Raw genomic sequence first — 113,880 nt, forward strand, 5'->3', positions numbered from 1 at the left:
AGCATGGACTAATCCAAGCCCGGTCTCAGGTGCCATCACCTACCCATCCAACAACCTGTCCCACATGTGGGTAGACATCAGATGTCCCACATGTGTCGAGACTGGACAGAGTCCCTGGACTCCGAAAAGACTCACGAGGGTTGACGACTCGCCGCGCCGCTTGCCGAACTTGTCGGTGGGTTCGCTTACCGTCCGATCATGCGCATCTTGCACACGTCCGATTGGCACATCGGCCGCACCTTCCACGGTGTGGACCTGTTGGCCGATCAGGCGTGTGCGCTGACGGCAATTGCGGAGCTGGTGCGCGAACAGGCCGTCGATGTAGTGGTCGTCGCTGGCGATGTGTACGACCGTGCTATTCCTAGTGCAGACGCCATCGTCGTCTGCAACAACGGATTCGAGGCGATCCGGGCGGCTGGCGCCGTCATCGTCGCCACGTCGGGCAATCATGATTCCCCCGCTCGGCTCGGGTCGGCAGCCGCGTTTGCCGCGGCGGGTGGATTGCACCTGCGCACGCGGGTCGCCGAGATCGCCACACCCGTCGTCATCGACGACGTGCATGGCCCCGTTGCCTTCTACGGCATCCCGTATCTGGAGCCCGAAACTACTCGGGCGGAACTGGAAGTACCGCAAGCGCATTCGCATGCGGCGGTTCTCGGTGCTGCGGTCGGGCGGATCAAGGCGGATCTTGCCGACCGGTCTCAGCCGAGGTCGGTAGTGCTGGCGCACGCTTTCGTCGTCGGCGGGGAGGCGACCGGGTCGGAGCGATCGATCTCGGTCGGTGGCGTGGAAACCGTGCCGCAGAGCGTGTTCGACGGTATCGATTACGTCGCTCTCGGCCATCTGCATTCGCCCCAGACGTTGACCGAATCGGTCCGCTACTCGGGCTCGCCACTGCCGTATTCGTTCGGCGAGCGGTCGCACCGAAAGGCTGTGTGGATTGCCGACATCGGTGAGCACGGCTTGGAGCGCGTCGAGCGTCACGACCTTCCGGTCGTGCGCGGTCTGAGTCAATTACGCGGCACGGTCGACGAGATCCTCACCGATGTTCGATTCACCGCTGCCGAAAACCATTACATCAGTGCCGTCCTCACCGATTCGGTGCGGCCGGTCGACGCGATGCGCAAGGTCCAGGTCCGCTTCCCGCACGCGATCCACGTGGAATGGCAACGGCCCGAGGGCAATCCGGAGCTGCGCTACCGCGAGCGTGTGCACGGGCGCCGCGATGTGGAAGTTGCTCGCAGCTTCCTCGCCGACGTGTGCTGCGAGCCGTCGGAGTCCGAGATGGCTTGGGTGGTAAAGGCATTGGCGGCAGCCGTGAGCGAAGAACCAGTTGCGGTTCCGCTGGAGGAAACCGCGTGAGGCTGCACAGGCTGGAGATGACGGCGTTCGGGCCGTTCGCCGAAACAACGTCGGTCGATTTCGATGCGTTGTCGTCGGACGGGCTTTTCCTGCTGCACGGTCACACGGGCGCGGGGAAAACGACGGTGTTGGATGCCATCGCGTTTGCGTTGTACGGGACGGTTCCGGGGGCGCGTCAGGAATGCAAGCGCCTGCACTCCGACCACGCGCCTGCCGCAACCCCGCCGAAGGTCGTGCTCGAGGCGACGGTCGGTGGACGGCGGCTGCGCATCGTAAGGAGCCCGGAGTTCTCGCGGCCCAAGCTCCGCGGCGACGGCGTACGGACCGAGAATGCGAAAGCGACGCTGACCTGGCTCGATGGGCGCGGGCAGAATCTGACGCGCATCGTCGAGATCGGCGACGAGGTCAACCGGCTGCTCGGTATGTCGGCCGATCAGTTCTTTCAGGTCGTCTTGCTACCGCAGGGCGAGTTCGCGCGGTTTCTGTGCGCCGCCAACGAAGATCGCGAGCGCCTGCTCGAAAGGCTCTTCGATACCGCACGATTCGGTACCGCGGAACAATGGCTTGCCAACCGCCGGCGGGAGAGTTCCGCGCAGCTCGACTCTCGTACGCAGGCGATCGACCGCCTCGTCGCTCAGGTCTGCACAGCCGCGGATGCCGACGGACCGGCCGACGATCCGATCGAGTGGGCGCAGGATCTGCTGGAGAATGCCCGCGACGCAAAGCTAGACGCTGACGCTCACCTCGAACAACTGCACGCCGCAGCGGATGAGGCGGTCAGGCGCCTCGACGACGCGCGCCATGTCGCCGAGCTGCAACGCCGGATCCGGGCCGCGCAGTGCCAGCTCGAGGAATACCGATCGGGTGCGGACCGTCGTGCCGTCCTGTCGAACGAGCTCGCACAATCGCGTCGCGCGGCCGGAGTCGGTGCGCTCGTCGAGGACCATGCGGCGGCGAAAAGGCAAGCTAGGCAATCGGATGCGGCGATGATCCGCGCTCGCGATCACCTCACGCATTGCAACGGCGGCGTGGTCGTCGAGCGTGCGGACCTCGAGAGCGCGGTCCGTGCATGGACCGAGGAGCTGGGCAGACTCGACCTCGTCGTTGCGGACGTTAAGACGGTGGCAAGTCTGGAATCGACTGTGCAGCGGTTGGTGGCCGAGCAGAAGGCAGCCACAGCACAGTCGCAGCAGTTGGCCGCGGAGCACGACGCGATACCCGCCGAGATCGACGCAGCCGAACGCGAGTTGGTGAGATGCACCGACGAGGCGAGCGAAATCCCGGTTCTGACCGACCGTAAGGACCGCGCTGCCGACGCAGTGGCGGCTGCAGCGGAATTGCTCACGCTTCGCGCGGCATTGGGGAAGGCCAATGCGCAGTTCGAATCGAGCCGGGCTCGACACAACGATGCGAAGGAGCGGGTTCTCGAACTGCGGGAACTGCGTTTGTCCGGAATGGCTGCCGAACTCGCCGGCGCCCTGCGCGATGGCAGCGCTTGCCAGGTGTGCGGGTCGGTCGAGCATCCGGCTCCTGCGTTGCCTGCCGCGACCACGGTCACCGAATCCGACGAACTCGCCGCGGCCGACGCCGAAGTCGCTGCCGCGGCTCAGCGTGACCGCGCCGTCGCGGCGGTGCATGCGGTCGAACGTGCAATGGCCGGGCTTACCGGCCGTGGGGGAGACCGCGAAAGCGATGTTCTTGCCAGCGAACTCGCCGCCGCAACACGCCTACTCGCTGCCGCTCAGTCCGCCCGCAGGCGCGCAAATGCGTTGACGACGGCGATCGCCGACCTACGCCATCGCGCTGAGCGCGTCGGAACAGCGTTGCGCGACATCGAAATCGCCCTGTCGGCTGGCGAGGAGCGGATTGCCGCCGCGAGGGTTCGCATCGACGAATTGCGAGACGGGATCGTCGCGGCGATCGGTTCCGACGAATGCGTCGAAGACCGACGCGACAGGCTCGAAGCCCTCGCGACCGCGGGAGCGCGGTTGCGCGACGCCTACGGCACGGCCTCTACCGCCGCCGCTCTCGCGACCGCCACCGAGCGCAAGCTCGAAAGACTCTCGCGAGAAAGCGGTTTCGACAGTGTGGAGGCCGCGACGGCGGCAGTTCGAACGGCGGCCGAACAGCGTCGGCTCGAGGCCGAACTCACCACGGCCAACGAGCGGCGCGCGCACGCCGAAGCCGTCCTGGCCGAGCCGGAGATCGCCGCGGTCGCCGGTGCCGAGCCTCCGGACGTCGAAGCGCTCGAGGCCGCCCATTCACACATTCGGGCGACACTGGACCACGCGATCGCCGAGCAGGCACAATGCACTCGGCGGGCCACCAAACTGGCCGAACTGGTCGCGCAACTGTGGGCCGCGCACGACCATCTGGCGCCGATGCAAGCCGCGCACGACGAGTTGGAGAAAGTCGCCGATCTCGTGGCCGGTCGTGGGCAGAACTCGCGCCGAATGTCCTTGCGGTCCTACGTGTTGGCGGCGCGCCTGGAGGAAGTCGCCGTGGCGGCATCGGCTCGACTTCGCCGAATGTCCGGTGGCCGTTTCGAATTCGTTCACACCGACGCCCGCGGACCCCGCGGCAAGCGCGGCGGGCTCGGCCTCGAGATCCGCGACGATTACACCGGCTCGGTCCGGCCGGCCAAGACGTTGTCCGGTGGTGAAACGTTCACCGCGTCGTTGGCCCTCGCGCTCGGGTTGGCCGATGTCGTCGCGGCGGAATCCGGTGGCTTGGTGTTGGACACGATGTTCATCGACGAGGGGTTCGGCAGTCTCGACGACGATGCGCTCGATTCGGTGATGGGTGTGCTCGACGAATTGCGCGCGGGCGGGCGCGTCGTCGGGATCGTCAGTCACGTCGACGAGTTACGGCAACGAATCCCGAACCGGCTGCACGTTATTCGAGGACGGGCTGGGTCTCGGTTGGAGGTTCGAGTAGCGGGCTGACGGTCTTGGCATCGATCTGTTCGCCGATGTACCGGATCACCACAGCGCCGACCGCGGCTGCTGGGACCGCGAGGAACGCGCCGATGATTCCCCACAGTGAACCACCCGCCGTCACCGCCAACAGCACGATCACCGGATGCAGGTTCATGCTTCGGCTTTGCAGCATCGGCTGCAGGACGTTGCCCTCGATCTGCTGGACCACCAGGATGATGGCCAACACGATGAGCGCCGTGGTGAATCCATTCCCGACGAGCGCGATCAGAACGGCCAGCGCACCGGCGACCAACGCGCCGACCATCGGGATGAAGCCACCCAAGAACGTGATGACGGTGAGCACCAGCGCGAGTGGCACGTCGAGGATGACGAGGCCGAAGCCGATGAAGACTGCATCGATCAAGCTGACGAGCGCCTGCGTGCGGATGAAGCCGCCGAGCGTCGCCCAGACCCGCGCGAGAACATTCTCGAGATGGTGGCCTGATCTCCTGCCTGCGACTCGATGCAGCCACGGCAAGAACTTGGGGCCGTCCTTGACGAAAAAGAAGGACAGAAAGAGGACGAGGACGAAGGTGACCAGCGCAGACGTCACCGCGCTGACGCCGGTGAACACACCGTTGGCGATCGTCTGAGCGCTTGACTGCACTTTGTCGATGATCGCCTGCGAAGCCGAGTCCAGCTGTTCGTCCCTGATGTTCAGCGGTGGTCCTTGCAACCAGTGCCGGACCTGATTGACGCCGTCGGTGGTTTTGGTTCCCAGGTCGGGCGCTTGGTCGATGACCGATGGAACGATCACCGCGACAATGCCTGCAAGCAACGCGAAGAAGGTCAGTAGCGAGATGCCGGCGGCCGCAGCGGGCGGAAAACCACGCTTCGTCATCGCGCGGGTCGGTGGCCACAGGACGGTGGCGATGACGACCGCGAGCAGCACCGGCAACACGACAACCCACAAGTCGGCGATGACGATCCCGGCAACCCATAGCCCTGCTGCAATGGCGACCAGGCACAACGACCATTTCGCCAGCCACAGTGCGCCTTTGCCGATCACGTCGCCGCGGTCGATGGCCTGTTTGCTCGCTGCGGGTTCAGTCACGATTGCGAGCCTAGCTGCGAATCCGTCGAATCCGGCAGAACCGGCACACTCGGTCGATCAGTTGGAATCCAACTCGTCGAGCCAAGTCGTTGCCTTTGCATCGCTCGGCGAGCGCCAGTCACCGCGCGGGGACAGCGAGCCACCGGAACCGACCTTCGGTGCGTTGGGCATCGCGGTCCGCTTGAACTGACTACGCATGAACCTGTCGAGGAACACCCGCAGCCATTTTTTGATCGTGTCGAGGTCGTACTGGTGGCGATGCTCGGCGGGCATCAGGTCGGACCACGCCCCCCGGGTCCGGTCACCCCAGGCATGGTGGGCCAGGTAGGCGACCTTGCTCGGACGGTAACCGAAGCGGGTCAGGTAGTAGAGGAAGAAATCGTGCAACTCGTACGGACCGATCGATGCTTCGGTGTCCTGCATGACGCCGTCGTCGCCGGCCGGAATCAGCTCGGGGGAGACGACGTCGTCGACGATCTCGGCAAGGACTTCCGACGTCACCGACGAGTAGTTCTGTGCGCTGACCATCCAGCGAATCAGGTGCCTGATCAGCGTCTTCGGCACCGAGGCGTTGACGTTGTAGTGCGACATTTGATCGCCGACGCCGTACGTGCACCACCCGAGCGCGAGTTCGCTGAGGTCACCGGTCCCGAGGACCAGAGCGCCGTGCATGTTCGCGAGGCGGAACAAGTGTGAGGTTCGTTCGCCTGCTTGTACGTTCTCGAACGTGATGTCGTACACCTTCTCGCCCCTGGCATACGGATGGTCGAGGTCTTCGAGCATCTGCAGGCACGACGGCCGAATATCGATCTCCTCCGCTGTCACACCCAGTGACTTCATCAGAATGTGCGCGCGGTCCTTCGTCGCGGAGCCCGTCGCGAAGCCGGGCATCGTGTACGCGAGGACGTTCGTGCGGGGGAGTCCGAGGCGGTCCATGGTCTCGACGGCGACGAGCAGCGCGAGGGTCGAGTCGAGTCCACCGGAGACGCCGATGACGAGTCGGTTGATCCCCGACGTGGAAAGGCGGGTCGACAACGCCTGGACCTGTATATTCACGACCTCCCGGCAGCGCGCATCGCGGTCGGCTGCGTCGACGGGCACGTATGGGAATCGCTCGACGTTGCGCCGTAGGTCCGTATCCTGCTGGGGCGCAGTGACATGGAATTCGATGCGTCGCAAAGACCGTGCTTTCTCGGCATAGTCGCCGACGGAATCGTTGAAACTGTTCGTCCGCAAGCGTTCCTGGCGAATCCGGTCGAGGTCGATGTCGGCGACGATCACCTGTTCGGTCTCGGTGAACCGCTCGGCTCGAGCGAGCAGGCTTCCGTTCTCGGTGATGAGTGCGTCGCCGTCCCAGGCGAGGTCCGTCGTCGATTCACCGTGGCCCGCACTGACATAGGCATGCGCGGCGACGCATCGTGCGGAGTGCGCGGACGAGAGTGCGCGCCGGTAGTCGGCTTTGCCGGTCGTGATGTTGCTTGCCGACAAATTGAGCAGCACCGTCGCACCTGCCAGAGCGGCCCAGGTGCTCGGTGGGATCGGCACCCATAGGTCTTCGCAGATCTCGACGTGCACGGCCAACCCGGGAATGCCGCGTGCCTCGAAGATCAGGTCGTTGCCGAACGGCACGTCACGGTCGAGCACCCGGACCGTGTCGAACGGAGCATCCCGGGCCGAGGCGAAATAGCGCTCCTCGTAGAACTCCCGATAGTTCGGCAGATACGACTTCGGCACGACCCCGAGCAATTCACCGTCGTGTATCACCGCGGCACAGTTGTACAGCGCGCTGCCGAGGACCAACGGCAGCCCGACCGCGACCAGCGGCACCGTACTGCGCGTCGCAACGATCACCGACTCCAATGCGCGCAAGCTGGCTTCGAGCACCGCATCCTGCTGGACCAGGTCGTCGATGCTGTACGACGACAGACCCAACTCCGGAAACACGACGACTGCCGCTCCCTGCTCGGTCGCTTGCTGCAGCAGTGCGATCGTTCGTTCCGCGCCGAATGCGGGATCGGCTAATCGGTGCGACGGCACTGCGACCGCGATGGTCGCGAATCCGTGCGAGTACGGCGAATCCGGCTGCGATGTGGTCACAAGGAAACCGTATCTGTTCATCTCCGCTAACCCCCCGTCACTCCTGTCGCCTCGTCAGGAAAGATGAACCCTATGGATCCGGTTTACGCGCTCCGGGAGGTGGCGTACTGGTTGGAGCGCTCGCGGGCCGAGACGCACCGGGTGAAGGCGTACCGGCGTGCGGCGGACATCGTGGCGGATCTGACCGAGCTGCAGCGCGCCGGCCATGCGCGCGCGAACAGTTGGACCAACTTGCCTGGAATCGGTCCGAAGACTGCGAAAGTCATTTCCGAAGCTGTCGGAGGCGAGGAGCCGGCCTACCTCACCGAGTTGAAGGCGGCCGCCAAAACCATCGGTGCGGGTGGGCGTGAATTGCGCGAAGCATTGCGGGGCGATCTGCATACCCATTCGGACTGGTCCGATGGTGGCAGTCCGATCGACGAGATGATGCGTCGCGCCGTCGAACTCGGCCACGACTACTGCGCGCTCACCGATCATTCGCCGAGACTCACTGTCGCCAACGGACTTTCGCCTGAGCGGCTACGCAAGCAGCTGGACGTCGTCGCCGAACTGAACGCCGAGCTTGCGCCGTTTCGCATCCTGACCGGCATCGAGGTCGACATCCTCGACAACGGCAAGCTGGATCAGGACGAGGACCTGCTCGCCGAGTTGGACATCGTGGTCGCGAGTGTGCATTCCAACCTTCGCGCGGACAGCGCGACCATGACGAGGCGGATGGTGTATGCGATCGCAAATCCCCACGTCGACGTCCTCGGTCATTGCACCGGGCGCCTCGTCGAAGGTGGCCGTGGCACGCGCCCGGAATCCAAGTTCGACGCTGCAATCGTGTTCGAGGCATGCCGCAGGTTCGGGACCGCTGTGGAAATCAACAGCAGGCCCGAGCGTCAAGATCCGCCGGAGCGTCTCATCGATCTCGCGCTCGAGACCGGCTGCTTCTTCTCGATCGACACCGACGCCCACGCGCCTGGCCAGCTCGACTGGCAGGGATATGGGTGCGAACGGGCACAGGCGTGTGGTGTCGAGGCCGATCGAGTGATCAATACTTGGCCGGTGGAGCAGTTGCTGGAGTGGTGCGCGCCCGCTTCACGCCAGCAATAGCGGCGTCGACAACGACGAACGCCAGCAAGCTCCAGCCGAGAAGTGGCAAGAACCACCCGATAGCGACGGCTGCGCCCACCGTCAGTACGGCCGCGATCGGTGACATCCGCCGAATGCCGCCTCGTTGCGGCGGCCGTCCGACAGCCCACGCCGAGCCGCGGGTGGGCCTACGTTGCCACCACATGAGGTAGCCGCGCACGATCACGGTCAGCAGGCCGATGGCGATGGCCAGCAACAGCAGCTGGTTCAGCAGTCCGAACATGAACCCCATGTGCAGCCGGATTCCCCAGTCGGCCAACTTTGCGACGAAGGAGTAGTCGCGCGCGTAGTCGATCTTGCTCGTGACCGCCAAGGTCGTGGGGGAGAGGGCGACGGCATCGGTCGTCGACCGGAACGACTTGTCGATCTCTGCAACGCCGATTCCTTGGCCGGGCTCGGCAGGCAGCGTGATCTCGAACGGCAGCTCCACTCCTGCGCGGTCCGCAGTGGCGACGACCTGGTCGTAGTCGATCGGCACCGTCGGCGCAGCCACGCTCGGATCCGCCCCGTGACCTGCGTGCTCGCCGCCGAGTGTGGTGTCGAGCGAGGGACGTTCCCAACCCATTTCGGTCCGCAGTTCCTTGACGTTCGCACCTGCGTAGGTCGACCACGTGATGCCGGTTGCCGATAGGAAGACCAACCCGAGCAGGACCCACATGCCCACGGAGCTATGCCACTTCAGCGATGTCGCCCGCTTGCTCGGCGCGCGTTCGCTCGGTCGCAGCTTGTCGCGCCGACGTTTCGCCCACCACAGATACAGGCCGCCCAGCGCGACGACCCACAGCCACGACGCGGCAAGTTCGCTGTAGATCCGGCCTGGTTCGCCGAGCTGCAGATGCCGATGCAGGCCGTCGAGCCACGTGCTCAGCGGGAGGTAGCCGAACCACACGGCTTCGTTGCCGAGGATTTCGCCCGTGTAGGGGTCGACGAACACCGCGCGCTGCTTCTCGGCACCCGCACTCGGGTCGGCGAAGTAGACGCGCGTCGATTCTCTCGCTGTTGCGGCCGGCCGCATTCCGGTGATCTGGAGGTTCGGAAATGCGGTCTGTGCGAACGCGGCTTGTTTCGTCAGCTGCAAGGGAGCACCGCCGTCGTCGACGGCCAGGATGTCGCTGTAGACGAATTTCTCGATTGTCGGTGCAGCGGCGTACAGGCCACCGGTGACCGCGGCGATCAGGATGAACGGCGCTACGAACACGCCGGCATAGAAGTGCAATCGAAGGATCAGTGGCCGGAAGCTGTGCGGCCGCGATCGTTGTGGAGGGTCGGTGGACGGCTCGACCGAGGGTCGGTCGAGCTCGATTTCGGGTGTGGACATAGCGAGACAGGCTTTCGTCGAGGAACGCAAATGAGCCACCCCGCGCAAGGCGTTGAACCCGGGAGGTGGTGTGGGAAGGGTGTGAGAAAGCCCTAGGCGGGTGGTCCCCGAGTGCCGAGGCCCGAGCTGACCAGAAGTCGCAGGACGACGTCAGGGCGGTAAGCCGGGAGCGCGGGGAGCGGTGCTTCGTCGACCACCAGAGGTGCGAGGACGACGACCACCTGCCGCAATGTCGAGGCGGTGACTCGGTACAACCGTTCGGCGGAGAAGATGAGCGCGCCGCAGACGAGCGCGGCGGCGCAGTGGGCGGCGAGCATGGAAGTGGAGGGGAGCAGGTCGTGTGAGTGCTCGGCCGCGATCGTGATTGCGATATGCCCGATCGCTTGTCCTGCGCAGAGTTGCAGCACGAGGACCGGCAAGCGGCCACTTGCAGCTGCTGAGCCTGCCCAGACTCCTACGGCAGCGCAGGTGACCAGTAGCAAGACGAGCGCGTTCTCGGACGGTGTTTCGCCGCCACCGAGTCCGTGCGCGGCGATGGTGATCGCGCCGGAACACGCGCCAACGAAGCCGCCACGCAGGCGCGCGGCATCGACGTTGGGGGCGGTCACGTCGAACAGATTAGTGGAGTTGGCTGCTCGCAACGGCTGGCAGGTGATGGACATCCAACTGGTACAACCAGTTGACAAGATGACCAGTAAGCGGTCATCGTTGAGAAGTGCCATTGACGCCGATCTCGCGAACTGCGATTTCCGATGCCGTGTTCGCGCAGCTCGTCGACGAGATCCTGTCCGGCAGGCTGGTGCCCGGCGACCCCCTGCCCGCCGAACGCGAGCTGGCCGAGTCGTTCGGGGTCAACCGCCACGCGGTTCGGGAGGCGCTCAAACGGGTGCAACAGTCCGGGCTCGTCCGCATCGCACAGGGTGGAAACACGCGTGTTCTCGATTGGCGTGACAACGCCGGACTCGACTTGCTGGTAGAGCTGACGCGGACTGGGGTGGTGCCACCGGTTCGGATTCTGCGAGACATCGTGGAGATGCGACGGTCCGTCGGGACCGACGCAGCCCGACTGTGCGCCGACCGTGCGAAGAACGAGCAACTAGACCTCGTTGCGACCGCAGTCGACCGCTATCCCGTCGGCGAGTGCCCATTCGAGGAACTGATCTTGATAGACCGCGCCTTCTGGACTGCCATCGTCGACGGGTCGGGAAATCTCGCCTACCGGCTCGGGCTCAACACCATCGTTGCGGCGATCGAGGAGATCGGCGCCATCCACCTGACGGGCTTTCCGGCAGAGCTCGCCGATCGCGACGCGCACGTTGCCTTGGCAGACCGCATCGTGCATCGCGATGCCGCCGGTGCGCGCGAACACGCTGAAGAACTACTGGGGCGCATCGTCGCCGCCCTGGGCGATTAAGAAGGACGATCAATGTTCGACCTGATCCTGCACGCGATTCCGGTGTTCATCATCTGCCTTGCGCTGGAGGCGATTTCCTTCCGCTTCCTTCCCGACGACGACGAAAAGGGCTACGAGCTGCGTGATGCGGCGACGAGCGTGTCCATGGGGCTCGGCGAAGTGTTCATCAACATCGGGTGGAAGCTCGCAGTGCTGGCAATCTACGCGGCGGCCTATACGGTCGCGCCGTTCCAGTTACCCGCGGACAACCCCTTCGTCTGGGTCGCGTTGTTCTTCGCCGACGACTTCGTCTACTACTGGTACCACCGGCTGCACCACACTGTCCGAGTGCTGTGGGGCTCGCATGTGGTGCACCATTCCAGCCAGTTCTACAACCTGAGCACAGCGGTCCGGCAGACGTGGACGCCGATGACGGCGCTGCCGTTCTGGCTGCCGCTCGCGTTCCTCGGCTTTTCCCCGTGGATGATTCTGTTTCAGCAGTCGATAAGCCTCGTCTACCAGTTCTTCCTGCACACCGAACGCATCGACAAGCTCCCTCGGCCAATCGAATTCGTGCTCAACACACCGTCGCATCATCGGGTCCATCACGGCTCGAACTCCGAATACCTCGACAAGAATTACGGCGGCATTCTCATCGTCTGGGATCGCCTGTTCCGGTCGTTCGAACCCGAAGGTGCGCGAGTTCGTTACGGGCTCACCAAGAACATCAACACCCACAACCCGTTCGTCGTCGCGTTCGGCGAGTATCACGCAATCTGGCGGGACGTCCGCACGGCTGGCAACTGGCGAGCGCGTTTCGGCTATGTGTTCCGCGGTCCGGGCTGGTCGCCGAGTCCTTCGCCGGCGAGCTCGAGCGCGAGCTCTGTGTGACCGTTGTCGAGTAGGTAGCCGAGAAACAATGCGCGGTTGGCGGCGTACACCATCTCCGCGTCCACGGCCTCCGGCGCGGCGAGTTGGTGCAACGCGAAGCCGTGGGCAAGTGCGCTGAAGGCGGGCGCGACGGCGTCCGGGTCGGTTGCGCCTGCCGCGCGGACGGCCGCAGCGGCGATCTTGCGCAATGCCGCCAGCGTTGCGGCCACCGGCTCGCGGTATTCCGGCGTCCGGGCGGCGTGCAGGTAGCCCTCGAACATTGCGAGCGTCTCCGGCAGTCGGGGCGCGGACACGGCGACGAAGGCTTTCGCGATCTCGTCGGGAGTGTTGTGCGCGTCGGCGAGCTGCTCGGCGAGTCCGATCTGGGCGGTGGCTTCGCTGTCGATGAAGGTGCGCAGCGCCTCCTCGATGAGCTCGTCGATCGACGCGAAGAAGTAGCTGACCGTGGCAAGCGGTAGGCCTGCGCGCTCGGTGACGACCCGATGAGTGATACCTGCGACTCCGCGCTCAGCTGCGACCTCCACAGCGGCGCGCAGCAATGCGTCTCTGCGCGCGAGGGCATTTGGGCCATGCCGCCTGGTCGATGACATGCGAAGAAGCTTAACTCTGGAAGATCTTCTAGACAATGTCTGGAAGATTATCTAGAGTTTTGGCAGACGGGTTCGGTAGACGACAGGAGCGGTATGGACGGCCATGTGGTGCACGCGTTCGGTGACGATGCTTTGGGCGATGCGGACGCGGTCACGCTCGCGAAGCAGGTCCGCTCGGGGCAGGTCAGCCCGGCCGAGCTGGCGTCGGCATCGGCTGCCCGCGCCCGCCAGGTCGACCCACAGCTCGACGCCGTCGCGTTGTCGCTGTACGACCAACCGCGCTTTGCAGGCCACGAAGCGGGCGCGCTGTACGGCGTGCCGACGTTCGTCAAGGACAACACCGACCTGCGCGGCCTGCCGACCAACCATGGCAGCGAGGCATTCACGGCCCGCCCTGCCAAACGGGACGGTGCATTCGCCACCCAGTTCCTCAGCACCGGCGTCACCGTGTTGGGCAAATCGCGGATGCCGGAGTTCGGCTTCAACGCGTCCACCGAGTTCCAGACCGGTCCGCCGGCGCGCAACCCGTGGCACACAGATTTCTCCGTCGGCGCGTCCTCCGGCGGATCGGCGGCGTTGGTGGCCGCGGGCGTCGTGCCGCTTGCGCATGCCAACGACGGCGGAGGTTCGATCCGGATCCCTGCGGCGTGCGCTGGGCTGGTCGGGCTCAAGCCCACCCGCGGCAGGCATCGGGACGGCGATCAGGCAAGCCATTTGCCGCTCAACATCATCTCCGAGGGCGTCGTCACTCGTACCGTCCGCGACACTGCTGCATATGTGGCTGCCGCCGAGGACTACTGGCGCAACCCATCACTGCCTCCGATAGGCCAAGTCGACGGACCGTCCAACCGGCGGCTGCGGATCGGCCTCGTGCTGGACACTGTCAACGACGCGCCAGTCGACCAGCCGACGCGCGAGGTTGTCGAACGCGTGGCCGCGCTGCTCGAGCAGGCCGGACATGTGATCGAGCCGTTCACGATGCCGTTCACGCAGCAGTTCGCCGCGGACTTCACGCAGTATTGGGGGCTGATGGCCGACCTCGCAGTGAGCACCGGGAAGCTGGTGCTGGACCGCTCGTTCGACGCCGCAGGCAACGACGGGCTGACCCGCGGCCTACGTGCGTTGCACCGCCGCGGGCTTCGGCGCACACCCGGCGCGCTGTGGCGGTTGCGGCGGGTGGCGGACATGTACGCATCGATGTTCGGCCGCTACGAGCTGCTGCTGTCGCCGACATTGGCACACACCACACCCCGGATCGGGGAGCTCAGTCCCACGGTCGACTTCGACGAGCTGATGCACCGGCTGGAAACCTATGTCTCCTTCACGCCGCTCAACAACGTCGCAGGGTCGCCCGCGATCGCAGTCCCGGCAGGGGTCACTACCGACGGTCTGCCGCTCAGCGTGCACTTCTCTGCGGCCCACGGCGACGAGCGCACGCTGCTCGAGATCGCCTACACCGTCGAGGCTGCCCTGCCGTTCGCCTCGATCACCTCACCGAGCGCTTCACGCAGCAAGGCCTCGTAGCGGTCGATGTCAGGCATCACGTCAGGGCTCGTGAGGATCGATATCGTGAGCGCGTCGCCGATGCCGTGGACGCCGTGCGTCAGCGACATCGACGGGGAGAGCGCGGGAAAGCCTGCTGTGAATGTGACCTGCCCACCGGCGAGCCGCAGATCGTCGGCGCCCCGGTTCACGCTGGAGACAACGGTGTTGCCGATGACGGACGGCGGTGTGTCGAACAGCGGCCAGTGCTCGACCTCGTAGCGAACCATGGGTGCCGGCAGCCCGCGATTGACCTCGGCTTGCGCCGACATCAGCGGGTGCTCGGTTCGGATGGACCGCTGCTCCAAGGCGTCGCGGATCTTGCGAGCGCGCACTCGGAGGTCGGGCTCGTCGGTATGCAGGTCAATGCCGACATTACGGAAGTTGTTACGGGCCTCAGATTCTCGACGTGAGGCCATTGTCACCTCGGCGCCCAGTCGCTGCTGTGTCAGCGCGAGATAGCGGGGGAGTGCGGACGCGATTGCCGTGAGCACCGCGACTGTGACTGTGCTATTCGGCGCCCGCAACTCGTCGGCCGAGACGACGATCATCCTGACCACGCGGCGATCTCCTGGCGGCACATCCAGCGAAGTAAGTTGTTGCCCAGGGTTTTCCGGTGGAATTTCCCCGGACGCGGTGAGACTTGCGAGTTTCTTGGCAGCTCGATACGCGGCGAACCCGCGGACGAATGTGCCTGCGACCAACACTGGGAGCCGGATGATGCCGCGTACGGTCAGCGCAATTCCGGGGACGTTCCGCTGGTCCGGGGTGCTCGGACTGGCTAGTTCGTTCGAGTCGAACAGCCGTCGAGCGATGTCGGTCGATCGCCTGCCATCGGCCAACGCATGTGAGAGCTGCAGAACCGCGATCAACGCCGTCGAGCCGTCGCAGCGCGGCGCCCCGGTGATTCCGCGGAAAATGTGTACCCGCCAAGGACTTACACGGACGTCCAGTTGCTCGGTCAGCAATTCGCCCAGTGCAGCAACCAATCCTGGCCACGTTGTGTCGGAAAGCACATGGTCGACGAATTGGTCGGCGCCGACCTTGCGAGCGACCCAATACGGGTAGTCGACACCGAGCGGGACGTCACGCAGCCGGACCTGCAAATCGGTGATCCGCTCGGCGCGTCGAATCAGTAACTCCTGCAACGAGTCCGGCTCAGTAGCATCGGTGTCGAAACCGAACAGCAGGAACTGATCGGTCGGGATACGCTGGGACAGCCAGTACATCAGCGCATCACGCGGTGTCAGTTGCTCCACTTCGCCAACCATAGGGTCCGGGGGCCTCGGAGTTCGTCGCAGGCCTGATTTTAATTATGGTGCAATCGTTTGTTCACCCGGATGCTCCTGTCATGGACATATTGGTGGACGGCGCATCCGTGCCTGCCAGAGTGAATAGGCGTCAACTGCGATCGGCGGAAGTGGCCCAGGCTGCCGCGTTCATCGCGATTCTCTCTGACGAGATTGCAATCGTCACCGCCGCAATCGAGGCAATCGAAGGATGTTCTGGCCGCGTCGGCTCGCGCGACGGGCTGGGCGCAAAGCGTCGGCTGCTGATCCAGTCCACCGACCTGTACGAGACGTATTACGAACTGAACCGGCAGGTCGAAGCGCTGCGCACCCGGTTCCCTGAGACGGTCATCGGTCACCGAGAGGAGCTCGAGCTGCGCAGGGGTGATCGCACCGCATAGGGAGCGGCTACAGAATCGAGCTCAGCGCGACGGCGAGTCGGCGTACCGGTGCTCCAACTTCTTTCGCAGCGTCGTGTCGGAATGACGAACAGCAAGAATTACGAAGGGCTCGATGATCTTGCCCAGTGCGCGACCGGCTATGCCGCCGGGCAGTTCGTAGTGGACGTCGACCTCCAGCTCGAATTCTTCTTCGCCGAGTGCCTTGAGCTGCCATTTCGACCGAACCTCGAAGCCCGACACGTAGCCGAAGGTCAGCAAGCTCGGCGGTTCCCACGTCTCGACGTTGAACACCGCGCCCAACGTCTTAGGGCCGAGCTTCATCCCGCCTTCGTACACCGCGCCAGGTCCGAACGGGATGTCACCGACGACATCGAGCTTGGTGATACCGAAGAGCCAGTCCTCGGCGTTGCGAAAATCGGAGATGTAGTCCCATGCGAACGTGTGGGGGACCGCTGCCGTGCCGGTGTGGTGGACGTGAACCATGACTTCCTCTCCAGATGCTTCGACAGCCATCATTGCGCATACAGTGCAAGCATGAATTCTGGGACAACGATGTCCGGGGACGCTGCCGAGCCGCTTGCAACCATTGCCGCCTCGGTTCCGAACGTTCCGGGTGATGATGCGACCGCGTCGGGACTACCTGCGCCGGGTGACCTGTCGTTGCGTGACCGCGTGGTCGTCGAGGTTTCCGCGGCAGCGGACGTCGTCGTTAGGACTGCGGCGTCGACGTTGCTCGCCGCGACGGTGACACCGTTTTCGGTCGGCCGTACGGTCGCGCGGCGCGAGCGCGACAACCTCGGTTTCTACGCCGAACTCGGTGCACTCCACGATCCGGAGCGGTCGTTTCCACGGCCCACGTCCATGCCGACGGTTCGCCGGAAGCGAGCGAATCACGTGGCACAGGCGGTCGCGAACGGACCGGTCGAGGCGCTTGCTTTCGACAGTCCCTTCGAGGCGGTGAACCCCGCACTCCGTTCGTTCTGGAAGACATTGGACCGCAACAATGTTGCTCACGCCCAGCACTGGCGGCACGCGGACGGTCCGCGACCGACGCTGTGCGTCATCCACGGCTTCCTGGCATCGCCGTACCTGCTGAACGGACTGTTCCTACAGTTGCCGTGGTTCTACCAGGCCGGCTTCGACATCTTGTTGTACACCTTGCCTTTTCACGGTGCACGAGCATCGCGCCTCTCACCGTTCAGTGGCCATGGGTTCTTCTCGCACGGGTTGACCGGTGTCGCCGAGGCAATGGCGCAGGCGGTCCACGACTTTCGGATATTCGTCGACTACCTCGAATCCACGGGTGTGGAACAGATCGGTGTGACCGGTATTTCGTTGGGCGGTTACACGACCTCGCTCATCGGCTCGGTCGACGATCGCATGAAGGTCGTGATGCCGAACGTCCCGGTCGTCGACATCGGCGCCCTTGTCCAACAGTGGTTTCCGGCGTCGACAATGGTGGAGGCCGGGCTGAATTGGGGTGGTATCGACCGGGAGATCTCGGACGGGAGCTTGGCCTACAGTTCGGCACTGAACTACCAGCCGCTGGTGCCGAAGGAGCGGCGACTCATCATCACCGGTCTCGGCGATCGCCTCGCGCCGCCGGAGCAGTCGTTGAGGCTGTGGCGGCATTGGGATCGTCCCGCGATGCACTGGTTCCCCGGTAATCACTTGTTGCATGTCAGTCAGCCGGACTACCTGCGTCGCATGACCCACTTCCTCCGCGACAACGACTTCATGCCGGACGAGTGGCGCTCCAACAACCGTGCGCGCGTCTCACCCCCCAAGGGGTAAAAATCACGCACAGTTGTGCTCCGCCCAACCGTGCGCGAATTTCACCCCTGGGAGGGTGAGACGCGCGCACGGGGTCAGCGGAGTAGCAACCAGCCGGCGAGGCCGAGGCCGAGGATGCCGACTGCGATTCGAAGGGCGTTCGGCGGAATGACTTTCACCACGGGTGGTCCGCACCAACCGCCGATCAGGGCGCCGAGGGCCAAAGCGAGTGCGGCGACCCAGTTCACCGGACCGAAAGCGGCGAAACCGACGGCGGCGATGAGGTTGGCGATGCCGAGCAGGAAGCTTTTCAGAATCGTGGCGCCCCACATGGTTTCGGCCGTCGTCAGCATGATGACCGATAGGAAGATCACGCCTGCACCGGCGCCGAAGTAACCGCCGTAGATGGCGATGACGAAGACGGCGACCGGCAGCGTTCTTGGGAAGTTTGCGTGACCCCTCAGCTGTCGGATCCGGGGGAGTAGCAGGAGCACAAGGGATGCCCCGGCGACAAGAAACGGTACGACGGCCTCGAATGTGCCTGCGGGAGCAAGCAGTAGGACCAGCGCACCCGTGAGGCCACCGAGGGCGGCGCAGATCGACCACAGCACCAGCCGCGGACCTCGACCTCGCAGTTCCTTGGTCGAATTGGCGGTCGAACCGACCCCGACCGCCACCATCGCCACGGTGTTCGTCACGTTCGCTGTGATCGGCGACAATCCGGCTGCTAGCAGCGCGGGGTAGGAGACGATCGACGCCATACCAGTGATGAATCCGACTACGCCCGTGAAGAATCCAGCAACCACCAGCACAGCGAACGTTGCCACGCTCACGAAATGCCTGCTGCCGAAGCCGCTTCCCGGTAGGCGTTCGCCAGCGACTCGACCGACTCGTGCGCGTTCAGCCCGCTCGGGTTGGGCACGACCCACAACTGGGCGCCCGCAAGCGATTCCGGCTGCAGGCCCGCAACTGCGGTTTTTCGTCCGAACGCCGTGCGGTATGCCGTGATCCCCGCGACCGCAACCACCCGCGGCCCGGCCAGTTCGACGGTTCGGGTCAGGGCGGCGATGCCGTCCTGCAGCTCCTTCGCGGTGAGCTCGTCAGCGCGCGCGGTCGCTCGGCTCACCAAGTTGGTGATCCCTATTCCTCGGTCCAGTAGGTGATCTCGGTCGGTGTCCGACATTCCCGCCGAGGCGTCGATCGGGTGCTCGATGATGCCTGCGCGCAGCAGTGCGGGGTAGAAGCGATTGCCGCGACGAGCGAAATGCGCGCCCGCAGCTGCCGTCCATAGACCAGGGTTGATGCCGACGAACAGCAGCCGACACCCTGGACCGATCAGGTCCGGAAGTGTTGCGTCGCGATAGGTTTCGAGTTCGGCGCGGGTGAATCCCACGCGATCAGCCGACTTCGATCGGCGCCCACGGGGGCGCTGGCTCTAGTGCGCCTGGTCCGGGCTGTACCTTGACCTCGTGGGCGATCAGGTCTTCGCCGCACTGGTCACAGACCACGCGAGCATGCGTGACCTTGCCGCAGGCGGTGTGGACCAGCTCGGTCGGCGGACCGTTGACGAGCCCCGTGTGTTTCTCGCCCCACGCGAGCATCGCCGCGATCGCCGGGTAGAGCTCGAGGCCGGGCTCGGTCAGGCGGTACTCGCTGAGCGTCCGTCGTTCGCCTTCGGCGTAGGTGCGGCGTTCGAGGATCCCGAAGTCGACGAGCCGCTGCAGCCGATCGGTGAGGATGTTGCGCGCGATGCCGGTCGCGCGCTGGTAGTCCTCGAAGGTGCGTGCGCGGAAGTAGGCCGCGCGAAGGATCGCGATCATCCAGCGTTCGCCGAGCAGGGCGGCGGTTCGAGACAGCGCGCAGTTCTTCGACAGAAGTTCGTCGTGCTTCACGAAATCGATCCTAACTTGGCCGTTGCAAAACGCAACTACACGTCTTATCGTCTAGTTGCATGTTGCAACGACGCACCCTCGCCATAGCTGCGGCCAGCGCAGGAGGCTTTCTCGCCTTCCTCGACACGACCATCGTCAATGTGAGCTTCCCGAGCATCGCAGCGTCGTTTCCAGACGCGCAGCGAGCGGACCTCTCCTGGGTGCTCGACGCGTACTTCATCGTCATCGCGGCATTGCTTGTGCCCGCCGGTGCGATCGCCGACAAATTCGGCCGAAAGCGCGTCTTCCTCGGCGCGATCGTCGGATTCATCGTCGCGTCGGTGATCTGCGCCCTAGCGCCGACGTGGGAACTGCTTGTCGCGGCCCGCGCACTGCAAGGCGCCGCGGCGGCAGTGCTGACCCCGGTGTCGATGGCTCTGATGCTGCCCGAATTCTCGGCTGAACGACGAGCGACCGGAGTCGGGATCTGGGGTGCGGCAGCAGCGTTGGCTGCCGCGTCGGGACCGCCGCTCGGTGGCGTGATCGTTCACGTCGCGGACTGGCGATGGATCTTTCTCGTCAACGTTCCGATCGGCCTGATCGTGCTCATCGCCGGCAGCAAAGGTCTGCGCGAAAGCGTCGACGAGACCGTCACAGGTCTGCCGGACCTCGCAGGATCGGCCTTCACGATTGCCGGGCTCGGACTGCTGGCGCTCGCCATCGTCGAGGGCGGAACCTGGGGCTGGTCGAGCCCGGCAACCATCGCGGCGTTCTCTGGGGCAGTGGTGTTGTGCGCGCTGGTCGCCTGGCGATGCATTACGCACCCCCGCCCGGTCATCGACCCTTCGCTGCTGAAAATTCGGAGCTTTCGAGACGCAAACCTGGGCAGCATGTTGTTCGCGATGGCGTTCTTCTCCACCTTGCTCGGCAACATCCTGTTTCTCACGTCGGTCTGGCAGTACACGGTGCTCGCCGCAGGACTCGCGGTTCTGCCCGGACCGATCGCGTCGACGATCGTTGCTGGTCCGGCGGGCCGGTTGGCGGACCGGTTCGGTCATCGAGCGCTGATCGTGCCGGGCTGTCTCGTCTACCTCGCGGGCGTGCTGATTCTTCGGTCTGCGGGTGTGGAACCCGACTACGCCGGCGTTTGGCTGCCCGGCCAGCTGCTCACTGGAATCGGTATCGGCCTCGCATTCCCAACCTTGGGTGCCGCAGCGCTGACCCACATTCCCGAGGCGAAGTTCGGCATTGCCAGCGCCGTGTCGGCTGCGTTCCGCCAGTTCGGTGCGGTGATCGGAACCGCGGTGCTGATCGCGATGATCGGGAATCCGCTCACGCTCGCCGCGGCGAACGACGCCGCGGACCGTGCCTATCTGTTCGGTGCCGCCTCGGTGCTGGCAGCGGGACTCGTCGGCCTGACGCTGCGCCGGGCGCGACCGGTCGAGCCACAACCTGTCGTCGCCGAACCAGTCGCAGTCCGGGAATGACTGTCAGGTCCGCCTGTTCCGGCCTATGAGTTTTCCGTTGGCTTTCGCCGTTCAGGCGGTGTTCGGCCGCCGATTGCTTGTTCTTTGACGGATTTCGGCTAAGCCGCGGATACGGTGGCGCCGTGTCACACGCCACGTCGATTCGCAAGCATCCGGTTCATGCCGCACGCAGGCTCGCACAGCTTGCCGGAATCGGATTTCGGCATCCGCGAAGTCGTTCGCGCGTGCTCGAATTCGATCAGCCCCACAATTCGGACGGGCTGATCGCTACGCTGCAGTCGGTGCGCGGTATGCCGCTTCTGCTGTCCGATCAGTTGCTCCTGCTCGGCGGAAGCATCTCGCCCAGTGTGGAATTCGCGGTCGTCACCGGTGGTCGTGCGCGTCGGCAGTTCACTATCGATGCAAGCACTTCCGGCATTCGCTCGGTGCCCTTTACCGACCCCGACATCGCAGTGGATTGTCGAATCGCCGAGAAGGTGCTGCATCACGTCGGGTTTCTCGCGCAGAGCGAAGTGTCGCTCGCCTCCGCCATTCTCCGGCAGGCGGTCGACGACGTCGCAATCGACGGCGACGAAAGTGCTGCGTGCCGCGCGCTGTTCACCACGAGCATCGTCGACCTCGTGCCAGGCGCGAAGGCGATGGTGACGGGAGCAGGCGAACTCACGCACGAATGCCCGGCAACTCCGATGCCATGGTCGGCGACGACGGGGACAACTCTCGCTGAACTCTGGATTCGCCTGCTCTTCGACTACGGCTGCGTTCTTCGGCACCTTTCTCAGCGGACCGTCGTTCCGACGACCGAGCATCTCTGGCTGACCTGTACCGACAGCGTGCGACGAGTTCCGCAGTCCGCGGTCGACGCCGGTCGCGACCTCATCGAGGGGGCTGCGGGTGATCGACGGGCGATGGAGCGGCTGATTGCCCACCTCCACGTCAGTAGCGAAGGCGCGGAATCGGCCGCAAAATTCGCCGGTGCCGCGCAGCGGGTCGTTGCGCGGTCCGCGGCTGTGCTGCTCGACCTGTTGCCGGCAGACGCAGCGCCGACTCTCGGCAACCCCGGCCTAGCGCGCATCGAGGAGCCGTTCGCGACCTGTTTGGTCATCTCACAAGTCGTCTTCGCAGCGCGAGTGCTCGAACAGACGGGCAGATCGGACAAATCTGCAGTCATTCGAAACGACAACGTGTCCTGTCAGTAACACATGGTGGTGCATGTGTCGATGACCTAAACAGTGGGTAGAACTGCAACAATGTGAGTACCCACCTGGCAGGAGCGAAATGGCTAAGGAAGGCCGGTCCGGGTTGCGCAACGGTGATACCGGGACTGATCCGGCTGTAGACGGTGCGATGGTAGACATCGCAGCTGTCTGGCGTGACGATGCCCTCATCGAGCGAATCGCCAGTGGTGGGACGTTCACGTCGAAAAACGCCGATGAACAACAGCTCGCCACGCTGCTCATGAACTGGCGATCCGATTTGCTCAGCTCGGAGCTACCCGTAAACCCGGATGTGGACGAAATCGTCGCCGCAATCGACCGCGACACCAAGGCGCAGGACGACCTCGCCAACTCGCGACGCAAACGTCGGGTGATGCGGTCCATCGCGGGGATTTGCGCTGCATTGGCGCTGGTCTTCGGTACGACGGCCGCGTTTGCCTACTCCGCCAGTCCGTCCGATCCGTTGTGGAAGGTCAAGCAGGTCGTCTTCAACGACGAAGCTCACTCGACCATGGCTCAGACCGACGCGAAGGCCGAGCTGCAAAAAGCTGAGGACCTCATCTCGGTCGGCAACCGGACCACGGCCAGGGAGCACCTCGACCGGGCCCGCGATCGCATCAGCGACGTCGACGACGAAACCAGTCGCGACGCGCTACTGGAACGTTTGAACGAACTGACCGATCGGCTCACCACTCAGCGCTGACCGCTCTCTTGTGAGTGGTCGAGGGGCTCGTCGGGCGTCAAGTCGCGCGCGACGGCGTCGTCGTCCAACGTCGCTTCGACTGCCAACTCCAAGACTGCTTCCTCCGTCGCGGCCTGCTGCTCCATCGACCGCTGGACCGCTCGGTGCGCGGCCTCTTCCAACGTCCGCTTGAGAGCCTCGTCGACCGCGGTTGCGACAGCGATGTCAGCGGCCAACTCTGCCGAGGCGCGGGCTTCGGCACGAGCCTGCTGTGCCTTGGCTGCGGCCCGACGTCGTTCTCGGCCCTCGTCGGTGCCGACGACGAAGTTCTTGATTCCCCTGGCGAAGCTGGGGACGGTCGGCAGACCCATGGTCTGGGCGGAGATATCGGTGGTGTTCTCGACGATCTGGACGACCGCGTCTCTGGTCTCGCTGAGCCGGACGAACAGCAGCAGGATCGCCAGCACGAACTCGATGATCAGGCGGGTCACCACCGTCACGCCGACGAAGATCGCGGGTCCGATCAGCAGCGACCAGAGCAAGCCCGTCGCGGTCGATTGGGTGAAACCCCAATACGCCCCGTATCCCCATGCGACAAGACTGCCCAGGATGGCGATCAGGTAGATCCAAGGCGCGGCGTCCAAGGCCGACATCGTGCGGAAGCGGAAGTCGAACAGGCCGACGACGAAGTTCTTCGCGCGCCCGCCTTCGAAAGGCTGTGTCACGGTCGAATGCCCTATTCGGGGATGATGTGGACAGCGGCTTCCTCGGCCGAGGCTGCCCCGCCGTCGATGCCTTCGTCGATGCCGAAGAGCTCGGAGTCTTCGCCGATTTCGCCTTCGCCCAACGCGGCCAGACGCCCGGCGCGGCGGTCACCGACCTCTTCGTCGCTCATGCGGTTCTCGTCGAAGGGCTCGTCATCGTCGGTGACGTCCGGAACTTCTTCCGAGAGACGCTCGTCGAGGGTCTCGACGTCGTTGTGGTTGAGCGGTCGCTCCACTGGTGAATAGCCTTCGTCGAGCACGTCGTCGACACCGCGATCGATCAGGGTGTCCTCTTCTTGAAGCTGATCTTCCGGGTCGATGCTGTATTCGCCGGACGATCCTTCTGATTCGCTCTCACGTCTGCTCATGGTCTCAACAATGCCACCCTCCCATCTGTTGGTGGGCGGGACTTCGGATCACCCGAAGGCAAATGGTTCTGCCGTTGTCGCGAAAACGATCGAATGTTAGGCGACGAAAGGATTCCCGACATGGCACGCGGCACGCGTCAGCTCAGCCTCAATGCGTTCATCTATCCCACGGGCCACCACGAGGCGGCGTGGCGCCATCCGGACAGCAGTCCCGAGCGCATCTACGACGTCAGCTACTTCCAGGAGCTCGGCCGCACGGCAGAAGCAGCGAAGTTCGACGCCGTGTTCTTCGCCGACGGACCGGCTCTGCGTCAGAACGTCAAGCACTACGCGGCACCGGGGCTGGAGCCGATCACTCTGCTCACCGCGATCGCGACCGCGACCACCAACCTCGGGCTCATCGCCACAGCATCGACCACCTATTACGAGCCGTACAACCTCGCGCGTCTGTTCTCCTCGCTGGACCACATTTCGGGTGGACGAGCAGGTTGGAACATCGTCACCACCGGAACAGATCTGGCTGCAGCCAATTTCGGGCTCGCTGCCCATCCCGTTCACGCCGATCGCTACGCGCGGGCTCGGGAGTTCGTCGACGCCGTCGTCGCGTTGTGGGACAGCTGGGAGGACGACGCAATCGTGCTGGACCCGGCCGCGGGCATCTACGCCGACACCGACAAGATCCACGAAATAAACTTCGTGGGAAGGCATCTGAAGGTCCGCGGACCGTTCAACGCGGCACGCACTCCCCAGGGTCACCCGGTCCTGGTGCAGGCGGGTGCGTCCAACGACGGCCGGTCGTTCGCCGGCCGATACGCCGAGGCGATCTTCACCGCGCACCAGCGCCTCGAGGACGGTCAGGCGTTCTACGCCGACATCAAAAAGCGCGCAGCAGCTTTCGGCCGCAATCCCGAGCACGTCAAGGTGCTACCGGGCATCAGTCCGTTCATCGCGGACACCGAAGCCGAGGCGCACGCGCTCGAGCGTGAGTTCAACGAGCTGACGGTGCCGGCTTACGGGTTGGCCCAGTTGAAGAACTTGGTCGGTACCGACGTCCGCCACCTCCCTCTCGATGAGGCTGTGCCAGTCGAATTGTTTGCCGGCGCAGGTGATGTCACCGACAATTCGCAGAGCCGTCTGCAGGTGATCGCCGGGATCGTCGCACGCGAGCGCCCGACCGTCCGGCAGCTACTGCACCGCCTTGCCGGGGCACGCGGACACCGCGTCTTCGCGGGTACCCCGGAGCAGGTCGCCGACACGATCGAGGAGTGGTTCACCAACGGCGCCGCCGACGGCTTCAATGTGATGCCACCCCAATATCCGCAGGGACTGGAGAAGTTTGCCTCGACGGTCGTGCCGATCCTGCAGGAGCGCGGGCTGTTTCGGGAGGAATACACCGGCTCGACGTTGCGTGACCACTTCGGTCTACCGCGACCGGAGAGCCAATTCTCGGGACGCGCTGCCGTGGCGCAGTGACAGCGGCAGAAACCGAGCCTGCTTGTCTGCCAACACCTCCCACCAAGGCGCGCCTGCGCGAGTTGACGTGGCCGCTCTTCGTACCTGCCGCGCTGTACGGAATCGGCCAAGGTGCCGCCGCGCCGATTTTCGCGCTGCGCGCACTCGAATTGGGTGCGTCGACGGGTACGGCGGGCCTGATGGTTGCTTTGTCGGGTTTCGGAATGGTGTTGGGGGACTTGCCAGCCGGCCGAATCGTCGCCCGAATCGGGGAACGATGGGCCATCGCGCTCGGATCGTCGGTCGGCGCAGCCGGCGTCGTGTTGTGTATCGCGGCGTGGAATCTCGCGTCGTTCGGGGTCGGCATGCTGGCGATGGGCGTTGCGAACGCCGTCTGGGGATTGGCCCGGCATTCCTACGTGGTCGCCGCTGTTTCGGCAACGGACCGTGGCCGGGCGCTCTCCACAATGGCGGGCTCCATGCGGCTCGGCTTCTTCATCGGGCCCTTCCTCGGCGCCGGTGTCATCCATGGCGTCGGGACGGCCGGTGGCTTGTGGGTGGAGCTTGCCGCGATCGTGGCATCGGGCGCCCTCATGGTGGCCCAACCCGAGGACGGCGATCCGGTCATTGCCGACGGGGGTCCGCGCTCGCTGACGTCGGTCTTGCGCGAGCACCGAAAGGTGTTGACCACATTGGGGTTGGGTGCGCTGCTGATGGGGTCGGCGCGCGCTTCGCGTAACGCCCTGTTGCCGCTGTGGGCTGCGCACATCGGGATGAGCGCGTCGACGACGAGTCTGATCTTCGGCATCAGCGGGGCGGTCGACGTGGCGATGTCGTATCCGTCGGGCATCTGGATGGACCGCTTCGGCCGCCGCGCGGTCGCTGTGCCGTCGATGACATTCTTCGCCGTCGGCTACGCAGTCTTGCCCCTGGCAGGTAACGCAATTGCAGCCGGTGGCGTTGCGCTGGTTCTCGGCTTGGCGAACGGGCTGAGCAACGGCGTCATCATGACCATCGGCGCCGACGCAGCACCTCCCGGGCATCGCGCGGAGTTTCTCGGCGCCTGGCGTCTCATGCACGACACGGGCATGTTCGTGGGTCCGATCGCCGTCGGAATCATCAGTGCCGTAGCAGTATTGGGCGCATCTGTATTTGCGCTCGGCGTGACGTCCGGGCTCGGCGCGGCGGCGATGTATCGCTGGGTGGCGCCCCTTCGAGTCAGCCCGAATCAAACTGGTGGCCCCGTCGGCGAACCGGGTTAACTTCGAATAACACTGGTTGGCAATGCCTTTCACAGCCCTGAAGGAGCCACATTAATGACGTCTGCAACCGAAACTCGCCTGCAAGTGACACCGCTGTCCGGCTGGACCGGCGCCCTCATCGGCGGCGTCGACCTGTCCCAGTCGCTGTCCGACGGCGCCGTCGCCGAGATCCGCGATGCGTTGAACAAGTGGAAGGTCGTGTTCTTTCGCGACCAGACGCTCGACCATGCGGCGCAGATAGCGTTCGGCGCCCAGTTCGGCGACGTGACGCCCGGCCATCCCTACGAAGGCGATTCCGCCCCGCCGGAATTCCCGCAGATCCACACCGTCTCGCCCGCCGCGTACGACCACCGCTACGGACCGAAGTATCGGAAGAAGCAGAGTGCCAACGGTCCTGGCTGGCACGCCGACGTGACGCCATTGATCAACCCGCCGTCGCATTCGATTCTGCGTGCCGAAGTGGTGCCGCCGTACGGCGGCGATACCCAGTTCACGAACGTCGCCGCTGTGTACCAGGGCCTTTCGGAATCGGTGCGCGGACTCATCGACGGGTTGCGTGCCGAACACCGTTTCGGTGCATCCGTTTCCGCTGAGCGAAGCGACGAGAAGATCGGCGAATTGGTACGGACCAACCCGCTCGCGTCCATCCATCCCGTCGTTCGGGTGCATCCCGAAACGGGGGAGCGGGTGCTGTACGTCAACCCGTCGTTCACCCGCGAAATCGTCGGATTGTCGCCGAGGGAGAGCCGCCACATCTTGGACCTGCTGTTCGAGCAGATCGGCCGGCCCGAGTACACGGTCCGGTTCAAGTGGGAGCCGGGAAGCGTTGCGTTCTGGGACAATCGGGCCGCGTTGCACTTGGCGCCACGCGATACCGAACACCTCGGCTTCGACCGGGTACTGCACCGCATCACCCTGGTCGGCGACATTCCGGTCGGCGTCGACGGCGTTGCGTCGGAGCCGCTCTCCGGGGAATTCTTCGGGGCTGCCTGAGATGGCAACCGTACTGACGAAGCCAACCGCGGCAGCACGTGTCGGTCCGGTTGCCTCCACACTCGTCGATCCGACCACGGTGCACCGCAAGTCTCAGCGCACGCCCGTGGTGCCGCGGCCGTTGCAACGCCTCATCGGACCGGTCCTGCTCGTCGGTCTGTGGCAAACCCTTTCCAGCACAGGCGTGTTCGACGAACGGACAGTTCCACCGCCGACGACCGTCCTGCGGGCTGGTTGGCGGCTGATTCTCGACGGTTCGCTGCAAGAGCATCTGACGATCAGCGTGCTGCGCGTCGGCTACGGACTGTTGTTCGGCATCACGCTCGGCGTCGGCCTGGCACTTGTGTCCGGTCTGTCGAGGGTGGGCGAGAACTTCATCGACGCGAACATGGAAGTGCTTCGCGCCGTGCCGAATTTCGCACTCGTGCCGCTGTTGATCGTGTGGTTCGGGATCAGCGAAGTGCCGAAGGTTCTGTTGATCACTCTCGCCGTGGCGGTCGCGATCTACATCAACACCTTCAGTGCGATCCGCAGTGTGGACGCGGGACTGGTCGAGGCCGCTCGGTCGTTCGGTGCGGGTCGGGGGGAGCTGATCTACCGGGTCATCATTCCGGGTTCGTTGCCGGGCTTCCTGATCGGACTGCGGCTCGCGCTAACCGCATCGTGGCTGTCGTTGATCTTCGCCGAAACCATCAATGCCAAGAAGGGATTGGGACGCATGATGACTGACGCGCGGGAGTACTTCCAGATCGACGTCGTCTTCGTGCTGATCGCGGTGTACGCAATCCTGGGCTTGTTCTCGGTGTTCGTCGTTCGGTTCCTCGAGGCGCGATTGCTGACGTGGAGACGAGCCTACGATGGCGACTGAGAACGCGGTCGTCCTGGCGCGCGGTGTGCGAAAGAAGTTCGGCGACAACGTCGTTCTCGATGGACTCGACCTCGAGATACGCAGCGGCGAATTCGTTGCGCTGCTCGGACGCAGTGGGTCCGGCAAGAGCACCTTCCTACGCGCACTTGGCGCCTTGGATTCCGACGTCGAGGGCTACCTCCGTGTACCGGAACGGCGGGCGATCGTCTTCCAGGACCCGCGGCTGCTGCCATGGCAGCGAGTCGTCACGAACGTGACGATCGGTCTGCCTGCAACGAAAGCGGTTCGCCAACAAGCGTTGTCCGCGTTGTCGGAGGTCAATCTCGCACCGAAGGCGAAGGTGTGGCCGCGCACGCTTTCCGGTGGTGAGGCCCAGCGAGTCGCGTTGGCACGTGCGCTCGTGCGTGAGCCGGAGTTGTTGCTGCTCGACGAACCGTTCGGTGCGCTCGATGCGCTCACCCGAATCAAGATGCACGGACTGTTGCTCGACCTCTACCGTCGCCACCGCCCGGCAGTTCTGCTCGTCACCCACGACGTCGACGAGGCAATCGCCCTGGCAGACAGGGTGATCGTCCTGACCGATGGCGCGATCTCGCTCGATGTCGACGTTGCCGTCCCGAAACCACGCACCCGCGATTCCCACGAATTCGCCTCGCTGCGGCGTCGCCTGCTCGAAGAGCTGGGCGTCGCTACCGAGGTCGCGCTCTGACCCCTGTGCCGTTCGGCACCTGATCAAGGAACACAACTATGTCCAGATCTCTGCGTAAACCGCCCCTTCGGTGGAAACTGACTGCGCTGGTAGCGGTCTCGCTGATCGCTGCCGGCTGCGGGTTGTCCGACGACGATGCCGACAAGGCGATCGCCGAAGTGAAGATCGCGGCGAAGACCGACGTTCCCGCTGGCACGAAAATCGTTGTCGCCGAGCAGAACGCGACTCAGTCGCTGCCGTGGAACCTGGCCGGGGCGGGCAAGGACGCGCCCTACGGTGTGGAGTTCGCCGACTTCAGTGGTGGCGCCGCCGTGATCGAAGCGCTGCGCTCGGGCGCCGCCGACATCGGGTCGATCGGCGAGGCGCCGGTTCCGATCGCCGTCGACAACGGCGTGACCGATCTCGTGACCATCGGCTTACAAGCCAACCCTGGCAGCAGCGGTGGCTACTACCTCGTCGCAAATCCGAAGAGCAACGTCAAGACCGTCGCAGACCTACGCGGCAAACGTGTTGCCTACCCACCGGGTTCGGGCAGACACATGGTCACCGCCGCGCTGTTGAAGAAGGCCGGCCTGGACATCAAGACCGATGTCGAACCGGTCGAACTCGCTGGAGCAGAAGTGGTCCCGACCTTCGCCGCAGGTGCTGTCGACGCCGCCATCGTGCTCGGCAACCAGTACTTCAAAGTCGGCGAGCCGTTGATCCTGGGTGACGGCACCGGCATCAACACCGGTATCAACAGCCTGATCGTGCGGCGCGACGTCCTCAACGATCCCGCAAAGGCCGCCGCGATCGGCGACTACGTGGGACGTGCTGTGGCGGCGAACAATTGGCAGGACTCCCACCCCGACGAGTGGATCCGCGAGTACTACGTCAAACAGCAGGGCATCACCACCGAACAAGGTCAGCGCCTCCTCGACGAGGTCGGCACCAGCAAGTACTACCCGATCGACGCGGCATCGACCGCGCTGTTCCAGACCGTCGCCGATGGGCTCCTGGACACCGGAACGATCAAGTCCCACGTCGACGTCGGTCCGTACGTCGATGGTCGATACAACAACATCGTGACCGCTCAGAACGCCCTCGACGGCGTCACCCCGAAGGAGATCAAGAAATGACGCAGGTAGCCGAGGCGCTCGACGTCCGTCCGCAGTCCGGCTGGACGGGTGCCGAGATTCGCGGGGTCGATCTGACCCGTCCGTTGCGCGACGAACAGGTCGCCGCGATCCGTGCCGCATTGCTGCAATGGAAGGTGGTGTTCTTCCGCGATCAGGTCATCGACCACGCCGACCACGTGCGATTCGCGAGTGCCTTCGGCTCGCCGACGCCCGCGCATCCGCTGTTCGACGCGATTCCGGACTCGGACTTTCCGACGATCTACCCGATCTTCCGTGACCGCTTCAAAGCCCGCTACGCCGAGAGCCGCGGCTACGACAAGACCGGATGGCACGCGGACGTGACCGCTGCGGTGAACCCGCCCGCCGCCTCGATTCTGCGTGCCGAGGTGATTCCGCCGTACGGTGGCGACACCCAGTGGTCCAACACGGTCGCGGCATACGAAGGACTGTCGGAGCCGTTGCGTGTTCTCGCCGACAGGCTGCGCGCGGTCCACCGGTTCTCGCCGCCCGATGGCGCCACCGCGACTGCGGACTACGAGGCGCGCGTCAACCGTCGACCATTGGTCACCGAACACCCCGTCGTCCGCGTGCACCCCGAGACGGGGGAGAAGGCGCTGTACGTGAATCCGGGCTTCACGACCCACATCGTCGGTGTGTCGCCCCACGAAAGCCGCAGGCTGCTGGGTCTTTTCTACGACGAGCTCGGGCGGCCGGAATACACGGTCCGCTTCAAGTGGGAACCGGGCAGCATCGCCTTCTGGGACAACCGGGCGGCCGTGCACCTCGCGCCGACCGATCTGACGACCGACCATGATCGCCGCCTCTACCGCGTCACCCTCGTCGGCGATGTTCCCAAGGGACCGGACGGTCGCGAGTCCGTCGCGTTGGAGGGTGAGCCTTTCGAGGCGGTCTGACTCACAAGGGTCGGGGGGAGTTGTGGCGGGCGCAGTACTCAGCGAGATTGTCCAACGACGAATTCATCCCGGCGGCATGGTCTTCCGGCGAAATTCCGGGTGGCACGTCGTCGGCACGAAATTCGACGAGGGTCCCGCCGTCGACGCGTGACACCGCCCAGGTCATCGTCATCGTCCCAGCGAACGACGGGTCGTCCGAGGTGAAGTCGACGGCCTGAACAACCCGATCATCGGGTGTGATGTCGATGAAGCGCGCCTCGACGACATCCGAATTGTCGTCGGTCTTACCGCCCGACTCGGGCGCTTCGACGTAGGTCAGGACCATCCGATACCTACCCCCGGGGCGGGCGTCGAAGTGCTCGAATCGGGCCGTCATGCCATGTGGCGGTAGCCATTCGACGAGTGCGTTCGGGTCGACGAGCGCCGCGTAGACGCTGGATGGTGGAGCCTCGATCACCCGCGACGCTGTATCGGTTCGTCCCATGCCACCACTATTACCCGGTGGCGGCGACGACGCCCTTCATGCCCCCGAAGAACGCTTCGGATTCGATCAAGCCTTCGTCGCTCGGTGCCTCGTGGCTACCGAATGCCCGCTGTTCTTGCTTGCGTCGCAGATCCATGTGCGCCTCGGACGGAATGTCGTAGCCGTATTTCTTCTGGGCCTCACGCGGTGTCATCGTGACGTCCGACAACGCCGGAATGCCCAGCACTGCAGGCATCATGATGGGCGCGGTTCCTGGGACCAGCCAGGACCAGACCGCGTCGTAGAGATGCATGTTGCTGTTCACGGCGGTCATAAGCGCTCGCATCGCGTTCTGCACGATCTTGTCCTCAACGGCGGACTGCTTGATGCCGAACATTTGGCGCATGTATTTGCCGATCATCGACATGATCGGCGCCGTTACCTCGGGCACCGCGGGCATCGCAAGTTCGGGGTGCAAGATCATGCGCGTCATCGACTGCGCCAGCGCGGACGCGGCAAGGCGTGGACGCCAATCGTCGAAGAATTCGATCACCGCTTCGCGGCTGCGCGGCACGTCGTCAGGATTGATCGTCTGACATTGCGCGGCGATGGCACACTCTGCTTGCCTGGACCGAAAATCTCGTAGCAGTAGAGAATCGAATGCCAGGCCGTCATGTGAATCCACAGTTGGGAATTGGAGTCGTAGCGACCGCCGGTGACGGGGTCGATGCCGATCCCCTTCGAGTGGACCTTGACGAGGATGTCAGCGGCCTTGGTGGCCGTTGCGGTATCGCCGCTGGCCACGAGCGCGAAGTACCGCATCGTGCGTTCGTAGCGGGTCCGGGTCCGTGCTCGGACCCCGCCCGACGCTTCCACGGATGCGTTGAGATTCGGATCGAGCTGCTCGATCGTCACGGCGCGCATGAAACCCATCAGCGCCGAACTGGGGTAGGTCCACACCTTCCAGGTGACCGACCCTGGACCGAAGAAGCCGTTGTCCGCGGACGGCTCGTACTTCTTCTTGATGAGGTCGAGGCGAACATCGCCTGCCTTGCCCACCTTGTCGATCGCCGAGAAAACAAGATCGATATCGAGGAGACAATGCCTGGGATCAGACGACGCCGAGGTACCCAAGAAACGCCGCAAGGCCTACCACGAACAGGGGGTTGAGTGAGCTCCGCACGAAGACGAGCGTGCACAGCGCGGTGAGTAGGTAGGCACGCCAATCGTGGTCGGCCGCGCGGCTCATGACGAGCGACGTCGCGAGGATCAAACCGACGGTGAGCGGCGCAAAGCCCTTCTCGACGGCCTTGCGTAGTTTCGATTCCTGAGCCTTCTGCCAAAACAGCGTGACGGTGTATACCAAGCTCGCCGCGGGAAGCACCATACAAATCGCGGCGAGTACGCCACCGATAATTCCGTAAAGAACGCCGCCGGCCGAAAGGCCGGCTCCGTAGCCAATCATTGCGACTATGAGGATGCTCGGGCCCGGCGTCGTTTGCGATATCGAGAACAGGTCGGCGAACTGTGCGCTCGTCATCCAATGATGCTGGCCAACGGCCTGGCGGTGCATGTCGGGTAGGACCGCGTTTCCGCCACCGATCGACAGCAACGAGAGCGAGCCGAACAGCACCGCGATATCGATGAAAGTGCTCACGAGGTGGCCTTTCTCGGCCACGCCCAGATGAGGGCCAACGGAGCGAGGATCGCCAGCGTGACCAGGAGGGGCCACCGGAGTACGCCGTTCAGGACGAACGCGGCGACGAAGAACAGAACAGGCACGACCGATGTCAGTGCCTGCTTCCCGGTCTTGATCACCATCGCCAGCGTCAGGGCGACCGCTGCCGCGGATGCGCCATGCAACGCGCCTTTGACCGCGGGGATCTCCTTGAACCGAAAGTAGGCGAATGCCAGCGCAATAACGATTGTGACGGGGACGAGGCACATTCCGAGAACCGCTGCGATTGCCCCAGGTAGGCCGGCCATCTTGGTGCCGGTGAACACGGCGAGATTGATTTGGTTCGAGCCAGGCAGCACCCGGCACATGGTCATCGCGGAAAGAAACTCCTTCTCCTCCAGCCATTTCTTCCGGACGACGATTACTTCGAGCGTCCACGCGGACAGTCCGCCGCCGAACGACGCGAGAGCAATTTGGTTGAACGTCAACGCCACTTCTACAAGTGACACTCGCGGGGCAATTGTTTCACTCATGCATGAGCTGTTCGTCGTGCGGAAAGTCGTCCTCCGCATGCTGTGCCGAGTCGAGTGGGTCCGGCGGGTCGTAGTGATGGGAGAGGTCCCAGTCGGTGTCGAAGACGCCTTTCAGTCGTTGGACCACAGTCAAATCATCCGTTTCGATGCCGAGTTCGCGCCGCAGATCGAACGCGCTGCGGTCGATGTTCATCGACCCGACGAGCGCGCGAGTGTTATCGGCTATCAGCAGTTTTGCGTGAACACGCAGGTTCTTCTGCTTGTGCACTTTGACGCCGAATCGTCGCAAGGTCCGCAGCGACGCGAACGTATCCAATATGTCCCACTCGCTGATTCCATGCGCACCACCACAGAGCACGTGCACGTGCACGCCGCGGTCGGCCGCCGCGAGCAGACGTTCCAGAATCACTGCGTCGACGTACTTCGGGTGTTGGACGTCGAGGCGATGTTCGGCGGAGTCGATGAATCGAGCCATGTGAAGGCGTGAATTCGAGTTGCTCCAGAGCAGGCCGTCGTAGGTCGAGGGTGTCCAATCCCGATGCTCCCAGTCGGCGTCGAACACCTCGACGACTTGCTCGATATGCCGAGGATCGTCGGTGAAGACGCCGTAGTCGCGGGTTGCCGTGAAGTATTTGGTGCACAAGTTGAAGGTCGCGACCAAAGCAACGACGCCGTCGACGACGATCGATTTCTCGTGCGTGACATAGAACTTAGGACTGCACCATTGCACCGGGACGCCGGCGCTTTCGAATGCTTCGAACGTCTCGTCGTTCGCGCGATCGCCGCCGGATCGTGCCGGGTTGAGCATGACGCGTACATCGACACCGGCTTTGTGCCGTTCGATCACCGCCTCGATCAGCTCTGGCTCGGTGAAAGTGAATTGCTTTACGAGCAAGGATGTTTGCGCGGAGTCGATGAAGTCGTGAACTGGACGAACGCCGTCGTCCGGCTCGACGATGATGCGCGACGCAGGCGGGGGCATAGGCGGAAAAGTAGCACCGATTCAATCGATTAACGGCGATATCACGTACCAGATTCAACGAATTCTCGGAGAAAAAACAAAGGACCCAACGCCATTTCGGCGTTGGGTCCTTTGTGGGACCGTTTGTTGCTAGTGGTGCACACCGACCGGTGCGCCTTCGCGCTTGGGCGGGAGCAGGAGCGACAGCGCAACGACGATCACGCCGAGAACCGCGCCGGCGATGAATGCCCATTGCAAACCACCCACGAACGCGGCATCGGGCGCCGAGCCGTGTTCGGCCAGATTGGCGGACCGGTTCGTGAGAATCACGATCAGTGCCGCGGTTCCGACCGCGCCTGCGACCTGCTGCAACGTGCCGAGCAACGAACTGCCATGCGAGTACAGCTCCGGTGTCAGATCGCCGAGGCCGAGCGTGAAGACCGGCGTGAAGATGGCTGCCAAGCTCACCATCAGCACCACGTGCGCCGCCAAGATCAACGCGTACGGGGTGTCTGCCTGGATCCGGCTCAATGCGCCGAGCGACGCAACCATGACGATTGCACCCGGAATGACCAGCGGCCGAGCACCCTTCAGGTCGTAGATCCGGCCGACGCGGGGTCCGAGCACGCCCATCGCGATACCGCCTGGCATCACCAGTAGACCCGTTTGCACGGCCGACAGTCCACGGATGTCCTGCAGGTACAGCGGCAGCAGGATCATCGAGCCGAGGAATGCCATCAACGCGACGGCCATCAGCACCAACGTGACCGTGTAGTTGCGGTGCTTCAGCGTGCGGAGATCGAGCAGCGGGCTACCCGACGACTGCAGCCGCAGCTGGTACGCCACGAACGCAGCGACGAGAACGACGCCGATGCCGATGATCACGCTGAGCTGTCCACCACTGCGGGCGCCGATCTCGCTGAGACCGTAAACCAGAGCCGCGAACCCGAACCCGGCCAACGCAACGCTGATCCAGGAGACCGGACCGACCTTGGTTTCGCCGACATTCTTCAGGTGGCGCAAACCGAAAACGGTGACGCCTGCGGCGACCGGCAACACGAACGCGAAGATCAGACGCCACGATCCGAGCTGCAGGATGAGGCCCGAGATGGCCGGGCCGAGCGCAGGCGCGACCGAAATTGCGAGCGTGACGTTGCCCATCACTCGGCCACGGTCCTGCTCGGGGACGACCTGCATCAACGTCGTCATCAGCAGCGGCATCATCACCGCGGTGCCTGCGGCCTGAATGCCGCGGGCGCCTAGGAGCACCTCGAACGTCGGTGCCAGCCCCGCCAACGCGGTACCGGTGCCGAAGGTCACCATCGCGACCGTGAACGCGGTCCGGGTGGAGACCCGCTGCAGGAACCAGCCGGTAATCGGAATGACAGCAGCCATCGTGAGCATGAAGACCGATGACAGCCACTGTGCGGTCCGAGCGGTGACGTCGAAATCGATCATCAACCTTGGCATCGCGTTGATCATGATCGTCTCGTTGAGGATGACGACGAACGTCGCCGCAACGAGCAACATGACGATCAACGGAGTCTTTCCGTTGGCTGTCCCGGCGGACTTGTCGGATTCGGTTGGATCGACTGAATCGACAACGTCGGTAGCGACAGTCATGTGACCCCCTTGGATCGGTGTTTCGGTAGCCCCTGTGACCACCCGCTTATAGATACGTCGAACGCGGTCTAAAGGATTCGACATGACCGGAAGAAAAAATCGAACGATTTTTCGCGAGGCCGAGGTTGGACAACCGCTCGGGAGCGGTCCGTATTCCCGCGACGCGCAGCGAAACGGCGGCAACTTCAGGCCGCCCACACGATATCTATCTCGACCTGCCGTGTGCGGGCGCGTTTCTTGGCCGGAAGCGGTAGCGGCGGCGCGGTGGATCGATAGGTGTGCCCACTGGGTGTGGTGAAGTTGTATTGGTGCAGACCGCTCGCTTCCTCGGGCTCGGCGCTCCAACCGGGCGCTTGTTTGGCATAGTTGCACGCGGCGCAGAGCCCAGCACCATTGAGTTCGGTTGTTTCGCCGCCATTTTCGTGGGGTTCGATGTGGTCGCGATGTCGAATTGGCGCATCGCACCACGGTGTTCGACAAACCTTGTCGCGGATATCGATGAACCGAGCCAAACCTTTGGGAAAGCAGCGCGCGACGGATTCGAGGTTGGTGAGCGCGCCGGTAGTGGGGTTGGCGTAAAGGCGGCGTAATTCGGCAACATCTTTGGTTACGGCGTTCTTGATCCAGTTGCGCGCGATCGGAGCGGGGATGTCGCCGTAGCCGTCGACGTGGGCAGGGGCGGCGCCGCCACCGAAGAGGGTCTCATCGGAGATGACGACATTGACCGTGACTGGTTGTGCATCGGCGTTGTCGACGCTGGTGATCCGTTCCACGAGCAAGTCTGCCATTACCTGTCCGCGTGTTCGGTCGCCCGCTTGACCGGTACCGACCAGGGAGTCGGCATCGCGCTTGAGGTTCGCCCACACCGCGACACCCTCCGCGACTGGGAGGAGTGCCGTCACATAGGTCATTGTGTCGGGTGCGGGGCGAATACTTACGTGCCGGTCCGCGACAGCTTTGCGCGCCCGGCGAACGACGGCTTCGGCGTCCAACTGTGCCGCTCGGGCGCGTGCTTTGGTCTCGATCGCGCGGTCGCCGAGTCCAGCGAGCACGGCTGGGTCGGCGCAGAATTCTTGGTCGATGACGGCGCGGTCTTCTTTTGTGAGGCAAGCAGTTTCGCGGACCAGCAGGGTGGCGCGCCATTCGTTCAGTTCGCCGGATTCGAGAAGTGCGAGCGTGTGAGGCATTTCTTGCATGGCTCGGGCGAAACCGAGGTGTCGTCCACCGCGGTTCGGTGATTCGCGACGTGCGAGTGCGATTTCAGCCCCCAGACCGGCTGGGTTCGTGCGAGTGGCGTCGAACTCGGCGGTGATGCGTGCTTGTGCTGCTGCGCAGGCGGATTTGAGATCTTCGAGGGCGCGGATCGCGTCGATGTGTGCGGCGTCGTCGAGGTCGGCCACTGTCGCGGCCAGCTCTTGAACTCGCACGTAGAACGTACATTCGATTATATCGTCCGGTGACGATGAGCGCAAGGGCGTCAACCGCGGCTAGGTTGGAAGGATGCCAGGCAAAGCTGCAACTGCGAATGTCGTCGGACTGTCCGAACTACTCGACTTCGTCAGACCGCGTCATCACATGGTGTTGACGACGTTCCGGTCGGATGGATCACTGCAGAGTTCGCCGGTCACCGGTGGCGTCGATGCCGAAGGCCGCATCGTCATCGCGACCTATCCGCAACGAGCGAAGACTGCCAACATCCGTAGAACGAATACCGCGAGCGTCGTAGTGCTCTCCGACGAATTCAACGGTGCCTACGTTCAGGTCGATGGGCGGGCCGAGGTCGTCGACTTGCCTGACGCGGTCGAACCGCTGGTCGAGTACTTCAGGGTGATCGCAGGCGAACATTCAGATTGGGACGAGTACCGCCAGGCAATGGTCGACCAAGGCAAGTGTCTGCTTCGGATTACACCGGAGCGCTGGGGTCCTGTTGCGACGGGCGGGTTTCCACCCAAATAGCTCGTGAAGGGCCTGGTTCGAACGGTTCGCCGAAATACTGTGTCTCGCGGACCACTTCGCCGTTCTCGAATTCCATGATGCTCACGACGTAGTTCGGTTGACCGTCGTAGGTGAGGATCAGCTCGCTGATCCACAGGTCGCCGCTGCCTGACAGGCGTCGAACAGCGAATCGCTTCAGGTTCGGCTGCGCTTCGCGCGACGCCTGAATACTCGCCCGACCGCGAATGCGCTCGCCCGACTGTGGATAGTCGAGCACCGCGTCGTCTCGGTAGATCCGATGTTCGGTGTCGAAATCGTTGGCGTCGGACGCGGCCCAGTGGCGTTGGATCGCCTCGCGCACGTCGTCGTCGTTCATCACTGCATTATTGACGACTCCCCCGCCTGAACGCCGCGGCACGCGCGATCGCTCGGCGCCAGCGTTAGGCCCACAGTGTTTCGAGGTCGTCGACCGTGGTGACGTAGGTGTGCGCGGGGAACAGCTGCTCGGTAAGGAAGGTGTGGGTGTCGGCGTTGCGGTCGGCGCAGGCGTCACGAAGGACGACGATCTGGTAGTCGCGGTCCATTGCTTCGCGCACGGTGCTGAGCACAACACCACTCGTGCTGATCCCGGCGAGGACGAGAGTAGTGATCGCCCTCGCGCGAAGTTGTGCTCGAGGTCGGTGGTGGAGAAGGAACCGATTCGTGTTTTTCGGACCGCGATATCGCCGGGCTGTGGCGCGAGGCGGGCGTCGATCTGCGTTGTCGGCGCGTCTGCGTGCATCGTCTTCCTGCGCTCACCGGCGGCCATTGCAGAAAAGATGCTCGACTCGGGGATCGCGTCGAAGTCGGCGTCCGTGAACGCGACCCGGACCCAGCCGACCTGCCCGCCATGCGCACGGGTCGTGTCGATGGCGGTGGCCACTCGGGCGACTGACGGTTCGGTGTCGGGTAGTTGGCCGACAATCCCGTTCTGGTAGTCCATGACGAGCAAGGCAGTGTGCTGTGGGTCGAGAGTGGGCTGGTCAGGCACGTGTGGTCTCCATTTCAGGGCGGGTATCGATTTTGGTCAAGGAGCGGTCGAACACGGTGATCAGCAGGAAGACGACACCGACGCCGATGAGCAGGAACGCAAGGTTGTGCATGCCGACGGTGGTGGCGGCTTCGCCGTAGAAGGCCCCTTGCGCGGCGGCGGAGATGATCGCGCCGAGGTAGCTGGAGGTCCGTAGCAGCCCTGCCGAGGCGCCGATATCGGCGGGATTCGCTTGGTGATACACGGAGTTCTGTAGTGCGAGGCTGCCCAGACCTTGCGGAATCCCGAAGGCGAGCGCAACGACGAGGAGAAGCCAGACGGGAGACGAGGAATGCAGCGCCAGCAGCAATGTGCAGCCCGCGATCTGTGCGACGGCGGCGACGACCAGCTTGCCCCGCACGCCTTTACGGCGCCCAGTCGCAAACGACACCAGGATCCCCGTGAGAAACAGCGGCAACGTGGCGAGCCCGGTTTGACTCGCAGACAATCCGCGGCCGTGCTCGAGCCATTGGGTGTAGCCGTACAGAAAGCTGTACGACACGACGTACGCCAACAGCGCGCGACCGTAGGTGATGAGCAGTGGCCGGTTGCTGCCGAGAATCCGCAGATCGATGAACGGGTGGGCACAGGACAGTTCGCGGGCGGTGAACGCTGCGGCTAACACCAACGCGGCGACGACGAGGTACCAGTCCTCGACGCGAGGGTCCATCAAGAACAGCAGCAGCGCAACGAGGGCGCCCGCGAAAGTCGCCATGCCGACGAGGTCGAGATCAAGCGAACGCTTCTCGCCGACTGGGGGAGTCGATTTCGGGAAACGGCGGGCCGCGAGGACGAAGGCGAATACGGCGAGCGGAATGTTGATCGCGAACGTTGCGCGCCATCCGCCGACCTCGATCAACAATCCGCCGAGCGACGGACCGATGACTGCGATTGTCTGTGTCGATATCGATAGCACGGTGAGTACCAACGCAGGACTGTCCTTGCCGGTCCGGTCGCTTTCGTCGCGGATGAGTCGCATCGCCGCTGGATAGCCGGCGCACGTGCCGAAGCCGAGAACGACACGCGCCACCACCAGGACCCACAAGTTGGGAGCGACGGTGCCGATCACTCCCGCGAGCCCGACCATTGCGGTCGCGGGAAGGAACAGGCGTCGCGGGCCGTACACATCGATGAGGCGCCCCACCACCGGCTGCCCGACTGCTGTCGCCAGGTAGAGCGACGAGATCAGCCACGCGGTCGACGAAGCGGGCTGACCGAACGCCACCCCGATCGGCACCAATGCGACGGAGATGATCGTCGAGTTGACCGGGTTGAGGACCGCACCCGAGATCAGTGGCGCGAACAGTTTGCGATCGAATCCGTCCGCCGACGTCACGGTTCGACGATTCGTTCCAGCAGGATCAGCGCCTCGTTGATCACCGCCAATTCGGCCTCGGTGAACTGTTCGGTGAATGCTCCCGCCAGCCATTCGGCACGCGAGGCACGCGCCCCTTGTCCCCACTCCCGGCCTTCGGGTGTGAGGAAGATGAGCTGGCGGCGACCGTCGTCGGGGTCGTCTTCGCGACGGACCAGTCCGAGGTTCTCCAGGGCCGCGACTGTCGCGGCCATCGACTGCGGGCGCACGCGTTCGGCACCGGCAAGCGCGCTCGTCGACGAAGGCTCGTTCAAGGAAAGCCTTGCCAGCGCCGATGCCTGCGACGCGGTCAGTTCGCCGACCGCCGACGCGTCCTGCATTTTTCGCCGCAACCGGCCCACGATCACTCGCAGCGCCTGCGCAGCTGCGAACGCGGGGGCGGATGCCGTCTTCGACTCCATATCGACAGCCTAAACTGTGCAGTTGTACCTGTCTATTGTCGGCTCATGATCGATGCCGCGGTGCCAGCGATCGTCCGGTCGCCGTCGTGTGTCAACTCGGTCAACGCGGTGCGGGCCGCCGACCCAGGAATCTCGGCCAGCGCCTGCGTAATTCGCAGCCTTATGGATGCGTCGGCCGACTTGTCGAGTTCGCCTTTCATCGCTGAAACGATCTCGTCGGCGGCGGATGATTCCTCCGCCAGGAGGCCGAGCACCTCGGCAGCCTCGACGTCACGCTGCCCCGAGACGACCATCGCGAGGAGAGGCGATGTCGCATCGGTGTCACCACGGGAGCCCAGCGCGAGGGCGGCACGCTCCCGGACCGTGGCATCCGAATCGCCCAGCGCACGTCGCAGGTGCGCCGATGCCTCGTCGGAGGGGATTGCCGCGATCGCGACGGTTGCCCGGCGCCGAACAGCGGTGTCGGGCGAGTCGAGTCCCGTCGCCAAGCCGGCAAGTCCTTGGCCATCGGCCCTGGCCAACGACCATTGCAGCGCTCCTGCGACGTTCAGATCGTCCTCCGACAGGATCGCCTGGACCAGCGCGTCGACGGGCCGCGATGTGTCGCCGTCCTGCGCCAAAATCGCCTGTTGGCGGTGGGCCGCCGATTCGGATTCGAGGCCGCGGAGCAGGGCCACGATGCGTAGTACGTCGTCCCACTCCGCGGGTGCAGCGGCGTCGACGCGCTCGAGTTTCGTGAGCAATTCCTGCTCGGCGACGATCCGCTCGTGCGTGTGTTGCATGAGGTCACCCACCAAATCGGCGGGCGCGAAGTCGGGCTCGTCCAACGCACGTTTAGCGTCGTGCAACGACAGGCCCAACGTCCGTAGGCTCTCGACGTGGAAGAGGCGACGGATGTCGTCGGGGGAGTACTCGCGATAGCCACCGACCGTGCGGCCCGTCGGCTTCACAAGCCCCAACGAGTCGTAGTGACGCAACATTCGCGTGCTGACACCGCACCGCCGCGAGACCTCACCTATCAACATCTGTCGCCTCCTACTATCCGTTCGGGCCGACGATCGCGACGCGCGTCGCTAGCTCCAGCGAAACGACGAAGCCGCCGTCGGGGTCGTGCCAGAGCCGCGTCGTCGCCTCCGCATGCGCGCGAACGACCGGATCCGAACTCGTCGCGGCTGCGTCGAGCACCGCGAAAATGCTGTCACCGAGCGCAACGAGTGCACGGCTCAAGCTGAGCTGCACGTCCCGGTCGCCTCGGCCGAGTTCTCGTGCCAACTCGGTGGCAAGCGTTGGCTCGTCGCCGGGTGGGACGAGCACCGCAGCCGCCCGCCACGCACTGCGCGCCACCTCGTCGTCGCCGTCGTGCAGCAACGCCGACACCGCAGGCCATGCGCGACGATTCCCGATCTTGGACAACGTGTGCAGCGCCTGGCTGCGCGCCTGTGCCACGTCGGAGCCGAGCTCATCGATCAATCTCGGCACCGTGAACTCGGCAGGTAGGCGGCACAACGCCCAGGTCAGCATGTCGCGGACGAAAAAGTCCGGTTCGACGGCGCACCGATCGACAAGTGGCTTCGTGAACTCCGGATCGGGGTGGGTGCCCGCGGACAATGCCGCCCGCAGCCGGACCGACGGGTCCGCAGCGGCCAGGGCATGGATGTGTGTGTTGTTCATGGCAGCTACCTCCTTCGTCGACCATTGGAGTCCTTGTCACTGTGTCAAGGTCAAGGGTCGTTGTCAGCCGGCGGCGAAATCGGAATTACGGTCGCCAATCCGTGGTTGACCCGATTCATGGCAACTATTGGATTTATCGGAGCAGGAAACATCGGCGGCACTGTGGCACGACTGGCCGTAGCCGCTGGCTATGACGTGGTGGTCAGCAACAGCAGGGGGCCAGAGACGCTCGCTAGCCTCGTGGCCGAACTCGGTCCGAGGGCTCGCGCGGCAACGCCGGCAGAGTCCGCGACCAGCGCAGACATTGTGGTGGTGACGATTCCGCTGAAGAACATCGACCAACTTCCGGTCGCAGAGCTTGCGGGCAAGACGATCATCGACACCAACAACTACTACTCAGCTCGCGATGGTCAGATCGCCGAACTCGACTCCGGCGAAAGTACCGTGTCCGAATTGCTGCAAGCCCTGATCCCGACCGCGCGAGTTGTGAAGGTGTTCAACAACATCCACTTCCGTCACCTCGCCAAACTTGGCCGTCCCACCGGCGCCTCGGATCGATCCGCCCTCCCTATCGCGGGCGACTCCGACACCGCGAAGGCCGCCGTGACCGCCTTCCTGAACGACATCGGATACGACGTTGTCGACGTCGGACCGCTCGCCGAAGGCTGGCGCTACCAGGTCGACACTCCTGCCTATGGCTTGCAGTACGCCGCGGAACCGCAAGCGTTCCAGGGTGTTCCGGGATTCTCGTTGGAAGCCGCACGACCGGCGGGCGTCGACGAGGTCAAGGGCCTGCTTGCGCAGGCGACCCGCTGACGCCAGATTCTTGCTCTGCAACGTGCGAAACGATCAAGCGTCGCTTGCCGTCGCCCGGGTCGATTCGAGAAGTCGCTTCGGGTGCATGCCGTCGACCTGTCCGACAAACGGCGGATGAATGCTGTAGCCGAGCATCCGGCGAATGTCCTCCGAGACCCGTCGCACGGTGTCGCGGGTCATCGAGAGAGTGAACGCCTCCTGTGGGCGCAGCCACGGCTCGCAGTATTGGGCGGTGACGGCCAGGCGGGGACGGTCCGTGCGGTTCGCGCCGCCGCCGTGCCACAAGGTGCCTGGGAAGAACACACATGATCCAGCGCTCATCACCACCGGCTGTCGGTCGGCCTCGTCGGGCAGCTGATCGCCCCAGGTGTGACTGCCGGGGATGATGTCGGTCGCGCCGTTGTCGGCCGTGAAATCGTCGATCGCCCAGATCGTTGCCGCTCCCAGCGCGGGGCGTGGTCGCGGAAGTGGGTAGAAGCCGTCGTCGGTGTGCAGCATCTGCGCTTGCTCGCCCGGCAGGATGTTGATCACCTGAAGCATCGACAGCAGGTAGTTCGGCATGAACAGGCGGTCGAGGAGTGCCAGCACACGTGGATGATCGGCGATCCGGTCACAACTGGCGGTCTTGTTCAGCACGCTGTAGATCCGTTGGGTCGTGTGCCCTTCGAACCCGTTACGACCACGTCGATCCAGCAGTGGCGCAACAGCTTCCCGAATTTCCTCGATGTCGGCCGGCGTGAGCAGATCACGAAGAACGACGAAGCCGTTGCGCTGCATTTCGGCGAGGTCGGCGTCTACCACTGCTGGGTCGACTGTCGCTCCGCTGCTCGCGGTCCGCGGATACGTCCCCGCCAGGTCACCGCTCAAATCCAGCAAGGACGTCACTTCGGCGCTCACAGTTCCTCCTGAAACATAACCGAGTTCTGTTATGTTTGGACTATGGCACGCGCGCCGATCGGTCGTCAACAACTACTCACGGCCGCTCGCGAAGAACTTGTGCGCGGCGGTGGGCTGCTGGAACTCGGTGCACTCACCCGCCGAGCCCAGTTGAGCACCGGTGCGCTTTACCACCATTTCGGCTCCAAGAGCGGACTGCTCGCCGCGATCTACGACGGCTTCTACGACGGACTGCGTCATGCCATTGCCGACGCGCACTTACCCGCTGACGTCCATTGGGGCATCCGCGAGCGCAAACGCACCCACCTGTTCGTCGGCTATCACTTCGCCGATCCGCTGGCACCGATCCTGCTGAGTCGGTCCGCGCTGGACCCCGAACTTGCCGAGCTGGAAGCCGTCCACTTGGCGACCATGACCGACACCGCCGCCGCCAACATTCGCCGCGGTCAGGACCTCGGCCAACTGCCGGCCGACATCGACGCCGACAGCGCCGCGGCCTTCATCATCGGCGGCCTTCGCCACGGCATCGCCCAACAGCTCAGGGCGACGCCACCGGCCAACACCCACGACGCTGCAGAACGGCTCTGGCATCTGATTGCCGCCACGCTCGAAATTGCCTGACCAACCCTCGTGAGTCTTTTTGGAGTCCCTGGACTCCAAAAAGACTCACAAGGGAACGAAGGCGCCAGCGGTTGCAGCGGCTACCGCGGACCGTGCGGCGGTCAACGCATCCGCCCTGGTTGGCGGCTCGGTGCGCGTCAGCAGGCGGTAGTAGAGGGGCGCTGAGACGGCCATGATGACCGTGGTTGGGTCGGTTCCCTCGGGCACCTCGCCGCGCCGTAGCGCGGCCTCGACGCACGGAACCCACTCGGCGATCCGCATGTCGTAGAACCGCTGCAACGCCGCGGCCGTCCGCTCGTCACAGCTGGCTGCGGCAATGACCGCGCGGAATAGCCGCCCCTGGCGCGGATCGGTCAACGTCTGCTGGACCAGAAGAGCGTTTGCTTCCAGATCGCCCAGGAGAGTGCCGGTTTCCGTCCTCGCGACCGACTCCTCGGCCATCTCCGCAAGGAGATCCGCGACCAGAGCAGGCACATTGCCCCAACGCCGGTAGACGGTCGTCTTGCCGACGCCGGCCCTGCGGGCGACTTCGGCGAGGTCGAGCGCAGGGAATCCCGACTCGGCTAGAGCGTCACCGGCGGCGCGCAGGACCGCGTGGCGAACGCGGGACGTACGCCCTCCGGGGCGCTCGATGGGTTCAGTCACGAGCCCATCATAAACGGAACTCTGGTGCCGTTAGTGCCGAAACGGTGTTAATCTTCTAACGGCACCAAAGTTCCGATAAAGGAGGATGGCATGGAGTACCGACGACTGGGCCGATCAGGCCTGCTGGTTCCTGAACTCAGTTTCGGGGCTGGCACTTTCGGTGGGCGAGGCGAGCTATTCGGGGCGTGGGGGAGCACCGATGTGACCGAGGCGCGCGAAATCATAGATGTCGCAATCGAATCCGGTATGACGATGTTCGACACCGCAAACGTCTACTCCGACGGTGCGTCCGAGGAAGTGCTCGGCGAGGCCCTTCGCGGCCGACGCGATCGAGTGCTGATCTCCACCAAAGCAGGATTGCCGACCGGCGACGGACCGTGGTCGGCGGGAAGCGGCCGAAGCCACCTGATCTCTGCGGTCGAGTCGGCGTTGCGCAGATTGCAGACCGACCACATCGACATCTTCCAACTCCACGCCTACGACGCGGGCACCCCTGCCGAAGAGGTGCTGTCGACCCTCGATGGGCTGGTGACAGCCGGGAAGATCCGCTACGTCGGGGTCTCGAACTTCGCTGGCTGGGAGTTGATGAAGTCGCTGAGCACCGCGGACCGACATGGGTGGCAGCGCTACATCGTCCATCAGGTCTACTACTCGCTGATCGGCCGCGACTACGAACGCGAACTCATGCCATTGGGCGCGAGCGAAGGGGTCGGGGCGATGGTCTGGAGCCCGCTCGGCTGGGGCCGACTGACGGGCAGAATCCGTCGGGGTCAGCCCTTACCGGCCGGAAGCCGGCTGCACCGGACTGCAGAAATGGGGCCGCCCGTCGACGACGAGCGTGTGTACGACATCGTCGACGTCCTCAGCGGCGTCGCGGACGAGTCCGGGCATACGGTCCCGCAAGTCGCGCTGAACTGGCTGCTCCGGCGACCGACCGTGTCGTCGGTGATCGTCGGTGCACGCAACCTCGACCGACTCCGGCAGAACCTCGGCGCGGTGGGCTGGAAACTCACCGACGATCAGGTGGCCCGCCTCGACAAGGTGAGCGCGACCGAAGCCCCGTATCCGCATTTTCCGTACCGCCGCCAGGAGGGATTCGCCCAGCTGAACCCACCTCTGGCCGGCTGACGCGCTACTCGAACCGAACCGAGTTCCACTCGGTGATTCGTGGCTCGGCGAGCCCTTCGAGCACGAAAGGATCTGCGGCGGTGAATCTTTCGGCATCCTCGCGGGTACTGAAGATTCCCATCGACCCTGCGACCGGGTCGGGCGTGCTGAACGGTCCAATCGCGATGAGCCCGCCGCCGGCGGCGCGAAACTCCTCGTAGTAGGCCTTGTGGCGGGAGAACACCTCCATGAGGCGAGAGCGGTCGGCGCCATCACGAAGGGTGTAGAAGACGACGTATTCCATGGGCGCGAGCGTAGACGTCTAGATATCCCGTTTCAGCCCGACGTGGGCGGAGCGATAGCCGAGCCGGGTGTAGAAGGCGCGTGCGCGTTCGCGGGCTTCGTCCGTGGTCACCTGGGCGAGTTGCGCACCCCGCGCACGCCCGTAGTTGTGTGCCCACTCGAGCATCGCGGTGCCGAGGCCTTTGGAACGCTCGGCCTCCGCAACTCGCAGTCCCTCGACCTGTAGCCGGATCGATCCGCCCCGCGAAAGCCCGGGAATGACGGTCAATTGCATTGTGGCAACAACGCGGTCGGCACTGTTGCGGACCACTCCCAGGTAGTTGGAATTGTCGCGGGCAACCATGTCGTAGGCAGCCTCGTATCGTTCGATTTCGGCACTCTCGCGTTCCCGACCGAACTGATCGTCGGACAGCAGCGCGGCGATGGCTTCGACGTCATCGCGACTCGCGCGTTCCAGCCTGAAGGTCCGGCCTGCCACCCGAAGCAGTCCGCGGACCGACGATCGCGCGCTTGTCTGCAGACGAGCGACCAACAGGTCTAGCCAGCCGCCGACGTTTGCGCGAGCCTCGGCGGTGTCGGGGTAGCGACAGCGCAGGTGCAGCCCGGACTCGTCGAGGATGAACCACAGCATGACGCCATCGGTATGGATGGTTGCGCTCACGTATTGCGCGTCGAGTCCGACGGAGTCGATGCGGACCGGCAGTCTCCGCAGGTCCAGCCAGGAAATCGCGAACATGCCGGGTGCGACGGGCATGCCGCCCCACGGTGCAAGGACGTCCGCAAGAGGCCACGAGCCAAGCTGCACAGCCTGTTTCACCGCGGCTGCCGCGGCGCGCGGCTCGGCGACCGCCGACTCCAGGACCGAATTGGTGATGAACCAGCCGACCGAGTCGTGCCAATTCTCTTCGTAGCGGCTGTGTACGGGGAAAACGGCGCGCAGCGGGGTCCCGGCCAGCTCGCGCGTCACTGCCGTCATCGCAACAACAGCCAGGGCGAGCGTCGAGACACCGTCGTCGCGGGCTTGAACAGCAAACGCGGCACCGTCGTCGAGATCGAAAACATCGCGCACTTCGACCCGCTCGCGCTGCGGCTCGGGTGCACCCAGCGACAGCGGGAATCGAGGCATGACGCCGCCGCTGTCGGTGATGATTTCCGCCCACCGTTGGCGCACGTGGTCCGGCGCCGGCGGTCGGTCCAACAGTGCTTGGGTGTGTTCGACGAACGCAGGCGGACGCCCCGGCAACGGTGTGTTTCCTGACCGCCCTGCAGTGAGGATCGACAGCAGGTCGCGCGCGATCACCAGCATCGACCACATGTCGACGTGAGCGTGGTCGGCTCCGATCACCACAGTTTGTCCGGCGGCAGTCTCCAACACACACAGCCGGTGCGAGGGTTGTTGGTACGGCGCGCACGCGCCGTCGAGAACTTCGCGGACCGCGTCGTTGACGGCCTGCCCCGGAGCTATCTCATGCTCGACCCATGCGCCCGGACGAATTTCCAGGTCGTGGAGCTCCGGCTCCGACGCGTCGGCGCCGGGCACGAATGCCGTTCGCAATGTGCCGTGACGGCCGACGACAGCCAGCCACGCAGCCTCGATCGATTCCCGGCGAAACGATTGTCCGTGCGGCAGCCGAAAAGACAGCGCCATCCACGAGCCAGGGCGCTCGCCCGCCCCCACGTGGGCCCGCTGGTCGAAAGACACTGGCAGTCGCCGGTCGAGGACAGACGCAGTGACGTCGTAGCCCCACAGTCGACCGAACGGCAGACGCAAGTGCGTGACGTTGGTCAGCCGCATGGCAGTACCCTATCGCCCCAGATAACCTGATTCATGCCCACATTCGAGGTTCCCGGAGCCGACCTGGCGGTTGCTCTGAGCGACGAGGGTGGACACCCAGTAGTCCAGCTGCACGGACTTACGTCGAGCCGTGCGCGCGATCGGGTGCTCAACCTCGACCTCGGTCGAGGGCTCAGCGGCACTCGGTTGCTGCGGTACGACGCCCGCGGCCACGGCCGATCGACGGGTCGGAAGGTCCCGCAGGACTATCAATGGCAGAACCTCGCCGACGACCTGCTGCGCCTGCTCGATCACTGGTTCCCGGGCGAACAGGTCCATGGAGTCGGTCCGTCGATGGGAGCAGCCACGCTATTGCACGCCGCGTCCCGCGAGCCCGACCGCTTCGCGGGACTCACGCTGATGGTGCCGCCAACTGTGTGGGAAACCCGTCCAGCACAGGCAATCGGCTACGAAGCTGCGGCACAGCTCATCGAAATTGAAGGCGTCGACGCATTTCTCGCGTCCGCGCGAGGCGGAACCCCGCCGCCCGCCACAGTCGGTGCGCCCGAGACGGTCCCTGACGTCCCCGACGCGCTGTTGCCATCATTGTTCCGAGGTGCGGCACTCAGCGACCTACCGGCTCCGGAGGCCGTCGCACGCGTGGACGTACCGACGACGATCTTGGCGTGGGTGGACGATGCCAGTCATCCAATGTCGACCGCGGAATCCCTTGCCGCACTGCTCCCCAAAGCAACGCTGACAGTCGCCCACACCCCAACAGACGTCGAAACGTGGCCCAACATTCTGCGCGACGACGTTGCGCACCATCGCTGATCGTCGTGGTCTTCCTCGACGCCGTTGATCATGGGCAAAAGTACCGACAGAGGTCGCATTTTCTGTACTTTTCCCCATGATCACCGCAGGATTTGCTCGACGCCGTTAACTTTCACTGTCGCCACAGGCTCATCGATCGAGCCTGGAGTTCGGAGCTGACCGACCGCTTCTACTTGCTCACATTGAAGCGGAAGTCGACGATATCGCCGTCTTGCATGATGTATTCCTTGCCTTCCATCCGTACCTTGCCAGCGGCTTTGGCGGCAGCCATGGAACCGGCGGAGACGAGGTCGTCGAAGGCGACGATTTCAGCCTTGATGAAGCCACGCTCGAAGTCGGTGTGAATGACGCCCGCGGCCTTGGGGGCGGTGTCGCCTTGGTGAATTGTCCACGCGCGGGACTCTTTCGGTCCTGCGGTGAGGTAGGTCTGCAGACCGAGCGTGTGGAAGCCGGCGCGCGCCAGGGCATGGAGGCCGGGTTCGGTCTGACCGATCGATTCGAGAAGTTCCAACGACGACTCGGCGTCGAGTTCGAGCAACTCCTGCTCGACCTTTGCGTCGAGGAACACGGCGTCGGCCGGTGCGACGGACCGAGCCAACTCGCCGACCTTGGCGTCGTCGGTCAGGACCGATTCGTCGGCATTGAAGACGTACAGGAACGGCTTGATCGTGAGCAGCGACAGTTCGCGCAGCAGGTCGGTGTCCAGCTTGCTCTTGACCGAGAACAGCGTCTTGCCCTCGTCAAGGAACTTCTGCGCGACGAGCGCGGCATCGAGGACCGGCTTGCGGTCCTTCTTGATGCGCGCTTCCTTCTCGAGGCGAGGGATGGCCTTCTCGAGGGTCTGCATGTCCGCGATGATCAGCTCGGTCTCGATGACCTCGATGTCGGCCTTCGGGTCGACCTTTCCGTCGACGTGGACGACGTCGTCGTCGGCGAACACCCGGACCACCTGGCAGATCGCGTCGGCTTCACGGATGTTCGCGAGGAACTTGTTGCCGAGCCCGGCGCCTTCGGACGCTCCCTTGACGATGCCGGCGATGTCGACGAACGACACCACAGCAGGGACGGTCCGCTCGGACTTGAAGATCTCGGCAAGCTTGTCGAGCCGCGGGTCGGGCAGCGGGACCACACCGACGTTCGGCTCGATCGTGGCGAACGGGTAGTTCGCGGCGAGGACGTCGTTGTTGGTCAGCGCGTTGAACAGGGTGGACTTGCCGACATTGGGCAAACCGACAATTCCGAGAGTAAGAGACACGCTGGGAGTTTACGGGGCAGGAGCACGTACGACGGTCACGGCCCAGTCGGCATCGTCGTTCATGGGCCGCAGGTCCCACGTTGCGAAGCGGCTTTCGACCGCCAGTCCGAGGGCCGCGAGGTCGTCGTCGAACTCCTCCAGCGAGTACACGCGGTTGGTCGCGAAGCCCGTCACGAGCACGCCTCCGGGCGCCAGATGCGCGGCCATGCGCTCGATCGCGGACCGCTCTGTCCCGCTCGAGGTAGACCAGTACGTTCCCCGCGGCCACGATCGCGTCGAAACGTGCCTCGCCCAGGTCGAGCGTTGCGAGGTCGGCGAGACGTACATCGAGGTCGGCGTGCTGGCGCGCCGCGTCGACGAGGATCGGGTCCAGGTCGACGGCAGTCACGGTGTGGCCGCGCCTGGCGAGCGCTGCGCCGACCCGGCCGGTCCCGCACCCGGCATCCAGCACGCGGGACCGCGGAGCGATCAGTGCGTCGACGGTCCGTGCTTCACCTTCGATGTCGACGCCGTCGGATTCGAGTTTCGCGAACCGAGCGACGTACGCCCGCGAATTTGCCTCGGCCTGCCATCGCGTTTTGTTTCCGCTCGTCATCTACACGAAGGCCTTTTCCAGCTCCGTCAGTTCCGTCTCCAGGTGGGACAGAATGCGCTGCAAGCTCGGCAGGCTGCGTCTACAGCCGATCAGCCCGAAGTCGAGCGTGCCTGCGGTGTTGGTGAGGGTGATGTTGAGCGCCTGACCATCGGTCACGACCGACACGGGGTACATACCGTCGAGGCGCGCCCCGTTGAAGTACATCTCCTCGCGGGGTCCGGGCACATTCGAGATGATGACGTTGAACGAATGCGGCGTGACGCGCCCGATCAGGGGGAGCCCCGCCAGGATCATCGGCGATACCGCGGCACCTGACCACGCGAGCCCGGACAGCCCGCCGATGGACTTGAACAACGACTTGGCGCTCGTCATCGACGCAGTGACAGCGTCCAGTCGCTCGACAGAGTCCGGCGTGTCGGTTCCGAGGCTGGCGATGATGGCGCCGACTGCGTTGCCGCCGGCATCGAGCTTGTCGGGAGCGCGGGTCGAGATCGGCACGAAGGCGCTCATCGATGCATCGGGCAAGGCGTTGTTGTCGATGAGGTAGTTGCGCAACGCGCCGCCACACATCGCGAGGACGACGTCGTTGACCGACACCCCCGCGGATTTCTTGACCGCGCTGATTCGATCGAAGTCCCAGGACTGCGCGGCGAACCGGCGAGCACCGCCGATCGGGACGTTCAGAATCGTGTGCGGGGCGCGGTAGGGGAGAATCAGGTCGCTGTCACCCATCGCCTTGCGTGCAACGGTGACGGCGTCGGGAATCATGCCTGCTGCGTCGGAGATCGCTTGCCCACCTGCGCGCAGAAGGCCGACCGGGTCGAACCCCGACCGCTTGTCCCGCCGCGTGGGCGGTTGCTCCGGCCGGTTCCACGGTGGCACGCACGAGCGGTCGTTGGGATCGGTGGACAGACGGCGCTGGATGAGCCGCTGGGCGCTCATGCCGTCGAGCAATGCGTGATGCACCTTGACGTAGATCGCGAACCGCCCATCCGCGAGGCCCTCGATGATGTGGGCCTCCCATAGCGGTTTGTGCCGGTCCAGCAGCGTTCCGTGCCAACGCGAGACCACCGAGAGCAGCTCCCTGATCCGACCCGGTGTCGGCATCGCGACCCGTCTGATGTGGTACTCCACGTCGAGCTCGGTGTCGTGATCCCAGAACAGCCCACCCAACGAACCGCGCGGCGTCGCAAGGCGTTTGAGAAAAGTCGGGTGGTAGTTGGTGTTCTCGACCATCTGGTCGTACACCGCGCGCACGTATTCCGGACCTGCGTCGGCAGGTGGTTCGAAGAGCATGAGCGCGCCGACATGCATCGGATGCTCCCGCGATTCAGCGAGGAGAAAGGCCGCGTCGAGGGGATCGATGATTTCCATCCCCAGAGCCTAGTGCGATTCTGCCGCGAAGGGGTGATGTCCGATTTCCGCTAGCTTTGCACGGTCGACCGAGACAGAGTGGAGCTATGACCACAGCGACCCGCTCGCCCCACCTCGACTTCGACCGCTGTTACCGAGCGGTCCAGGCGAAGGATTCGCGGTTCGACGGGCAGTTCTTCACGGCGGTCCGCACGACTGGAATCTATTGCCGCCCTTCATGTCCGGCGATAACACCGAAGCCTGGCAACGTGACCTTTCTGCCGACAGCGGCGGCGGCACAGCACTCCGGTTTCCGTGCGTGCCGACGGTGTCTACCCGACGCTGCGCCGGGTTCGCCGCTCTGGAACACCAGGTCCGATCTGGCGGCGCGTGCAATGCGTCTCATTGCCGACGGCGTCATCGAGCGCGGTGGAGTGGAGACTCTGGCCTCGTCGGTGGGCTACTCCTCCAGGCAGTTGACGCGGGTGATGACAGCCGAACTCGGCGCCGGACCGCTCGCTCTCGCTCGGGCGCATCGCGCACACACAGCACGATTGTTGATCCAGACGACGGCGATGTCGATGTCGGATATCGCGTTCGCGGCGGGGTTCGCCAGCATTCGCCAGTTCAATGACACGATCCGGGAAGTCTTCGTCGTCACTCCGTCGCAGATGCGCGCGGAATCGGCTCGGCGGGAGAATGTTTCGACTACCGACGGAGCGGTGTCGTTGCGACTCCCGTACCGTCCGCCGCTCGATTCCGCTTGGCTCGCATGGTTTCTGGAGTCGCATGCGGTGGCGGGGGTCGAGAGTTGGGCCGACGGCACCTACGCGCGAAGTCTGCGGCTGCCGCATGGGAGCGCCGTCGCGACGCTGCGGCTGCAACCAGGATTCGTCCGCGCAGACCTCGCACTGCAGGACATGCGTGACCTCGCACCTGCGGTGGCTCGCATCCGGCATCTGCTCGACCTCGACGCCGATCCGCAGGCGGTGGACGCGGTCCTTGCCGGCGACCCCAGGTTCGCGGACGCGGTCGCCGCGACGCCAGGAATCCGCGTCCCCGGTAACGTCGACGGTACGGAGTTGTTGCTCAGAACCATGATCGGGCAGCAGATTTCGCTGCCAGCGGCGGCGACACACACGGTCCGACTTGTCGCCGCGCTCGGTGAGCCGATCGAATCCGATACGGGGGTGACGCACCTCTTTCCCACCGCAGCGGCGGTTGCCGAACATGGCCGAGAGGTACTCACCGGACCGATCCGTCGAGTCGAATCCATCGTGGCCGTCGCGGAAGCGTTGGCCAACGGTGACCTCGAATTGCACTGCGGGCGCGACGCTGCGGACCTGCAACGCGATCTGCTCGCGTTGCCGGGGGTCGGGCCATGGACCGCCGACTACGTGACCATGCGGCTGCTCGCCGACCCGGACATCCTGCTCGGCACAGATCTGGTTGTCCGCCAAGGCGCTGCGCAACTCGGCGTAGACCTCACCGATTCCGACCGCTGGATGCCCTGGCGGTCCTACCTCTCGATGCACCTGTGGCGCATCGCATTATCGACAAGGAGTAGCAAATGATCGACTACGCAACCCAGCCCACACCGATCGGACCGTTCACAACGATTGTCGACGACGGCGTCGTTCTGGCGTCAGGGTGGACCGCTGACGTCGAAACCCTACGGGTGCTGATCCATCCAAGCCTGCGACCCGTACAGGTGCGCGAATGCCACGACCTCGGAGCGGTGACCCGCGCCGTCGCCGCGTACCACGACGGCGATCCATCGGTCATAGATTCGGTTCCCGTCCAACAGCATTCGGGCGAGTTCTTGACCTATGCGTGGAAGGTGCTGCGAACGGTTCCAGCAGGAGCGCCCGTGACCTACACGGAGTTCGCGGAGCTGGCGGGACGGCCGGCCGCGATACGAGGAGCGGCCAGCGCGTGCGCGCGCAATGCCGCAGCCTTGTTCGTGCCCTGCCATCGAGTGGTCCGGGTTGGCGGCGCACTCGGTGGCTTTCGGTGGGGCTTGCCCGTGAAGCAGTGGCTGCTCGACTTCGAAGCGCGCGCTACCGCAGATTGTTGATCGCGAGACGCCACTCGTCCGGGTACGGCAGGTGGAAGGCGACGCTGTCCGGACCACTCGGTCCGGCGAAGCGAACCAGCAGCAACGGCTTGCCCGTCGTGTGGCCCAGGTGCGTCTTCGCCAACTCGACTCCGGTGATGTCGGCGAGCGCAATGTCGACGGTCAGCTGGGGTTCCGACCGGTAGAACCACAGCTTCTTGGCGCTGAGCACCAGATTGCCGAGGCCCGGTTTCTTGTCACGCTGTGACTCGAGCCCGAGAAAGTTCGCCAGCACCTGCTCGCGGACGATCTCGTCTTTCTTGAACTCGGCCGACGATGCGTACCGCACGGTCTTGCGGTTCGGCGCAATGACGAGCCGGTTCACCGCATACCCCAGCAACACCACCACGACGAGCAAAATAATGAACGCGATGATTCCGAGGTTGGTCACCGCGGAAGAATAAGCGACGACAAGTGATCTTGGGGAGCCTCGCGTACGATCCGTGCAACTCGGCCCAAGGCCGCGAATGCATCGAAAGGGATCGGGTGGAACTGATACAGGTGTCTGACGCAGCCTTCCTGCGTGCGGATTCGCCCGAACATCCGATGCACATCGGAACGGTCCTCGTCTTCGAGCCGCCGAAGGATGCCGCGCCGAATTACCTGAGCACGCTCATCGACCGCGTCGCGGCAAACACAGAGGTCTCGCGTACTTTCCGGAAATATCCCGAGATCGGCGTCGGCGGCGTCGGGAACCTGATGTGGGCCCACGACGAGAAGATCGACGTCGGGTACCACATTCGTCGAGCGGCTCTGCCCGCCCCTGGCACGCTGAACGAGTTGTTCACGCTCGTGTCGGAACTGCACTCGACGCAGCTCGACCCCGCACGACCGCTCTGGCAGGCCTGCTTTGTCTCCGGCTTGCCCGACGGCCGATTTGCGCTGTACTTCAAGGTCCATCACGCCTTGATCGACAGCACCGACCTCATCGGGCTGGTCGACGCGATGTTGTCCGACGACGCCGCGGCGGAGTCGTCCGGAGCGCCATGGCACGTCCCCCACACGCCGACGCCAACCCCGCAAGCAGAAGTCAGCGTGTCCTCGCTGCTGCGGTTCGGCGGCAAGCAGATCTCGGGACTCGCGAGTCTGGTTCCAGACACGGCGAAGGTCGCCAGCGCAATCATGGACCGCAGCCTGGCGGTGCCGTTCCGCGCGCCGAAGACCATACTGAACGTCCCCGTCGACGCCGAACGAGTGTTTGCCGGGCGTTCCTTCTCGATGGAACGAATCAACAACGTTCACAAGTTCTCGCGAGCACCGATCACGGCGATCGTGCTTGCGATGTGTTCCGGTGCGCTCCGCACATACCTGCGCGAAGCGGGCCCGCTGCCCGGCTCGTCTCTCGTTGCGATGGTCCCCGCCGTGAAGCGGACCTCCAAAGGCATCGAGAGCAAAGGCAGCTTCTTCTGTCGGCTCGGCACTGATCTGCAACATCCCGAGCAGCGCTTGGCCATGATCAAGTCGTCGATCGACGGTGCGAAGCTAACAGCGGAATCGGTCGGGCTGGCGTCGACGATGGTCATGTCGGTCGCGTCGATGACGCCGAAGGCATTGTCCGGCATCGCAGAAATGACCGGTGTGTCGCGGCCGCCATTCAACATCGGCATTTCGTACGTGACCGGTTGGCGCATCCCGGTGTTCTGGAACGGGTCACGCCTGAACTCCGCTTACCCGGTGTCGATCGTCACCAACGGACTCGCGCTGGCGGTCGCGGCAACGTCGACGCAGATGACCTTGGACATCGGCGTGACGGCCTGCCCGCGCGCAGTGTCCGACATCGGGCGGTTCGTCGATCTACTCGAGACTGCGTTGTTCGACCTCGAAACGATCTATCACTAGTCGCGGAGCTTGCGGAGCGACCATCCAACACACTAGGCAGTGTCTCGAAGAATGAGAGACACGGCCTAGTCGACGTTGAAGCCGCGAAGCTTTTCGAGTTCGCGGCGATCGCGTTTGGTCGGCCGCCCCGCCCCACGGTCACGCTGGGGGATCGAAGCAAGCACCTCGCGTGGTGGTGGCGGTGGACTGTGGTCGATGAAGCATTCGACGGCGACGGTCGGTCCGACCCGTTTGCTGATCACCCGAGCCACCTCGACGATCCGCTCGACCCCAGCGGTCCGTACGCGGACCTCGTCGCCCACCGCCACGGTCTGTGCGGGCTTAGCGGTCACGCCGTTGACCTTCACATGCCCGCCGCGGCAGGCGGCCGCAGCCGCGGTACGGGTCTTGAACATCCGCACCGCCCAGGTCCAGCTATCCACCCTCGCCATGCTGGGCAAACTACCCTCGTGAGTCTTTTAGGAGTCCATAGACTCCTAAAAGACTCACGAGGGGGTGGGGTCAGGCTTGGCCGAGGGGAGCAAGGAATAGCCGAGGCAGATGACGGCGAACATCAGATAGCCGAGTGCCACTTGCGGATTCGCGGCCCAGTCGACCGACTCGCCGTGAATGAGGCCGATGTAGGATAAGACTGCGCCGACGGCGGCGGCGATCGCCGCGAAGCGGAACTTCTTGTCGAGAATGAAGGTCACGATGGTGCCGAGCACGAGTCCCGTGAGCACAGCGCCTTCGCCGAGTGTCTTCAGTCCGTCGTAGACGACGCCTGCGTTGCCGAGTGCAACGCTACCGACCTTCTCCGCCGATGTACCCGCGGCAGCGAGCGCGTTGTCGATCAGCCCGGTCGCCCACTGCGCGAGGTTCGGTAGCAGCGCTGCCACGACGGCGACCGCGTGTAGTCGCGGCACTGCCTGGAAAGCCTGTGCGCCTATGAGCAACCCGATGTAGAGCAAGATCGGCACGATCGCGGGGATCGGCAGGATCGTCGACAACACGCCGAAAAGGCCCAGGAAGCAGAACAATCCGATAACCGCGCCGCTCGCCAGCGAGTAGCCAATCCGGCCGCCCGCGTCCTTCCAACCAGGGTGACCGATGTAGACCGCGGGCGGGAAGGGCGAGCCGAACGCCGAACCAATGATCGCGCCCGCGCCGTCGGCAAGCAGCACGCTGCGCAGGTTGTAGTTGTCGCCCGCCGCGGCTGCACTCTCGACGTTGCTCATCGCTTCGGTGAAGTTGTAGACGCCCAACGGGATTGCCGTTCCAAGCAGCGGCGCGAGGTCGCTCAGCCCGTGCCACAGCATGTCGACGCGAAGGTCGGGAAAGCCGATCGCGATGTCCCTGATTGCAGTGCTCACAGCTGGGGCGTCCATGTAACCGCCGATCCAGCCGATGGCAGTACCGACGAGCAGCGCGGCCAACCCGACCGGAATATTGCCTGGCAGGCGGACATTGGTGAAGAAACCGATGAGAATGATTGCCAGCACCGGCAATCCGATCCACGCGACCTCCCACATCTGCGCGGCAGGCCGCATCGAGATGAAGGTGATCGAGATGCCGGCAAGGGTGCCGAGCATCGCCGCTCGGGGCGTCAGCTTGCGAATGTACGGACCGACGAACGCGCCGATCATGACGATGACGCCGATCATGAATGCCCACGCGAGTCCGGCCTGCCAGGCCGCCTTGGCGTCTTTCGTCTGCAGGTACACCGGCAGCATTACGACGAAGACGACGATGAACATGTGCGGGACGCTCGGTCCGTACGGCAATGCGGTGACGTCGGTGCGGTTTTCGCGTCGCGCCAATCTGCGCGCGAGCATCGTGTAGTAGAGGTTGCCGAGGATGAGGGCGACGCCCAACGCGGGCAGGACGGTGCCGAGGACGTCACCGCTTCCGACGTTGACGACCCCGATCATCAAGGCGGTCAGCGTCAAGACGTTGACCAGAATGTTGAAGCCCAGCCCGAAGAATGCGTTCGTGTCGCCGCGCGTCCACCATGCAATCGACGGCGTAGGTGTGGGGGCCTCTGGGGTTGTTGCTTTGACGTCGACGCTCATGGTGATCCTGTTCAGGCAGATTTCGAGGTGTGGAATGTGGCGAGACAATCGATGACGGCAGAGCTTGGGGCTACCCAGCCGAAGATGCCGCCCTGCGCGCTGATCATGTCGAGGCCGACGCGCTGAAATTCGGGGAAATACGAACCGACGCAATCGGATACGACGAGGCACTCGTATCCGCGATCGTTCGCCTCGCGCACCGTCGTGTGGACGCAGACCTCGGTGGTGACGCCGGTGACCAGCAGTTGGGTGATCCCCGCATCGGCCAGGACCGACTGCAGTTCAGTCGCGTAGAAGGCACCCTTGCCCGGTTTGTCGATCACGACCTCGCCGGGAATCGGTGCGAGCTCGTCGACGATGTCGTGCCCGTATTCGCCCTGAATCAAGATGCGGCCGAAGCGTCCTGGGTCGCCGATCCGTTGCGACGGGCTACCGCGCAGCAGTTTCGCAGGCGGGCAGTCCGACAAGTCAGGGCGGTGGCCTTCGCGGGTGTGGATCACGGGGACCCCGGCGGTCCGGGCAGCGGCGATCAGGTCGGCGAGCGGCGCGACGACCTTTTGCAGCATGCCGACGTCGTTGCCGAGACTTTCGCCGAAACCGCCGGGCAGTAAGAAGTCTCGCTGCATGTCGATCACGATGAGGGCAGTCGCGCCGGGCGCCAGTGAGAACGGTGTCGGAGTGGCCGACGTGATGGCGATGGCCGTCATAGGGACTCCTTTGCGAGAGCGGTGGCAACGTGGAGAACTGTGTCGTCGGCCAGCGCCGGACCGAGCACCATGACGCTGCAGGGTCGACCATCCGCGGTCAGACCCATCGGCACGGCGACGCCGCAGAGGTCGAGCAGATTGCCGAAATGCGTGTAATGACCGAGGGCGGTGTTGCATTCGATAGGACGCGCGAGCACCTCGTCGACCGTGAACGTCGTGCCGATCGTGGGAAGCAGCAGCACGTCCATGTCGCGCCACAGCCTGCCCACCTCCGCGCGAAGTTCTTGTAGTCGCTGCTGCGCGCGGAATGCATCTACGGCTGTGTACTTTTCGCCGCTGCGCAGGATTTCGCGAACGACCGGATGGATCGAATCGGGTTGCATGGCAAGAAAATCCTCGAAGACCACGAGACGCTCGGCGACCCACGGACCTTGGTAGAGCAAGGCCCCTGCAGCGAGAAAGGGGGCAAGACTGGTATCGACGACGGCTTCGCCGTTGCGCTGCAACCGATCCCGGACCGCGACGTGCGCCGCCGCCATCGGCTCGTCGCCGAAGAACTCCAGATCCGCCAGGGGCGGTAGTCCGATGCGAGCGGTCCGACCGTCGTAGCGCGGACCTCTTGCTCTGCTCCACGGATCGTCGTCATCAGGGGCGGCCATGATCTCGAAGACGCGGTCTATGTCGTCGATGCAGCCGGCCATGACGGTCATGCAGTCGAGTGATTTGCAGGCGGGCACCAGCCCGATCGCGCTGATCAGTCCGCGCGAGGGTTTGAAGCCGACGACGCCGTTCAACGCCGCCGGGACGCGTCCGGACCCAGCGGTGTCGGTCGCGACCGCAAACGGGACCTGACCGAGCGCGACCGCCAACGCGGATCCCGAACTCGAGCCGCCCGAGATCATGTTGCCGCCGAAGACACTGCGGGGGATGGTGTGCGGGGTCCGGGTTCCGTTCAGTCCGGTGGCGAACTGGTCCAGGCTGGTCTTGCCGACGTAGAGCGCGCCCGCCTCCAGCAGTCGCGTGATGGCGGGTGCGGTGTCGGTGGCGATGTAGCCGAAATCTGGGCACGCGAGTGTGGTTCGGTGGCCTGCGACGTCGATGCTGTCCTTCACACCGAACGGCACACCGTAAAGCGGAAGGCTGTGCGCGTCGGGTCGGCTCTCTAGTTCCTGCGCAGCGGCGAAGAGGTCCTCGCGGTCGACGACCGAGATCCACGTCCCGTCATCACCTCGTGCTTCGATCGCGTCGGCCACGCGGACGGCGGTTTCGGTCGGCGAACCTGAGCCGCCGGTGTGAGCGGCGACGATCTCTGCAATAGACGGGAAAGTCATGCTGACGATTGTCGACAGAACGCATGGCGGCCCTGGAACGCTTGCGTGTCGTTTGTGTTAGCGGCGGTCGGTACGCTCGTGGAATGCGGGGGATGATCACCAAATCGAGAATTCTGCTGGGTGTCGCGGCTGTCGTTCTGGCTGCAATTGCGGCTCTGACGTGGTCGTTCGCGGGCAACATTCCGACATTGTTCGACGAAGATAAAGAGCCGTTTCCACACATCGAGACGAGTTCGCTCGACGATAGGCAAGCGCGGGTCGTCGACGTGCTACGCGCTGAATTCGCGGCGCCGGGCGCGGGGGAGAAGTACTCGGAGGGCATCACGGAGCCGTGGTGCGCTGACTTTGTCAGTTGGGTCATGCGCGAAGCTGGCCAGCCGCTGGCGAACCCCAACTCCGAGTCGTGGCGTATTCCCGGGGTGTTCACCCTGCAGGAGTTCTACGAGCAGTCCGGCCGCTTTGCGCCCGTCGGCTACCAACCGCGCCCCGGCGACGTCGTCCTCTACAGCGAAGACAGTCGGTTCGGTCAGCACACGAACATCGTCGTCGCCAACGACAATGGCACCATCAAGACAGTCGGTGGCAACGAAGGCGGGATCCGCGTACGGACCCTAGTCATCGCTGACGAACCCGGGATCGTGGGGTTCGGCCGGCTCTAGCGGTGTCGGTTTTCTTTGCGCCACACCAACTTGAGCCCGGACCAGTCGTCGTCGACGGCCGCGACCTTTACATCGACCAGTCCTAGGCCCAGCGCGGTCTCGCGAATCAGATTCTCGTCGACGTCGCTCACGTGCCCAGTTGCCTTGCGTGGCCACAGAATCCATAGGGCACTTGCGGGAAATATCGTGTCGGCGTTGCCTGCGATGCGGTCGGGCACCTGCGCCGCTGCGGTGACGAACGACAGCACGACGTCCGCCGTCACCGCCCGGTCGACGATGTCTGCGTCAGCCGGGGGATCGTCCAAAGCCCAACCCGCTGGGGCATTCTCGATCAGGACGGTGCTCCCAGCCTTGATACCGAGTTTGCGCACCTGCGGAGTGGGGGAGTACCCGGCCATGGGAGGAGTCTGCCAGGCCATTCGCGTGCGTCTGGTCGAGGGCTCGGGCGACGATCAATGCGACGGCGGCGACGATCGTGCACCAGATCCCGGGTCCGACGAGTCCCCACTTGGCGGCGAGGAGGTTCGCGACGCCGGCAATCACGACCGCGATACCCGTCATCGCGCTGTTCCCGGTGACCGCACCGTCCCACCACGGCAGCGGACGATTCTCGAATTGCTGCAATCCCAGGAACAGCGCTGCCGTCACCGCATACAACGCGAGCACCTGGACTACGAGCAGCGCTGCGAATCCGGGTTGGGCTGGGTCGGTACGGTCGTAGCCGAGCAGGTGACTGACTGCAGTGACCAGCAACAACGCCGGCATGTGCCAGAGATATAGCGTCATCGCGCCGCCGTTCCCGATCGCGACGAGCCACCAGACGCGCGCGTTTCGGGCGAGGCGGTCGCACCACGGCGCGATGGCGATGAACAGGCACGACAGCACGATCGCGTGCCCGGCAAGGACCAACGACGGCGGCGTCATGTTCGACAGCCGTTGCCCTTCGACGGTGACCAGGCTCAGTTCGTACGGACCAAGAGCAACCAGCGCGACATCGACGACGAACATCGCACCTGCGAGAGTCGCTGCTGCGCCACGGCTTACGAGTCCGCGCGCGTAGCCGACGCCGAGCGCAGCTGGAATCAGCCAAACCAAGATGTTGAGGTAGCTCAGCATCGACGGTCCGTCGTGCAGGCGCGTCCAATCGACCGCAGCGGCGCCGACGTACACACTGCCGACGGTCAAGGTCAGGTGCCAGCCCTGGGTCATTCTGGTGAACGCCGGGACGAAGGCGAGGACGATGACGTACACGCCGATGAACCAGAGCAGTTGGACGCTGAGGCCGGCGATCTGGCGTTGTACCTGGTGTGCGGCGAATTGCTGCAAGACCGCAAGCGCGACCACCCAGGCCGCGACGTAATAGAAGACCGGTCGATAGAGACGTTGCGCTCGCCGCAGAAGCCAGCCGCCCCAATTCGTTCCAGGCGTGTAGCCCATTGCGCTGGATGCGGCGCCCGCGAAGAAGAACAGCGGCAGCACTTGCAGGACCCACGTGAGTGCTTGCAGCACGGGTGAATTCGTGAGGAGGTTGCCGAAATGCAGACCGTCGGAGTCGACGCTGACCAACAGCATCACGCCGTGTCCGGTGATGACGACGAGCAGCGACACGATCCGAATGAGATCGAGCGAGCGGTCGCGGTTCCGGGGCGTCTTTTCGGCGACGGTCGCGACTGTTGGCAGCATGTGCATGAATCTCAGGGTGCCGGTCTCGACGACTGCACCGGAGAGCAGAACTACTCGAGCGGGGTGAGTATTTCGCAATAGGTATCTGACGATTAGCTGCAGCGTTATCGTAAGAGCCGCTACTCGCAAGTATGCGAAGTCGAAGGGGCCCACTAAGCATGACCGAGACAAACGAAGGTGTGGCGTCGGCGCCCGCCGTCGAACCGCCGATCTGGATCACGCACGGGGAGTTCGGAAAGCGCTTCTTTCGAGAGGCAGTGACGATCGGTCGGATCGAGGACGCACTCGCGGGGATGACCGGCAAGGGCATCAAGATCGGGCCCGTCGAGATCGGCCCAGCGGGGATGGCTGGCTTCGTTGCGGAAGGCAGCGTCGGCGAACCGACGATCACCCCGCATCCCGGCGAGGAAGTGTCGTACGACCTCGTGGTTCCCGCGTCGCTCAGCATCGTGCTCCGGCTCGGTCAGGAAATTCGCCTGCAGGTGGGCGTCGAAATCAACCTCGTCCTGGCGGCGCGCCCGGCCGCGCCGCTGCGCATCGTGATCGAAATCCCCAAGATCACCCACCGCGACGTGAAGCTCGTCTTCCGCGCGGAGGCTCTCGGCGCAATGTGGCAGTGGCTGCTGGAGCCGATGGGCGAGGTAATTCGCCGTGAGGTCGCTACTCGGCTCAATGCAATGCTGTCGGAGGCGGATTCGATGCGAGGTCGCATCGTCGACGTCGCGGCTCGCATCAACGACACCAAAGAGAACACCGATCTCAACGTCGAATGGATCACTTACGACCAGTTCGGCGAGCGCTTCTTCCGCGAGGCCGTGACCGAGCAGCGGATCATGGAGAACGTCAGCGACCTCGCTGGTCGTCAGGTCGACATCGGACCGCTGAAGGCGGGGCCACGGGGGGTCGCCGAAGTGACCGCCAACGGGCAAGTTCGCGAGCCTGTCGTCACAGCACGGCAGGGCGGTGAATTCGTCAGCCTCGACCTGGTCATTCCGCTCGGCCTCGATCTCGTGATCGCGATGGGCAAGGACAATCGCTACGAAGCGGCGATCGACATCCCGCTCGTGCTCACAGCCCGCCCCGCCGACCCGCTCGTCGTCGTCGTCGAGGTCACGCCGCCGACGGCGGAAGAGGTGGCGATCGAGCTTAAGGCCAAAGGTCTGCGCGCGTCGTTCCTCGGCGTGGTCGGCGGCGTCAAGAACGAGATCGCCGAACAGGTCGCGTCGACCGTCAGCGAAGAGGTCGGCGACCGCACAAGTCGGCGTGTGGACATCGCCGAACGGATCAGCGGAGCCTGACGGGCGTCCTACGGGCACGTCACCACATCCACCGAGGCCTGAAACAAATGTGACTCATGTGGTTAATGGGGCTAGCGGAGTCAGAGTTGTTGTGGTGGAATGTGTAAACGATCGAAGCTACCGGCGCGTTCGTGAGAAACGGGGAAGGCGCGCCGGTAGCGATTTTTTTTGACTAAGTGAGCGAGGTCCACGTGTACGTCTCCCGTCGTGAACTTTTCAGGTATCTGGCCGTCGGATCGTGCGCTGTCGGTGCCGCTGCCGTCGGAGTCAATTCCGGAGTGGCACAAGCCGCTTCGAAGCTGGGCACCCTCGTGGACTACTCGGCCGGCGTGCCGTCCGCCGAGGCGATCCTCGACGCGGGCCATCTCGGCGCCATCCGCTACGTGTCCGATCGACGCAAAGGCGCCGAGTGGATGGAAGGCAAGCCGCTGCTGGCCGACGAGGTCGAAGCGTTCGAAGCCGCAGGCCTCGAAATCGTGTCCTGCTATCAGTACGGCAAGGCCGAAACTGCCGATTGGCGCGGCGGGCTCGAAGCAGGCAAACGGCACGCCGAGCGGGGCCTGGAATTGCACCTCGCCGCCGGTGGACCCGAGAACCGTCCGATCTACGCCTCGATCGACGACAACCCAACGCAAATCGAGTTCGCGACCATGATCGCGCCCTACCTGCTGGGCTGGCAGTCGGTCGTCGGCAAAGAGAACACCGGCGTCTACGCGAACTCGCCGACGATCGACCTCGCCAGCATCGCCGGCCTCGGATCCTGGTACTGGCAACACAATTGGGGAACGCCGAAGGGTTACGTCCACCCCGCTGCGCACCTCCACCAAGTCCAGATCGACAAAGGCCGGATCGACGGAATCGCCGTCGACATCAACAACATCTTGAAACCCGACTACGGCCAGTGGTCGTTGACTTAACCCCCCGCTAGTGGGGTAGGGCGTGGCACAGCCCGGTTAGCTTCAAGAACTCGCAGAACAACTGCTGTATGGGATCCATCGATGACACCTCCCATCCCTTTCACCTGAGACAACGGGGTGAGTCGTCAACCGGTTCAATGTCGTTGGCGGCGAAGCCTTCGTCGCTCGAGGGGGCGGGTATTCGCGTCGCCTCTCGACCGTTGTTTGCAAAGCCGCCCCTTGGACCTGCCGCAAATGCCGTTGCTCGCCGACCGCGCGGGCGTCGGAGAGCAGGGCGAGAAACGCGTCGTCGACGTCTGCCGCGTCGCGCAGCCGAAATACGTGCAGCACGTTGCGGGGCGAGAACACCTGCACACTCCGAAATGTCGGGTGCTCTGTGGACCGGGCGAGCACGAGATGGCCGTCCAGCCAATGCTTTCGGGGCATGAAGGCCGCGAAGCTCATTCGGATATGAAAGGCGATTCGTGTGCGCTGCGCGAGGACGTCGACCGGCTCGACGGCAGCTCGCAAGAGGTCGAACAATTCTCGGACCTGGGGGTCCGTGCCGACGAAGTGGGCGTCGAGATCACCCAACTCCGCGCACGTGTGGGTCTGGTTGACGTTGGCGAACGTGCGACCGCACGACGGGCAGTGCCACACGAGTCAGTTTTGTGTGCGTGCGATCGGCTCGTCGTACTCCGGGTCGTTGGGGACGATGTAGAGCCGCGGCCGCGGCTGGGGGACAGCGCGGTCGCCCCGCCACGAGAACAACGACCATTGCGAGAGTCCGGAGAACACGGACCCGATGCTGCCGAACGACGCGGTGGAAATCGCCGAGCCGAAGGAACCTGCGGACCCGACCGACAGGATCGATCCGACGCTACCGATCGACAGAACCGAGTAAGCGGATCCGATCGAGAGGATCGACCCCTCGGAGCGGATCGACAGGATCGAGTTGCGCGAGCGCAGTGACTTTTTCGACCGGGCCATCCCCTGGGTCTACCACAGCCCCAGGGGTTCGCAAAGTCCGATTGAACCGGCTACGCGACGGTGAAGAAGCCGACCGTCGGCAAGAAGGAGCAGCTGCGTGGAGCAGCATCCGCGGCCTGCGTTGTCAGCGTTCCCGAGATGACGGCGAGCACTCGGCCCGGTCCGGTATCGGAGAGCACGGACAGCGTCGCTGGGCCGTCAGGATTGATATTGGCCGCGTTTGTGAGTGTCTGAGTCTCGGTCTTGCGGTTGTCGATGTTTAGCCACGTGACGGTCATCGGGCCGGCCTGCACCGGGGCGAGGGGCTTGGTGCCGAGCGCGGTGAACACGAACCCAGCCTGGCCTGCCTTGGGTCCGGGCGGGGGGAGCTTGGCGGGACCGGGAACGGCGAGGGCCGTGCCGACGGAATCGGCGGTGTCGGAGATGCAGCCTTTACCGATCGTCGGGTAGAGGAACTGTGCGATCACTGGCGCGCTGTCCGGCGGCGGGATGTCGGGGCCGCCGCCGCCGCTGCCGTCGAGGAACTTGATGAGGCTGCCGAGGACCGACTGGATCTGGGGAGGCAGGCCTGGATTCTGCTGAATCACCTTGAGCTGCTCGATCAACGCGGACTGCGGGCTGTCGGCAATATCCGCGGGTCCGGCGACGGCGCCGAGGATGGCTGGAGCGAGCGACGCGAGCGCATCAACCGGTACGCCGGCGGGAATGATCGGGACCGGGATCGGTACCGAGGGAGCCGGTTCGGCGGTCGCGAAGGACGGCGCGGCAAGTGCGGACGCGGCCGCTATCGCCAGCGCGGTCGTTGCAATTCGCGTTGCTTGGGTGCGAAACACTAGATGTCCCCATCCTTCGTCGGTCAGGCAATTGTCGAGGAGTGGTAACCGTTGCCGATTCGGGCGTCACTCTATGTAGCGTGACCGGATCTTGTACAGCCGCGACGTCACACAATCGTCGACAAGCGAACGATAGCCTGTTACTGAAGTGATCAATGTGAATGTTGATGCAACTGTTATAGCTCTGGGTGGTCGTCGGGTCGCAAAAGAGGTATGACCGCTACGCTCGTCGCGACGGTTTTCGACTTCGCCGGCGCAATCGAAACAGGGAGGGTCGGCTGTGAGCGGATTCACCCGCGTCCGGGCCGCGCTCGGCTCGCCGACCGGCGCGGCGGTACTGCTTGCTGTTGCAGTCGTCGCTCGCCTGGCCTGGACGCTGTTCACCAAGAACGGGATGAACCTCGTCGATCTGCGCGTCTATGTCGACGGGTCCGCCGCGCTGCTGAGCGGCGACCTGTACGGATACACCACGGCGGAATACACCCCGGACTTCCCACTTCCGTTCACCTACCCGCCGTTCGCGGCGCTCGTCTTCTTTCCGCTGCACTACCTGCCGTTCGACTTCGTCGGAATCGCGTGGCAGCTGCTGACCGTTGCGGCCCTGTTCGCCGTCGTGTCGATGGCATTCGACCTGCTGCTCGGCGAAGCGGATGCCGACGAGGTGGCGAAGCGCCGCGCAACGGTCCTGGTGTGGACCGCCCTCGGCGTCTGGACCGAGCCCGTCCGAACGACGCTCGACTATGGGCAAGTCAACGTTTTCCTCGTCCTCGGTGCGATATTCGCGGTGCGAAGTTCGCGCTGGTGGCTGTCCGGATTCCTCGTGGGATTCGTCGCTGGGATCAAACTCACACCCGCGATAATCGGCCTCTATTTCCTTGCCCGACGCCGCTGGGCCACTGTCATCACGTCCGCCGTCGTCTTCGGGGCGACGGTCGGGGTGAGTTACCTAGTGGTCGGCGGTCAGGCGCGCGAGTACTTCGGCAAGCTTTTGGGCGACGCGTCGCGAATCGGTCCGGTGGGGTCGGTTTGGAACCAGTCGCTGCGCGGTGCCTTGAGCCGCATCGTCGGCCACGACGTGGAAAGCGGCCCGGTATGGATCGGCGCGGTGTTGGTCGTCGCCGTACTCGCGGTCTTCGCATGGCGCGCGCTCGACCCGACCGACCGGCTCGGAACGCTCCTCGTCGTCGCATTCCTGGGCCTGCTCGTATCGCCGATCTCCTGGTCGCACCACTGGGTGTGGACCATGCCGCTGCTGATCTGGTTGCTGCACGGTCCGTACCGGGAGGTCCTGGCAGCGCGAGTGCTCGCCTGGTACTGGGCGGTGAACATCGCCCTCGGCGTGCCGTGGTTACTCGGCTACTTCCAGGACTCGGCGTGGGTCATTCCCCGGCCGTGGCCACTCGCATGGCTCGGCGCGGTGGATGTGTACGGAACGATCGCGCTGTACGTCTTGATGATCTACCTGGGGGCGAAGATCAAGAAGCCAATCGATCGATCGTCCGAGCCAGCGCAAGATCCAGTTCCGTCAGACCACCCTCGGAGTGGGTCGACAGGGTGAAAGTGACGTTCCGCCAGCGGATATCGATATCAGGGTGATGGTTGGCAGCCTCGGCTTCGACTGCGACGCGACCCACGAATTCGATAGCTTCGGGGAAGGTCGGACGGGCGAAGGTCTGCGTCAATGTGTCGCCGACCTTGGTCCAGCCGGACAGTTCGGTCAAGGCATCGGCGAGCTCGGCATCGGACAACAATGTGGCCATACCTCATGATGGTGCCATGCAATTCGAGCCGCTGGAGGTAGTTGCCGCCGCGGTCATTTCGAACGGTCGACTTCTCCTTGCCCAACGCACTCGACCAGCCGAATTCGCAGGCATGTGGGAGCTGCCGGGCGGGAAAGTCGAGGCAGGGGAGAGCCCAGCGGACGCGGTCCGTCGGGAGTTGGCCGAAGAACTGGGCGTCGTGGCCGTTGCGGGAGCGCGGATCGGCGTCGATGTGCCGTTGCCGCGCGGTCTGGTGTTGCGCGCATATCGCACAGCTATCGAATCGGGTATTCCGCAGGCGCTCGATCACTCCGCACTGCAGTGGGTATCGGCCGAGGAATTGGCCGCCGTCGACCTGGTCCCCAACGATCGAATCTGGCTCGACGACCTCAAAGCCGCCCTGGCGGTTTAGGCGGCGCGAGCGCGCTTGAGGGCTTTCTGGAGGTGTTTACCCGAGAGGCCTTCGTTCTCTGCCTTCTTCATTCGCATGATCACGACAGGGCATTTCAGGCACCGAGTCTTGCTCCGGCAACACTTCTTTTTCGGCTTGAGACTCGATACTTTCTTGGCCTTGACCACGTGAGTAAGCCTACCCTCAGTCAGCGGCTTGACGTTACTTCGGTGTGGGACCGGTAGGCTGTCACCTGGCCGCATTGCGCAAACCTGCGCAAATCACGCATCCAGAGGTACTCGATCTGCGCCGCGGCCGCCAAGAGTTCGTGCGAGTTTCGCTCTCGCGCGGGCGCACCAGCTCAGGAGATCACAGCGTGTCGAGTACTACTTCATTCCGCAACGTTGCCATCGTGGCGCACGTCGACCACGGCAAGACGACCCTCGTCGACGCGATGCTTCGCCAGTCCGGCGCATTCGCCGAACGTGCGACGCTCGTCGACCGGGTCATGGACTCTGGTGACCTCGAGCGCGAGAAGGGCATCACCATTCTCGCGAAGAACACAGCGGTGCACCGGCACCACGAAGACGGCTCGGTCACCGTCATCAATGTCATCGACACCCCTGGCCACGCGGACTTCGGTGGCGAGGTCGAGCGCGGACTGTCCATGGTCGACGGTGTCGTGCTGCTGGTCGACGCATCCGAGGGCCCATTGCCGCAGACGCGTTTCGTGCTGCGCAAGGCACTCGCCGCGTCGCTTCCGGTGATCCTGCTCGTCAACAAGACGGACCGCCCCGACGCGCGTATCGAAGAGGTCGTCGAGGAGAGTCACGACCTGTTGCTCGACCTCGCGTCAGACCTGGACGACGAAGCCGCCGAAGCTGCCGAGCTCGCGCTGGACCTGCCGGTCCTGTACGCGTCCGGCCGCGAGGGCAAGGCATCGAAGGAGCGCCCCGAAAACGGGCACGCACCCGACGCCGAGAACCTGGACGCTCTGTTCGACGTTCTGCTCAGCTACATCCCGGCACCGACGGGCGATCCCGAAGCGCCGCTGCAGGCACACGTGACCAACCTGGACGCCTCGGCGTTCCTCGGTCGGCTCGCCTTGGTGCGTATCTACAGCGGCAGGCTGCGCAAGGGTCAGACGGTCGCCTGGATGCACGGCGACGGCATCAAGCAGATCAAGATCACCGAGCTTCTCGCGACCGAAGGCGTCGAGCGCCATCCGGCCGAGGAAGGTGTCGCGGGCGACATCGTCGCGATTGCAGGCATCCCCGACATCATGATCGGCGACACCCTTGCCGATCCGGAGAACCCGGTCGCACTCAAGCGCATCACCGTCGACGAGCCGGCCATCTCGGTCACCATCGGTATCAACACGTCTCCGCTCGCAGGTCGCAACGGCGGCAAGAAGCTGACGGCCCGTTTGGTGAAGGCGCGATTGGATTCCGAGCTCATCGGCAACGTCTCGCTCAAGGTTCTCCCGACCGAACGCCCGGATACCTGGGAGGTTCAGGGTCGAGGCGAGCTCGCGCTGGCAATCCTGGTCGAGCAGATGCGCCGCGAGGGCTTCGAGCTGACCGTCGGCAAGCCGCAGGTGGTCACCCGGACCGTTGACGGCAAGCTCCACGAGCCGTACGAAGAGCTCATCGTCGACGTCCCCGAGGAGCATCTCGGCGGAATCACGCAGTTGCTCGCTGCGCGCAAGGGCAAGATGGTGCAGATGACCAACCACGGATCCGGTTGGGTCCGAATGGAATTCATCGTTCCCTCCCGTGGTCTGATCGGCTTCCGGACCGACTTCCTCACCGATACTCGCGGCACCGGCATCATGAACGCCGTGTTCCACGGGTACGCGCCGTGGGCAGGCGAGATCCGTGCTCGGCACACCGGTTCGCTCGTGTCCGACCGGGCGGGCTCGGTGACGCCGTACGCGATGACTCAGTTGGCAGACCGTGGAACCTTCTTCGTTGAGCCAGGTGCGGCCACCTACGAGGGCATGGTTGTGGGCATCAACCCGCGCCAGGAGGATCTCGACATCAACGTGACTCGTGAGAAGAAGCTCACGAACATGCGGCAGTCGTCGGCCGACATCGTCGAGACCCTCGCGACACCGATCAAGCTCGACCTCGAAGGCGCGATGGAGTTCTGCGCACAGGACGAGTGCGTCGAGGTCGGTCCTGACGCGATTCGCGTGCGTAAGGTCAATCTCAACGCAACAGAGCGCGCCCGTGAACTGTCCCGAAGCAAGGCTCGCGATAAGGTGCGCTGACTCGAGCCGAGTCTGGGGTAGAGGAGGAGTGCGGGTGCGAGGTGCGCTGAGTCGTCGCGCGTTGACGGCGTGTGCGGCTGCGTCCGCTCTGTTCCTCGCTGGTTGCACGGCTGATCCACCCCCGCCGATCGAGAGCACCGACAGCCCGAACAGTCCGACGGCGGTGCCGACCAAGAACACTGTCGTGGTCGCGATCGACGACATCGGCAACGGATTCAATCCGCATTTGCTTGCCGATCAGTCGCCGACCAACTCGGCGGTGGCGTCGCTCGTGTTGCCTAGTCCGTTCCGTCCAACGCGGACTGCAGACGGCAAGGGAACCGACTGGCTGCTCGATCGCACAGTCATGGACTCGGCGGATGTGACCACGCCGGACCCGTTGACTATCGTCTACAAGATCCGCGACGAAGCTCAGTGGTCCGACGGAGCTCCGATCGCTGCCGAGGACTTTCGCTACCTGTGGCAGCAGATGATCAAGGAACCGGGCGCCGTCGACCCCGCCGGCTACCGGTTGATCAAAGACGTGGGTTCATCGGGCGGTGGCAAGACGGTGACCGTCACGATGACGGCCCCCTATCCCGCATGGCGCGAGTTGTTTTCCAACCTGCTGCCGTCGCATCTGATCAAGGATTCGCCCGGCGGTTTCGAGCAAGGAATGGCCGAGAACATTCCGGTGTCGGGTGGGCACTTTCACATCAAGCAGATCGACCGCGGTCGCGACGAGATCCTGCTCGAGCGCAACGACCGTTACTGGGATGCGCCCGCCAAGCCGGACCAGATTCTGCTTCGTCGGGCGGGAACGTCTGCGCAGCTTGCGGATTCGATTCGGTCCGGCGATGCGCAGGTCGCGGTCGTGCATGGTGGCGACGCTGCAGCCGCTCAGCTCGCCGCCATCCCGTCGGTCCGCACGGCGAAGCAGTTCCAGCCTCGCGTACTACAGCTCACGCTGAACGCTCGCACCACAGCATTGGCAGACGTTCGGGTGCGCAGTGGAGTGCTCGCGTTGATCGACCCCGAATTGCTTGCCGCTGTCGGGTCCGGGAGTGGGTCTGCGGTGGAACCGGCTCGTGCCCAAGTGCTTTCACCCTCCGATCCCGGCTACGTGCCGACCGCGCCGGAACGCCTCAAGTCCGACCAGGCGTACGCGCGCCTGGCCGAGGCCGGTTATGTACGGACCGCCACCACCACGACCGTTGCGCCGCCGACGACGTCAGGCCCTGCGCCCACTGCTACACCGAATCCGATGCCCGGCGCCCTCATGAAAGATGGCAAGCCGCTGGCGATTCGGATCGGCACGGCGGAGGAAGACGAGACCGCGGGAGCGGTCGCGAGCACGGTCGTCGATCAGCTTCGGGTGGCCGGAATCGAGGCTTCGGTGGTGAAGCTGGCTCCTGAAGAGTTGTACGGCACGGCGCTCGTGGACCGTCAGATCGACGCCATCGTCGGCTGGGTTCGCGCGGGGTCTGATCGCGCGACTGCGCTCGCGTCGCGGTTCAGCTGCCCGTTGACACCGACCGTGACGACGGGTGGGCCGACGACGCCGCCGTTGGACGGAAACATCGACGCAACAGCGCCGAGTAACTTGTCCGGCGTCTGCGACCCGAGTCTGCAGGCCACGATCGACGCTGCGCTGCGCGGTACGACGGACTTCACGCAGGTACTCGCCCAAGCCGAACCGAAACTGTGGGAGCTCTCGGCAGTGCTTCCCGTCTTGCAAGACCTGACCATCGATGCCGCGGCCGGCGACGAGGTCGAGGGAGTGTCGCTCGACGGCGCAATTCAGTCGGGCGTGTTCGGCGACGCGGCAGGGTGGACGAGGAAGCCTCGGTGAGCGACGCGCCTACCAGGTCGCTCCTGCTCGTCCACGCACATCCCGACGACGAATCCATCACCACCGGCGGAACGATTGCCCACTACGTCCGCGAGGGCGTCGAGGTCACGGTGTTGACCTGCTTGCTCGGTGAGGAAGGCGAGGTCATCGGTCCGGAGTGGGCGGAGTTGGTCGCCGACCGCGCCGACCAGCTCGGCGGCTATCGAATCAAGGAACTGTCGACGGCGCTGCACGAACTCGGCGTCGCAGGTCCGCGCTTTCTCGTCGCACCGGGGCGGTGGCGCGATTCCGGAATGGCAGGCACCCCCGCGGCGGCGAATCCGCGCGCGTTCGTCAACGCCGATCCCGCCGAAGCCATTGCCGGGATTCTGGCGGTGATTCGGTCCGTGCGGCCGCAGGTCGTCGTCTGTTACGACGAGGTCGGCGGCTACGGCCATCCCGATCACATTCAGGTCCATCGCTTCACGACTGCCGCGGTCGAGGCAGCGGGACCTGACGCTCCGGCGAAGCTGTACTGGACCGTCACCGACCACGACGCTCTGAACGCTGGACTTGCTCGGATCGGTGCTGTGCCGCACGGTTGGCGAAGGCCCGCGCAGGGTGAATTGCCCACGTTCCCATCGGAATCCGTGACGACGGTGCTCGATGTTTCCGGGGTTATGGATGCGAAGTTGGCGGCACTGCGGGCTCACGCGACGCAGGTGACGGTCGCGCCGTCAGGCGCCGAGTTCGCGCTGTCCAACAACATCGCTCAGCCGGTCCTTGCCGAGGAGCATTACGTCCTCGCTCGCGGACAGCTCGGCCCTGTGGGCGACGACGGCCTCGAACACGATCTGTTTGCCGGACTGTAAGGCATAGACTCGACAAGGTCCGCGACGGAAGGAACGCGATGTACAACTGGGATCTACAAAACGCGATCGCGGCTTTTGTCGACAGTCTTCGGCCGACGGGCGACCTTCAGCACGAGCTCTACACGAACGGGTTGTACGCATTCGTCGATCTGCAGAGTCATTTGCTGACCCTGCTGGGCTACCCGCCCGTGCCGTGATCGACCGCGCTCCGATCGAACGTTATTTGCCGAAAGTCATTCTCGCGCTGCTGATCGTCGACGGCTTCGTCACGCTCGTGCTCGAGGCGCTCTACCTTCCGACCTACCTCGGCGCGACCGCGTTTCCGATCAGCGCCGTCGTCGCGGGGTTCGTCAACGTCGGTCTCCTGCTCCTTGCGCGCACGGTCACCGACAATCACATGCTCATCGGCGCACCGCTGGCCATGTGGTTGATCGGCTTCGTCGCCGCCGTGTCGAGCGGTCCGGGCGGGGATATCGTCCTCACCCTGGACTGGCCGACCTTGCTGCTCTTCGTGCTCGGCGTCTTCCCTGCCGCCGCACTGCTCTACCGGTATTCGCAGCCGCCCGTTCGCGCGTGAAGGTTCACAGCGATGCGGCAGCGGCGGCGTCGCGCAGCACCTGCTCGATCATCGCAGGGGTGAGTCGGCCGGTGAAAGTGTTCTGTTGGCTGACGTGGTAGCTGCCGAACAAGTGCAAAGGCGCAGCGCCACCGGCAAGTTCGATGTGCGCGCCGTGCCCGAACTTGGGTCTCGGCTTGGGGATTTCCCAGCCTGCGTCGGCGAGGCAAGGGAGTAGCGCCTGCCAGCCGAAGGCGCCGAGCACCACGACCGATCGCAGCGTCGGTGCGAGCAAACGCAATTCCGCGTCGAGCCAGGTCCGGCAGTTGTCTCGCTCGTCGGGTGTGGGCTTGTTGTCGGGCGGAGCGCAGTGGACGGGTGCGGTGATCCTGACGCCGCGGAGTCGAAGGCCGTCGTCGATGTGGGTCGCGGTCGGTTGATTCGCCAGACCAACGGCATACAAAGCGGCGTAGAGGACGTCGCCGCTGCGGTCGCCGGTGAACATCCGTCCGGTGCGGTTCGCTCCGTGCGCGGCGGGCGCCAGCCCGACGATCAACAGTCGTGCGTCGGACGGTCCGAAGCCGGGAACTGCTCGACCCCAATAGGTTTCGTCACGAAATGCGGCGCGTTTCTCGGCCGCGACCCGCTCGCGCCACTCGACCAAACGCGGGCATGCCCGGCAGTCGGCGACCGCAGCATCGAGTTCGGCGATCGTTCGGGGTGTCACGTCGGCAGCCTACGGGCGCGGTAGCGCAGTGTGAGTAGCTGAAATGCCCGGACCTCGAATTCGATGGTGTTCCCGTCGGTCGTGAATGCCGGACCGTCGACGGACCGTTCCAGGAGGTCGGTGAATTCGACTGTCTCGAAGTCGAAGTCCGCGGTGACCGACGGCTTGGCCCGCCCACCCCGCGACTCGTAGAGCCGCACGATCACGTCGCCGCTGCGGTCTTCGGCGAGCTTGACCGCCTCGACGACGACCGCCGGATTGGACACTCGCACCAGCGGTTCGACCGAGTCCACGCCGCCCCGGACCGTGCGGGTCGGGAGGTTGATGCGATAGCCCTCCTCGACCGCGTCGCCGATCGACGAGCCCGGCCGGACCGACACCTTCAGCGTGTGCGCACCCTGGTCGGCGTTGGGATCGGGATAACGCGGAGCGCGGAGCAGCGAGAGCCGCACGGTCGTTGTGGTGCCACCGCCGTCGCGGGTGCGCCTGCCGATGTCGTGGCCGTACGTCGAATCGTTGGCCACCGCAACGCCGTAGCCGGTTTCGCCGACATGGACCCAGCGGTGCGCACAGATCTCGAACTTCGCGAAATCCCACGACGTGTTCGAATGCGTCGGCCGGAAGATGTGGCCGAACTGCGTTTCCGAGGCACTCCGATCGGCATGGACGTCGAACGGGAAGGCGAGTTTGAGCAGCTTCTGGCTTTCGTGCCAGTCGATCTCGTTGGTGATCTCGAGCGCCGAAGATCCCGCGGGCAGGCTGAGGCGCTGCACGATCCTGGACTTGCCGAAGCTACGAACGACCACCACGTCGGCGCCGTCGACGGCCAGCGACTCGATCGCGGTCAGATCGGTGACGACGTGCCGGTAGAACTCGTCGATGTCCCAGGCATCCCACACGTTCGGCGTATCGCGGTGCAGCTGAAGCAGATTCCCCGACGCTCCAGGAGCGATCGCCTCACGGCCGCTTGCCCCGTCGACCATCGACGTGACGAGCCCCTTCGACGAAATCACCACACGCAATGCGCCGTTGTCGAGGACGTAGCCGCTGCGGTATTTCTTCGGCACGGCAGATTCGGATACTGAGGACGATCCCGCTCCAAGTGCGCCGACTCCGTCGATCGCGAACGGCGAAGCATTGAATCGCAAGGACTTTCGTCCCTTGCCGGACAGTTCGCCGAGTGCCGCGGCGATCAGCGATTCGAGCCCCTTCGCCACCGCGGCGTAGTTGCGTTCCGCGTCTTGGTGCACCCACGCAATCGAACTGCCCGGGAGGATGTCGTGGAACTGTTGCAGCAGGACGAGATGCCAGATCGCCTCCAGTTCGTCGTACGGGTAGTCGAACTTGCCACGGACCGCTGCGGTTGTTGCCCACAACTCGGCCTCTCGCAGCAGGTGTTCGCTTCGCCTGTTGCCCTGCTTCGTATTTGCTTGCGACGTATAGGTTCCGCGGTGCAGCTCCAGGTACAGCTCGCCCGACCACACCGGTGGGCGCGGATACTCTGCTTCCGCTTCTTCGAAGAACTCGATCGGCGAGCCCATGGTCACGGCTGGCGATCCTTCGAGCGAATGGGTCCGCTCAGCCGCAGCGATCATTTCGCGCGTAGGACCGCCACCGCCGTCGCCCCAACCGAACGGAACGAGCGACACCGTCCCAGCGCCCATGTCCCGGTAATTGCGCTGCGCATGACCGAGATCGCTGCCACCGAGGTCGGAGTTGTACTTGTCGACCGGCGGGAAGTGGGTGAATACCCGCGTGCCGTCGATGCCCTCCCACAGGAAGGTGTGGTGGGGCATCCGGTTGGTTTGGTTCCACGAAATCTTCTGCGTGAGAAAGTAATCCGAACCGGCTGCCTTCACGATCTGTGGCATTGCGGCCGAGTAGCCGAAGCTGTCCGGCAACCAGCATTCTGGGGTGTCGACGTCGAAGTTGTCGAGGAAGAAGCGCTTGCCCGCGACGAACTGCCGAGCCATCGCCTCGCCGCCCGGGATGTTGGTATCGGCCTCGACCCACATCCCGCCGACCGGAACAAACTGTCCAACTTTGACTTTCGCCGTGATCTTGGCGAAGAGGTCCGGATAGTTGGCCTTGATCCACGCGAATTGCTGCGCCGACGAGCAGGCGAAACGGAAGTCCGGGTAGCGGTCCATCAGATCGACCATGTTGGAGAACGTGCGCGCACACTTACGGACCGTCTCGCGGACCGGCCACAGCCACGCCGAGTCGATGTGCGCATGACCGACCGCAATTACCCTGTGCGCGCTCGCATATGCGGGCTGAGCGAGCACGTCGACGAGCTGAGCGCGGCCTGCTGCGGCCGTGCCCGCCACGTCGTCGGGGTCCATCACGTCCAACATGCGCTCCAGCGCGCGCAGTATCTCGTGCCTGCGTGGGATGTCGAACGGTAGTGCGTGCATGAGGCTCGTCAGGACCGAGACGTCTTGCTGCAGTTCCCATACGACGGTGTTGCGGAGGACGAATTCGATACTGCGAAGGGTGTAGATCGGGCCGTTGCCCGCAGTTGCCTTGTCGCCCATCGGAGTCGGCTGGAACCCGGGGACGTCGGGGTTCGCGGCGGCCTCGATGTAGAGGTCGAGCGGCTTGCGTGGGTCGAGCGCGATCCAATTGTTGAACGGCGCAATCGCTTTCACGGTTGTGCCGTCGGGGCGGTAGGCCAAGCCTTCGGCATTGAACCCCGGACCGCCGGTGAAACCGAGTTCGACGAGTAGTTCCAGTGCGGTGCCGCGCGGCAGCCTGCCGCGACTGTCGAACCAGTCCGCAGGTGGTGTGCCTGTGGCATGAATCCACATTGTTCCCCACGGTTTGCCCCACGGGGTGCCAGGCTCGATCGGCTCGAATTTCTGCGCGACCGCGTCGGTGAACGGGACCGGCTCGTCGGGGACCGTCCACGCCGTCATCGTCACCTGGCTGCGGGATTGATACACCGCCGGGTTGATGCGCTGGTCGGTGAACCGACCGATCCGACTCTCGACAATTTGGCGGTCGTCATGCATGTCTCACAACACTAGTCGCGGAGCTTGCGGAGCGACCATCAAACACATTTGGCCGAGTCTCGAAGAATGAGAGACACGGCCTAATCGGGCGTGGCGGTGTGCACCCAGATGTCGCCGGATCCGGGCCGAACTGCTTCGATCAGCGACCAGGCCTGCTCGATCGGCAAGTCGATCACGTCGTAATGACGTTTGCCTGCAGGGGTGGCCGCCACGACAGTCGCCACACCTGCGCGTCTCTGAAAGAAGGTCTGTCGCACCGTCCAACCGATGATCCCGGCACTTTGCAGGCAGTCGCGGTCACGGTCCAATGAGCCGCTCTGGGTGATCAGCCAGCCGGGCATGACCGCATGGCCCAAGCCTCGGTAGCGATCGATCGCCAGCCCGACCAGCGCGACTGCGATAACGCCCAACGCCAGCCAGTACTGCCACAGCACGACGTCGACAACCTCCGCAACGACCAGCACCACCACCCCGATCGCGACCGGAATCAGCGCGCGGGTAAACCGTCGCCGCAGGGCCGCAGGACCGTGTGACACGAGCGGCACGCTCGCCTGCGCGGTATCGCCCGTCAGGTGCGCCATAACCCGGCGGGCCTGAGTTGCTGGTGCTTGCGGCAGGACGAGCGACGATTCCCGCTTAGCCGCACTGACGCCGGTCATGATGCCGTCCAGTTTTGCCCCACCGACCAGCCGGAGCAGCAGCGGTTCTTTCAAGGTCGACCCACGTAGGCGGGCGCGGTCCAACGACGTCGAACGGGTCTTGAGCAGGCCGTGGCTTATATGCAGGACGCGAGTGTCGTCGACCACGGTCAAGTTCGCGTAGGCGAGCAGGTAGCGGACGCAGGCCAGGGCGCTGGCCACCACGATGAGCACCACGAAGGCGACGCCCACGACGGCGAGCAGGCCGAACTGCGCGGCATCGTCGATGCCGTTCGACACGGTGTCCGACTTCTCGATTCGACCGACCAAGCCGTATTGGAACGCAAGGCCGATCGGGGCGAGGACCATGAGCAGCCCGGTAGACGAGAACGGCGCATAACGAACCCAACTTGGCGAGAACTCCGCGATCTCGTACGCGGGCAGCGCAGCCGCGGGCTCGCCGGAGTTGTCGGTGACCGGCGCCTTCGCCAACAGGTCCGCCCGCAGCGCCGGCACCAGCTTCGCGTCGAGCGCATTGAGCAGAAACTTCTCGTCGCCGACGCCGCCTTGCGTGCCGGTCCCGATCTTCACGACCGACAGGCCGAGCACGCGGTGCATCAGGTTGGCCTCGACATCGACCGATCGAATCCGACTGCGCGGGACGGACAGCAGCTTCTTCTGGAACAAGCCGGTCCGCAGCTCGATGTTGACGGGGCCTATGCGATAGAAGGTCGTGAACCAGCGAAGCAGAGCGAGCACGAGAATCACCGCGACCGTGATCAGACCCCACGTGTGGTTGCCGCTCTGTGCGCCGAGCACGAACGAAACCAGTAGCACCGGAAGGAATTTGGCGCCCTCGGTGACGGGGTGGACGAGCAGCATGCGCTTGTCCAGCCGAAGCCAGGGCTGTGCCTCGTCGAGCTCGGTCATGTGGCGTCCCCGGTATGCAGGGCTGCGATCTCGGTCAGCTGCGCGACCGTGCGGTCCGCGACTTCTTGATCGAGTGCACTGATCCGGACCGCACCGGCCGACGACGCCGTCGTCACCGTGATGGTCGCGAGTCCGAGCATCCGCTCGATCGGGCCACGTTCGGTATCGACGGTCTGCACGCGTGAAATGGGCGCGATTCGGCGCTCTTGATTCAACCAGCCCGTCTTTGTGTAGACCGCGGTATCGCTGACCTCCCACCGATGCACGGCGAAGCGCCAAATGGGGACTCCGACAATATGAGCGCCTGCAAGGATGACCGTGGCGGCGAGCACGAGAACGTGCGGCCACGACGTTGCGTTGCCGTCGAGTACTGCCCACACGATCTGGGCGACAACGGGGATGATCCACAGCAATGCAGCGTTGATTGCCCAGAGCTTCTTGGCCTTGTCGCTGGGTCGCCACGCGGGGTCGGCGATCGTCACAGGTGGGTTCGGGGGCATGACGCCATGGTCCCAGACGTCAGAAAAGTCCTGCCACGGCGAATCCGAGAGCAGCGTGCAGTCGCTCGCGGGATATGTCGGTCGCCCCGGTGATGTAGTCCACCAACACCGATCGCAGCATCGAAATGAAGACGAACATCGCAGCGTCGACGTCGACCCGCGCGCGGTGTTCGGTGGGGTTCATTGCGAAGTAGTGGCGACCGATGTCGTTGGCGCGCACGATAACCGGTGACGCCATACCGATGACGTCGATGTGCGGTGCCTCCAGGAGCAGGGGCCGGAGAATCGGACGCCTCGATTCGGCGACATCGAACGTGGTCGACAGCACCGCATCACCCATCGCCCAGATGTCGCCGCCGAGTCGCCCGTCGATTGCGGTGCCGATTTCAGCCACCATTTCGTCGGCGATCCGCTGAGCGAGCGCGGTCAAGATTTCGTCTTTGTCGGCGAAGTATTGGTAGACGGACCCCTTGCTGACGCCGGCTTCCGCGGCGATGCGGTTGGTCGAACAGCCGGCGTAACCGTGGGTGGCCAAAACGCGACCTGCGGCTGAAACTATGCGCTCCACGGTTGCGTGCGAGCGCTCCTGGTGTGGTTGTTTGCGCTGGTCCCTGCGTTGATCGCTTGCCATCGTCCGCCCTTCTCGTACGCGACTTGTATGCGTCCGAACCGCGCGTGTTAGCTAACGGTACGCAGCGTCGCGTGAAAGGAAGAATAATGGTCGCATTATCTCAGGTAGCCGGAGAGCCGGTTGAGCGCAAAGCTCGGCCGTCGAGGCGTCCGATCGAACCCGGAACGTTTTTGTGGGACGACGTCGGGCTCATCACCTTCTCCCTGACAGCCGGATCGGCGTTTCTGTTGCAGACGATGCACCCGGCGATCGGCACCGTCGTCGGCGAGCATTCGGTCTATCGCACAGACGGGATCGGCAGGGCGCTTCGAAGCATTGCGTCGGTCAACACCTGGATTTACGGCGGCGAAGAGGGCCTTACCGAGGGCGATCGCTTGCGGGTGATGCACAAGTCTCTCAATTCGACAGGTGCGGACGGCACTCGCTACGCAGCCCTGTCCTCCGGGCCGTGGGCGTGGGTGCCGCTGACCGGTCCGTATGCGTATGCCGTAGCCGCCCAATATTTTTCCCGGCGGCCATACTCTGCAGACGAACTCGAGGCGCTCTATCAGGAAGTTGTGCAGCTGATGCGCAACCTGCACGTCGCCGAGAAGGAAATCCCCGCGACCTATGCCGAATACCTCGAGAAGTTCGAAGACATTCTCGACAACACCTTGGTCGCGCACCAGACCGCATACGAATTCCTGGAGACGACGCGGAAGCTGCCGCCGCCGGTGCAGCTGCCGGCCGCGCTGCGTCCGCTGTGGCGAGTGCTCGCATTCGGGCCCGGCAGGCTGCAGCACTTCGTCATCGTCGGGACTACTCCCGAAAAGGCACGCGCAAAGCTCGGCCTCGAATGGACCGCGACCGACGAACGCGCGTTGCGACTGATCGGCTGGGCGATCGGGCGCGCCGTCCCACTGCTGCCCGAGCGAATCCGCTATTTCCCGATCGCCTACCAGGCCCGCAAGACCCATCGGGAACGCTCGAAGCTGCAGCGAATGCTCGCCAATCGCCCGATGTAACTGCTATTCGGCCTTACGGGCGCGCGCAGCCCGTCGCTTGCCTTCGTGCATCGCCGCGACCCGCGCGACAGGGATCGCGCGCCCTTCCTCGATGAGGTCGGCGCTCAGGTGTTGGGGAGCGGGGAGTTGCTCGGCCCACGGGTCGTGGTCGGCGACCAGTTGGGCCGCGTTGCGAATCGTGAAGTCGCGCGGTGACACTCGGTCGAGATCGTCCCACCCCACCGGGAACGAGACCGGTGCGCCTGGCCTGATTCGCGGACTGTAGGCCGCCACGATCGTGGCCCCACCAGCCCGCGTCGAGTCCAGAAAGACTTTGCCGTGCCGGTTCTCTTTGACGAACTCGGTGGTCGCGAGGACCGGATCGATGCGTTCGGCCCTAGCCGCGATCGCGCGAGTGACCGCCGCGGCCTCCTCGATCGTCGCCTTGTCGTCGATCGGCACGATGACGTGGACACCCTTCGCGCCGCTCGTCTTCACCGCGCCTTTCAAGTCCAGCTCGGTCAGCGCCTCGCGAATGAGGTGCGCGGCCTTGACCGCGAGCGAGAACGCCGAGCTTCCTTCCGGCGGATCGAGATCGAGCACGAGATGGGTGACGTGCTCCCGATTCTCGGCTCGCGTCAACGAGACGTGGTACTCGACCGCGCGCTGGTTGGCGAACCACAGCAAAGTACGGCGATCGTTGCAGAGGGCATAGGAGACTTCACGTTTCGACGCCTCGGCCCACACCTTGACCGTCTGCACGAAGTCCGGGGTGTATTTCGGCACGTTCTTCTGCATGAACGGTTCCTGACCGGGGCGGACCCGGATCACCGACAGCGCTCGGTCCTGCAGTCCCGGAAGGATGCGTTCGTTCACGGCATCGAGGTAGTCGACCAGGTCCCGTTTTGTCGCATCTGCGCCGTTGAACAGGGGCTGATCGAGATTGGTCAGATCGACGCCGTCGCGCGTCTCGTCAGGCTTGCTGGCCATGTGATCAAGACTAGGCCAACCCCTCAGGTGGCACGTCCGACGACGGGTGGCGCATGATCGAACGGTGACCTTCCTGCCGGACCCGCATCTTCCCGCCCAGCGAACGCCAGCGCCAGCTGCTTCAGCCATGCGACGGGTGCTCCGCCGAGCTCGCGACGGCGTCACGCTCAATGTCGACGAAGCGGTCGTGCTGCTGCAGGCGCGCGGCGCGGACCTCGACGACCTGTGTTCCTCGGCCTCCCGGGTTCGCGATGCCGGTCTCGATGCGGCTGGGCGACCGAAGCAGGTCACCTACTCGCGCAAGGTCTTCATCCCGCTCACCCGGTTGTGCCGCGACAAATGCCACTACTGCACCTTCGTGACGGTGCCCGGCAAGTTGCGCGCCGAGGGCAAGGGGATGTACCTCGACCCGGACGAAGTCATCGACATCGCTCGACGCGGAGCCGAACTGGGCTGCAAGGAAGCGTTGTTCACCCTCGGCGACCGGCCTGAAGAACGGTGGCCCGAGGCGAAGGAGTGGCTCGACTCGCGCGGTTACGATTCCACACTCGATTACGTGCGCGCTATGTCGATTCGCGTGCTCGAGGAGACGGGCCTGCTGCCGCACCTGAATCCAGGAGTGCTGAGCTGGGAAGAGATTTCGCGGCTCAAGCCGGTCGCGCCGTCGATGGGCATGATGCTCGAAACGACGTCGACGCGGCTGTTCACCGAAAAAGGTCAGTGCCACTACGGAAGTCCCGACAAGGACCCAGCAGTGCGGCTTCGCACGATCACCGACGCCGGGCGGCTCAGCGTGCCGTTCACGACCGGCATCCTCGTGGGCATCGGCGAGACGATCACCGATCGCGCTGAGTCGATCATGGCGATCCGTAAGTCGCACAAAGCATTCGGTCACATTCAGGAAGTGATCATCCAGAACTTCCTGGCCAAGGACGACACCGCCATGCGGGCAACGCCGGACGCGGGGCTGGAAGAATTTCTCGCGACCATCGCCGTTGCGCGATTGCTGCTCGGTCCGGACATGCGGATTCAGGCGCCGCCGAACCTGGTGTCGCACACCGAATGCCTGGCCCTCATCGGTGCCGGCGTCGACGACTGGGGTGGCGTGTCGCCACTCACGCCCGACCACGTGAACCCGGAGCGGCCGTGGCCGAACCTCGACACCCTTGCCGAACTCACCGCGCAGGCGGGCTACCAGCTCACCGAACGCACTGCGGCACAACCGAAATACGTCCTCGCTGGGCAGCCCTGGATCGACCCGCGGATCACCGCACACGTCCATGCCCTCGCCGATCCGGTGACCGGCCTTGCCCGCCTCGACACGAAACCCGTTGGGCTGCCGTGGCAGGAGCCGGACGAGTCGTGGGAATCGGCAGGCCGTACGGACCTGAACAGCGCCATCGACACCGACGGCCGGAACACCGAAACACGCAGCGACCTCGGTAGTGCTTTCGGCGACTGGGAAACCGTTCGCGAGCAAGTACTTTCGCTATCCGCGCCCGAGCGGGTCGACACCGACCTGGTAGCCGCGTTGCGGTCGGCGGAACGCGATCCGGCAGGGTGCTCGGACGAGGACTACCTCGCGCTGGCGACAGCGGACGGTCCGGGCCTGGAAGCCGTTGTCGCGCTCGCGGACCAGCTGCGTCGCGACGTGGTGGGGGACGCGGTGACCTACGTCGTCAACCGCAACATCAACTTCACCAACATTTGCTACACCGGCTGCCGGTTCTGCGCATTCGCCCAGCGTAAGGGCGATGCGGACGCGTTCACGCTGTCCACCGACGAGGTCGCGCAGCGAGCATGGGAGGCGCATGTCGAAGGCGCGACCGAAGTCTGCATGCAGGGCGGTATCGACCCCGAACTGCCGGTGACCGGCTACGCCGACCTGGTCCGCGCGGTGAAGGAACGTGTGCCGACGATGCACGTGCACGCCTTCAGTCCGATGGAGATCGTCAACGGCGCATCGCGCGGTGGGCAAAGCGTGCGCGACTGGCTCGTCGCGTTGCGGGAAGCCGGTTTGGGCACCATTCCGGGGACTGCGGCCGAAATTCTCGACGACGAGGTCCGCTGGGTGTTGACGAAGGGCAAGCTGCCGACCGCAACGTGGATCGATGTCGTGACCACCGCGCACGAAGTGGGTCTGCGGTCGAGTTCGACGATGATGTACGGCCACGTCGACAGTCCGCGCCATTGGGTTGGCCACTTGCGTGTGCTGAGCGGAATCCAGGACCGCACAGGCGGTTTCACCGAGTTCGTTCCACTGCCGTTCGTGCATCAGAGTTCGCCGCTGTATCTGGCCGGTGCTGCTCGACCAGGTCCGACCAATCGTGACAATCGGGCCGTGCACGCGCTCGCGCGAATTATGCTGCACGGCAGGATCCACAACATCCAGACCAGCTGGGTGAAGCTCGGCGTCACTGGCAGCCAGGTGATGCTCAACGGCGGTGCGAACGACCTTGGGGGGACTTTGATGGAAGAGACGATCTCGCGAATGGCAGGGTCCCAGCACGGCTCGGCGAAGTCGGTTGCGGAACTGCGCGCGATTGCCGAGGGCATCGGGCGCCCTGCTCGCGAACGCACGACGGTCTACGCAGACGCGGCGCGCGTCGCATGACCGACTCGGTAATCACCGACAAGAACGTCGCCAGTGCGCTCGGCCGTGCCGTCTGGGTGATCAACCCGGTGCTCGACGTGCTGTCTCGAGTCGACCCGTTGGGACTCAAGGATCGGACGAAGGACGACCACCAGTCGTCCGATTCGGTGGTCGACCGCGCACTCGACGCGCTGGCATGGGTGCTGAACACAGCCGACGTTCCTGGGACCAAGGCGTGGGACGAGATGGACCTGGATCACCGGGCCAGGTGGTGGGTGCGACGAGTCGGGGCGCTGAACAATCTGGTAGTCGCCTATCCGGGGGTCTTCGGTGCGCTGGTCCAGCGTCTGCCGCTGCAGGATGCGTTGGGGTTCGGCAATCAGGCGATCGTGCTGGTAGCAGTGGCTCGTGAACACGGCGTCCTCGACCAGGACGAGCAGGTTCGAATGCTCGCCGACGTGCTGACTCATCGGACGATCCCCGGCAAGCTCGCCGGATCAGCGGCGGATGCAGCACAGCAGGAAGGCGCCGAAGACGACAAGCACAGCTGGACGCCTTTCGCGCTGGCCAAGGCGCTCTGGCGGATTGCTCGAATTCTTCGCGCTATCGACTCCGAGCTGGATAGACGTCCGCAACCCGCGAAGCTGTTCCGCTACGTAGGCATGCTGCCGGTAGTCGGCGTCGTTGCCGACTATTTCGGTGAATTCGGAGCTCTTTCGCGGGCTGCAAAGGCTGGTCGAACCTGGATCGAGTCCAATGTAGGGCAGCCGGTGGCAACTACCCCAGGTTCGATCGGGATACTGTTCTCTAGCGGAATTCCGCTTGCGTGAGGGCAGTGTGTGATTGTCGGAGAACAAGGAGAACAGCAGTGACGTACATCATCGCTGAGCCGTGCGTAGACGTCTTGGACAAGGCTTGCATCGAAGAGTGCCCTGTCGACTGCATCTACGAGGGCGGCCGCATGCTGTACATCCACCCGGATGAGTGCGTGGACTGCGGTGCTTGCGAACCGGTGTGCCCCGTCGAAGCGATTTTCTACGAGGACGACACACCCGACCAGTGGAACGGCTACATCAGCGCGAACGTCGACTTCTTCGACGATCTCGGGTCGCCCGGTGGTGCCGCGAAGCTCGGCAAAGTCGCTTACGACCCGCCGTTCATCAAGGCGCTGCCTCCTATGGGCGAGGAATAGTTGGCTCGCATTTCGGTGGCTTCAGGGCTGCCCGATTTCCCGTGGGACACGATTGCGGTCGCCAAGGCGCGTGCCCAATCGCATCCGGACGGCATAGTCGATCTTTCGGTCGGCACTCCTGTAGATCCGGTCGACCCGCTGATTCGTGACGCGCTCGCTGCGCGGTCCGATGTGTCCGGCTATCCGACGACGCACGGCACCACTGACCTGCGCGAGGCGGTCGTGGCGGCGCTGAAGCGGCGCTACGGAATAACAGGCGTCGACCCGGCTGCGGTGCTGCCCGCAATCGGCACCAAAGAGTTGATCGCCTGGCTGCCGACGCTGTTGGGCTTGGGCTCCGGCGACGTCGTCGTCATTCCTGAGCTGGCCTACCCGACCTACGAGGTCGGCGCGCTGCTCGCGGGGGCGACGGTCGCGCGGGCGGACGGCCTGACCCAGCTCGGGCCTGCGACGCCGGCTCTGATCTACGTGAACTCACCGTCGAATCCGACTGGCCGCGTGCTCGGCGTCGATCATCTGCGCAAGGTCGTCGAATTTGCCCGCGAGCGCGGCGTCATCGTTGCCTCCGACGAGTGCTATCTCGGCCTGGTGTGGGATGGGGAAGCGCCGTCGATTCTCGATGATCGGGTGTGCGGCGGCGACCACACAGGTCTGCTTGCCATCCACTCGCTGTCGAAGTCGTCCAATCTCGCGAGCTACCGAGCCGGCTTCGTCACGGGCGACCCTGCTCTGGTCGGCGAGCTGCTCGCGGTCCGTAAGCATGCTGGCATGATCGTGCCGCTGCCGGTTCAGGACGCGATGACGGCAGCGCTCGGTGACGACGCGCACGAGGGCGTCCAACGGGAGAGCTACCGTGAACGTCGATCGGTGTTGCTGGATGCGTTGCGCGGCGCGGGATTCACCGTCGATCACTCGGAGGCGGGTCTCTACCTGTGGACCACCCGCGGGGAAGCCTGCCGCGACACCGTCGATTGGTTCGCAGATCGCGGCATTCTCGTCGCGCCCGGTGATTTCTACGGTCCGCGCGGTGGGCAGCATGTGCGGATCGCGCTCACGGCGCCGGACGAGCGGATCGCGGCAGCCCGCGTTCGGTTGCGCTAGCGTTTGCGTTCGGCGCGCGCCGTTCGCAGGCCGCGTCGCTTACCGCCGCCGGAGTTCGGGGCAGGCGATTTACCGCGAAACATCAGTTCCGACGCCGTCTCGGGTGCATCGTCGACGGTGTCGCGGAGGAATCGGTCCGGCAGTGCGAGCTTGTGAATCGTGCGCAGCGTCAGCAGATATTGGTGGGCGAGCGAGCCGGTCGTGTACGGCAGGTCGTACTTGTCGCAGAGTGCCCGCACCCGGACCGCAATCTGCGCGTATCGACGACTCGGCAGGTCCGGGAACAGGTGATGCTCGATCTGATGGCACAGGTTGCCGCTCATGAACGCCATCGTCGGGCCGGCGTCGAAGTTGGCGGTGCCGAGCATCTGGCGCAGGTACCACTCGCCACGCGTCTCATCATCCAGTTCGGTGAGCGTGAACTTCTCGGCGCCGTCGGGAAAGTGCCCACAGAAGATGACGACGTAGGCCCATAGGTTTCGCGCCAGGTTGGCGGTCGCATTTGCGGTGAGGGTGCGCAGCCAGCGCTTGCCGCTGAACGCAGGGAACAAGAGATAGTCCTTGCCGAGCTGGCGGCCGATCTTGCGGATGAACGCCTTGGTCTGAGCTGCCTTGCCCACTGGGGTGCCCGCGCGCTCCTGCTCGGAGTACAGGTCGTGCAGTGCGATTCCCCACTCGAATGTGGCTGCTAGCAAAAGGTTTTGGAGTGGTTGCAAGAGGAACCGCGGTTGCCACTCTTGATCGCGGGTGATGCGCATGACGCCGAAACCGAGGTCCTCGTCCATCCCGACGACATTGGTGAAGACGTGATGGCGGTAGTTGTGCGAGTACTTCCACTGCGACGAGAGTCCGGCCATATCCCACTCCCACGTATTGGAGTGGACTTCCGGATCGTTCATCCAATTCCACTGACCGTGCGAAATGTTGTGACCGAGTTCCATGTTCTCGATGCTCTTCGCCGCGGCGAGGGCCGCGGTACCTAGCAGCCAGCCGCCGCGCTTCTTGGAGAAGAAGATCGTCAAGCGAGCGGCCGCGTCGAGAATTCGCTGGAATGCGATTGCTCGGTAGATGTAGTCGGCATCCCCTTGACCGAGTGAGTCTTCGACGTCGCGTCGGATCTGATCGAGCTCGTGGCCGAGTGTTTCGACATCGGCGTCTGTCAGATGGGCGTACTCGCCCAACTCCGTGATTGCCACCGCTGTCCTCCGCCGATCCAATAATTCCTGATGGCTCGTAGATGCCACGAGGACTGGATGGCAGAAACCGAGATGACTCGATCGTACGCCGCGGGAGTGTCGGTGGCGTGAACGACAATGGGCCGATGAACTTCGCTGAGCTGGTCGCCGCGTCCGCCGAGGTCGGCAGCACTCGATCGCGAAAGGCCAAGACAGAGACGTTGGCGTCGGTGTTGCAGCGCCTGGAACCCGACGAGATCGAGCCTGCCGTCGCATGGCTCGCGGGTGAATTGCGCCAAGGCCGGATCGGCACCGGCTGGCGCACATTGATGGGTGCCGAGGGGGTTCCCGCATCAGAGCCGACGCTGACCGTGGCTGCGGTGGAGGCAGTTTTCGAGGAGCTTGCCGGTCTTTCCGGCGCGGGCTCGGTCCTGCGTCGGCGGGAATTGCTCGACGGCTTGTTCGCGCTCGCCACAGCTGACGAGCGCGCATTCGTGATCCGGCTGCTGACCGGTGATCTACGGCAAGGAGCGCTGCTCGGTGTGATGACGGAGGCCGTTGCCGCTGCCGCGGGGCTGCCGATCGAGCCTGTCCGGCGGGCGTACATGCTTTCGGGTGTCTTGCCGACGACGGCAGCCGCAGCTCTTCGCGGGGGCCTGGCGGAGTTGGCAGAATTCCGGCTCGAGGTAGGTCGGGCGGTCCAACCGATGCTGGCGTCACCCGCCGAGAGTCTGGCGGATGCGTTGGCGGAACTCGGTGGGGATGTCAGCGTCGAGTTCAAACTCGACGGCGCGCGAATTCAGGTCCACCGCAACGGCGACGAGGTCCGCATCTTCACGCGTTCGCTGCGCGAGATCACTTCGACTGTGCCGGAATTGGTTTCGCTCGTCCGGTCATTGCCGTGCAGCAGCGTCGTGTTGGACGGCGAAACGCTCGCACTCACCGACGCGGGTAGGCCGCGTCCATTTCAGGAGACGATGAGCCGATTCGGCGCCGACGAAGGCGACTCGATACTGCTGCCGTACTTCTTCGACTGTCTGCACCTCGACGGCAAGGACCTGTTGGACGAGCCTCTCGAGGTTCGACTCGAGGCGCTGAAGGTCGCTGCGCCGGACAACCGCATCCCGTCCGTGCAACGCCCGTCACCGGAGGAAGCTGCCGGCCAGCTCGATGCGGCAATGAGTGGCGGCCATGAAGGTGTGATGGTGAAGGCCCTGGACGGTCCGTATGCGGCTGGCAGGCGCGGCAAGTCGTGGCAGAAGGTCAAACCGGTCCACACCATCGACCTCGTCGTCCTCGGCGCCGAGTGGGGTTATGGCCGCCGGACCGGCTATCTATCGAACCTGCACCTGGGCGCGCGCGACCCGAACGGTGGCGAACCGATCATGGTCGGCAAGACGTTCAAGGGCATGACCGACAAGTTGCTTGCCTGGCAGACCGAGGAGTTCCCGAAATACGAGCGCAGCCGCGACGATCACACGGTCTATCTGCGGCCGGAGATCGTCGTCGAAATCGAGCTGGACGGCGTGCAGACGAGTCGGCGCTATCCGGGGGGAGTGGCGTTGCGATTTGCGCGGGTGCTCAGGTATCGGCCCGACAAGGACGCTGGGCAAGCCGACACCATCGACACGTTGCGGGCGTTACTCGTGCGGTAGGGCCGATCGAACATCGGTGTGTGAGAAGCCGTTTCCCTTGAACAGAAGGGGCATGTCGAAATCCTTCGCGAGTGCGTAGGCGAAGCAGTCGCCGAAGTTGAGTCGCGCGGGGTGCCCGGAGCCGCGACCGAAGTCGCGGTACGCCTCGCGAGCGATGCGAGCCTGCACGGCCGTCACTGGCTCTATCACCAAGCCCATGACCGCGATGAGCTCGTCGAGTTGGCGACTTCGAGTCGCATCCTTTGCCGAGTCGACAACTATTGCGACTTCGACCCAAGTCGCGGCAGACAAATGGCAGCGAGCGCCGAGGATCGTGCTCGAAAATCGGTCGCGTTCGGGCTCGCTCCTGACGATTGCGACGATTGCGGACGTGTCGACAATCATCGCGGCAATCCCGTGTGCTCGTCATAGAGATCGTCAGTTGCATTGGGTGGAATCTTGTGAGCCAAGTCCTTCATTTCGTCCAGCAACACCTCGATTCGTTGACGACGTTCGTCCGCGAAAGCGATGTCGAGGCGTGTCCGCAGCGCGTCGGCTACGGCTTCGGTCAGGGATTGACCCGTAGCGTCGGCAAGCCGACGGGCCAGCTCGTAGACCTCTGGATTCTTGATGTTCAGGGTAGGCAACTGTCCTCCTAGGTAGAATGCCTAGGAGTAATGGTAGACCTGGCAAGGCCGTCGGTCATGGCGTTAATCTGGACTATGGACGCAATTACGACGGTTCCATTGCCCTCGAACGAGCCCGTCCACTCCTATGCGCCAGGCTCGCCCGAACGGGCGCTCTTGCAGGCCAAGTTGACAGAACTCGCCAAGGACCCGGTCGATATCCCGCACGTCATCGGCGGCGAGCATCGTCCCGGATCCGGCGAACGAACGAATGTCGTTGCACCTCATCGGCATAGCATCGTGCTCGGCACTATCGCTCATGCGACGCACGAGGATGCCACCGCTGCTGCGGACGCCGCGATCGCAGCGGCGCCGGCATGGCGCGCAATGTCGTTCGACGACCGAGCCGCCGTCATCCTGCGTGCCGCGGACCTCCTTGCCGGGCCGTGGCGTGAGACGATCGCGGCCGCGACGATGCTCGGGCAGTCGAAGAGCGTGCAACAAGCCGAGATCGACGCGCCGTGCGAACTCGTGGACTTCTGGCGATTCAACGTGGCGTTCGCGCGCGACATTCTTGCGCAGCAACCGGTCTCGTCGGCAGGCGTGTGGAACCGGCTCGAATATCGCCCGTTGGAAGGTTTCGTCTACGCGATCACACCGTTCAACTTCACCGCGATCGCAGGCAACCTGCCGACCGCGCCGGCGCTGATGGGCAACACGGTCGTCTGGAAGCCGTCTCCGACGCAGTCGGTTTCGGCGTACTGGACGATGAAGCTGCTGGAAGCGGCGGGGCTACCGCCCGGCGTGATCAACCTGGTGACCGGCGACGGTGCGGCGTTGTCGGAGGTACTGCTCACCGATCCTCGCTTGGCGGGTATCCATTTCACGGGGTCTACGAAGACCTTTCAGTATCTCTGGCGCGAAGTCGGCGCCAATATCGCGAACTACCACGGCTATCCGCGCCTCGTCGGCGAGACCGGCGGCAAGGACTTCGTCGTCGCACACTCGTCTGCGGACCCGGATGCCCTGCGAACAGCGCTGATTCGTGGTGCGTTCGAATATCAAGGGCAAAAGTGTTCGGCCGCGTCGAGGGCCTACATCCCGCAGTCGCTCTGGCAGCGCATGGGCGACGAGTTCCTCACGGAGGCAGCAGAACTCACCTACGGCGACGTGGCCGATCTGGCCAACTTCGGTGGCGCGCTGATCGATCGGCGAGCGTACGACAAGAACGTCGCGGCGATCGAGCGGGCCCGCGGGGCAGACAACATCGAGATTCCCGTCGGCGGCACCTATGACGACAGCGAGGGGTTCTTCGTTCGACCGACGGTGTTGCTGGCCGCCGACCCTGCCGATGAAGCATTCGCGACCGAGTATTTCGGTCCGATCCTGTCCGTCTACGTCTACGACGATCAACTGCCGGGCTCGTTCGATCTGGTCCTGAGCCAGGTCGAGTCGGCAGCGCCGTATGCGCTGACCGGTGCGGTGATCGCCACGGACCGTGCGGCAGTCGAACGGGCCACCGACACATTGCGATTCGCTGCAGGCAACTTCTACATCAACGACAAGCCGACGGGCGCGGTCGTGGGTCAGCAGCCGTTCGGCGGGGCACGCGCTTCGGGGACCAACGACAAGGCCGGCTCGCCGCTGAACCTGCTGCGCTGGACATCGGCGCGCACGATCAAGGAAACTTTCGTCGCGCCAACCGATTACCGCTACCCACACATGCAGCCATGACTACGTTGTCGAACCCACTCAGGCCTGCGATTCTCGCTGCCGCACGGTCGGCGAGGATGAAGCGGACCATCACGAAGGCGCCCGTCACCAAGCGGATCGTCGAGCGATTCATTGCGGGGGAGGACCGCCCGGCTGTTCTCGCCGTCGCACGTGACCTGCTTGCCGGCGGCGCTGCGGTCAGCATCGACTTTCTTGGCGAGCAGACAACCGACCGTGGGCAGGCGGATGCCATCGTTGCCGAATATGTGGCGTTGCTCGACGACCTCGCCGCGCTGACGCCGCCAGATGCGGATGTGCCGCGGACCGAGGTGTCGATGAAACTCTCGGCGCTGGGGCAGGCGCTGCCCGGCGACGGCGACAAGATCGCTACCGAGAACGCCTGGAAGATCTGTTCGGCGGCTGCCGAACGGGGAATTTGGGTGAGCGTCGACGCGGAAGATCACACGACGACCGATTCGACGCTCGCCGTCGTCACGGCCTTGCGATCCGAATTCCCTTGGCTCGGTGCGGTATTACAGGCCTATCTCCATCGAACGGAAGATGACTGTCGGGCGATGGCAGGCCCTGATTCCCGCGTCCGACTGTGCAAGGGCGCGTATCAGGAGCCACCCGAGGTCGCTTTCCAGCGCAAAGTCGACGTCACCGATTCGTACTTACGATGCCTCGAGATTCTCATGGCCGGCACCGGATATCCGATGGCGGCGTCGCACGATCCGGTGGTCATTGCCGCGACGGATGAGCTTGCCACGCGAAACGGGCGGGCGGCGAACACGTTCGAACATCAGATGCTGTACGGCATCCGGGACTTGGAGCAGAAGCGGCTCGTGGAAGCCGGATCCACGGTGCGGGTGTACGTCCCCTATGGCAGCCAGTGGTATCCCTATTTCATGCGCAGACTTGCCGAGCGGCCGTCGAACCTGACGTTCTTCCTTCGATCCATCGCGACGCGTGGCTGAGGTGCTACTGCGATCTCTGGACCCATTTGCGGTTGCCCGGGGCTACGACATTCCCGACGCGGTCACGATCGGCGACACAGTTCTGTCGCGTAGCGACCTGATCGGCGCCGCAACGTCGGTCGCCGAGCGGATCGCTCGCGCGGACCGGGTTGCAATACTCGCCGAGCCGACGCCCACGACGATCATCGCCATCATCGGGTGCCTCATCGCCGGCGTGACTGTCGTCCCGGTGCCACCCGATTCTGGAACCGACGAGCTTGCCCACATCCTGCGCGACTCGGGAGCGCAGGCCTGGCTCGGTCCGGCCCCGGATGGTACGGACCTGCCGGTGGTGCCGGTCCGGTTGCATGCCCGGTCGTGGCACACCTACCCCGAACCTGACCCGGCCGATATCGCATTCGTGCTCTATACCTCCGGAACAACGGGACCGCCGAAAGGCGTCCTGCTCAGTCGCCGAGCGATTGCGGCGGGGTTGGACGCGTTGGCCGAAGCCTGGGCGTGGACGCGGAAAGATGTTCTGGTGCACGGACTTCCGCTCTTCCACGTTCACGGACTCATCCTCGGCGTACTTGGTCCGCTGCGAGTGGGCAGTCCGCTCGTCCACACCGTGAAGCCGACGCCGCAGGCCTATTCGCAGGCTCGCGGGTCGATGTATTTCGGCGTGCCGACGGTGTGGTCGCGAATCGCCGACGATGTCGACGCTTGTGCGGCACTCCGGCCAGCGCGCGTGTTGGTGTCCGGCAGTGCGCCGCTACCGATTCCGGTGTTCGAGCGCTTGGCGGAACTGACGGGTCATGCGCCTGTCGAGCGGTATGGCATGAGCGAAACGATGATCACGCTGTCTGCGCGGGTCGACGGGGAGCGTCGCGCGGGGTGGGTCGGGTTGCCGGTGACCGGCGTCGAAACCCGGTTGCGCGACGAGGTCGGCAACGACGTGCCGCACGACGGCGAAAGCATCGGCGCGCTGCAGGTGCGCGGACCGATGTTGTTCGACGGCTATCTCGGCCTGCCGGAAGAGACGGCGAAATGCTGGACCGACGACGGGTGGTTCGACACAGGCGACGTCGCGGCTATTGGACCTGATGGCTTCCATCGGATCGTCGGACGCGCTTCGACGGACCTGATCAAGTCCGGCGGTTACCGCGTCGGCGCTGTCGAGGTGGAGACAGCGTTGCTCGGTCATCCCGCGGTGGCCGAGGCCGCGGTCGTCGGCGTCCCCGACGACGACCTCGGGCAGCGCATCGTCGCGTATGTCGTACTTGCGGCGGCGGTGGACGAGCAGGACCTCATCGATCACGTCGCCCGCGTCGCATCTGTTCACAAGCGGCCCCGCGAGGTTCGTGTCGTCACCGAACTGCCGCGCAATGCCATGGGAAAGGTGCAGAAGAAGCGGCTCGGCGGGTAGGTTCGAAACATGGCTGAAGAGCAGTTGGAAGAGTTGTTCGCGAACACCAAGCTCGCCACGCTGGTCACGTTGAAACGTGATGGCAGACCACAGATTTCGAACATCATGTATCGCTACGACTCCGCGGCCAGGCAGTTCAAGATTTCCATCACGGCAGACCGTGCGAAGACGAAGAACATGCAGCGCGACCCGCGAGTCAGCCTGTCCGTCAACGGCAACGGCGGGTGGAACTACGCGGTCGCCGAGGGGCAGGCCGAACTGTCGCCGGTCGCTAGCGACCCACACGACGCGACCGTGGAAGAACTCGTCGAGTACTACCGTGCCGCAAACGGAGAGCACCCGGACTGGGACGAATATCGGCAGGCGATGGTGAACGACCATCGACTCGTCCTCACCGTGCACGTCGAGCGGTTCTACGGGATGGTCCGCGGGTCTTGACCTCGAGTGCCGTCGAGGTTCTAGCGTTGCGTGCATGGATGAACTGACGACCGGCCAACTCGAATACCTGGGCACTCAGCGGCTGGGGCGCCTCGCCACCGTCAGCAAAACGGGCGCGCCGCAGAACAATCCCGTCGGCTTCCGATACAACGCCGAGCTAGGAACAATCGACATCGGCGGTCATCGAATGGGGGAGTCGAAGAAGTTTCGCAACATCGCGACGAACGACAAGGTGGCGTTCGTCGTCGACGACATCGCGTCGGTCCAGCCGTGGCGGGTGCGCATGGTCGAGATCCGCGGCACCGCCGAGGCGCTGACCGACGTGGACCCGCCGATGAAGGGGATGTCGCGCGAGATCATCCGCATCCATCCGCAGCGGGTGATTGCGTTCGGGCTTTAGTCTTTGAAGCTTGGGTTGCGCTTCTCCTTGCGCGCGGCGGTCGCTTCTTCGAAGTTGTTCGTCATCAGGCGCACTAGCAGTTGTCCGAGGCCCTCCTGATTCATGTGCGCTTCCAGCGACCCGGCGTCCAAGCTCGACCAGAGGGTCCGCTTGGTGAGTTCGATGCCCGGGCGCGAGAACTCGGCGATCCGCAACGCGACCTCGTACGCCGCGTCGAGCAGAGAATCGTTTGCGACGCATCGTGATACGAGCCCGATGCGCTCGGCTTCGGCTGCCGAGACGTCGCGGCCGGTCAGCATGATCTCGAATGCGCGAGACGATCCGACGGCGCGGGGGAGCAGGTAGCTGAGTCCGAGTTCGCTTGCGGTCAGTCCGTTGTTGATGCCTGCGGCACGAAAGTAGGCGTCGTCGGCAGCGATACGGATGTCGCTTGCGAGCGCCAGACAGAGGCCACCGCCGATGGCCGCGCCGTTGACTGCGCTGATGACGGGTTGATGCATGCGGCGGATTGTGAGGACGACGTTGTCGAGCAGTTCCATAGCGCGAAGGGCGACAGTCGGTCTGGTCAGTCCGTCGATGTGGGGTGGGCGGCCCGCGGACGTCTGGTCCGCGCCGGAGCAGAACGAGGCGCCTGCGCCGGTGACCACGACCGCGCGGACGTCGTTGTCGTGGCTGATCTCCTCGAGTGTTTCCCGCAGCGGCACCATGACATCGAAGGCCATCGCGTTGCGACGCTCCGGCCGGTTGAGCGTGACAAGTGCAACGCCGGGATGTGGGCGGTCGACCAGGACAAAGTTCACGCCGTCAGTCTAGAACGTGTTCTAGAATTGCGGGATGGGTCGGTTCAGTCGTGAAGAGCTGCAAGGCGCGGTCGACAACTATTCCGCGGTCGTCGGCAGGTGTTCGGCCACGGGCGACTGGTCGCCGTTCGCCGATCTCTTCACCGAAGATGTCCAATACATCGAGCATGCGTATGGCGAGTTCACGGCACGCGAGGACGTCCGGGCCTGGATCGTCGACGTGATGTCACCGTTCCCGCATATGCGACTCGAGCACGACTGGATCGCGTTCGACGACGTCAACGATGCGGTCGTCGTCTGTATTGCCAATATCCTCGATCACCCGACCGAGCCCGGCGTGGAGTTCCGATTCCCCAATATTTCGCGGCTCGTGTACGCGGGCGACGGCCTGTTCTCGTCCCAGGAAGACATCTACAACCCGGCACGCGACGCACCCCGGGTGGTCGGTGAGTGGCTGCGCGCGGGCGGAACGATGTTGTGTGAACCTCGGGTTCAGATGAAGCATGTCTTCACGACGCGTGGTTGAACGTAACTCCTGTTAATAGTCAGCGAATCTCCGGACAGACCAGGTAGCCATCGAGGATGATATTTCGATGGCTACGGCGGCAAGTGAGACGGCGAAAAAACCAGCGCGGCGAAGCGGGGGTGCCACGGCGGAAGTAGAGGTGGAAGCGCCCCTCGAGGTGACGGTCGACGACCGTGGTTCGCTCGGCGCCGGGCTCGCGAAACGCAGTCCGTTTCCGCCGATCGACGAATATGCCTTCCTATCCGATTGCGAGACAACCTGTTTGATCGCACCAAATGGTGCGGTCGAGTGGATGTGTATGCCTCGCCCGGACAGTCCGAGCGTGTTCGGCGCCATCCTCGACCGGAGCGCCGGCCATTTTCGTGTCGGTCCGTACGGTCAGAACGTTCCGTCGCAGCGGGTTTATCGACCCGGCGGTCTGATTGTGGAAACCACCTGGCAAACCGAGACCGGGTGGCTCGTCGTCCACGACGCGCTGATCATGGGCGATTGGCACAACACCGATAAGCGTTCGAAGACACACAAGCGCGCGCCGACCGACTGGGATGCCGAGCACATTCTGCTCCGCACGATCAAATGCGTCAGTGGCACAGTCGAATTGGAAGTCAGCTGCGAGCCGGCGTTCGACTACCACCGCCGCCCGGCCAAGTGGGAGTACACCGGGCAGGTCTACGAAGAGGCAACCGCCACATGCGAAGGCAGCGCCGACTGGTCGCAGCCGACGCTGAAGCTCACCACCAACCTTCGCCTCGGCATCGAAGGTCCGGAAGCGAACGCGCGCACTCGGATGTCCGAAGGTGACGAAGCGTTCGTCGCGCTGTCCTGGTCGCCGCTGCCTGCGCCGAAAACGCAGGAAGAGGCCCTGAAGAAGATGTGGGCGACGTCCGAATGTTGGCGTCAGTGGCTCACCATCGGCAAGTTCCCCGATCACCCGTGGCGTGGATATCTGCAGCAGAGCGCGCTGGCGTTGAAGGGCCTGACCTTCGCCCCGACCGGAGCCCTGATGGCAGCGTCCACCACGTCGTTGCCGGAAACGCCTGGCGGCGTTCGCAACTGGGATTACCGCTATGCGTGGGTTCGCGACTCCACCTTCGCCTTGTGGGGCCTGCATACGCTCGGTCTCGACCGTGAGGCCAACAACTTCTTCCACTTCCTCTCCGATGTCGCCGTAGACCAGAAGACCGGTGAACCGCTCACCCTGCAGGTCATGTACAGCGTCGGAGGGGAAAAGACGCTCACCGAATTCGAGCTGCCGCACCTGTCGGGATACGACGAGGCGCGGCCGGTCCGCATCGGCAACGGTGCCTTCGATCAGCGTCAACACGACGTATGGGGCGCGATGCTCGACTCGGTCTACCTGCACGTCCGCTCGCGTGAGCACGTACCCGAGGCGTTGTGGCCGATCCTGAAGAAGCAGGTCGAAGAGGCGATCGACAACTGGCGACTCCCGGACCGCGGAATCTGGGAAGTCCGCGGCGAGCCGCAGCATTTCGTGTCGTCGAAGGTCTTCTGCTGGGTCGCACTCGACCGCGGCGCGAAGCTCGCAGTCATGCACGGCGAGAAGGAATACGCCGCCAAGTGGAACAAGATCGCCGACGAGATCAAGGCCGACATCCTTGCCCACGGCGTCGACAAGCGCGGCGTGTTCACCCAGCGTTACGGCGCCCCTGCCCTCGACGCCTCGGCCCTGATGATTCCGTTGCTGCGCTTCCTGCCGCCCGGTGACGAACGAGTCAAGGCGACGGTCCTCGCGATCGCCGACGAACTGACCGTCGACGGCCTGGTCCTGCGCTACAAAGTCGAGGAAACCGACGACGGCCTGGTCGGTGAAGAAGGAACCTTCACCATCTGCTCCTTCTGGCTCGTCTCCGCCCTCGTCGAGGTCGGCGAACTGGTCCGCGCCAAGCAACTATGCGAACGCCTCCTCGCCTTCGCCAGTCCGCTGAAGCTCTACGCCGAGGAAATCGACACCCGAACCGGTCGGCATCTGGGCAACTTCCCCCAGGCTTTCACCCACCTCGCCCTCATCAACGCGGTCGTCCACGTCATCCGAGCCGAGCAGGACGTTGAGACTGGGGAATTCCAGCCCGCCCACCAGTAGCCACTGCATGAATGCGCCTTCTCGCGCAGCGTGAATGTCACATTCAGTCGGTCTAACCGGTTGGCTGTGACATTGATGCGGTTTGAGGGCGGATACTTCGGCTATGGGCGGCCACTTCGCCTATTTCGGTCTTCCGCAGCCGCTTCGCTCTTCTAGGCCAACCCATTTCGCATGAATGTCACATTCAGCCGGTCTGACCGGTTCGCTGTGACATTGATGCGATTGCGGGCGGGGAATGTCGGACCCTCGGGCAATACTCGCCGGCATGAAACGGGGGAAATGGGCGGACGATCCAGCGTTGCTGTGGCAGGTCGCCGTGAATGGGGTCATCAAGAGCACGGCATTGCAGGAGTTGGGGGTTGCTGGAAGCACAGTCACTGCGAGGTGTCGCGACGGCGGACAATGGCAGCGGATACTGCCGGGAATTGTACTGCTGCACAACGGAGTTCCATCCCAGTTGCAGCGTTGCACGGCAGCCCTATTGTATGGCGGCGACGGGGCAGTTCTCTCGGGCCACGCGTCGCTCGGCGCTCACGGCTATGCACCGAGCGGTTCGATGAGCGGCGTGCACGTCCTCGTGCCACCCGAACGGCACAGGGCCTCAACCTCATTCGTGACGGTAGAGCGCACATGGCGAATGCCCGATGGCGTCATGCGTGGGAGCCTGCGTTGCGCCCCGATTGCGCGGAGTGTTGTCGATGCCGCGCGACGTGCACGCCACGCCGACCAATGCCGCGCACTGATCGCGAGTGCAGTGCAGCGCGGTGATGTGTCCGTCGACGAACTTGCGATGGAGCTAGCTGACGGACCGCGTCGCTACAGTGCTGGGCCTCGCAGTGTTCTCGCCGAACTCGGCACCAACGCGCACTCGGTGGCAGAGATCGATGCACAGAAGCTCTATGCCAAATCGGGGCTGCCCGCGATGGTGTTCAACAGGGACCTCTTCACATCCGATGGAAGCTTCCTCGCCCGGCCTGACGGGTGGTTAGACGAGGTCGGACTTGCATGGGAGATCGACTCACTCGCGCATCATCTTTCGCCCGCGGACCACGAGGCGACGGTCCTTCGGCGCGCGCTGTTACGCAGGCACGGCGTCGTGGTGGTCGAGCATTTGCCGAGAACAATCCTCGGGGCGCCCGCAATGGTATTGGCCGACTTGCGATCCGATTACGAACTTGCTCGAAGTCGGCCGCGACCCAAGCTATACCTACGCGACGCGCTTGCCGCATGAATGCCGCATTCAACCGGTTAGATCGATTGGATGTGACATTGATGCGGCCTGAGGCAGTGGCGGGGGCCGGCGGACGCGCGGACACGGGCGAACAAACGAAAAGGCCGCCACTACCAGAAGGAGCGACGGCCGTTGCGCTGACTACTTGTGCGGCAACTCGTGGTGGCCACCGAATGCCTTGCGCATAGCGGAGAGGACCTTGTTGGCGTAGAGGGATTCGCCGCGGGAGTCGAAGCGGCTGTAGAGCGAGGCGGTGAGGACGGCTGCGGGGACGCCTTCGTCGATGGCGGCGGCGACGGTCCAACGGCCTTCACCGGAGTCGGAGACGCGGCCACCGAAGGTGTCGAGGGTCGGGTCGGCGTAGAGGGCCGCTGCGGTGAGGTCCAGCAACCAGGAGGCAACTACCGATCCGCGACGCCACACCTCGGTGACTTCCTTGAGGTCGATGTCGTATTGGTAGAGCTCCGGGTTATCGAGCGGGGTCTCCTCGGCAGAGAATTCGCCTGCGGAACGCGACCCGATGTTGGCCTTGTGCAGGATGTTCATGCCTTCGGCGTAGGCGGCCATCGCGCCGTATTCGATGCCGTTGTGCACCATCTTCACGAAGTGGCCCGCACCCGCCGGACCGCAGTGCAGGTAGCCCTGCTCGGACGTCGACGGCTCACCTTCACGACCGGGTGTGCGCTCGACATCGCCGATGCCGGGGGCGATCGACTTCAGGAGTGGATCGAGATGCTCGACCTGTGCCGTCTCGCCACCGATCATCAGGCAGAAACCACGGGCCAGGCCGAACACGCCGCCGGACGTGCCGATGTCGACGTAGTGGATGCCCTTGGGCTTCAGGGCCTTCGAGCGCTTGATGTCTTCGTGGTAGCGGCTGTTGCCACCGTCGATGATGATGTCGCCTTCCTCCATGAGGTCGGCGAGCTGATCGATGACCTTGCCGGTGATACCGGCGGGGATCATGACCCAGGCAACGCGAGGCTTTTCCAACTTGGAGACGAACTCGGCGAGGTCTGTGGTGCCGAACTCGGCACCTTCCTCGATCAACTCCTTCACCGGTCCGTCGTTGACGTCGAACACCACTGCAGTGTGGCCGTCTTTCATGATGCGGCGAACGATGTTCGCGCCCATGCGGCCGAGGCCGACCATTCCTAGCTGCATTACGTCTCCATCCTTACTTTTTGGCGCGCCATACGCGTTCGAACGGGAGCCTCCACGCACGTGGGGCGATGAGTTGGTGAATCGCGTTCGGACCCCATGAGCCAGCGTCGTAACCGCGGACCGGCGGCGGGTCGTCCAGCAACGGCTGCGAAATCTCCCACAACCGCTCGATGCCCTCGGATGTCGTGAACAACGTGTGATCGCCGTGCATCGCGTCCAGGATCAACCGTTCGTATGCCTCGAGTACGTCGCCGACTCGATCGGTCTCCTGCATGGCGAACTGAAGGCTCAGCTTGTCCAGCCGCATGCCCGGACCAGGCCGTTTGCCGTAGAACGACAACGACATCTTCGACGCGTCCGCGAGGTCGAACGTCAGGTGATTCGGGCCGTGGGCGCCGATGCCTGAGCCTGCGGGGAACATCGAAGACGGTGGTTCGCGGAAGGCGATCGAAATGATGCGTTGGCCGGCAGCGAGATACTTGCCTGTGCGCAGGTAGAACGGCACACCGGCCCAGCGCCAGTTGCCGATCTCGGCCTTGAGCGCGATGAACGTTTCGGTGTCGGACTCCGGTGAGACGCCAGGCTCCTCGCGATAGCCGCGGACCTGGCCGCGAACGACATTCGCGGGCTCAAGCGGTTTCATCGAGCGGAAGACCTTGTTCTTCTCGATGCTGATCGCCTGCGGGGCCAGTTCGGTCGGCGGCTCCATCGCCATGAACGCGAGAATCTGGAACAAGTGAGTGACCACCATGTCCTTGAAGGCGCCGGTCTGCTCGTAGAACTGAGCGCGGCCTTCCAACGTCAGGGACTCGGGAACGTCGATCTGAATGTGCTCGATGAAGTTTCGGTTCCAGATCGGCTCGAACAAGCCGTTGGCGAAGCGGAACGCCAGGATGTTCTGCGCCGGTTCCTTACCCAGAAAGTGGTCGATCCGGAAGATCTGGGATTCGTCGAAGACCTCGTGGATGGCGGCGTTCAGCTTGACCGCACTTGCCAGGTCGGTCCCGAACGGCTTCTCCATGATGATGCGCGCGTTCTTGACAAGACCGGCCTCTTCGAGGGTCTTGACGACGATGGTCGCGGCCCTCGGCGGAACGCTCAAGTAGTGCAAGAGCCGTGTATCCGGACCGAGTTCGGTCTGCTGCTCCGCGACCGCTTCGGCGAGCACGCCCGGACCTTTGCCCTGCGGGACGTAGGTGACGATTTTCTCGAATGCGGCCCACTCGTCGGGCGTCAGTTGCTTGCGGCCGAACGAGTGCACTGCCTCTTTTGCGGCGGTACGAAACTGCTCGGTGTCGAGATCGTCGAGCGAGGTGGCCACGATCCGCATGTTCGGGCACAGGAGGTGCTGCGACAGATAGAAGAGACCGGGAATGAGTTTGCGCTTGGCGAGATCACCGGTAGCGCCGAACAACACGACAACGTGTGGGTCTGTTTGCGGAGGGGCGTCTTGTCCCATCTTGGGCCTTCCCGAAGTTGGTCTTTCGCTATCGTCTCCGCCCACGAAGGGGCGGTGCTCGAAGTCAGGCTTCACGAACCAATTGTGTCAGCAGCCATTGCCGCGCCGACGATTCCAGCGGTGTTAAGTAACGCAGCCGGAACAATCGGAGTCCTGTTGGTAAGCAACGGAATCCACTTTTCGCTTTTCTTGCTGATGCCGCCGCCCGCGACGAACAAGTCGGGCCACATCAAATTTTCGATCTTGGTCAAAACCAGCGAGACTTCCTTGCACCACTTCTTGTAGGACAGCTCTTCGCGCTCCTTGACCGATGATGCGGCGCGGTGCTCGGCTTCTTTACCGTCGACGTCCAAATGTCCGAATTCGGTGTTGGGCACCAGAACTCCGTTGGTCAGGACCGCTGATCCGATGCCGGTACCGAACGTCAGCAAGATCACGACACCCTTGACGTCCTTGCCTGCGCCGTACTTGTCTTCGGCCAATCCTGCGGCGTCGGCATCGTTGAGGACGACGACCTTTGCCCCGTCGAGCGCCGCAGTGAACAACGCGACGGCGTCGCAGTCGACCCACGACGCGTCGATGTTCGCTGCGGTTTTCGCGATTCCCGCCTGGACGACGCTCGGCAGGGTGATCCCCACAGAACCGGTCCAGCCGAGCTCTTTGACAACCTGTGCAACGGTCGCCGCAACGGCTTCCGTTGTTGCGGGTTGCGGAGTATCGATCCGAACGCGTTCTCCCACAAGGGATCCGTCGGAGAGGTCGACTATCGCCCCCTTGACGCCGCTACCCCCGATATCGACACCGCAGGCCTGCCTGGATTCTGCCGCCACCGTCATTTCCGACCTCCTCGCATCCGAGCGAGTCCAACATTAGGCGCGGCGGAGTGACTGTGGGGCAGGTTCACATCAATTCGATCATCGAAATGGAAACAGCGAGCAAACTCCGAATTACCGCTGTTGTGAAACGTCAGTCGTTGGCGTGCAGGGCGGCATTCAGCTCGACGCCGCTGCCTTTCCAGGCCACGACCTCGACTGCTCCGGTCACCGAGTTGCGCCGGAAAAGCAGGTTGCTCTGCCCGCTGAGGGTGCGAGCTTTGACGACGGTTCCGTCCGGGCCGGTCACCTTGGTACCCGCGGTGAGATACAAGCCGGCTTCGAGGACGCAGTCGTCGCCGAGTGCGATCCCGAGCCCGGAGTTTGCTCCCAGCAACGAACGTTTGCCCACGGAGACTCGTTCTTTGCCCCCGCCGGACAGTGTCCCCATCGTGGACGCGCCACCGCCGATATCGCTTCCGTCGCCGACGACGACGCCGCCGGAAATGCGGCCCTCGACCATCGACGTACCGAGCGTCCCGGCGTTGAAGTTGACGAAGCCTTCGTGCATGACCGTCGTGCCGCTGGCCAGGTGCGCGCCGAGGCGGACGCGATCGGCGTCACCGATGCGGACCCCAGTGGGCAGCACGTAGTCGACCATGCGGGGGAACTTGTCGACCCCGTAGACCGTGACGAAACCGCGCGTCCGAAGCTTCGCGCGAACGGTCTCGAATCCTTCGACCGCAGCCGGACCGAAGTTGGTCCAGACGACGTTGGTGAGCAGGCCGAACATGCCGTCGAGGTTCGCGCCGTGCGGCTGGACGAGGCGATGGGAAAGAAGGTGCAGGCGTAGGTAGATATCGTGCGCATCGACGGGTGCGGCATCGAGATCGGCGATCGACGTTCGGACCGCAACCATGTTGACGTCGCGGGCCTCGTCCGGACCGACGATGTCGCGGAATTCGGCGGGGATGTCGTCGCCCTCGAGGACAGTCGTCCCTGTGTCGGCAACTTCGCCCAGTTCGGGTGCCGGGTACCACGTGTCGAGCACCGTTCCCGAATTGGTGATGTTGGCGATGCCGACGGCTGTTGCTCCTTGTGCGCTCACGTCGAACAAGACTACCGACGACTGTGACGGTGACAGAATGCGGTTCGTGAAGCTGATCCCGAGAGTGATTGCGACTGCCGCACTGAGTGCGTCGCTGCTAGCGCTCCCCATGCCCACTGCGACTGCAGCCCCGATCTGCCCAGGCGCCGGCCAGGCGCCTGTCTTGGTAGCCAGCATCCCGGGTGCATCGCTCGAGGGCGTGACCGTCGATGCGCAGGGCAGGCTCTATACAACCGACTTCAACACCAATCGGATCTACCGCGTCGACCGGCCGGGAGCGCCCGCTTACCCGATCGCAACGTTGCCCGGCACCGCCGGTGCGCTGGCGTGGGCGCCCGACGGCACGTTGCTTGCCAGCTACAGCAATCTGAGCGTGGTCATCGGCGACCTCACCCGACCCGGCGCCATTGCCAGGGTGGACGTGAACAATGGGGCGGTCAGTCCGATCGCATCCGGCCTCAGCGCTGCGAACGGGATGGACGTCGCGCGCGACGGAGTCATCTACGCCACCAATGATTTCGGCGACCTGGTCGGACGGGTGTTCCCCAACGGTGCCGTCCAACCGGATTGGGCGCGGCTTCCGAGCGCCAACGGAGCTGTCCTGAGCAGCGACGACGCCTATCTGTACGTGTCGCGCACCTTCGCCAACCCTGGCGTAAGCCGGATTCCGCTCGCAAATCCCGGTGCCCCCGAATCGCTCGTGACCTTCGGTGGTGGCGATGTGCTGATGGCAGCCGATGGCTTGACTCTGGATTCGCGCGACCGTCCGATCGTCCCGGCAGACATTTCCGGGCAGATCCTCCGCGTCGACGGACCGAACCAATTCTGTGTATTGGCAACGGGATTGCCCTTGTCGAGCGTCGTCACCTACGGCCGCAGCGGCGCGGGCTTCGCCGATGGCAGGCTGTTCCGCGCGGGTTTCGACGGCAACATCTACGAGATTCCGGGTGGATTTGACCCCGCCGCCAGGACTGCAACCCCGTAGCTGTCGGAGGCACGCTTTAACCTGGACCGCGTGACCGCATTGGACCTGGCCGCCGACCCCATCGCGCTGACCGCTGCGCTCGTCGACATACCGAGTGTGTCCCGTGACGAGCGGGTGATCGCTGACGCGGTCGAGGCTGCGCTGCGCGAGCAGACCGACGGGTTCGAGGTCATCCGCAATGGAAATGCTGTGCTGGCGAGGACGAATCGAGGTTTGCCCAGCCGCGTGATCCTGGCTGGCCACCTCGACACGGTCCCGATTGCCGACAACGTTCCGAGCCGTCGCGACGGCGAAATCCTGCACGGCTGTGGCACGGTCGACATGAAGTCGGGCGATGCGGTGTTCCTGCACCTGGCTGCGACGGTCCGGGATCTGACCCAGGACGTCACCCTGATCTTCTACGACTGCGAGGAGATCTCAGCCGAGTTCAACGGCCTCGGCAGGATCGAACGTGAACTGCCGCAATGGCTTGCAGGTGACGTCGCGATTCTCGGCGAGCCGACGGGCGGCTTCATCGAGGCCGGCTGCCAGGGCACTCTGCGAATCCGGTTGACCGCAGGTGGAACCCGTGCGCACTCGGCGCGGTCCTGGCTGGGTGTCAACGCTATTCACAAACTCGGTCCGGCGCTGGACCGGCTCGCCAAGTACGAGGCTCGTTCGGTCGATATCGACGGTTGTGTGTATCGGGAAGGACTTTCGGCCGTGCGGATCGACGGGGGAGTGGCAGGCAACGTCGTCCCCGATGCGGCGACGGTCGACGTCAATTTCAGATTCGCACCCGACCGAACGGTTGCCGCGGCGACCGAGCACGTCCGCGAAGTGTTCGACGGTTTGGATCTCGGCGTCGAACTGACCGACAGTGCATCGGGCGCGTTGCCGGGACTGGCGGCGCCGGCGGCTGCCGCGCTCGTCGAGGCGGCGGGGGGCGAGGTCCGGGCGAAGTACGGCTGGACCGACGTGTCGCGGTTCGCCGCCTTGGGAATCCCAGCGGTCAACTACGGTCCTGGCGATCCGAACCTCGCACACACCCGAGGCGAGCACGTGCCCGTCGCGCAGATCACCGACGTGACCGCCGTTCTGCGGGCATATCTGACTGCCGAGTAAGCACCCGATAGCCTTTGCACATGGCACCCGACGAGACCGAGAGTCGACCACTGCAGTCCGGACCCACGAGCACGAAGTTCCGTGGGCCGATCATGCTGCGGCGCGACCGCAAGGCGGAATCGTCCACAACGGACCAACGACTACTCGACCAGCGCGGACCGTCCGACTGGGTCCACACCGACCCGTGGCGGGTATTGCGGATCCAGAGCGAGTTCGTCGAAGGATTCGGCGCGCTGGCCGAAGTGCCCCGTGCCGTAACCGTTTTCGGATCGGCGCGCATCTCCTCCGAGCACCCGGACTATGCCGCAGGGCGTGCGATCGGCGCGGCGCTGGCCAAGGCCGGCTATGCCGTGATCACAGGCGGCGGTCCTGGCGCGATGGAGGCGGTCAACCGCGGCGCCAGCGAATCCGGCGGCTTCTCGATCGGCCTCGGTATCGAGCTACCGTTCGAGCAGGGACTCAACGAATGGGTCGATCTCGGCATCAACTTCCGCTACTTCTTCGCGCGCAAGACCATGTTCGTCAAGTACTCGCAGGCGTTCGTGTGCTTGCCTGGCGGCTTCGGCACCCTCGACGAACTGTTCGAGGCGCTGACGCTCGTGCAGACGCGCAAGGTCACGCGGTTTCCGATCGTGCTCTTCGGAACCCAGTACTGGGCGGGCCTGATCGACTGGATCCGGGGGTCGTTGCTGGCCGAGGGGAAAGTATCGGAGCCGGACCTCGAGTTGATCCATGTCACCGACAGCGTCGACGAGGTGATTCGGCTCCTCGAGCAGTCGAACGACGACGCTGTCGCGCTCGACGATGATCTGCCCAGGACCGAGGATCTCTGGTGAGCGACACCCCGTTCTCCGTCTGCGTCTACTGCGCGTCCAGTACGAAGGATCCGGTCTTCGTCGACCTCGCCGCGGCCGTCGGCACCGCGATCGGTCGGCGTGGCTGGCAACTGGTGTGGGGTGGCGGCAACGTGTCGATGATGGGTGCGGTCGCGCACTCGACTCGCGCGGCCGGTGGACGGACCGTCGGCGTCATTCCGAAGCTGCTCGTCGCGCGTGAAGTCGCCGATTACGAGGCCGAAGAACTGATCGTGACGGACACGATGCGGCAGCGAAAGCAGGTCATGGAAGACCGTGCCGACGCATTTCTGACCTTGCCGGGCGGCATCGGCACGCTGGAAGAGGTCTTCGAAGCTTGGACCGGTGGCTACCTCGGCGGGCACGACAAACCAGTGGTACTGCTCGATCCGTTCGACTTCTATCGCCCGCTGCTGGACTGGCTGGATAGCCTGCGCGAGCAGGGCTTCGTTGGACAGAGTGCAATGGACAGACTTGTCATCACCACCGACATCGACGAGGCGCTCGACGAGTGCGTCCGCGATTCGCAATCGAGAGGGGCGTAGTAATGGCGTCGCAGCGGACGACCGTCAACTTGTTCGACCTCGCACGCAAGTTGCCTGCAATGGCGCCGGACATCGGCAGTATGGCGCGGGGCGCGAAAGGTCTGCTGCAGGATCCGGATTCACCGAACTCCGTCGGGCTAGTCTTCCAACGCGCGGCCCACCGGCATCCCGACCGTCCTTTCGTCCGCTTCGAAGGTCGATCGATCGGCTACGGCGAGGCGAACGTCCTGGTCAACAAGTATGCGAGTGTCCTGACCGATCGTGGCGTGACGCGGGGCGACGTCGTCGGCGTCCTAATGACGAACCGGCCGGAGACGTTGTTCGTCATCCTCGCCGCCTGCAAGCTCGGCGCGACTGCCGGACTGCTCAACCACAACCAGCGCGGCGAAGTGCTGTCCCACAGTCTCGGTCTGCTGAACAGTCGCGTGCTGGTCGTCGGCCCCGAATGCGGCGATGCGCTCAACGGCATCCTTGTCGAGCACGGCCTGATGTTCTCCGACGAGCTGGAGTATCTGTCCGAGAAGGCGAACCCAGCTGATCCGGCAGTCTGTGCCGAGATCACCGGCCGCGACCGCGCATTCCTTATCTTCACGTCAGGCACGACGGGCTTGCCGAAGGCTAGCGTGATGAGTCACATGCGATGGCTCAAGGGCATGGCCGGACTCGGTGCGCTGGGCGTGCGGTTGCGTGGGCAGGACACGCTGTATTGCTGCTTGCCGCTCTATCACAACAACGCGGTGACGGTAGCGCTGTCCGCGGTGCTCAGCGCCGATGCCACGTTCGCGCTAGGTCGCAAGTTTTCGGCGTCGAAATTCTGGGACGACGCGAATCTCAACAAGTCGACCGCGTTCATCTACATCGGCGAACTGTGCCGGTACCTACTGAACCAGGAACCGCGCGACACCGACCGTGAGAACAACATTCGTCTGGCGGTCGGCAACGGATTGCGGCCGGAAATCTGGGACGACTTCAAGAAGCGGTTCGGCATCGACCGCATCGTCGAGTTCTACGGCGCGAGCGAAGCGAACATCGCCTTCGTCAACGCGCTGAACGTCGACCGCACGGCAGGCGTGAGCCCGCTCCCGCACGCCGTCGTCGAGTACGACGACGACACCGGCAAGGCCAAGCGCGGACCGGACGGCAGATTGAAGAAGGTCGGGCGCGGCGGCGTCGGACTGCTGCTGGCTAAGGTCACCGACCGCTCGCCGTTCGACGGCTACACCGACAACGCCGCATCGGAAGCCAAGCTCGTGCGCGACGCGTTCAAGGACGGCGACGTCTGGTTCGACACCGGCGACCTCGTTCGCAAGCAAGGGTGGATGCACATCAGTTTCGTCGACAGGTTGGGCGACACCTTCCGTTGGAAGGGCGAAAATGTCGCAACCACCGAGGTCGAGGGTGCGCTCGGGGCAGAGACAGCGATCGATCAAGCAGTCGTCTTCGGCGTCGACATTCCAGGCACCGACGGCAAGGCAGGCATGGCGGCCGTCGTCCTGCACGAAGGCGCGACGTTCGACGGTCCGGCGGTCGGTGCTCGGCTCTTCGAGCGGTTGCCGGCGTATGCGGTCCCATTGTTCGTCCGGATCGTCGACTCGCTCGAGCAGACGTCGACGTTCAAGAGCCGCAAGGTCGAGCTGCGGAAAGAGGCCTACTCGCCCGACGCCGAAGGCACCCTGTACGTCCTGGCCGGTCGGGCGGAGGGATACGTCCCGGCATACGAGGGCTACGCCGACGACGTAGCCGCTGGTCAAGCGCCGCGGGGGTAGGGCGGTTCTTCCGGCCAATGGAAATGTGGGATAGCACTCGGCAGCCGAGTGGAATCCCACGGTCCTGGTCGATTGCGCGGGCCCGGGCGGTCGTGGGTGGGTTGGGTCGGATGGTCGATGGAAATGTGGGATAACGCTCGGTAGCCGAGTGGAATCCCACAGTTCTGGTCGGTCGGGCGGGATTTGGCCAAGGGTTGCGCGGGTTCTCGGGCCGAGGGGGCTGTTGTGCAAGCGCCAAAGGGGTAGGTGGGCTTCGCCGAGTTCGCTGTGGAATTCGTGACCTCGCGGAGCGTGTCACCATAGAGATATGACGACGCCACCCCTGCCGACGCTGTGCGGCGTGCCGGTGGCGACGGATCGGGCGTTGGTGATGGCGATCGTCAACCGCACGCCGGACTCTTTTTACGACCGTGGCGCCACGTTCACCGACCGTGCGGCGATGTCTGCTGTCGACCGGGCGGTCGGCGAAGGCGCTGACCTTGTCGACATCGGCGGTGTCAAGGCTGGTCCGGGGGACGAGGTGGATGCAAACGAGGAGGTCCGGCGGACTGTTCCGTTCGTCGCGGCGATCCGGTCGAAGTACCCGGACCTCTTGATCAGCATCGACACCTGGCGCGCGGAGGTAGCGCGGGAAGCTGTCGCCGAGGGTGCTGCGTTGATCAACGACACGTGGGCCGGAGCTGATCCGAAGCTCGTCGACGTCGCCGCCGAATTGAAGGTCGGCATCGTCTGCAGCCACACCGGAGGAGCGACGCCACGCACTCGTCCGCATCGCGTGCGCTATGTCGATGTGGTGGGCGACGTGGTCGCGGAGCTGGTGCGCGCGGCCGAACATGCGCGGTCCGTAGGGGTGGCAGCCGACTCGATCTTGATCGATCCGACCCATGATTTCGGCAAAAACACCTACCACGGGCTCGAGTTGTTGCGGCGAGTGGACGTTCTTGTAAACACCGGATGGCCAGTGCTTATGGCGCTTAGCAATAAGGATTTTATCGGGGAGACTCTGGGAGTAGACCTCACAGAGCGGCTCGAGGGGACACTGGCAGCGACGGCATTGGCAGCCGCTGGTGGTGCTCGGATGTTCCGCGTTCATGAGGTGGCGTCCACGAGGCGGGTGGTCGACATGGTTGCAGCGATCCTGGGGACCAGACAGCCCGCGCACACAGTGAGGGGTTTGGCATGACGCTCTCCGACATCACCAATACACCTGCGCACCGCGACTGGGCCGAAACAAACACCTGGGACAAACCCAGCTGGACGATCGAAGAGTTGGTCGCCGCGAAAGCCGGCCGGACCGTCTCCGTCGTCCTTCCCGCGCTGAACGAAGAACTTACCGTCGCGAAGGTCATCGACACGATCCATCCGCTCCTCGGCGGGCTGGTCGACGAACTGATCGTGCTCGACTCCGGTTCTACCGACGAGACCGCGGCACGTGCGCGCGCAGCCGGTGCGACGGTGATCAGCCGCGAACAGGCCGTTCCCGAACTGAGCCCGGTGCCCGGTAAAGGCGAGGTGCTGTGGCGATCGCTCGCCGCGGCAACCGGCGACATCATCGCCTTCATCGACTCCGACCTGATCAACCCCGATCCCGAGTTCGTGCCGAAGCTGCTCGGTCCGTTGCTGACGGTTCCCGGAGTACACCTCGTCAAGGGCTACTATCAGCGGCCGCTGCAGCACGGCGGGTCCGTCGAATCGAACGGCGGTGGGCGGGTCACGGAACTCGTCGCACGACCGCTGCTTTCCGCATTGCGCCCGGACCTGTCCAGCGTTCTGCAACCGCTCGGCGGCGAATACGCAGGCACCCGCGAACTCATGGCCTCGGTGCCCTTTGCCCCTGGCTACGGCGTCGAAATCGGCTTGCTCCTCGACACTTACGAGAAAATGGGTCTCGACGCGATAGGGCAGGTCAACCTCGGTATCCGCAAGCACCGCAACCGTCCGCTCAGCGACCTCGGCGTGATGAGTCGCCAGATCATAGGCACCCTTCTCGGCCGTTGTGGCATCAAAGATTCGGGCGCCGCACTCACGCAGTTCCCTCTCGACGGGGACAGTTTCATCGCGGTCAGCACTGAGGTCTCCCTCGCCGACCGCCCGCCGATGATTTCCCTCCGGCCAGTGTGATAATGCATCGTTTTTGAGTCTTTTCGGAGTCTCTGGACTCCTAAAAGACTCACAGGGGTGGGTTTGACCTCGGAAAACGCGCTGAATCAACGAATTGCCGCACGTCGGAATTCCGTCGTGCCGAATTGAATTGCTTC

At 64.3% G+C, this 113,880-nt stretch carries 113 protein-coding genes and 2 pseudogenes; 57 read left to right on the top strand and 58 right to left on the bottom strand.

Annotated features, from left to right (window positions below; translation table 11 throughout):
- The first annotated feature begins 198 nt into the window (after window positions 1–198).
- Both FGL95_RS21475 and FGL95_RS21480 read left to right on the top strand, forming a co-directional pair.
- On the top strand, window positions 199–1,362 hold the full coding sequence (locus FGL95_RS21475; protein WP_169590602.1) for an exonuclease SbcCD subunit D: 1,164 nt from the start codon (window positions 199–201) through the stop codon (window positions 1,360–1,362).
- On the top strand, window positions 1,359–4,307 hold the full coding sequence (locus FGL95_RS21480; RefSeq protein WP_169590603.1) for an AAA family ATPase: 2,949 nt from the start codon (window positions 1,359–1,361) through the stop codon (window positions 4,305–4,307). Before FGL95_RS21475 ends, FGL95_RS21480 begins: the two co-directional genes overlap by 4 nt.
- Here the strand turns inward: FGL95_RS21480 and FGL95_RS21485 are convergent.
- Together FGL95_RS21485 and FGL95_RS21490 are read right to left on the bottom strand one after the other, a co-directional pair.
- The gene (locus tag FGL95_RS21485) at window positions 4,258–5,394 is read right to left on the bottom strand and encodes an AI-2E family transporter (protein WP_338079967.1); all 1,137 of its coding nucleotides are present in this window, start codon (window positions 5,392–5,394) and stop codon (window positions 4,258–4,260) included. The genes FGL95_RS21480 and FGL95_RS21485 overlap by 50 nt on opposite strands.
- Window positions 5,395–5,451: 57 nt before the next feature.
- On the bottom strand, window positions 5,452–7,491 hold the full coding sequence (locus FGL95_RS21490) for an NAD(+) synthase (RefSeq protein ID WP_338079968.1): 2,040 nt from the start codon (window positions 7,489–7,491) through the stop codon (window positions 5,452–5,454).
- A gap of 72 nt (window positions 7,492–7,563) precedes the next feature.
- Here FGL95_RS21490 and FGL95_RS21495 point away from each other — a divergent pair, with 72 nt between their 5' ends.
- Window positions 7,564–8,589: a PHP domain-containing protein gene (locus FGL95_RS21495; protein ID WP_169590607.1), complete on the top strand. Its 1,026-nt coding sequence runs from the start codon at window positions 7,564–7,566 to the stop codon at window positions 8,587–8,589.
- Here FGL95_RS21495 and FGL95_RS21500 read toward each other — a convergent pair.
- Both FGL95_RS21500 and FGL95_RS21505 read right to left on the bottom strand, forming a co-directional pair.
- Complete coding sequence (locus FGL95_RS21500; protein ID WP_169590608.1) at window positions 8,528–9,946, bottom strand: PepSY-associated TM helix domain-containing protein; 1,419 nt, start codon at window positions 9,944–9,946, stop codon at window positions 8,528–8,530. The genes FGL95_RS21495 and FGL95_RS21500 overlap by 62 nt on opposite strands.
- A gap of 92 nt (window positions 9,947–10,038) precedes the next feature.
- Window positions 10,039–10,554, bottom strand: coding sequence for a hypothetical protein (locus FGL95_RS21505; protein WP_338079969.1), 516 nt, complete (start codon window positions 10,552–10,554; stop codon window positions 10,039–10,041).
- Between the two features lie 107 nt (window positions 10,555–10,661).
- Between FGL95_RS21505 and FGL95_RS21510 the strand changes: the two genes are divergently transcribed.
- Together FGL95_RS21510 and FGL95_RS21515 are read left to right on the top strand one after the other, a co-directional pair.
- Window positions 10,662–11,360, top strand: coding sequence for a GntR family transcriptional regulator (locus FGL95_RS21510; protein ID WP_169590610.1), 699 nt, complete (start codon window positions 10,662–10,664; stop codon window positions 11,358–11,360).
- 12 nt (window positions 11,361–11,372) lie between these two features.
- On the top strand, window positions 11,373–12,230 hold the full coding sequence (locus tag FGL95_RS21515; protein WP_169590612.1) for a sterol desaturase family protein: 858 nt from the start codon (window positions 11,373–11,375) through the stop codon (window positions 12,228–12,230).
- Here FGL95_RS21515 and FGL95_RS21520 read toward each other — a convergent pair.
- Window positions 12,161–12,820, bottom strand: a complete 660-nt coding sequence (locus FGL95_RS21520) for a TetR/AcrR family transcriptional regulator (protein ID WP_169590613.1) — start codon at window positions 12,818–12,820, stop codon at window positions 12,161–12,163. The genes FGL95_RS21515 and FGL95_RS21520 overlap by 70 nt on opposite strands.
- 93 nt (window positions 12,821–12,913) lie before the next feature.
- Here FGL95_RS21520 and FGL95_RS21525 point away from each other — a divergent pair, with 93 nt between their 5' ends.
- Window positions 12,914–14,344 carry an amidase gene (locus FGL95_RS21525; protein WP_169590615.1) on the top strand — a complete coding sequence of 477 codons (1,431 nt, stop codon included), beginning with the start codon at window positions 12,914–12,916 and terminating at the stop codon, window positions 14,342–14,344.
- Here the strand turns inward: FGL95_RS21525 and FGL95_RS21530 are convergent.
- A complete protein-coding gene (locus tag FGL95_RS21530) occupies window positions 14,272–15,591 on the bottom strand; it encodes a wax ester/triacylglycerol synthase domain-containing protein (protein WP_169591147.1) in 1,320 nt (439 codons plus the stop codon). The genes FGL95_RS21525 and FGL95_RS21530 overlap by 73 nt on opposite strands.
- 122 nt (window positions 15,592–15,713) lie before the next feature.
- Between FGL95_RS21530 and FGL95_RS21535 the strand changes: the two genes are divergently transcribed.
- Window positions 15,714–16,052, top strand: a complete 339-nt coding sequence (locus FGL95_RS21535) for a hypothetical protein (RefSeq protein ID WP_169590617.1) — start codon at window positions 15,714–15,716, stop codon at window positions 16,050–16,052.
- Window positions 16,053–16,073: 21 nt separating this feature from the next.
- Here the strand turns inward: FGL95_RS21535 and FGL95_RS21540 are convergent, their stop codons facing one another.
- The gene (locus tag FGL95_RS21540) at window positions 16,074–16,568 is read right to left on the bottom strand and encodes an SRPBCC family protein (protein WP_240963218.1); all 495 of its coding nucleotides are present in this window, start codon (window positions 16,566–16,568) and stop codon (window positions 16,074–16,076) included.
- Window positions 16,569–16,586: 18 nt separating this feature from the next.
- Here FGL95_RS21540 and FGL95_RS21545 point away from each other — a divergent pair, with 18 nt between their 5' ends.
- The gene (locus FGL95_RS21545) at window positions 16,587–17,846 is read left to right on the top strand and encodes an alpha/beta hydrolase family protein (protein WP_420838073.1); all 1,260 of its coding nucleotides are present in this window, start codon (window positions 16,587–16,589) and stop codon (window positions 17,844–17,846) included.
- A gap of 74 nt (window positions 17,847–17,920) precedes the next feature.
- Here the strand turns inward: FGL95_RS21545 and FGL95_RS21550 are convergent, their stop codons facing one another.
- Genes FGL95_RS21550 through FGL95_RS21560 form a run of 3 tightly spaced genes read right to left on the bottom strand, consistent with a single transcriptional unit; the run spans window position 17,921 to window position 19,717 of the window.
- Complete coding sequence (locus tag FGL95_RS21550; RefSeq protein ID WP_169590618.1) at window positions 17,921–18,658, bottom strand: TSUP family transporter; 738 nt, start codon at window positions 18,656–18,658, stop codon at window positions 17,921–17,923.
- Entirely contained in the window at window positions 18,655–19,218 is a 564-nt protein-coding gene (locus FGL95_RS21555) for a uracil-DNA glycosylase family protein (protein WP_169590620.1), read from the bottom strand. The genes FGL95_RS21550 and FGL95_RS21555 overlap by 4 nt, the downstream gene beginning before the upstream one ends.
- A 4-nt stretch (window positions 19,219–19,222) precedes the next feature.
- Complete coding sequence (locus FGL95_RS21560; protein WP_169590622.1) at window positions 19,223–19,717, bottom strand: winged helix-turn-helix transcriptional regulator; 495 nt, start codon at window positions 19,715–19,717, stop codon at window positions 19,223–19,225.
- 59 nt (window positions 19,718–19,776) lie between these two features.
- Here FGL95_RS21560 and FGL95_RS21565 point away from each other — a divergent pair, with 59 nt between their 5' ends.
- From FGL95_RS21565 to FGL95_RS21575, 3 genes are all read left to right on the top strand, one after another.
- Window positions 19,777–21,183: a DHA2 family efflux MFS transporter permease subunit gene (locus FGL95_RS21565; protein ID WP_206072178.1), complete on the top strand. Its 1,407-nt coding sequence runs from the start codon at window positions 19,777–19,779 to the stop codon at window positions 21,181–21,183.
- Between the two features lie 122 nt (window positions 21,184–21,305).
- The gene (locus FGL95_RS21570) at window positions 21,306–22,379 is read left to right on the top strand and encodes a hypothetical protein (protein WP_169590623.1); all 1,074 of its coding nucleotides are present in this window, start codon (window positions 21,306–21,308) and stop codon (window positions 22,377–22,379) included.
- A gap of 79 nt (window positions 22,380–22,458) precedes the next feature.
- Window positions 22,459–23,100 (top strand): anti-sigma-D factor RsdA, encoded by a 642-nt coding sequence (locus FGL95_RS21575; protein WP_169590625.1) that lies wholly within the window; start codon window positions 22,459–22,461, stop codon window positions 23,098–23,100.
- On the opposite strand, the gene FGL95_RS21580 is transcribed toward FGL95_RS21575, so the two are convergent.
- Both FGL95_RS21580 and FGL95_RS21585 read right to left on the bottom strand, forming a co-directional pair.
- Window positions 23,091–23,804 carry a DUF4282 domain-containing protein gene (locus tag FGL95_RS21580; protein ID WP_169590627.1) on the bottom strand — a complete coding sequence of 238 codons (714 nt, stop codon included), beginning with the start codon at window positions 23,802–23,804 and terminating at the stop codon, window positions 23,091–23,093. The genes FGL95_RS21575 and FGL95_RS21580 overlap by 10 nt on opposite strands.
- 11 nt (window positions 23,805–23,815) lie before the next feature.
- Window positions 23,816–24,211 (bottom strand): DUF5709 domain-containing protein, encoded by a 396-nt coding sequence (locus FGL95_RS21585; RefSeq protein WP_169590629.1) that lies wholly within the window; start codon window positions 24,209–24,211, stop codon window positions 23,816–23,818.
- Between the two features lie 120 nt (window positions 24,212–24,331).
- Here FGL95_RS21585 and FGL95_RS21590 point away from each other — a divergent pair, with 120 nt between their 5' ends.
- The 7 genes from FGL95_RS21590 to FGL95_RS21620 are packed head-to-tail and all read left to right on the top strand — an operon-like array spanning window position 24,332 to window position 31,527.
- Complete coding sequence (locus FGL95_RS21590) at window positions 24,332–25,684, top strand: LLM class flavin-dependent oxidoreductase (protein ID WP_169590630.1); 1,353 nt, start codon at window positions 24,332–24,334, stop codon at window positions 25,682–25,684.
- Window positions 25,681–26,925: an MFS transporter gene (locus FGL95_RS21595; protein WP_338079970.1), complete on the top strand. Its 1,245-nt coding sequence runs from the start codon at window positions 25,681–25,683 to the stop codon at window positions 26,923–26,925. Before FGL95_RS21590 ends, FGL95_RS21595 begins: the two co-directional genes overlap by 4 nt.
- Window positions 26,926–26,979: 54 nt before the next feature.
- On the top strand, window positions 26,980–27,918 hold the full coding sequence (locus FGL95_RS21600) for a TauD/TfdA dioxygenase family protein (protein ID WP_169590632.1): 939 nt from the start codon (window positions 26,980–26,982) through the stop codon (window positions 27,916–27,918).
- A 1-nt stretch (window position 27,919) separates the two neighbouring features.
- A complete protein-coding gene (locus tag FGL95_RS21605; protein WP_169590634.1) occupies window positions 27,920–28,786 on the top strand; it encodes an ABC transporter permease in 867 nt (288 codons plus the stop codon).
- The gene (locus tag FGL95_RS21610; protein ID WP_169590635.1) at window positions 28,776–29,495 is read left to right on the top strand and encodes an ABC transporter ATP-binding protein; all 720 of its coding nucleotides are present in this window, start codon (window positions 28,776–28,778) and stop codon (window positions 29,493–29,495) included. The genes FGL95_RS21605 and FGL95_RS21610 overlap by 11 nt, the downstream gene beginning before the upstream one ends.
- Window positions 29,496–29,533: 38 nt before the next feature.
- Window positions 29,534–30,613 (top strand): PhnD/SsuA/transferrin family substrate-binding protein, encoded by a 1,080-nt coding sequence (locus tag FGL95_RS21615; protein ID WP_169590637.1) that lies wholly within the window; start codon window positions 29,534–29,536, stop codon window positions 30,611–30,613.
- Complete coding sequence (locus FGL95_RS21620) at window positions 30,610–31,527, top strand: TauD/TfdA dioxygenase family protein (RefSeq protein WP_169590639.1); 918 nt, start codon at window positions 30,610–30,612, stop codon at window positions 31,525–31,527. The genes FGL95_RS21615 and FGL95_RS21620 overlap by 4 nt, the downstream gene beginning before the upstream one ends.
- A gap of 1 nt (window position 31,528) precedes the next feature.
- Here FGL95_RS21620 and FGL95_RS21625 read toward each other — a convergent pair whose 3' ends face one another.
- From FGL95_RS21625 to FGL95_RS21660, 8 genes are all read right to left on the bottom strand, one after another.
- Window positions 31,529–32,011: an SRPBCC family protein gene (locus FGL95_RS21625; RefSeq protein WP_169590640.1), complete on the bottom strand. Its 483-nt coding sequence runs from the start codon at window positions 32,009–32,011 to the stop codon at window positions 31,529–31,531.
- A gap of 10 nt (window positions 32,012–32,021) precedes the next feature.
- Complete coding sequence (locus tag FGL95_RS32040; protein WP_169590600.1) at window positions 32,022–32,564, bottom strand: DUF2236 domain-containing protein; 543 nt, start codon at window positions 32,562–32,564, stop codon at window positions 32,022–32,024.
- Window positions 32,540–33,049, bottom strand: a complete 510-nt coding sequence (locus FGL95_RS32770; protein WP_169590642.1) for an oxygenase MpaB family protein — start codon at window positions 33,047–33,049, stop codon at window positions 32,540–32,542. The genes FGL95_RS32040 and FGL95_RS32770 overlap by 25 nt, the downstream gene beginning before the upstream one ends.
- Window positions 33,050–33,101: 52 nt before the next feature.
- Window positions 33,102–33,647: a chromate transporter gene (locus tag FGL95_RS21640; RefSeq protein ID WP_169590643.1), complete on the bottom strand. Its 546-nt coding sequence runs from the start codon at window positions 33,645–33,647 to the stop codon at window positions 33,102–33,104.
- Window positions 33,644–34,201, bottom strand: a complete 558-nt coding sequence (locus FGL95_RS21645; RefSeq protein WP_169590645.1) for a chromate transporter — start codon at window positions 34,199–34,201, stop codon at window positions 33,644–33,646. The genes FGL95_RS21640 and FGL95_RS21645 overlap by 4 nt, the downstream gene beginning before the upstream one ends.
- A complete protein-coding gene (locus FGL95_RS21650; protein ID WP_169590647.1) occupies window positions 34,194–35,183 on the bottom strand; it encodes a phospholipase D-like domain-containing protein in 990 nt (329 codons plus the stop codon). The genes FGL95_RS21645 and FGL95_RS21650 overlap by 8 nt, the downstream gene beginning before the upstream one ends.
- Window positions 35,184–35,312: 129 nt before the next feature.
- Window positions 35,313–36,785, bottom strand: coding sequence for an MDR family MFS transporter (locus FGL95_RS21655; RefSeq protein ID WP_169590649.1), 1,473 nt, complete (start codon window positions 36,783–36,785; stop codon window positions 35,313–35,315).
- Between the two features lie 185 nt (window positions 36,786–36,970).
- Window positions 36,971–38,212, bottom strand: coding sequence for an HNH endonuclease (locus FGL95_RS21660; RefSeq protein WP_169590650.1), 1,242 nt, complete (start codon window positions 38,210–38,212; stop codon window positions 36,971–36,973).
- Between the two features lie 73 nt (window positions 38,213–38,285).
- Here FGL95_RS21660 and FGL95_RS21665 point away from each other — a divergent pair, with 73 nt between their 5' ends.
- Window positions 38,286–38,741 carry a PPOX class F420-dependent oxidoreductase gene (locus FGL95_RS21665; RefSeq protein WP_169590652.1) on the top strand — a complete coding sequence of 152 codons (456 nt, stop codon included), beginning with the start codon at window positions 38,286–38,288 and terminating at the stop codon, window positions 38,739–38,741.
- Here the strand turns inward: FGL95_RS21665 and FGL95_RS32450 are convergent.
- The 6 genes and pseudogenes from FGL95_RS32450 to FGL95_RS21695 form a co-directional block, all read right to left on the bottom strand.
- Entirely contained in the window at window positions 38,689–39,096 is a 408-nt protein-coding gene (locus FGL95_RS32450) for a nuclear transport factor 2 family protein (protein ID WP_169590654.1), read from the bottom strand. The genes FGL95_RS21665 and FGL95_RS32450 overlap by 53 nt on opposite strands.
- A 64-nt stretch (window positions 39,097–39,160) precedes the next feature.
- A pseudogene (locus tag FGL95_RS32455) lies at window positions 39,161–39,702 on the bottom strand (cysteine hydrolase family protein).
- 40 nt (window positions 39,703–39,742) lie between these two features.
- Window positions 39,743–41,125, bottom strand: coding sequence for an MFS transporter (locus tag FGL95_RS21680; RefSeq protein ID WP_338079971.1), 1,383 nt, complete (start codon window positions 41,123–41,125; stop codon window positions 39,743–39,745).
- The gene (locus FGL95_RS21685) at window positions 41,122–41,565 is read right to left on the bottom strand and encodes a MarR family winged helix-turn-helix transcriptional regulator (protein WP_169590658.1); all 444 of its coding nucleotides are present in this window, start codon (window positions 41,563–41,565) and stop codon (window positions 41,122–41,124) included. Before FGL95_RS21685 ends, FGL95_RS21680 begins: the two co-directional genes overlap by 4 nt.
- A gap of 32 nt (window positions 41,566–41,597) precedes the next feature.
- The gene (locus FGL95_RS21690) at window positions 41,598–42,590 is read right to left on the bottom strand and encodes a HEAT repeat domain-containing protein (protein ID WP_169590659.1); all 993 of its coding nucleotides are present in this window, start codon (window positions 42,588–42,590) and stop codon (window positions 41,598–41,600) included.
- 13 nt (window positions 42,591–42,603) lie between these two features.
- Entirely contained in the window at window positions 42,604–43,236 is a 633-nt protein-coding gene (locus FGL95_RS21695; protein WP_169590661.1) for a HEAT repeat domain-containing protein, read from the bottom strand.
- Window positions 43,237–43,353: 117 nt separating this feature from the next.
- On the opposite strand from FGL95_RS21695, the gene FGL95_RS21700 reads away from it, so the two are divergent.
- Window positions 43,354–44,052 carry an NADPH-dependent F420 reductase gene (locus FGL95_RS21700; protein ID WP_169590663.1) on the top strand — a complete coding sequence of 233 codons (699 nt, stop codon included), beginning with the start codon at window positions 43,354–43,356 and terminating at the stop codon, window positions 44,050–44,052.
- A gap of 33 nt (window positions 44,053–44,085) precedes the next feature.
- Here FGL95_RS21700 and FGL95_RS21705 read toward each other — a convergent pair whose 3' ends face one another.
- Window positions 44,086–44,949, bottom strand: a complete 864-nt coding sequence (locus FGL95_RS21705) for a phytanoyl-CoA dioxygenase family protein (RefSeq protein ID WP_169590665.1) — start codon at window positions 44,947–44,949, stop codon at window positions 44,086–44,088.
- Window positions 44,950–44,991: 42 nt separating this feature from the next.
- Here FGL95_RS21705 and FGL95_RS21710 point away from each other — a divergent pair, with 42 nt between their 5' ends.
- A complete protein-coding gene (locus tag FGL95_RS21710) occupies window positions 44,992–45,570 on the top strand; it encodes a TetR/AcrR family transcriptional regulator (RefSeq protein ID WP_169590666.1) in 579 nt (192 codons plus the stop codon).
- 45 nt (window positions 45,571–45,615) lie between these two features.
- On the opposite strand, the gene FGL95_RS21715 is transcribed toward FGL95_RS21710, so the two are convergent.
- Window positions 45,616–46,215, bottom strand: a complete 600-nt coding sequence (locus FGL95_RS21715) for a TetR/AcrR family transcriptional regulator C-terminal ligand-binding domain-containing protein (RefSeq protein ID WP_169590668.1) — start codon at window positions 46,213–46,215, stop codon at window positions 45,616–45,618.
- 90 nt (window positions 46,216–46,305) lie between these two features.
- Between FGL95_RS21715 and FGL95_RS21720 the strand changes: the two genes are divergently transcribed.
- A complete protein-coding gene (locus FGL95_RS21720) occupies window positions 46,306–47,343 on the top strand; it encodes an aldo/keto reductase (RefSeq protein WP_169590670.1) in 1,038 nt (345 codons plus the stop codon).
- 4 nt (window positions 47,344–47,347) lie between these two features.
- Here the strand turns inward: FGL95_RS21720 and FGL95_RS21725 are convergent, their stop codons facing one another.
- The gene (locus FGL95_RS21725) at window positions 47,348–47,626 is read right to left on the bottom strand and encodes a YciI family protein (protein ID WP_169590671.1); all 279 of its coding nucleotides are present in this window, start codon (window positions 47,624–47,626) and stop codon (window positions 47,348–47,350) included.
- An 18-nt stretch (window positions 47,627–47,644) separates the two neighbouring features.
- Entirely contained in the window at window positions 47,645–49,420 is a 1,776-nt protein-coding gene (locus tag FGL95_RS21730; RefSeq protein ID WP_169590673.1) for a GNAT family N-acetyltransferase, read from the bottom strand.
- A 33-nt stretch (window positions 49,421–49,453) separates the two neighbouring features.
- Here FGL95_RS21730 and FGL95_RS21735 point away from each other — a divergent pair, with 33 nt between their 5' ends.
- Window positions 49,454–50,233, top strand: a complete 780-nt coding sequence (locus tag FGL95_RS21735; RefSeq protein ID WP_169590675.1) for an alpha/beta fold hydrolase — start codon at window positions 49,454–49,456, stop codon at window positions 50,231–50,233.
- A 169-nt stretch (window positions 50,234–50,402) separates the two neighbouring features.
- Here FGL95_RS21735 and ychF read toward each other — a convergent pair whose 3' ends face one another.
- From ychF to FGL95_RS21750, 3 genes and pseudogenes are all read right to left on the bottom strand, one after another.
- Window positions 50,403–51,488, bottom strand: coding sequence for a redox-regulated ATPase YchF (ychF, locus tag FGL95_RS21740; protein ID WP_169590677.1), 1,086 nt, complete (start codon window positions 51,486–51,488; stop codon window positions 50,403–50,405).
- 9 nt (window positions 51,489–51,497) lie between these two features.
- Window positions 51,498–52,083 (bottom strand): annotated as a pseudogene (locus FGL95_RS21745) (class I SAM-dependent methyltransferase).
- Window positions 52,084–53,457, bottom strand: a complete 1,374-nt coding sequence (locus FGL95_RS21750) for a WS/DGAT/MGAT family O-acyltransferase (RefSeq protein ID WP_169590678.1) — start codon at window positions 53,455–53,457, stop codon at window positions 52,084–52,086.
- Window positions 53,458–53,543: 86 nt separating this feature from the next.
- Here FGL95_RS21750 and FGL95_RS21755 point away from each other — a divergent pair, with 86 nt between their 5' ends.
- Window positions 53,544–55,010: a DNA-3-methyladenine glycosylase 2 family protein gene (locus FGL95_RS21755; RefSeq protein ID WP_169590680.1), complete on the top strand. Its 1,467-nt coding sequence runs from the start codon at window positions 53,544–53,546 to the stop codon at window positions 55,008–55,010.
- Window positions 55,007–55,513, top strand: a complete 507-nt coding sequence (locus FGL95_RS21760) for a methylated-DNA--[protein]-cysteine S-methyltransferase (RefSeq protein ID WP_169590682.1) — start codon at window positions 55,007–55,009, stop codon at window positions 55,511–55,513. The genes FGL95_RS21755 and FGL95_RS21760 overlap by 4 nt, the downstream gene beginning before the upstream one ends.
- On the opposite strand, the gene FGL95_RS21765 is transcribed toward FGL95_RS21760, so the two are convergent.
- A complete protein-coding gene (locus tag FGL95_RS21765; protein WP_169590684.1) occupies window positions 55,497–55,943 on the bottom strand; it encodes a hypothetical protein in 447 nt (148 codons plus the stop codon). The two genes, FGL95_RS21760 and FGL95_RS21765, sit on opposite strands and share 17 nt — an antisense overlap.
- Before the next feature lie 110 nt (window positions 55,944–56,053).
- Between FGL95_RS21765 and FGL95_RS21770 the strand changes: the two genes are divergently transcribed.
- Window positions 56,054–57,391, top strand: a complete 1,338-nt coding sequence (locus FGL95_RS21770; protein WP_169590686.1) for a wax ester/triacylglycerol synthase family O-acyltransferase — start codon at window positions 56,054–56,056, stop codon at window positions 57,389–57,391.
- 65 nt (window positions 57,392–57,456) lie between these two features.
- Here the strand turns inward: FGL95_RS21770 and FGL95_RS21775 are convergent, their stop codons facing one another.
- From FGL95_RS21775 to FGL95_RS21790, 4 genes are read right to left on the bottom strand one after another with little or no spacing between them, the layout of a single operon-like run.
- Window positions 57,457–57,822: an RNA-binding S4 domain-containing protein gene (locus FGL95_RS21775; RefSeq protein ID WP_169590687.1), complete on the bottom strand. Its 366-nt coding sequence runs from the start codon at window positions 57,820–57,822 to the stop codon at window positions 57,457–57,459.
- A gap of 54 nt (window positions 57,823–57,876) precedes the next feature.
- Entirely contained in the window at window positions 57,877–59,442 is a 1,566-nt protein-coding gene (locus FGL95_RS21780) for a SulP family inorganic anion transporter (protein ID WP_169590689.1), read from the bottom strand.
- Between the two features lie 11 nt (window positions 59,443–59,453).
- Window positions 59,454–60,149, bottom strand: coding sequence for a cysteine hydrolase family protein (locus FGL95_RS21785; protein ID WP_169590691.1), 696 nt, complete (start codon window positions 60,147–60,149; stop codon window positions 59,454–59,456).
- A complete protein-coding gene (locus tag FGL95_RS21790) occupies window positions 60,146–61,480 on the bottom strand; it encodes an allophanate hydrolase (RefSeq protein ID WP_169590692.1) in 1,335 nt (444 codons plus the stop codon). The genes FGL95_RS21785 and FGL95_RS21790 overlap by 4 nt, the downstream gene beginning before the upstream one ends.
- 92 nt (window positions 61,481–61,572) lie before the next feature.
- Between FGL95_RS21790 and FGL95_RS21795 the strand changes: the two genes are divergently transcribed.
- Complete coding sequence (locus FGL95_RS21795) at window positions 61,573–62,139, top strand: CHAP domain-containing protein (protein ID WP_240963219.1); 567 nt, start codon at window positions 61,573–61,575, stop codon at window positions 62,137–62,139.
- On the opposite strand, the gene FGL95_RS21800 is transcribed toward FGL95_RS21795, so the two are convergent.
- Together FGL95_RS21800 and FGL95_RS21805 are read right to left on the bottom strand one after the other, a co-directional pair.
- Entirely contained in the window at window positions 62,136–62,444 is a 309-nt protein-coding gene (locus FGL95_RS21800; RefSeq protein ID WP_240963220.1) for a DUF3052 domain-containing protein, read from the bottom strand. The two genes, FGL95_RS21795 and FGL95_RS21800, sit on opposite strands and share 4 nt — an antisense overlap.
- A complete protein-coding gene (locus tag FGL95_RS21805; RefSeq protein ID WP_206072181.1) occupies window positions 62,425–63,828 on the bottom strand; it encodes an acyltransferase family protein in 1,404 nt (467 codons plus the stop codon). The genes FGL95_RS21800 and FGL95_RS21805 overlap by 20 nt, the downstream gene beginning before the upstream one ends.
- Before the next feature lie 152 nt (window positions 63,829–63,980).
- On the opposite strand from FGL95_RS21805, the gene FGL95_RS21810 reads away from it, so the two are divergent.
- Window positions 63,981–65,120 (top strand): hypothetical protein, encoded by a 1,140-nt coding sequence (locus FGL95_RS21810; protein WP_169590697.1) that lies wholly within the window; start codon window positions 63,981–63,983, stop codon window positions 65,118–65,120.
- 191 nt (window positions 65,121–65,311) lie between these two features.
- Window positions 65,312–66,037 (top strand): glycoside hydrolase domain-containing protein, encoded by a 726-nt coding sequence (locus FGL95_RS21815; RefSeq protein ID WP_169591162.1) that lies wholly within the window; start codon window positions 65,312–65,314, stop codon window positions 66,035–66,037.
- A gap of 42 nt (window positions 66,038–66,079) precedes the next feature.
- On the opposite strand, the gene FGL95_RS21820 is transcribed toward FGL95_RS21815, so the two are convergent.
- From FGL95_RS21820 to FGL95_RS21830, 3 genes are read right to left on the bottom strand one after another with little or no spacing between them, the layout of a single operon-like run.
- Window positions 66,080–66,676: a DUF5655 domain-containing protein gene (locus FGL95_RS21820; protein ID WP_169590699.1), complete on the bottom strand. Its 597-nt coding sequence runs from the start codon at window positions 66,674–66,676 to the stop codon at window positions 66,080–66,082.
- Between the two features lie 3 nt (window positions 66,677–66,679).
- The gene (locus FGL95_RS21825) at window positions 66,680–67,006 is read right to left on the bottom strand and encodes a hypothetical protein (RefSeq protein WP_169590701.1); all 327 of its coding nucleotides are present in this window, start codon (window positions 67,004–67,006) and stop codon (window positions 66,680–66,682) included.
- A 50-nt stretch (window positions 67,007–67,056) separates the two neighbouring features.
- Window positions 67,057–67,839, bottom strand: a complete 783-nt coding sequence (locus tag FGL95_RS21830; RefSeq protein WP_338079972.1) for an Rv1157c family protein — start codon at window positions 67,837–67,839, stop codon at window positions 67,057–67,059.
- Window positions 67,840–68,119: 280 nt separating this feature from the next.
- On the opposite strand from FGL95_RS21830, the gene FGL95_RS21835 reads away from it, so the two are divergent.
- Complete coding sequence (locus tag FGL95_RS21835; RefSeq protein WP_169590702.1) at window positions 68,120–69,397, top strand: mannosyltransferase; 1,278 nt, start codon at window positions 68,120–68,122, stop codon at window positions 69,395–69,397.
- Here FGL95_RS21835 and FGL95_RS21840 read toward each other — a convergent pair.
- Window positions 69,315–69,599: a 4a-hydroxytetrahydrobiopterin dehydratase gene (locus tag FGL95_RS21840; protein ID WP_169590704.1), complete on the bottom strand. Its 285-nt coding sequence runs from the start codon at window positions 69,597–69,599 to the stop codon at window positions 69,315–69,317. The two genes, FGL95_RS21835 and FGL95_RS21840, sit on opposite strands and share 83 nt — an antisense overlap.
- A 16-nt stretch (window positions 69,600–69,615) precedes the next feature.
- Between FGL95_RS21840 and FGL95_RS21845 the strand changes: the two genes are divergently transcribed.
- The 6 genes from FGL95_RS21845 to FGL95_RS21870 all read left to right on the top strand — a co-directional run bounded on the left by FGL95_RS21845 (window position 69,616) and on the right by FGL95_RS21870 (window position 75,521).
- Complete coding sequence (locus FGL95_RS21845) at window positions 69,616–70,011, top strand: (deoxy)nucleoside triphosphate pyrophosphohydrolase (RefSeq protein ID WP_169590705.1); 396 nt, start codon at window positions 69,616–69,618, stop codon at window positions 70,009–70,011.
- 355 nt (window positions 70,012–70,366) lie between these two features.
- A complete protein-coding gene (gene typA, locus FGL95_RS21850; RefSeq protein WP_169590707.1) occupies window positions 70,367–72,262 on the top strand; it encodes a translational GTPase TypA in 1,896 nt (631 codons plus the stop codon).
- A 34-nt stretch (window positions 72,263–72,296) separates the two neighbouring features.
- Window positions 72,297–74,093 (top strand): ABC transporter family substrate-binding protein, encoded by a 1,797-nt coding sequence (locus FGL95_RS21855; protein WP_420838074.1) that lies wholly within the window; start codon window positions 72,297–72,299, stop codon window positions 74,091–74,093.
- Window positions 74,090–74,944 carry an N-acetyl-1-D-myo-inositol-2-amino-2-deoxy-alpha-D-glucopyranoside deacetylase gene (mshB, locus tag FGL95_RS21860; protein ID WP_169590710.1) on the top strand — a complete coding sequence of 285 codons (855 nt, stop codon included), beginning with the start codon at window positions 74,090–74,092 and terminating at the stop codon, window positions 74,942–74,944. The genes FGL95_RS21855 and mshB overlap by 4 nt, the downstream gene beginning before the upstream one ends.
- A 38-nt stretch (window positions 74,945–74,982) precedes the next feature.
- Complete coding sequence (locus FGL95_RS21865) at window positions 74,983–75,141, top strand: hypothetical protein (RefSeq protein ID WP_169590711.1); 159 nt, start codon at window positions 74,983–74,985, stop codon at window positions 75,139–75,141.
- Window positions 75,138–75,521, top strand: a complete 384-nt coding sequence (locus FGL95_RS21870; RefSeq protein ID WP_169590713.1) for a hypothetical protein — start codon at window positions 75,138–75,140, stop codon at window positions 75,519–75,521. Before FGL95_RS21865 ends, FGL95_RS21870 begins: the two co-directional genes overlap by 4 nt.
- A 4-nt stretch (window positions 75,522–75,525) precedes the next feature.
- On the opposite strand, the gene FGL95_RS21875 is transcribed toward FGL95_RS21870, so the two are convergent.
- The 5 genes from FGL95_RS21875 to FGL95_RS21895 form a co-directional block, all read right to left on the bottom strand.
- A complete protein-coding gene (locus FGL95_RS21875) occupies window positions 75,526–76,227 on the bottom strand; it encodes a uracil-DNA glycosylase family protein (RefSeq protein ID WP_169590715.1) in 702 nt (233 codons plus the stop codon).
- A complete protein-coding gene (locus FGL95_RS21880) occupies window positions 76,224–79,241 on the bottom strand; it encodes an alpha-mannosidase (RefSeq protein ID WP_169590716.1) in 3,018 nt (1,005 codons plus the stop codon). Before FGL95_RS21880 ends, FGL95_RS21875 begins: the two co-directional genes overlap by 4 nt.
- A gap of 80 nt (window positions 79,242–79,321) precedes the next feature.
- Window positions 79,322–80,809 carry a PH domain-containing protein gene (locus FGL95_RS21885; protein WP_169590718.1) on the bottom strand — a complete coding sequence of 496 codons (1,488 nt, stop codon included), beginning with the start codon at window positions 80,807–80,809 and terminating at the stop codon, window positions 79,322–79,324.
- Window positions 80,806–81,309 carry a PH domain-containing protein gene (locus tag FGL95_RS21890; protein WP_169590720.1) on the bottom strand — a complete coding sequence of 168 codons (504 nt, stop codon included), beginning with the start codon at window positions 81,307–81,309 and terminating at the stop codon, window positions 80,806–80,808. The genes FGL95_RS21885 and FGL95_RS21890 overlap by 4 nt, the downstream gene beginning before the upstream one ends.
- Before the next feature lie 19 nt (window positions 81,310–81,328).
- Window positions 81,329–81,940, bottom strand: coding sequence for a TetR/AcrR family transcriptional regulator (locus FGL95_RS21895; RefSeq protein WP_169590722.1), 612 nt, complete (start codon window positions 81,938–81,940; stop codon window positions 81,329–81,331).
- A gap of 86 nt (window positions 81,941–82,026) precedes the next feature.
- Here FGL95_RS21895 and FGL95_RS21900 point away from each other — a divergent pair, with 86 nt between their 5' ends.
- Window positions 82,027–82,944, top strand: coding sequence for an oxygenase MpaB family protein (locus FGL95_RS21900; protein WP_169590724.1), 918 nt, complete (start codon window positions 82,027–82,029; stop codon window positions 82,942–82,944).
- A gap of 3 nt (window positions 82,945–82,947) precedes the next feature.
- On the opposite strand, the gene ligD is transcribed toward FGL95_RS21900, so the two are convergent.
- The gene (gene ligD / locus FGL95_RS21905; protein WP_169590725.1) at window positions 82,948–83,913 is read right to left on the bottom strand and encodes a non-homologous end-joining DNA ligase; all 966 of its coding nucleotides are present in this window, start codon (window positions 83,911–83,913) and stop codon (window positions 82,948–82,950) included.
- Between the two features lie 64 nt (window positions 83,914–83,977).
- Here ligD and FGL95_RS21910 point away from each other — a divergent pair, with 64 nt between their 5' ends.
- From FGL95_RS21910 to dapC, 4 genes are read left to right on the top strand one after another with little or no spacing between them, the layout of a single operon-like run.
- Window positions 83,978–86,527 (top strand): bifunctional FO biosynthesis protein CofGH, encoded by a 2,550-nt coding sequence (locus FGL95_RS21910; RefSeq protein ID WP_338079973.1) that lies wholly within the window; start codon window positions 83,978–83,980, stop codon window positions 86,525–86,527.
- Complete coding sequence (locus FGL95_RS21915; RefSeq protein WP_240963221.1) at window positions 86,524–87,336, top strand: hypothetical protein; 813 nt, start codon at window positions 86,524–86,526, stop codon at window positions 87,334–87,336. Before FGL95_RS21910 ends, FGL95_RS21915 begins: the two co-directional genes overlap by 4 nt.
- 38 nt (window positions 87,337–87,374) lie before the next feature.
- The gene (gene fdxA / locus FGL95_RS21920; RefSeq protein WP_169590729.1) at window positions 87,375–87,698 is read left to right on the top strand and encodes a ferredoxin; all 324 of its coding nucleotides are present in this window, start codon (window positions 87,375–87,377) and stop codon (window positions 87,696–87,698) included.
- On the top strand, window positions 87,699–88,799 hold the full coding sequence (dapC, locus tag FGL95_RS21925) for a succinyldiaminopimelate transaminase (protein WP_169590730.1): 1,101 nt from the start codon (window positions 87,699–87,701) through the stop codon (window positions 88,797–88,799).
- On the opposite strand, the gene FGL95_RS21930 is transcribed toward dapC, so the two are convergent.
- On the bottom strand, window positions 88,796–89,995 hold the full coding sequence (locus FGL95_RS21930; RefSeq protein ID WP_169590732.1) for a fatty acid desaturase: 1,200 nt from the start codon (window positions 89,993–89,995) through the stop codon (window positions 88,796–88,798). The two genes, dapC and FGL95_RS21930, sit on opposite strands and share 4 nt — an antisense overlap.
- 125 nt (window positions 89,996–90,120) lie before the next feature.
- Here FGL95_RS21930 and FGL95_RS21935 point away from each other — a divergent pair, with 125 nt between their 5' ends.
- Window positions 90,121–91,629 carry an ATP-dependent DNA ligase gene (locus FGL95_RS21935; protein WP_169590734.1) on the top strand — a complete coding sequence of 503 codons (1,509 nt, stop codon included), beginning with the start codon at window positions 90,121–90,123 and terminating at the stop codon, window positions 91,627–91,629.
- Here FGL95_RS21935 and FGL95_RS21940 read toward each other — a convergent pair.
- Together FGL95_RS21940 and FGL95_RS21945 are read right to left on the bottom strand one after the other, a co-directional pair.
- Window positions 91,615–92,013 carry a type II toxin-antitoxin system VapC family toxin gene (locus FGL95_RS21940; RefSeq protein ID WP_169590735.1) on the bottom strand — a complete coding sequence of 133 codons (399 nt, stop codon included), beginning with the start codon at window positions 92,011–92,013 and terminating at the stop codon, window positions 91,615–91,617. The two genes, FGL95_RS21935 and FGL95_RS21940, sit on opposite strands and share 15 nt — an antisense overlap.
- Window positions 92,010–92,255, bottom strand: coding sequence for a type II toxin-antitoxin system VapB family antitoxin (locus tag FGL95_RS21945; protein WP_206072182.1), 246 nt, complete (start codon window positions 92,253–92,255; stop codon window positions 92,010–92,012). The genes FGL95_RS21940 and FGL95_RS21945 overlap by 4 nt, the downstream gene beginning before the upstream one ends.
- Before the next feature lie 75 nt (window positions 92,256–92,330).
- On the opposite strand from FGL95_RS21945, the gene pruA reads away from it, so the two are divergent.
- The 5 genes from pruA to FGL95_RS21970 are packed head-to-tail and all read left to right on the top strand — an operon-like array spanning window position 92,331 to window position 97,167.
- The gene (pruA, locus tag FGL95_RS21950; RefSeq protein ID WP_169590737.1) at window positions 92,331–93,968 is read left to right on the top strand and encodes an L-glutamate gamma-semialdehyde dehydrogenase; all 1,638 of its coding nucleotides are present in this window, start codon (window positions 92,331–92,333) and stop codon (window positions 93,966–93,968) included.
- Window positions 93,965–94,924, top strand: coding sequence for a proline dehydrogenase family protein (locus tag FGL95_RS21955; RefSeq protein ID WP_169590739.1), 960 nt, complete (start codon window positions 93,965–93,967; stop codon window positions 94,922–94,924). Before pruA ends, FGL95_RS21955 begins: the two co-directional genes overlap by 4 nt.
- A 1-nt stretch (window position 94,925) precedes the next feature.
- On the top strand, window positions 94,926–96,329 hold the full coding sequence (locus FGL95_RS21960; protein ID WP_169591171.1) for an AMP-binding protein: 1,404 nt from the start codon (window positions 94,926–94,928) through the stop codon (window positions 96,327–96,329).
- A gap of 9 nt (window positions 96,330–96,338) precedes the next feature.
- The gene (locus FGL95_RS21965) at window positions 96,339–96,767 is read left to right on the top strand and encodes a PPOX class F420-dependent oxidoreductase (protein WP_169590741.1); all 429 of its coding nucleotides are present in this window, start codon (window positions 96,339–96,341) and stop codon (window positions 96,765–96,767) included.
- A gap of 34 nt (window positions 96,768–96,801) precedes the next feature.
- Window positions 96,802–97,167 carry a PPOX class F420-dependent oxidoreductase gene (locus FGL95_RS21970; protein ID WP_169590743.1) on the top strand — a complete coding sequence of 122 codons (366 nt, stop codon included), beginning with the start codon at window positions 96,802–96,804 and terminating at the stop codon, window positions 97,165–97,167.
- Here FGL95_RS21970 and FGL95_RS21975 read toward each other — a convergent pair.
- Window positions 97,164–97,967: an enoyl-CoA hydratase gene (locus tag FGL95_RS21975; protein ID WP_169590745.1), complete on the bottom strand. Its 804-nt coding sequence runs from the start codon at window positions 97,965–97,967 to the stop codon at window positions 97,164–97,166. The genes FGL95_RS21970 and FGL95_RS21975 overlap by 4 nt on opposite strands.
- 34 nt (window positions 97,968–98,001) lie before the next feature.
- Here FGL95_RS21975 and FGL95_RS21980 point away from each other — a divergent pair, with 34 nt between their 5' ends.
- From FGL95_RS21980 to FGL95_RS21990, 3 genes are all read left to right on the top strand, one after another.
- Entirely contained in the window at window positions 98,002–98,493 is a 492-nt protein-coding gene (locus FGL95_RS21980; protein WP_169590747.1) for a nuclear transport factor 2 family protein, read from the top strand.
- A gap of 67 nt (window positions 98,494–98,560) precedes the next feature.
- On the top strand, window positions 98,561–100,594 hold the full coding sequence (locus FGL95_RS21985) for a glycoside hydrolase family 15 protein (protein WP_169590749.1): 2,034 nt from the start codon (window positions 98,561–98,563) through the stop codon (window positions 100,592–100,594).
- Between the two features lie 265 nt (window positions 100,595–100,859).
- On the top strand, window positions 100,860–101,825 hold the full coding sequence (locus FGL95_RS21990) for a hypothetical protein (protein ID WP_169590752.1): 966 nt from the start codon (window positions 100,860–100,862) through the stop codon (window positions 101,823–101,825).
- 141 nt (window positions 101,826–101,966) lie between these two features.
- Here FGL95_RS21990 and gnd read toward each other — a convergent pair whose 3' ends face one another.
- From gnd to dapD, 4 genes are all read right to left on the bottom strand, one after another.
- Window positions 101,967–102,989 (bottom strand): phosphogluconate dehydrogenase (NAD(+)-dependent, decarboxylating), encoded by a 1,023-nt coding sequence (gnd, locus tag FGL95_RS21995; protein WP_169590753.1) that lies wholly within the window; start codon window positions 102,987–102,989, stop codon window positions 101,967–101,969.
- 13 nt (window positions 102,990–103,002) lie between these two features.
- Window positions 103,003–104,448: a glucose-6-phosphate dehydrogenase gene (zwf, locus tag FGL95_RS22000; RefSeq protein ID WP_169590755.1), complete on the bottom strand. Its 1,446-nt coding sequence runs from the start codon at window positions 104,446–104,448 to the stop codon at window positions 103,003–103,005.
- Between the two features lie 71 nt (window positions 104,449–104,519).
- Window positions 104,520–105,284, bottom strand: coding sequence for a polyphosphate--glucose phosphotransferase (gene ppgK, locus FGL95_RS22005; protein WP_169590757.1), 765 nt, complete (start codon window positions 105,282–105,284; stop codon window positions 104,520–104,522).
- 130 nt (window positions 105,285–105,414) lie between these two features.
- Window positions 105,415–106,368, bottom strand: coding sequence for a 2,3,4,5-tetrahydropyridine-2,6-dicarboxylate N-succinyltransferase (dapD, locus tag FGL95_RS22010; protein WP_169590759.1), 954 nt, complete (start codon window positions 106,366–106,368; stop codon window positions 105,415–105,417).
- A gap of 37 nt (window positions 106,369–106,405) precedes the next feature.
- On the opposite strand from dapD, the gene FGL95_RS22015 reads away from it, so the two are divergent.
- The 7 genes from FGL95_RS22015 to FGL95_RS22045 all read left to right on the top strand — a co-directional run bounded on the left by FGL95_RS22015 (window position 106,406) and on the right by FGL95_RS22045 (window position 113,743).
- On the top strand, window positions 106,406–107,353 hold the full coding sequence (locus FGL95_RS22015) for an SMP-30/gluconolactonase/LRE family protein (RefSeq protein WP_169590761.1): 948 nt from the start codon (window positions 106,406–106,408) through the stop codon (window positions 107,351–107,353).
- Window positions 107,354–107,383: 30 nt separating this feature from the next.
- Window positions 107,384–108,457, top strand: a complete 1,074-nt coding sequence (gene dapE / locus FGL95_RS22020) for a succinyl-diaminopimelate desuccinylase (protein WP_169590763.1) — start codon at window positions 107,384–107,386, stop codon at window positions 108,455–108,457.
- A gap of 20 nt (window positions 108,458–108,477) precedes the next feature.
- A complete protein-coding gene (locus FGL95_RS22025; protein ID WP_169590765.1) occupies window positions 108,478–109,293 on the top strand; it encodes an LOG family protein in 816 nt (271 codons plus the stop codon).
- Complete coding sequence (locus FGL95_RS22030; protein WP_169591172.1) at window positions 109,287–109,856, top strand: LOG family protein; 570 nt, start codon at window positions 109,287–109,289, stop codon at window positions 109,854–109,856. Before FGL95_RS22025 ends, FGL95_RS22030 begins: the two co-directional genes overlap by 7 nt.
- A gap of 2 nt (window positions 109,857–109,858) precedes the next feature.
- Window positions 109,859–111,622, top strand: coding sequence for a long-chain-acyl-CoA synthetase (locus tag FGL95_RS22035; protein ID WP_169590766.1), 1,764 nt, complete (start codon window positions 109,859–109,861; stop codon window positions 111,620–111,622).
- 307 nt (window positions 111,623–111,929) lie between these two features.
- On the top strand, window positions 111,930–112,805 hold the full coding sequence (folP, locus tag FGL95_RS22040; protein WP_169590768.1) for a dihydropteroate synthase: 876 nt from the start codon (window positions 111,930–111,932) through the stop codon (window positions 112,803–112,805).
- Window positions 112,802–113,743, top strand: coding sequence for a glucosyl-3-phosphoglycerate synthase (locus FGL95_RS22045; RefSeq protein ID WP_169590769.1), 942 nt, complete (start codon window positions 112,802–112,804; stop codon window positions 113,741–113,743). The genes folP and FGL95_RS22045 overlap by 4 nt, the downstream gene beginning before the upstream one ends.
- The last annotated feature ends 137 nt before the right edge of the window (window positions 113,744–113,880 follow it).

Origin of the sequence: Antrihabitans stalactiti (assembly GCF_012932915.1) — a bacterium.
GTDB lineage: Bacteria > Actinomycetota > Actinomycetes > Mycobacteriales > Mycobacteriaceae > Antrihabitans > Antrihabitans stalactiti.

Coding starts and splice junctions, on each gene's coding strand:
- FGL95_RS21475 (WP_169590602.1), top strand. CDS start 199: ATGCGCATCTTGCACACGTCCGATTGGCACATCGGCCGCACCTTCCAC.
- FGL95_RS21495 (WP_169590607.1), top strand. CDS start 7,564: ATGGATCCGGTTTACGCGCTCCGGGAGGTGGCGTACTGGTTGGAGCGC.
- FGL95_RS21500 (WP_169590608.1), bottom strand. CDS start 9,946: ATGTCCACACCCGAAATCGAGCTCGACCGACCCTCGGTCGAGCCGTCC.
- FGL95_RS21515 (WP_169590612.1), top strand. CDS start 11,373: ATGTTCGACCTGATCCTGCACGCGATTCCGGTGTTCATCATCTGCCTT.
- FGL95_RS21520 (WP_169590613.1), bottom strand. CDS start 12,820: ATGTCATCGACCAGGCGGCATGGCCCAAATGCCCTCGCGCGCAGAGAC.
- FGL95_RS21525 (WP_169590615.1), top strand. CDS start 12,914: ATGGACGGCCATGTGGTGCACGCGTTCGGTGACGATGCTTTGGGCGAT.
- FGL95_RS21530 (WP_169591147.1), bottom strand. CDS start 15,591: ATGTACTGGCTGTCCCAGCGTATCCCGACCGATCAGTTCCTGCTGTTC.
- FGL95_RS21535 (WP_169590617.1), top strand. CDS start 15,714: ATGGACATATTGGTGGACGGCGCATCCGTGCCTGCCAGAGTGAATAGG.
- FGL95_RS21540 (WP_240963218.1), bottom strand. CDS start 16,568: ATGATGGCTGTCGAAGCATCTGGAGAGGAAGTCATGGTTCACGTCCAC.
- FGL95_RS21545 (WP_420838073.1), top strand. CDS start 16,587: ATGAATTCTGGGACAACGATGTCCGGGGACGCTGCCGAGCCGCTTGCA.
- FGL95_RS21565 (WP_206072178.1), top strand. CDS start 19,777: ATGTTGCAACGACGCACCCTCGCCATAGCTGCGGCCAGCGCAGGAGGC.
- FGL95_RS21575 (WP_169590625.1), top strand. CDS start 22,459: ATGGCTAAGGAAGGCCGGTCCGGGTTGCGCAACGGTGATACCGGGACT.
- FGL95_RS21585 (WP_169590629.1), bottom strand. CDS start 24,211: ATGAGCAGACGTGAGAGCGAATCAGAAGGATCGTCCGGCGAATACAGC.
- FGL95_RS21590 (WP_169590630.1), top strand. CDS start 24,332: ATGGCACGCGGCACGCGTCAGCTCAGCCTCAATGCGTTCATCTATCCC.
- FGL95_RS21600 (WP_169590632.1), top strand. CDS start 26,980: ATGACGTCTGCAACCGAAACTCGCCTGCAAGTGACACCGCTGTCCGGC.
- FGL95_RS21605 (WP_169590634.1), top strand. CDS start 27,920: ATGGCAACCGTACTGACGAAGCCAACCGCGGCAGCACGTGTCGGTCCG.
- FGL95_RS21610 (WP_169590635.1), top strand. CDS start 28,776: ATGGCGACTGAGAACGCGGTCGTCCTGGCGCGCGGTGTGCGAAAGAAG.
- FGL95_RS21615 (WP_169590637.1), top strand. CDS start 29,534: ATGTCCAGATCTCTGCGTAAACCGCCCCTTCGGTGGAAACTGACTGCG.
- FGL95_RS21620 (WP_169590639.1), top strand. CDS start 30,610: ATGACGCAGGTAGCCGAGGCGCTCGACGTCCGTCCGCAGTCCGGCTGG.
- FGL95_RS21625 (WP_169590640.1), bottom strand. CDS start 32,011: ATGGGACGAACCGATACAGCGTCGCGGGTGATCGAGGCTCCACCATCC.
- FGL95_RS21645 (WP_169590645.1), bottom strand. CDS start 34,201: ATGAGTGAAACAATTGCCCCGCGAGTGTCACTTGTAGAAGTGGCGTTG.
- FGL95_RS21650 (WP_169590647.1), bottom strand. CDS start 35,183: ATGCCCCCGCCTGCGTCGCGCATCATCGTCGAGCCGGACGACGGCGTT.
- FGL95_RS21655 (WP_169590649.1), bottom strand. CDS start 36,785: ATGACTGTCGCTACCGACGTTGTCGATTCAGTCGATCCAACCGAATCC.
- FGL95_RS21665 (WP_169590652.1), top strand. CDS start 38,286: ATGCCAGGCAAAGCTGCAACTGCGAATGTCGTCGGACTGTCCGAACTA.
- FGL95_RS32450 (WP_169590654.1), bottom strand. CDS start 39,096: ATGAACGACGACGACGTGCGCGAGGCGATCCAACGCCACTGGGCCGCG.
- FGL95_RS21685 (WP_169590658.1), bottom strand. CDS start 41,565: ATGGAGTCGAAGACGGCATCCGCCCCCGCGTTCGCAGCTGCGCAGGCG.
- FGL95_RS21690 (WP_169590659.1), bottom strand. CDS start 42,590: ATGTTGATAGGTGAGGTCTCGCGGCGGTGCGGTGTCAGCACGCGAATG.
- FGL95_RS21695 (WP_169590661.1), bottom strand. CDS start 43,236: ATGAACAACACACACATCCATGCCCTGGCCGCTGCGGACCCGTCGGTC.
- FGL95_RS21700 (WP_169590663.1), top strand. CDS start 43,354: ATGGCAACTATTGGATTTATCGGAGCAGGAAACATCGGCGGCACTGTG.
- FGL95_RS21710 (WP_169590666.1), top strand. CDS start 44,992: ATGGCACGCGCGCCGATCGGTCGTCAACAACTACTCACGGCCGCTCGC.
- FGL95_RS21720 (WP_169590670.1), top strand. CDS start 46,306: ATGGAGTACCGACGACTGGGCCGATCAGGCCTGCTGGTTCCTGAACTC.
- FGL95_RS21725 (WP_169590671.1), bottom strand. CDS start 47,626: ATGGAATACGTCGTCTTCTACACCCTTCGTGATGGCGCCGACCGCTCT.
- FGL95_RS21730 (WP_169590673.1), bottom strand. CDS start 49,420: ATGCGGCTGACCAACGTCACGCACTTGCGTCTGCCGTTCGGTCGACTG.
- FGL95_RS21735 (WP_169590675.1), top strand. CDS start 49,454: ATGCCCACATTCGAGGTTCCCGGAGCCGACCTGGCGGTTGCTCTGAGC.
- FGL95_RS21750 (WP_169590678.1), bottom strand. CDS start 53,457: ATGGAAATCATCGATCCCCTCGACGCGGCCTTTCTCCTCGCTGAATCG.
- FGL95_RS21755 (WP_169590680.1), top strand. CDS start 53,544: ATGACCACAGCGACCCGCTCGCCCCACCTCGACTTCGACCGCTGTTAC.
- FGL95_RS21760 (WP_169590682.1), top strand. CDS start 55,007: ATGATCGACTACGCAACCCAGCCCACACCGATCGGACCGTTCACAACG.
- FGL95_RS21775 (WP_169590687.1), bottom strand. CDS start 57,822: ATGGCGAGGGTGGATAGCTGGACCTGGGCGGTGCGGATGTTCAAGACC.
- FGL95_RS21780 (WP_169590689.1), bottom strand. CDS start 59,442: ATGAGCGTCGACGTCAAAGCAACAACCCCAGAGGCCCCCACACCTACG.
- FGL95_RS21785 (WP_169590691.1), bottom strand. CDS start 60,149: ATGACGGCCATCGCCATCACGTCGGCCACTCCGACACCGTTCTCACTG.
- FGL95_RS21790 (WP_169590692.1), bottom strand. CDS start 61,480: ATGACTTTCCCGTCTATTGCAGAGATCGTCGCCGCTCACACCGGCGGC.
- FGL95_RS21795 (WP_240963219.1), top strand. CDS start 61,573: ATGATCACCAAATCGAGAATTCTGCTGGGTGTCGCGGCTGTCGTTCTG.
- FGL95_RS21805 (WP_206072181.1), bottom strand. CDS start 63,828: ATGCACATGCTGCCAACAGTCGCGACCGTCGCCGAAAAGACGCCCCGG.
- FGL95_RS21810 (WP_169590697.1), top strand. CDS start 63,981: ATGACCGAGACAAACGAAGGTGTGGCGTCGGCGCCCGCCGTCGAACCG.
- FGL95_RS21825 (WP_169590701.1), bottom strand. CDS start 67,006: ATGGCCCGGTCGAAAAAGTCACTGCGCTCGCGCAACTCGATCCTGTCG.
- FGL95_RS21840 (WP_169590704.1), bottom strand. CDS start 69,599: ATGGCCACATTGTTGTCCGATGCCGAGCTCGCCGATGCCTTGACCGAA.
- FGL95_RS21845 (WP_169590705.1), top strand. CDS start 69,616: ATGCAATTCGAGCCGCTGGAGGTAGTTGCCGCCGCGGTCATTTCGAAC.
- FGL95_RS21865 (WP_169590711.1), top strand. CDS start 74,983: ATGTACAACTGGGATCTACAAAACGCGATCGCGGCTTTTGTCGACAGT.
- FGL95_RS21880 (WP_169590716.1), bottom strand. CDS start 79,241: ATGCATGACGACCGCCAAATTGTCGAGAGTCGGATCGGTCGGTTCACC.
- FGL95_RS21885 (WP_169590718.1), bottom strand. CDS start 80,809: ATGACCGAGCTCGACGAGGCACAGCCCTGGCTTCGGCTGGACAAGCGC.
- FGL95_RS21890 (WP_169590720.1), bottom strand. CDS start 81,309: ATGCCCCCGAACCCACCTGTGACGATCGCCGACCCCGCGTGGCGACCC.
- FGL95_RS21895 (WP_169590722.1), bottom strand. CDS start 81,940: ATGGCAAGCGATCAACGCAGGGACCAGCGCAAACAACCACACCAGGAG.
- FGL95_RS21900 (WP_169590724.1), top strand. CDS start 82,027: ATGGTCGCATTATCTCAGGTAGCCGGAGAGCCGGTTGAGCGCAAAGCT.
- ligD (WP_169590725.1), bottom strand. CDS start 83,913: ATGGCCAGCAAGCCTGACGAGACGCGCGACGGCGTCGATCTGACCAAT.
- FGL95_RS21915 (WP_240963221.1), top strand. CDS start 86,524: ATGACCGACTCGGTAATCACCGACAAGAACGTCGCCAGTGCGCTCGGC.
- FGL95_RS21935 (WP_169590734.1), top strand. CDS start 90,121: ATGAACTTCGCTGAGCTGGTCGCCGCGTCCGCCGAGGTCGGCAGCACT.
- FGL95_RS21940 (WP_169590735.1), bottom strand. CDS start 92,013: ATGATTGTCGACACGTCCGCAATCGTCGCAATCGTCAGGAGCGAGCCC.
- pruA (WP_169590737.1), top strand. CDS start 92,331: ATGGACGCAATTACGACGGTTCCATTGCCCTCGAACGAGCCCGTCCAC.
- FGL95_RS21955 (WP_169590739.1), top strand. CDS start 93,965: ATGACTACGTTGTCGAACCCACTCAGGCCTGCGATTCTCGCTGCCGCA.
- FGL95_RS21965 (WP_169590741.1), top strand. CDS start 96,339: ATGGCTGAAGAGCAGTTGGAAGAGTTGTTCGCGAACACCAAGCTCGCC.
- FGL95_RS21970 (WP_169590743.1), top strand. CDS start 96,802: ATGGATGAACTGACGACCGGCCAACTCGAATACCTGGGCACTCAGCGG.
- FGL95_RS21980 (WP_169590747.1), top strand. CDS start 98,002: ATGGGTCGGTTCAGTCGTGAAGAGCTGCAAGGCGCGGTCGACAACTAT.
- FGL95_RS21985 (WP_169590749.1), top strand. CDS start 98,561: ATGGCTACGGCGGCAAGTGAGACGGCGAAAAAACCAGCGCGGCGAAGC.
- FGL95_RS21990 (WP_169590752.1), top strand. CDS start 100,860: ATGAAACGGGGGAAATGGGCGGACGATCCAGCGTTGCTGTGGCAGGTC.
- gnd (WP_169590753.1), bottom strand. CDS start 102,989: ATGCAGCTAGGAATGGTCGGCCTCGGCCGCATGGGCGCGAACATCGTT.
- zwf (WP_169590755.1), bottom strand. CDS start 104,448: ATGGGACAAGACGCCCCTCCGCAAACAGACCCACACGTTGTCGTGTTG.
- ppgK (WP_169590757.1), bottom strand. CDS start 105,284: ATGACGGTGGCGGCAGAATCCAGGCAGGCCTGCGGTGTCGATATCGGG.
- FGL95_RS22015 (WP_169590761.1), top strand. CDS start 106,406: ATGCGGTTCGTGAAGCTGATCCCGAGAGTGATTGCGACTGCCGCACTG.
- FGL95_RS22025 (WP_169590765.1), top strand. CDS start 108,478: ATGGCACCCGACGAGACCGAGAGTCGACCACTGCAGTCCGGACCCACG.
- FGL95_RS22035 (WP_169590766.1), top strand. CDS start 109,859: ATGGCGTCGCAGCGGACGACCGTCAACTTGTTCGACCTCGCACGCAAG.
- folP (WP_169590768.1), top strand. CDS start 111,930: ATGACGACGCCACCCCTGCCGACGCTGTGCGGCGTGCCGGTGGCGACG.
- FGL95_RS22045 (WP_169590769.1), top strand. CDS start 112,802: ATGACGCTCTCCGACATCACCAATACACCTGCGCACCGCGACTGGGCC.